Consider the following 115343-nt stretch of genomic DNA (forward strand, 5'->3'; position numbering starts at 1 on the left):
AAAATGCGGAAGGCTATTTAACCAGTAGCCAATAAGAATAATTAAAATAAGATAAAAATACATTTTGCTCTTGGTGGACATCATTACAAACAAAATTACTAATCATAAAAGGATTTAAGAATGAAAAAATTTATATACGCAGCTGCAGCTATTTTATTGCCTACCATTCTTGGGGTTTTATTTGGTGGCATTATAAGCGAGAAAAGTGGTTTTTTAGAAAGCTTTAAAGCATACGGTTTTATTTGCTTACCTATAGCTGCGATAACCTATTTTGCAGGTTTACGTGCAAATCAAGGTAAAGCTAAGTATGAAGTTAGCAATAAATTAACCAAGAACAAAAAGCAGTTCGCTTTGCTGCCACAATACTTATTTTTACAAATATATTTTGCCTATTTAAGGCAGCACTAGATATAAAAATACAAGGATGCATAATTGAATTATTTAAATTGGTTACAAAATACATACCCAGAGCTAAATGAGATATCAAATGAAACTATTAACTCTCATATCGACAAAGCAAAGTCTGATACAGAGCTTTTTAGGGAATTCATTAAAGTATTAGGTAGCTTATTTTTTATTATCCCGTTCAACTTATACCTTTATATTTCGGGTATTCAGGCATCTAACAGCCCTTTATATTGGTTTTTGGTTGTGGCTTCAATTGCTGTTGGTGGTTTTATCGGGCTTTATTGCGAGCAAAAGGTCATTAAAAAACGTCTTAAAAAATAATACAGTTAAAGGCGTTTTAAATGACTAATGATGAAGGGCAGTTAGGGTGACCTTATTCTAACCGTTACGGAAATTATCAATTATAGAATGGTAAACAACTTGGCTTTATTAAGCCTGATTCTCTTTAAAATAAAAAGCGGAATATTACGGTCAATAAATGCATGGGTAAATTGATTTTAAGTTGATAGGAACTCAGCTATGGTTTGTTTATCAATAAAAAATAAAAAACGAGTTAATCTACAGGCTAATTATACGTATCTCAGATTATGGAGAATCTTTTGAATCTTAAAATTAAAACATCTAAAGCCGACTATGACGCTTTTTACGCTCACACAGCATCTAAGGTGTTGAAATCCTATACATGGATACCCATGCTTAAAAATGTGTGTCTTTGGTTGGTGCTAACTTTTAGTTTTATGTCCTTCTTTCAGTTTCAGTCTGGCGGAATAGAAAATAAGTTGTTCTTTTCTGTTTTCACATTATCCATTTTATTTTTTATTTACGTCGCTCTCAGTAAATTTATGGAAGTGAAAATTGCACAATGTTTTACACCAAATGAAATTGGAATAATGATTGGTCCTAAAGAGTTTGAAATAAGCGCTGATGGTATAAAAGAAATCCACCAATATGGTTATAACTTTTATGACTGGGATGTTGTAGAGCATATCGAAGAAGTTAATGGTTCAATCTATGTATATGTTGATAAAGTACTTGCCATAATTTTCAACCCTGAGTCGTTGAAACCTGATAAATGTAAAGAAGATCTTTTAGCTACGATGAACAAACACGTAACAACACGCCCTGAGGTGGACGACTAGTCAAATTTAGCTATTAATTGCAAATTTTAAAAGTGGTGAGCCTCTTTGTTTTTCAACACCTAAATGTAATCCTTATCGATTTAAATACCAGAGTTCTATATAGGCTTACCCTTCACTTTTTACTGCTTATAATACGCTTTAGCCCAAATCAACTATGTAACTACAACGAATAGAAAAACCAGCCACTCTACAAATATTTGCCTTGGAATAGTGGGCAACTAAAACCTAAATATATCCATACCTCTTGACGGCTTCGTCCAATAAACAGCGCAATCTCCGTTTATTTTCACTTCAGCGATATCATTAAACGCGCGCAATTTCCCTTAAAACCAATTCCCGTAAAAACAAATTAATTATGGGAGGTCCTGTAGTCAAATAACAATACTTTAGTAAACGCTAGTTCATATTACGTAACGTAATATCCATACAGAACTTTAAGTTAAACATACGTTCGTGCAGCGTTCCCATTTTTATTTGACTCAATTTATTGGATATTCTTTTTATGAAATTAAAGTTATTTATCGCAATTATTTTTAGCACTTCGATGTCGTCTTACGCGACAGAAGCAGTAGATCAAACGCAGTTTTCATTCGAAGACTTAAAAGCCCTAGCAAAAGCCTCAGCCGAAAAGCCCTATACGCCAACTAAGGTGCCAGCGCCGGAGTTAATCGATAAAATTACGTATGACGAACATTGGAAAATACGCTTTAAAGAAGATGAAACCTTATACCCAAGTGGAAAAAAGGCGCCCGTACAATTATTTTACCCTGGCCGATATTTTCCAGAGCCTGTAAGTATTTACATCCGAGATGATAAAAATCAGGTTCAAAATGTACCTTTTAGTAATGACGTTTTTGATATGCCTGATGACAGCCCAGCTCACGATCTCCCAGAGGGGTTTGGATTTGCAGGCTTTAGAATAATGCGCCCAGATATGAAACCAGATTGGATATCTTTTTTAGGTGCGTCTTATTTTCGTACCGACGGGCCAGAGGGGCAATATGGACTGTCAGCCCGAGGTATTGCAATTAATACGGGTATGAATCAGCCAGAAGAATTTCCGCGCTTTTCTGCATTTTGGATTGGCCCCGCAGAGAAAAAAGGTGAAAGTGTGTCTGTTTGGGCATTGCTTGAAGGGCCTTCTATCACTGGTGCTTATCGATTTGGTTTAAGCAAAGATAACAAAGAAGCTAAAGGCCATATTACCTCTGTAACGGCAAATTTGTATATGCGCGCCGATGTTGAACGCTTAGGTGTAGCACCGCTAACTAGTATGTATTGGTACTCACAAAAAGATAAAACAGAAGCTAAAGACTGGCGCCCTGAAATTCACGATAGCGATGGCTTAGCTATTCACACAGGATCGGGTCAATACGTTTGGCGCCCATTAAATAATCCTCAGTCGGTGTCGACCAATAGCTTTATTGATGAGAACCCAAAAGGGTTTGGTTTAATCCAAAGAGATCGTGACTTTAATAACTACCAAGACGACGGCGTATTTTACAATAAGCGTTCATCAGCGTGGATTAAACCTACTGACGATTGGGGCAAAGGCGCAGTACAGTTAATCGAAATTCCTACAAAAGATGAAACGTTTGACAACATTGTTGCCTACTGGGTGCCCGAAAAAGAGGCGCGCAAAGGCGACGAGTTTACCTTTTCTTATGATATTGAATGGCGTCCACTCGATCCAAAATCAAAAAACCTTGCAAGCGTTGTAAATACTCGCCAAGGCTTAGGCGGGATCCCCGGCCAGCCTATTCCTGAAGGCGTTAACAAAATGGTGATTGATTTTGAAGGTCCAGTATTTAAAGGCTTAGATAACAAAAGTGGTATAAAGCCGATTGTTGAAGCCAGCAACGGTGAAATACTAGAACCTATTGGAGTTTATCCGGTAGTTGGTACAAACCAATGGCGATTAGCGTTTGACTACAAACAAGCTAACAACAATCCGGTGAACATACGCGCGTATTTAGTTGATAAAAATGATGAAGCTATAACTGAAACATGGGTAAGTGATGCAAAGGTAACTATTAAATAAGCATTAAAGTAAAACGGGTGGCTATATTTTGATTTGCTTCGTAATTATAGCCATCATAATATTTACTTAATCGAGCGTTACGAGTAAATATTAGTTAAAGTCACTGTTTAGCATATTGTTCTTAAATGAACTCAGGCGCTTTTTATCCTTATTGACCTAAAGCATTAAATAATTGTTTAGTTACTTTTTTAATGCTTGGCTTTATGTATGCTTTAATTAAATTTATAATTAAAGCATACAAATTACGTGCATAAAAAGTAATGGATACAAATTTTAGTGGAACTTAATATGACATTTTTAAAAAATGTAAAGCAACAAGCTGCGACTAGAACGCCCTCTGAATTAGAGCGTTTATGGCAGCGAATTGAAAAACATACTAAGCGTAACGCAAACTTTGATATTAAAAAGCAGACCCTGTTTTCTCAATTTCAAGAACAAGTAGAGCACCATGAGCAACTCCAAGCTCAAATGATTGCAGAACAAATTATTCATTTTAGTAAGTTTATCCAACGTAAAAGTTTAACTATTGAACAGCGTAATGAACTTGTGGATTGGATAAATGAAGATTTAGATTATTTGTCAGAACATCCATTCATTGGCGAATTGAATGTTGAGGAAGTGTCTCAAATTTTTCAATCTTACCTAAATAAATATAACCAAGATACGGTTAGTACAATCCCTTCTTCAGAGTTAAATATATTACGTAAGATGTTACAACAAGATTTCCCCGGTTTAGAATTAACAGATGACGAACTGAGAGAAATAACAGCTGAGCCTTCATTGCTTTATAAGCACCTTGACGAGCAAGGTTTTGGTGAGGAGAAAGATGATGAAGCGTTTAGTGCAGATAATATGCACTATGAACAAGATGAAGATTGGGATGACTTTTTTGACCAACACGAACGATTTGATCGCGATGAAATTAAACAACAAAAAAACAACTCAAAATTAGAAAAGTTATTTAAAGGCTCGCAACTAAACAAAATGTATAAACGTTTAGCATCTAAGTTGCATCCAGATAAAGAATCTGATCTTGCAAAAAAAGCAGAAAAACACGAACTAATGCAACAGTTAGTACAAGCTCGAAAAGAGAAAGACGGTTTTACTTTATTACAGCTTTACATAAGCCATTTTGACGACGATGTCGATTTTGATGAAGAAACCAAAGCAAACTTAATACCGTTACTGCAAAATAAAATAATCGAGCTAAATGAACAGCATCGCCAACAAAAAGAAAGTAATGACCAATATACAATTGTGTGGCGTAAGTTTAATGGTCGTAGTAAAGCGCAAATTAAAGATAATTTTGTAAACCATTTAGCGGCGCTAAATAATGAATGTGATGAAATTGCTAAACGTTTAGAGTATTGCACTACGGTTAAATCACTTAAAGAAGAGCTTAACAACCGAATTATGAATAAACGTCATATGCCCATGTCTTTAGAAGCGGCTCTCGAAAACATGTTCAATTTTTGATAAATTAACAGTGACGCCAGCCTAAGTTTTTTCATTAAGTTAGAATGGCTGTCCTGTTTAGCTGTTTCTTTACGCTGCGGCAACTGTATTGCCTTGTTCATAATGTAGAAAAGCTGCAAAACGCGATGTATTAAGAAAGATAAGCCCTTAGTTCCTCAATAAAGTCACTCAAACACCAGTGTTCCCTTCTAAAATACTAATTAAAACAACACCGAACACTTTTTTGTATTTTACGTAAAAATACAGTAAACGATTGAATCAAAATATGAACTCGGCTATGGTTTGTTTATCAATAAAAATAAATAAAAACGAGTTAACTTACTGTTTGTTAGCTGTTTCGAGGGATTGTATGTTTTTTTTGAGTAAATTATTTTGTTGGGAGCGAGGCCGACAAAAATCAGGCTACGATAAAATGTTGATTTGTGGTGCTACGTGGCCAATTAAATTTGATACATATTTGCTTAAATTCCCACAAGGAAGTGAAATAGCACCACACACAGACAAAGTTGAATCTGGTAAACACTATCGATTGAATATAGTGCTTAAAAAAGCAGATTTGGGTGGTGAGTTTATTTGCAGTGATCCGATATTTGAAACAAAGCGGGTTAAGCTATTCCGGCCTGATGTAAGTGAGCATCAGGTATCAAAAGTTATAAAAGGTAATAGATATTTACTCAGCATTGGGTGGATAAAAGGGAGCTCTAAATGCTAGATTTAAGACCTAATTGTGAATGTTGTGATAAGAATCTACCTGCACAGTCCACAGAGGCTTTTATTTGTTCATTTGAATGCACATTTTGTTCTGGCTGTGCCCAAACGCTGTTAAATAACGTGTGCCCAAACTGCTCAGGTAATTTGGTTCAGCGGCCAATTCGCCCTTTGGCTGCACTAAAAAATTACCCAGCATCGACTAAGCGGGTATTAAAAGAAAGTGTTTGTGCGCCAAACACATAAAAACATAAAGTATAATAATTACATTTTCTGAATATGGAGAACTGATGAGAAAATCCTTTGAATTTACCGTTAAGTCAATCAAAGTTAAAATAATTAACGCTTGGTTTAGTGGTGCTAAATTATACGTGAATGGTGACTTACGAGATACTGACAAAACTTTGTTCGCCTTTAGGAATAATACTTTACTATCTGCAAATCTAGGTGAGTTGGGTATTCTTGAAATCAAGCCATTATCGGGGCTAATTACTGTTGAAATGGATGCATATTTGGTCAATGATAAAAATATTCAACATGTATATAGCTCACATAAACGCCTTAGCCTAAAAGAGCAAAGGGCAGCTCGATAAAGCTACTTTAAATAACGTATATTCCTGTGTTTTCCTGCATTTACCTGCCTTCAGTAACAACCTCCCAATGACTTTGAGGAGGTTTAAATTCCTAAGCATACCAAGTTAATCTATTTGGTTTTACTCGATTACTTTAAAATCACTCAAACTCTTTCACATAAAGTAAAAGCGCGCTGTACATTACACTGAGTGCCTTTGTTACATCGCTGTCTATAACCGCTTCTGCTGGGTGATGGCTTATACCGCCTGGGCTGCGTATAAATAACATGCCAACGGGGCAAATTGGAGCGACTGCCATTGCATCGTGCCCTGCGCCAGAGGCAAGTGAAGGCGATGCTTGGTTGTTGAGTTTACATGCGCTTGAAAACAAATGCTGAATAGTGGGGTCGCACGCAACGGCACCTGCGGCGTGAGTCCATTGCCAATCGAGTGTTAAATTGCGTTTGCTTGCTATAGATTGAGCACTGCTTTGTATGGCGCTTAGTAAATTAGCGAGATCGGTGTCGCTCTGTGCGCGTGCATCTAGGCTTATGGTTGTTTTACCTGCAATCACGTTTGTAGCCCCTGGGCGAGATTGTATTTGCCCCACGGTGGCAACTTCGCCATTACTCGCGTTTTTTGCTAGCTGCTCTATGGCAAGAGTAAGTTCGGCGCAGCCTGCTAACGAATCCTGCCTTAAGTTCATTGGCGTTGTACCCGCATGACCACTTTGCCCTGTTAGGGTAAGCATAGCGCGCTTTGCTCCTGCGATTGCAGTTACAACGCCTAACGCTTGATTAACCGATTCGAGTACAGGACCTTGTTCTATATGAGTTTCCCAGTAACCTAGTAACTCGCTTTTATTTAGTGCGGCTTTTGCGTAGTTGTTGGGATTTAAGCCAAAGTCGAGCATGGCTTGGCGCATAGTTATGCCGTTTGTGTCTTCAATGTTTAGCCACTGTGGGTCAAATTCGTTAGCGAGTGCTTTTGAGCCAATTAAAGTGGTGGCAAAACGGGTGCCTTCTTCATCGCAAAAACCCACTACATCTAAATGAAAAGGCAGGTCGAGCTTTAACTTATGTGCAAGAGCGGCTATTTCAATGCCTAATAACACGCCTAAAATACCATCAAATGCACCTGCGTTTGGTACGGTGTCGAGGTGCGACCCTATAATTAAACGTTTAGCATGGGGGTTTGATGATTTTAGTCGCCCCCAAAGGTTACCCACTTCGTCTTGCCACGACTGCATGCCTGCCTCTTCCATCCATGATGCAGTAACAGCGTTACACTCTTTGTGCTCTTTTGATAAGTACACGCGGTGAATACCATCTTGCATTTGCGACAGTGCGCTGAGGGTTTTACAGCGAGATAAAGCGCGTGTTGCGTGTTCATCAGCAAGTTCTTTGTTTAACAAAGGCTTTAAAAGGGGGCTTACAATCGTCATGCTAAATCCTTTTTTTATTTATAATGAGCAAGGGCGGCAATGGCGGCTTCGCCTTTAGGGCCTATGTAACCGTTGGCATGCAAGCAAGCGTCTAAGCTGGCAAGTGTTTGTAGTACGGTATCTTTTCGGGCGTTGTAGCCCATAGTGCCAATACGCCAAATTTTTCCATGCAATGGTCCAAACGAGGTGCCAATTTCTATTCCAAAATCGGTTAACATTTGTCCGCGTACGTGATCGGCGTTAATGCCCTCGGGTATATAAACACCCAGTACGTTGTTCATTTTATGTGTTAAATCGCCAAATACATTTAAGCCGAGCGCTTGAATGCCTGTTAGCATGGCATCGCCATGTAGTTTGTGACGCGCTACGCAGTTATCTACACCTTCTTCAATGACTATGCGGGCGCATTCTGAGGCGCAATACAGCATGCTGGTGGCTTCGGTATGATGATTTAGGCGCTCCTCTCCCCAGTAATTCATTATCATGCCTAAATCAAAGTAGTTTGAGCGTACAAATGGCTCTGTGCCGTCGGTATGATCGGCTGTGCGAATGCCTGCTTCTACCTTTTTACGTTTTTGGATCCACTCGGCGCATTTATCACTAAGCGTTAATGGCGCTGAACCAGAAGGACCGCCTAAACATTTTTGCAGGCCAACCGAAAGTGCATCAAGTTTCCATTCATCGGCGGGTAAATCGTTACCTACAATCGATGCGGTGGCATCGCAATAAAATAGTACATCGTGCTTTTGGCAAATATCGCCAATATGCTCAAGAGGTTGGTTCATGGTGGTGGATGTATCACCTTGTACCATGGCAAGTACATGGGGTTTTACATCAACAATGGCTTTTTCGATTTGTTCTGGCGTAAATACTTCGCCCCACGGTACGTCTATTGTGTGCACCTTTGCACCAACGCGTTCTGCTATTTCAGCAAGTAGGTGACCAAAGCGCCCCATAATTGGCACCAGTACTTTATCGCCTGGGCGTAAAATAGAGCATAACACGGCTTCAATCCCTGCACGCGATGTGCCATCTATTAACATGGTCCATTCGTTTTTAGTTTTAAAAATTTCGCGATAGCGGGCCATGGTTTCGTTCATAAAACCGGTCATTACTGGGTCGTACTGACCTATTAGCTGCGCCGACATAGCACGTAAAACACGAGGATCTGCATTAATAGGGCCTGGTCCCATTAATAAACGCTGTGGTGGGTTTAAGGTTTGAATTTGCGTGTTGCTAAACATTTTTTAGGCTCCCAGAGTCTGAATGAGCATGCGAATACCCGTTATCATTAAGACAACGGCAAAAGCGCGTTTTAGTTGTTTTTGATCCAGCTTACTACCAATTTTTACGCCAATAGGCGCAAATAAAATAGTTAGCGGAATAATAAGAAAAAAGGCAGGGAGGTTAACTAACCCCCACGTACCTAGGGGAGCATCGGTTGGCGTTGTGCCAATACTTAATAAGGTAATTACGCCAGGTAGCGCAATCAATAAGCCAAAAACGGCCGCAGTACCTACTGCAACGTGGGCACGTACATTAAATGCGTTAAGCATAGGTACGCCAATAGTACCGCCGCCTATGCCAATCATTACTGATAAACCACCTACAATGCTTGCCATAACGCCTTGCCCAAATTTACCTGGCAGTTGGTTTACAAGCGCGGGTGCGCCGGCTCTAAATAACATGTTTAAACTGACTAAAATAGCAATGCAGGCAAACATGAGCACTAATGCGTTACCGCGAACGGTATGAGCAATAATACTACCGACTACCGCCATAACTAATATAAACGGTGCCCAGTATTTTATTAGCACAAGGTCAATATTTCCTTTGCTATGATGCGAGCGAATAGATGAAAGCGAAGTAGGTACTATGGTTGCAAGTGATGTAGCTGTGGCTATCATCATTGCCGACTCAGGGCTTACGCCAAAACCTTGCAGTAAAAAATACAGCACAGGTACGATAACAATACCGCCGCCTACACCAAAAAGTCCTGCTAAAATTCCGGCAAAAATACCGGTTGCTATTAAGGCCACTACTATTGGCCATTGGTTTATTATTTCTGACATTGTGTTCCTGCTGTAGTTACGGTTGCACGTCCATCTGAACGAGGATCTGTTGCAGCTTCAAGGCTTGTAGGTGTATCTAAAATAGCCCCAGCGTGCCCCATCATTTCGCTATTATTATCAACGCTTACCCAATCGTGGTCACGTTGATTTAATTCATGTTCTATATGAAAAACTAAATCTTTTTCAATTTTTAAATTTGTACTTGTATCGCCCCATGTGCGTCCAAGCAACCAACGAGGGTCGCTAATTGCTTGCTCTATTGATTTATTTCGCCACGCGTAGCCTGCAAAAACAGCGGCTTGGGTTTGTGGTTGCCCTTCACCGCCCATAGTGCCGTAGGCAAGTCGGCGGCCATCGCTAAACTTTGCCATTGCTGGGTTAAGTGTATGTGCTGGCTTTTTATTTGGCGCAAGGACATTAATATTGTTACTCGCATCAATATCTTGATTGTTTAAACTAAAGCTTAAACCACGGTTATTCCACACAAAACCGCCTTCGCTCATTAATATTCCGCTGCCAAATTCCCAATAAATACTTTGAATAAAGCTGACTAATTGGCCGTTTTTATCTCTAGCTGCCATCCACACGGTATCGCCAGGCTCTGCGTTAAATGGCCATTTTTTGGCTTTGGTCATATCAATATTATTAGCAAGTTGGCTTAAGCGATCATCGGTTAGTGCGTTTTTATAATCGTCCCCTAATACTTCAGGGTCAGCCCAAAGAGTAGGGCGATGGGTAAAGCTTTGTTTGGTTGCCTCAACAATTAAATGCATCCAGTCGGCATCGGTTTTAGCTTTGTGTTTTAGTTTATTTACGGCACCAATTATTTGCAGTGAATGCACGCCTTGTGTTGGTGCGGGTAAGTTATAGCAATCAATACCTGATAAGTTTGCATTTAGCGCAGTAACGACCTCGGCTTTAGTATTTGCAATATCACTTACGGTAATTGAGCTACCTGCTTTTGCTAAGTCGGCGGCAAATGAGTTAGCAAGTGCACCTTCATAAAATGCGTTTAAACCCTGTTTTGCTAAGTGTTCAAATGTTGCTGCAAGTTTAGGGTTTTTAAAATGCTGACCTGCTTGCAAGGGCTTACCATTGGGTATGTAGAGGCTTTTAAACGCGTCATTGGTATTATTTGCAGCAGCTAGCTTTTCGCAGCCTGCTTGCAAGCTTTTTGTAACGGTAAAGCCCTCGCGAGCAAGTGCAATGGCGGGCGCTAAAATTTTTGACAGTGGCAGTGCTGCGTGCTCATCTAGCTCAAGGGCTTTTTGCCAACCGCGTATTGTACCTGCTTGAGTCAATGCACTTAGTCCGCCGCGCTCTGGTATTTGTGTGAGCGTGTTATAAGCACTTGTATTACTTGCAGCTCGGCCGCAGGCGTCAATAGCAGTGGGCGTTTTTTGGTTTGGGTTATCGATAAGCCAAAAGCTATCGCCACCAATTGAGTTCATATGTGGATATACAACGCTGATAGCAGCGGCCGCGGCTACCATAGCCTCGGTGGCTGTACCACCTTGTTTTAATATACTTATACCTGCCTCAGTGGCCGAAAAATGAGACGCGGTAAATGCAATGTTGTGTGTGGTCATGCCGGTGTGTCCTGTTTTAAGTGTGCAGCTAATTGTTGTACGCACGCAAGTAGGCTTTTATCGTTACCGTGGCTCATCATTAATGAAAAGCCATACGGATGTGCATTTGCTAAATTAGCCAGCGGTAAGTGTACTTGCGCCGAACCACTCAGCCCTGCAATTGCCGAAAGCGTAATAATTTGCATGCGTAAGGCGCTTGTGTCGGCGCCTAATTTAGGTGCGGTTGTAGGGGTGGTAGGTAAAAATAAGCAGCTGTGCTTATTTAGGTTTTTAGCGACGATTGCTTGCCACTCATACTGTATTTTTAATGCCTCTTGTTCTTCTTGCTCGGTTAAAGCCAGTGCCATTTTAAAACGAGCTGCAATTGCTGGCGCAAAATGAGAAAGCTGATCTGGGAGTTCAATCCAATCTCGGTGCGTTTTAGCAATCGCACGACCTTGCAATATTCTAAAGGTATCGGCAAGCTCACTTAGTAAACCAACGTTGGGGAGCTTAAAATCGATATGATGATTAAAATAAGGTTTGGTTTTTTCTAAAAGGTTACCCAGTGGTGCTTGTAAAGAGGGGTCAACAAGTTCAAAGAGTGCTTCGCAAATAACCAGCGTATTTACTTTATTAATAGGTTGTTGTGGTAATAATACATTGCCAACGCTGCTTAATAGCTCGGCGCTTTGGGTAAGCCAACCTATAGTATCAAAAGGCGGTGCCAACGGTATTAGGCCGTCTTTTTCAATCACGTTATGGCTTGGCCTTATACCAAATAAACCACAATAGCTGGCGGGTATTCTAATTGAGCCGCCAGTGTCGGTGCCTAAGCCAATATCGGCTAAGTTAGCAGCAACGGATGCAGCAGAACCCATACTCGAACCGCCACTTGCATGACCGCTAAGTTTTGGGTTTTGTGCTGCACCATAGTGAATGTTATTTCCCTCTAAGCTGTAAGCAAGCTCATCGGTATGGGTAAAGCCTATAAAGTTACAACCAGCGGTCATGAGCTTATTAACCGAGCTTGCCGTATTCTGAGCCGGTTTAGCTGTTTTAAACCAATGTGGATTGCCTGCGCTGTTACGCTCGCCTTTAATTGCAAATACATCTTTAATCGCAAGACGCTTATTAATAAGCGTGCCTTGGTAATGTGTTTGCCATGCCTTAGGACCATGGTCACAAAAAATACCGGTCGTATTATTATTTTTGGTACTCATATCACCACTCGTTGTAAAAAATCTGACCAAGCAGTTCAGATTTAGAGTGATTAAAAAGACGGATTAATTTTTATTATTTTTCAGCTCACTGCGTAACATCTTGTTTTTATTTTACAGAGCCTGATCCGCTTTTTAATCGGTTAGCTTATTATATTGTTTAAAACCTAAGCAAGAGGAATGCCATAAATTAAAACCCTGTCCAATTGGTCAGGATTTGGCGGGTTGTATGAGGTTAGTAAATATGGGCTGTAAAAATAGTGGTATTAAAATGAGCTAAAACAAACCAATTTGGTGCGCAGGTGCACCAAATTGGTCTTTATTTATATGGTTGTGAGCGCTAAATAAGGGACATTTTACTGATGATTAAACCGTTAATATCGGCGTAAACCCAATCGTTAGGTTCTAGGGTGGTGCCAAGCATGGTAACAGCTTGGTTTTTGTCGCCAAAGCCGCGCTTTAAGGTACTACGCGGTGTAGAGCCTAGCGCCATAACCGGTAAGTCCATAGTGGCGAGTATTTCGATATCTCGGCAACAGCCATTTATTATTACGCCTTCCCAGCCATTATTTAGGGCACGCTCAGCCATAATATCGCCAATAAACGCAAAGCGTTTGCTCGCAAACCCGTTTATAACTAATACTTTACCTTCACCATTTTCATGCAATATATCGGCAGCAAATGAGTTGTCTTCTGGGCAGGTAACGGTAACGACTTGACCGTAAAACGTGGTTTTTTTACCAAAGTGATAAAGGCCACTGTCGGCTACTTGTACGCTATCGCGATGATCGTCAAATAAATCGGGTGTAGTAAAGGGTTTCATGGGTTAAGTCTCACTTTGCTCAGGTATTTTAAGACCAATACCTTTTAAAATTATGTGGGCAATTGATTGCGTAATTTGTGCCACATCGGTTTTGTCGTACTCTAATTTGTTCATTACGAGTAAAACCTCAGCCTGAAAGTCGGCGTAATACTGCGTGGTAGACCAAATAGTAAAGAGCAAATGGTAGGGGTCAACCTTATCCATTTTATCTGCGTCCATCCACGCTTGAAGTACATCAACTTTTTGCTTAACCCAAGGGCGGGTATTGGTTCTAAAGTAGTTTTGTAAATAAGGGGCACCGCGCAGTATTTCGCTGGCAAATAAGCGAGATTGCATTGGCTGATTTACGGCGAGTATTACTTTGCTTTTAATATAGTTATAAAGCACGGTAGCTGGATCGTCGTTAATTGTGACGTTATCTAGCCCTAAGTTCCAATTAGCTATTATGCGGTCGATCACAGACTCGTACAGACCATCCTTACTTTTAAAGTAATACAAAATATTAGCTTTTGGCACCTGCGCTTCTTTAGCAACCATGCTCATACTTGCTCCGTCGTAACCTAATTGCGAAAACAATTGCTCGGCGGCATCTAAAATTAGTTTTTGGTTTTTTTCGCGTGTTACTTCTTTTTTATTTGGTTTTATTTGTGTGGTCATTATTGTGTTTGGGTGTTTAACATATTGATCGATTGTAGCTTTACTGACCAAAAGGTCAATTACTAAAAAGGTGAATATTAAAAGTAGGCGAGAGGTTTAAGTTATTAACTTTAGGGTCTGTTGATCTTTGCGGATTAAAATTTGTTCAAACTAGGGGCTATTTAATCGCGGCGCGAGATTTGTAACCTAGTGGGCTAAGTAAAAACCGAGCAACAAAGAGTAAGTAGTCCCTAGGAAGAACCCTTTGGGCAGCGCCTGTTTGGCATTAATGCTACGTTATCGCCCATTTATGGGGAATAACCACACTATTTAGGCTCTGCCTTGCCTAAATACCAAACAGACTGCTGCAAATTTAACCTTGAAAGATCAACAGACCCTAATTGTTTAATTAAATAATTACTGTTAGTTTAGTTTCAAATTTACGAGTAGTACTTTTGGATTGGCAAATGGAGTTTTTAAGCAAAAATAAATACACGCTTTATGGAGTTGCTGCAATATTACTGTGGAGTTGCTTAGTGGCATTACTACGGGATATTTCTGAGTTGTTTAGCCCCATTGGTGGTGCTGCGGCTATGTACTCTGTCAGTGCGATATTTTTAATTTTGGTTATGGGAGTGCCTAAGTTTAGTGGGTTTTCAAGACGCTACCTGGTAGTAGGTACTTTATTATTTGTATCGTACGAAATTTGCTTGGCGCTTTCTATTGGTATGGCAAATAGCCGTCATCAGGCAATGGAAATGGCGGTTATTAATTATTTATGGCCCACGCTTACTATATTGCTCTCTATTATTATTGGTCGCAAAAAAGTAAGTTATTGGGTGTACCCAAGCATGATTATTGCTTTTTTAGGGGTTGCTTGGTGTATTACGGGCGATCAAGAAATGTCACTCGATACGCTTGTAGCTAACTTTGCTGATAATCCTGCTACTTATTTAATGGCATTAACTGCAGCGTTTATATGGGCTATTTATTGCGTGGTTACGCAGAAGCTGAGTAATGGCAAAAATGCCATTACGTTATTCTTTACTGTTACGGCAATGAGTTTATGGGCGCAATATGCTTTTAGTAATGAAGCACCATTAACGTTTTCACTCAGCTCAAGCATAACATTGCTATTAGCAGGAGTAGTGGTAGGGAGCGGGTATGCACTGTGGAACCAAGCTATTATTGGCGGTAACTTAATGCTGCTTGGCACACTTTCGTACTTTACACCGGTGTTTTCTACTATTATTTCAGCGCTGTATTTATCTATTACGCTGAGCGCTTCGTTTTGGCAAGGAGTTGTACTGGTAACCGTGGGCTCGCTAATTTGCTACTTTGTAACGCGAGAAAAGTCTGTTACAGAGCCAGCAAAAACACTAAGCTAAATTATATTTATATATAACTAGATTAATGAGGCGTCCAATACGCCTCATTAAGTTTGTGGCAACTATGCAGGCATAACGGCATAGCTTGCTGATTTGTATCTAACTTTTTTTGCACAATAATAAAATATTAACGCAAATACTGCAGCGCTAATATCAACAATACCGCTTTGATAATATTTAAAAAAATCATCAGCTAATAAAGCCTGTACAAGTGTTGAAACTCCCATACTAGCAGATAAAAATGCAATGCCGATTAAGCCCCAATAGCTAGCGTGGTGAGTTCCTTTAAAAAAGGTATAAGCAACAAAAACAAAAAATACCAAATAGTAACTATAAAGGTAACTGTAATTTGCGTTCTCTATATATAGGTTTGTCCATTTAGCTTGCAATAACGTGGCAACCACGGCAATTATTGAACCTACACACACACCAATTGTTAAATTTGCCATAAATCGTGTGCTTCGTTTGTTTGGATCTTTTTTAAAGCGTTTGTCTAACCACAATAAGTTACCAGAATAAAATAAGAATGCGCCAAGCAGTCCCATAATAAAATACCCCCAACGCCCCCATTCACCTCCATAAGTACCAAAGTGAAGTGAAAAGAAACTTCCTACTATATTACCCCAAATACCCTCATCTCCTTGCGGATAGCTTGAGTTAAGTACTTCTAATGTATAAGGATGTAAAAATAAGTAGTCAGTATCAGGTCCGCGAACGACAGCGCTGCTATTACTCATTTTTAATGTTGCTGTTGGACTGTTTGTGTTTAAACGATTAAACGCAATATGAATTGGCTCATAACCTGTAGCGTAGTTTTTTGCCGCTAGGATCTGTTTATCTATACTTGGTAAATTTGCAATATGATAATTATGTGCTGCTGGGGCAGGGCGTTGAAAAAAGGATTTATCGTCATAAAATGCTGATAGACCATCATAAATTAGGTCATGAAATGCAAACACAACAACAGTAAACGCTATAATTAAATGAAAAGGCAGGCTGGCGATCCCAACTAAATTATGGCTGTCGAGCCAAAAACGACTAGCACCTTTTTCTTTTCGTATTGCAAAAAACGTTTTTACAAGCGTAGGTAGTAAAATAATTACGCCAGACACCAATGCTAAAAAGTACAGCGCAGATGCTATACCGAGTATATATACTCCTGATTGGTCGTGACCAATCTCGCCTGCAAACCCTGCGGTCCGATGCAAATAATCTATTAAATCTGCAAGTTTATTCTCACTTTGTTGCTGTATAACCAGATTATTTTGCTGGTTTATATGTAGCGCCTGTAATTGGTTATTAAGTGCCATACCGCGCTCTTTTCCTTGGCTGTACCAAGAGAGCGGTGCTTGATTTGTTAGTAAGTCGAGGGAAAAGCCATTGCCCATTTGCTCAGGGTACTTAACTATTGCTTGGTCAACTAATGTTTGGTAATTGTTAGTGTATGGTTTAGTCACTGGTGCACTGACGGGTTTTGCCCACTGTGCTAATTCGTGTTTATACATGGTTAAACTACCAGCATAAAACCCTATAAAGAGGACTAAGCCTGTGATTATTCCTGTCCATGTATGCAGACCTTGATAGGTGCGCAAAATATCGGCTCTAACTCTCATAGCCAAGTCCTTAAAATTATAAATAAACTATATAGCGTTACATTTAAGCCCCCAAGCGTCAGCCAAGCTTTTTTTGCCGAGCTAAACAGGTATGTGAAGCTAAAAATGGTTAACCATAAAAGAGGGATTATCCACATATTAAATTGCACTTTATCAGGCGCATCTATGCCTCCCGCTCCATACCATGCAAAAAAAGCAACGAGAATAAACGCTAGTGCGAGCCCTAAAAAACAACCCGCCAAACTTTTTCCAAGCCAAGTTGGTTTTATTTTTTGCCTTTGTGCAGATGACATTATTTAACTTCCTTGCGTTTAATTAGGCTGACGAGCGGAATTATTATTAAAGCGAGCATTATCATTAAAATGATAAAAAATACGGCTGCCGCATTAGAAAAAGCATATAAGGCTAATGGTATTGCAATAACAAAAAGGATAAATGCGAGCTTGCGCCAGCTTTTATTAATGGGTTTGCTTAGTAGTCGTTGGTGGCGGTTACTAAGATAAAACAGGGATGTAGCAGTAAATAAAATAAGAGAAAGGGTAAGTTGCAACATAAATAAAAACACTTGTTAATAATATTGCCATTCTAAATGATAATTAAACTCAATTGCAACAAGTGCATGTTTGTGCTATTTTTCCGAAAATAAAATAACCATCCATAAAAGGGAATAATAGCGGTGCGGTCATTCAAACTAAATAAGCTTTCACTAATCATTACAGGCTCTTTTCTGCTATCTCAAAGCAATGCATTTGCTGATGAAACAAGTCGTGAATCAATAGATACAATTACTGTAACAGGCGAAAAAATCGAAAGGTCACTCAAGGATACGATTACATCGGTTGCAGTTGTAGATAGTTCGTTATTAGAAAATGGGCAACTAGGCTCTGTTTCTGAAGCCTTGGCAGAAATGGCAAATGTGGTGGTACTTACTGGCGCTGTGCCAGATATGCGCGGTGTGTCGGGTAATGGTGGTGCAACTGGGTTTAACTCATTTAGTGGTGGCTCAAAAGCGCGAGTATCAACACTTGTTGATGGGGTTAGTCAGCCATTTGTTGCTGATTTAACTGGTGATACCGGTTTATGGGATATAGAGCAAATAGCGGTATACCGTGGACCGCAGTCAACAAGTAATGGGCGTAATAGTATTGGTGGTGCTGTTTATATGACAACTAAAGCGCCAACACAAGATTTTGAAGGTGCTGTACGCGTTGGTTATAAAAATCAAGACAGCTACCTTGATACAGCGGCCGTTGTTTCGGGGGCATTAGTTGAAGACGTATTAGCATTTCGCTTGTCTACTCAATATGTAAACGGTGAAACCTTTAGTAATCCAACGATATATGAAACCAATCCAACAGATAAGAACTTAAATAACCTTAATACCAGCAGTACGCGAGCAAAATTACTGTATACCCCAACAACAGATTTAGCTGTACAGCTGACTTACTCAACGTATAGCGAAGAAGGTAATACGGGTCGTAAGTATTATGAAGGTGATAAACCGTTTGATTATGTGCCTTTATTTCAGCGTGACATGGATACCCAGTCAGACACGACTCAGGTAAATATTGATTATAAAATTAATGATAACTTTTCGTTCGATATATTACTCGCTTATATGGATTATGAATGGGGATACGAGGCTTATGAAGCACTGGCAAGCGCTGAGTCTGATATTTCTATGGATGAAAAAAATATCACCATTGATAGCAAGTTAAACTTTGGCTTAAATAGTGAATTTTATTCAGGCTTTGTTGGTATTGCTTACTTTGACCGTGACCAAGACTTTAAAAGCGTTGGTGCAACCAATTATTTTGGTGACGATAGTAGTGACTCTAAAGCAATTTATGGCGAAACCAGCTTTAAGTTAACTAATGAGCTTACTTTAACCGCTGGGCTTAGAGTTGAGCGTGAAGAACAACTTCGTAATTTTGACATGGCTTTTGGTGGCAGTAGATTAGTTGAGCAGCTAGACAATTCTAACACTATAAAGCTACCGACCTTAGCTATTCAATATAAAATTAACAATGATACGACCCTATCTGCAAGTGCTCGTCGTGGTTATAACGCTGGTGGTGGTGCTTTGAATTTTACCGCGCAGGAATATTATTACTACGATCAAGAATCAGTAAATACGTACGAGTTGGGCTCGCGTAGCGTACTAAATAATGGTGATTTAAATATTAGTGCTAATATTTTTTACAATAATTTTGATGGTTATCAAGCATTAAGTTCTGATAGGAAAATTACTAATATTGACGACGCACATAGCTATGGTTTAGAGCTTGAAGCATATAGCATGTTAGGTGAGCAATGGCAGTTACACGCAGGGCTGGGTTTATTAAAAACTAAAATAGATGAATCAACTACTTATTCTGATGCAGTGGGCAATGAATTAAATTCAGCACCAGAACTGACTGCAAGTTTAGGGGTATCGCATTGGTTTACAGATACCTTAAAGCTAAATGTGAGCGCTAATTATGTAGACGAGTACTACGGTGATTTAACTAACACCGAGGAGCGTGTTGCTGGCGGTTACACAATTACGCGTGCAACAATAAGCTATAACAGCGATCATTGGTTGGTGAGTGCTTTTATTAATAATGCATTAGATGAAGAAGCATTTACGTCAGTTGAGCCTGCAAGTGGTCCCTACCCAACGGGTTATGTTGCGGTAGTGAATCCTCAAACGTTAGGTGCTTCAGTAACGTATCGTTTTTAACGTGCTTCTAAAATAATGAATTGGAAATTGTAACGCTACTTTTTAAAGGTAAAATAATTTAAAGCCCTAAAGCCCTAAAGCATTAGGGCTTTTAAATAAAGGGGGAACTTTAACCGAGCTTAAATTAAATAATGTCGCGCACTTGTTGTTTAAATGACTTGCCAATTTTAACTGACACGCCTGATGCTAGTTGAACGCTTTCATTACTTAACGCAACAACTTTATTTTTGTTAATCACGTAAGATTTGTGGACTTGAATAAATGAAGTATCAAGTTCCTGCAATATGTATTTGAGAGTACTGCTTGCAAGTAATGATTTTTCACCTTGCCATACTCTTACGTAATTACCATACGCTTCAAACATGTCTATATCGCTTAATTGAATTTTATGTTTTTCACGATCGATTTTAAGCGTAATAGTCAGAGGTGCCTTGGGATTTAGCGTTATGTGTTTTCTTTTTTTCCGTACTTTATTGAGTGCTTGTTCAAGGCGTTGCGCAGAGACTGGTTTTAGTAGGTAGTCAGTTATGTCTAGTTCAAAACCGGCTAAAGCATATTCTTGATACGCACTAATAATAATCACTTGTGGTCGATTCGCGAGCACTTTTAGTAATGCAATCCCTGATAGTTCGGGCATGTTTATGTCTAAAAATAACAAATCAATAGATGATGTGGCTAAAGCACATAATGCATCTTTAGCGTTAAGGTATTGTCCGCTTATATTAATGTCTTTATGTGCACTTAAATGATGAAGTATAACGTCATGCGCGAGCGGCTCGTCATCAACAATTATTGTGTTTAACATGCAGGCAGCTCCAATTTAAGTGTGGTTTGCCAAAGATTTTTATTTTCATTAATAATTAATGTGTGCTTATTTGGATATAAAAGAGTCAGCCTACGGCGTAAATTGTTAAGTCCCACCCCATGCTCTGAATTGTTATTAGGTAGAATAGGGTTAGAGGAAAATAGCGTTAGTATGTTATCGGCCATGGTGATTTTAAACACAACCGTTACTTTTTGTGACGTGGGCTCTACACCATGCTTTATCGCGTTTTCTAAAATCATTATTAACAGTAGCGGCGAAATTAAATAGTGTTGTTGATATTCAGGCCATTGCACATCAAAGTTGCAGCGCTCAGCACTTCGTAGATGCTGCAATGCAATAAAACCTTTTAAGTAATTGATTTCTTTTTCTAAACTCACCTGTGCTTTTTGGCCTTCATAAACACTGTAACGCAGTAAATTAGCTAATTGCATAACAAGATCTGGTGCATTATCTGCTTTTTTTAATGTCAGCGCGTAAAGGTTGTTTAATGTATTAAATAAAAAATGAGGGTTAATTTGCTGCTGAAGTAGCATTAGCTCTGTTTTTGTTTGTTGCTGGGCAATGTTGCTAATTTGAACGTGTTGTTGCTGTCGTTCAAACGCTAAAATAATCGGTGTGCTTATAGCTAAAAACAAAAATACGAACTGATAATTTTCAGGGCTGAAAATATTATCATTACCGCCTGGTGTTAAGTTAGCAATGCCTGAGGGTAAATCGTTAATAGGTAACAGTAGCAAGCACGATGTTAATATAGGTGTAAGTACAACGAGGCTTATTAAACTTGCAAACAAAAATATTAATACGCCATGATAGGTTAATACGTAGCGTATTAATAAATATCTATTTAATAAATACACTCCATATACTAATCCGGCACAAACAGTAATTTGCCAAAGGTAACCCAAAAAAGTATCAAACTGTGTGAATACTTTATAAACATCAATAACAGGCTCAATAGGCTGGTTTAACATAGGATCAGTGTGCGTATTGAGTATGCTTGATGTAACTATTGCCCAACCTAAAAGTACTATAAACACGACTGTATCAAGTGAAAACAAGGATTTAAGCCATTTATTACTCAACACATTGTTATTTTTATTAGTGCGTTTAGTAATAAGCCATATACCACTTGCAGATGCGCACAGTGTCCAACATTGTGCATCAAGGTATTGCCATTGCGAAAAGTTAAGAAGCTGGTTATTAAATACTAGCAAGAGAGATGGATAGGCTAAAAAGCCTAACAGCCAAACTATGATTGCGGGTGTAAGTAATAAACGATATGCGAACGCATGGGCAATAAAAAAGGGAATACACTGTAAAAAAAGTTGAATATTAATAGCCAGATATTGGCTCGTTGAATCCATATGTGATGACAAAAAGCGTATATGAGAGTCGAGCATAATAGCAGCTATTAGCGGTAAAAAAATTATTAGCTGGGTAATGCTAAAGCGTTGCCATATTGGTGTATTGGCTTGCTGCATATGTGACTCCGTTTTTATTATAGTTTCTGAGCAGATACGCTCAGATAAAATTGTCTTTTTATTTTAAACATTACCTTTGCACAATTCACTACGCTGAGCGCGCTATATTATCCATAAAATTTTTTCAATCATAATTTATTTTTAAACTAATTATTTTATTTCATAGGGTTAGTAACCGTTTTAAGCATACTAGGCGGTTTATTTAAATGATGAAAGGTCATATTTAAATGACCAACGTTACTTTTTTATGTTCATCATTTATTTCAATACGTTAACCATTGTTTTCTCGCTTGTATTGACTTGCTTTCTTAAGCTGGTGCTATACCAATTAAGGATGAAACTAATGCTTACACTGAAAAATATCAACAAAAAATACGCAGATGGTACGCAGGCTTTGAATGATGTGACGATCACTCTACCCGCCGGTATGGTCGGTCTACTTGGCCCAAATGGGGCGGGTAAATCAACACTTATGTGCACACTCGCGTGTTTACAAAATGCCGACTCCGGGCATATTAATTTTAATGGCCTTGATGTGATTAGCCAACCAGATGCGCTTAGATCGCAGCTAGGTTATTTACCACAATATTTTGGCGTGTATCCCAATATGAGTTGTCGGGCGTTACTTGAGCATATTGCCGTATTAAAAGGCATAGATGGTAATGCACGCAAAAACCAAATTAATAGCTTACTTGAACTAACCAATTTGACTCAGTTTGCTAATAAAAAGGTCGTTAATTTTTCGGGAGGAATGAAGCAGCGTTTTGGCGTGGCTCAGGCTTTGTTAGGTAACCCAAAACTAATTATTATGGATGAACCCACTGCTGGGCTTGATCCTGTGGAACGAGAAAGTTTAAATAATTTACTCGTTAGTATTAGTCAAAATAGGTTGGTATTGTTATCGACTCATATTGTTGAAGATGTAGAAAATTTATGTCACTACGTGGCCATTATAGATCAAGGAGCACTCATACAAAGCGGTGACGTAAAAGAGTTACTAGTTCCTTTAGAAGGTAAGATTTGGCAGCTCGAAAGTTTACCTACGGGCATACCGAATCAGCATGTATTAAGTAAGAGCCATCGCTATGGTAGAGCGTCATTTCGTGTCTATGCAGACACAGCGCCTGCACAAAATGCAATAAACTCGCCCGCTACGCTTCAAGACAAGTACTTTTTTGCACTCAATAAAGGAAGTCAAACATGTTAATTTTTAATGAGTGGCGATATGCAGTGCGCCAACCACTTGTTTGGCTGTGCATTATTATTCCTTTAATATTTTCGGTTATGTTGTCCTCTGGGCTTGCAGCAGTTGAAGTTAATTCGTTAAAACAATTTAAGTTAAATATTACAATGCTACAAATGATGCAGTTACCTGTGCTTGTAGGAGTATTGGCGCCCGTTATATTTTTACGAGATCAGCACGCGTCAATGCAGGAGCTTATTTATGCAACGCAAACTAGCTTATTTAAGCGCAGTTTAGCAAGAGTATGCTTACTGATTTGCTTGGTTTTTATTATTAGTTTAATCAGTGATTTAGTAATGATATACATGCAAGTAAGGCAATTGGGCTATATACCAAATATGGTTTCTTTTACTGTATTTAATAGCTTTTTAGTGTTGTTACCAAATAGCTGCTTTTTAGTTGTTGTTGCCTTTTTTGTTTGCCATAAATCAACTACTTCATTACCCAATTATGTTGTTTTTGCGGTGTTGTGGATAGGCTACATAATGCTTGCAAGTATTACCGGAAATCCATTACTTGCTGGAAGTAGTATTATAAGCAATCGATTTTATACATTATTTGTTTGGCTTGACCCTTTTGCATACACAGCCGTAATAAACAGTTTAACCAATTCATTAGGAGCTTCATTTGCTATTAATCGCGTTGTTGTGAGTATGCTTGCTGTTGGTATTTTTTATATTACTTTTAGTAAAAATAAAAAACACACATTATTAAAGAGTGAAAATGGTAAAAATACTAACGAATACATTCGTTACAACACGTTAGAACCCGCTGAATATAAAACAGCGAAAGTCACAAAAAAACCATTTTTGATGATGGCCAGTTTATACAAAATTACGCTGGTTAATTTGGTTTCACACCCTGTTACTTTACTGATTATTTTTGTTTGGCCGGTGATAGTTTTTAATAGTGTTGCCTCGTCGTCTGGTTATGTTGAACCAATGAGTGTTATGAGCACCACAAGCCTTGATGCGATCAGTTATTATGCATTTGATATGCAATTGTTGTTTGGCACTTTATTAATGGCTTTGTGGAGCTGGCAAGTAAGCTGTTTCGCTAAATACTATAATATAGCTGAGCTGATAGCTGCCACACCGCTCAAAACATATTACTTTTTAAACAGTCAGTTATTGGTCATAGGTACTATGATATTGTTTTTTTTAACAATGAGCTTATTAGGGGCAAGTGCAGCTCAGTGGTTTTTACACAGTGCATATCAATTTGAAGTACATTTAACCATTTTATTTTTGATGGCAATTGTGCTTGCCATTATTGCGTGTGTATTTTTGTGTGTATTTAATTTGTGTCGTTCGCAGCTTATTGCGGGTTTGCTAATTGCTGTTATTTTACTGATTAAATTTACACCGATAATGACTTATCTTGGTCTTACGCATACATTGTGGAGTGTTGGTTGGACACCTTTGCAGGCACCTGATAACTTTTGGGATTATCGTGCAAGTATAAGTAGTTATTGGTCTTATATATCAGTTTGGTTAGTGGCGTGTATTAGTTTAGTTATAATTACGGGGATTTTTAATCACCGAGGTGCCGGGTTGAGCCAAAGAGTAATGGGGGTTAAACATTTTTGGTTACTTATTCCTTTACTTATCACTGTGGCACTATTTACTCAATTACATTTAAGACTGGTTGAGGAGAAGCCTTTAACCAACTCGCATAAACGCGAGGCATTTAAAGCACAATACGAAAAAGCATTCTCACAATGGCGCAATGTAGCACAGCCAAACATTGTGCACATTGATGCTAATGTAGGCTTTTATCCGCATCAGCAGCAAGCTCATTTTTCCTTAATATATACCTTAAAAAACACCCATCAAGCCCCTATTAAAGAGATATTGGTTGGGCGCTCTGGTTTTTATAAATGGGCCGATATTGAAATCGATGGCGCGCAAAGGGCTAAAAGCTTTCCCTTGCTTAATCAAGCTGTGTTTAAGTTTGAGAATGAAATGCAGCCAGGAGAAATACGTAAACTAGTTACACGGTTTGATGTTCATCAAGCTAAGCTTTGGCCAGTAAGAGGCCATCAGATAATAACCCCTGAATTTAGCTATATACGATCAGTGCCTTTATTGCCGACTGTTGGCTATCAAGATAATTATGAATTAACCGATCCTATACTTCGTCAGCAACACGCACTTAAAGTGAAGTCGGTGATTAGACCCACGAAGCTATTTGCTAAAACGACGAAAGCAAGTACTCATTACCAGTGGCTTACTATGTCGAGTAAAGTGAGTACAACAAGGGGTTATCAGGTTATAACCCAAGGAGAGGAAATATCACGTACCAGCAAAGATGACCGCGAAATATTTCATTTTGAGACTCGTACACCCATAAATGCAATCCCAGCTTGGGTCACGGTGCCTTATTCCCCTGTTACCAAACAGCAAAATGGCGTGATATTAAACGTGTTTGCTAAAGATAAAAACGAGCCAGCACGAGCGGAGTCTATAGCTGTAAACCTTAGCGCAATGGGCGATACAATAAAATGGCTTAATAATATAAGCCCTTATAGAGCAAAACAATTGAGTTTAATAGGCTCGCCTAGTGTTGGTGCTACAGGTTATGCATTGCCGCAACTTATACTTATTGAAGACAGTGTTGGTTTTAGATCAAAGCCAAGCGCTAATGCAGGCTTTGATCAACGCTATCGCCGTGCAGTTCATGAAACCGCGCATCAATGGTTTGGCCATGATATTGGTAATGGGGTATTTTCAGATAGCGCTTTTTTAGTGGAGTCTATGGCAAAGTATATTGAGCTTGTTGTTATAGAGCAGCGTTATGGGAAAGCGACAATGCAAGCGCTGGTTGAGTATGAAACAACACGCTATGAGCAAAGTATGCTGATGAACATAAAGGAGCGAACAGCCTTGGTTGATGCTACACAAAGCTTTGACCAATATTCGCGAGCAACCATTGTCTTTGCTAAGCTACGCGCTGCTATTGGGGATGAACCCATTATTAATGCGCTCAAGTTGGTTTGGAAAAATCATGGTTATCCAAACAGTCCCGCCAATTCTATGGATTTTATACGAGCATTAAAACATGAAGCTGGAAAAGAACAAGAAAGCTTAATAAACACACTGTTTTTAGAGTAAGTACGTTTAATTTGAACATATATTTAGTAAATCAAAAGCCCTATTATTTTAGGGCTTTTTGTTGCGTGCAGATTATTTTGCATTATTTACCTGCGCTAGTAACTCTATAACTTTTTGTTGACCAAATGTTTGTGCAAATTGCTCGGCTGTTTGACCGGCTTTGTTTTGATGCGCGTTGTCGCAATCAAGTGATACGAGTGTTTTAGCTATACTAAATTCACCTCTAAAAATAGCGGCCATTAGCGCTGTGTTGCCACGGTTATCTTCTAGACAGGCATTAGCGCCTAAGTGTAAAAGTGTGTTAACCGTGTTTTTATTACCATGGTAAGTAGCAATCATTAACGCGGTGTAGCCTTTATTGTTGTAGCTGTCGATAGGAATACCAGCATCTACAAATTGCTCTATTACAGCGGTGTCGTTTGTACGTGCTGCGGCAAAGTAATAAGCAAATAAGCTTTGGTATTGTGTTTTTGCAGAATGTTGGCTTTCAACTTGCGTACTGGGTGTTTGTGTACTTGGGGTATTTTGAGCGTAAACGCTACTGGTAAAGCTCAGTAGTAGAGCGACTATAATTAATAAATTACGCATAACAATTGTCTCTTATAAAAAGAGGAAGGGGGTTATCCCTTCCTCATAATTGTGGTTGCTTATATAGCTGCTTGCTTAGTTGGGACTAATTTTTACAACTGATTACTTACAGCTAGTTAATTACAACTAGCTACTTACAAGTTAGCGGCTAGTTGTTTAACCATTTTAAGGTCGCCGTTTACAGCTTTAGTTAAGCGTGTACCGTACTCACTATCTGCTTTGTAAAAGTGGCTAAGCATTTTGTGTTTAACACTGCTGTTTTGCACTTTGCCTAAATCGCCTGCTAGGTTATTAATTAGGTTTGTACGTTCTTGTTTGCTAAAACCACGGTATATAACACCTGCTTGCGCGAAGTTTTGCTGCTTTTTAATCGCGGCTTGTTGTACAAAGCCTTTAAGCTCTGTGTTACTTCTACGTGCAATTGGGTTTTCAGCTACGTTTTCTTGGCTTGGCTGGTAGTTCACATTGCTTGTCGTGTTACCAATATTCATTGCGCCGTCTTGGTTGTAGTTAACCACTTCAACTTTTGCACGGTTAATTGGCAGTTGCTGGTGGTTAGCACCTAGGCGGTACATTTGTGTATCAGCGTAAGAAAACATACGACCTTGTAATAGTCTGTCTTCTGATGGCTCAATACCTGGAATAATGTTTGCCGGTGCCATTGCTACTTGTTCCGTAGATTGGAAGAAGTTAGTTGGCATACGGTTTAAGGTCATTGTTCCTACTTTAGTTTCTTTAATGTCTAACCACATTTTTGTTGCATCTAACGGGTTGTAATCAAAGTCATCAAGTTGCGACGGATCAAGCGTTTTAATGTACAGATCCCATTTTGGGAAATTGCCTCTGTTTATTTCAGTGTATAAATCTTGTGTTAAATGCTGAAAGTTTTGACTTTGTACTTTTGCCACTTCTTTTGCGTCAAGGTTATCAATACCTTGCTGGCTTACCCAATGAAACTTAACGTATTTAACATCACCCGATTTATTAATCATTTTGTATGCATGTACACCCCAACCGTCCATTTTACGAAGACTTGCTGGTGTACCGTAGTCACTGTAAACCCACGTTAGCATTTGTGTAGAACCTGGTTCATGCGAGAAAAAATCAAATACACGGTTAGGATCTTGAATGTTATCAACCGGAGATGGCTTTAAAGAGTGCACCATGTCTGGAAATTTGATTGCATCACGAATAAAGAACACAGGTAAGTTATTACCTACTAAATCCCAGTTACCTTGGTCTGTGTAAAACTTAGTTGCAAAGCCACGTGGGTCACGCAGTGTTTCTGGGCTACCTTTAGAGTGAATTACAGATGAAAAGCGAACAAATACGTCTGTTTCTTTACCTGCTTGTGCAAACGGTGCTGCAATTGTTAAATCGTCTAGCTCTTTTGATGCTACAAACACACCGTGTGCGCCAGTACCACGAGCATGCACAACACGCTCAGGAATACGCTCACGTGCAAAGCGTTGTAGCTTTTGAATTAGTTGCACGTCTTCTAGTAATACACTGCCACGTTCGCCTGCAGTAATTGAATTTTGGTTGTCGCCAACAGCTGCGCCGTTATCTTTAGTAAGTGTTGTTGCTGCGCTTGCCGGTAATGCCATTGCAAGTGCTAGTGCAGTTAGTGTTAATTTTGTTTTGTTTATTTGAGTATTCATTGTCGACCTCATCTATTTAAAAGTGCCGGCAGTGGTGCAGGCTGTTAATCTGTTAACGATAGTATTGATTTTATTAACTTCGGTAAAACTGATTAATTAGATTGATGTGATTTGTAAAACAGATGAAATAAATTAACAGGAGCACTTTTTACGTTAACGGAATTTTTTTACTACGACCTTGGTCGCAATATGCTTTTATAAAGTTGATTAAATACAAAGGTTTTTAGTTTTATCTGAGTGTATTTTCACCAAGCTGGTGCGTTTTATACTTACAGTGTGTTGACATATTCGTGCAATAAAGGGAATATGCTCAATCGGTGGGCTTATGCTCATTGTTGAGTTGCACTAAAAAGCTGCACAATATTAATCGCGCTTAACTCGTTATACTTAAATTAGCTAAACCAAACAGTTTTAATAAGGTGACAAGATGAATACTAATATTGAGCTAGTGATATTTGATTGTGATGGCGTTGTTATTGATAGCGAAATTTTAAGCGCACAAGTACTCATTAATATGCTTGTTGAAAAAGGCGTTGAGATTGACCGCGCTTATGTACAGCAACACTTTTTAGGCTGCAACTTTAAAACAGTAAGCCAAAAAATAGCGGATGCATTTAATGTCACTCTTCCTGAAAGCTTTGAAGGTGACTACCGCGAGGCACTATTAAACGAATTTGAAACCGGACTAACCACGACTGACGGTATAAAAGACGTACTTAACAATTTAGCTGTGCCTATTTGTATAGCTACTAGCAGCAGCCCAGCACGCACCGCAAAAGCGTTGAGCGTAGTGAGTTTAAGTAAGTACTTTAGCGATACGGTTTTTACCAGCAGCGAAGTTAAGCGTGGCAAACCAGCACCCGATTTATTTTTACATGCAGCTAAACAAATGGGTGTAAAGCCAGAGCATTGTTTAGTGATTGAAGACAGTAAAGCCGGCGTAAATGCAGGAATCGACGCCAACATGCAAGTACTGCATTACAGCGGTGGGCAACATATGCAAGGCTCTGTTAATCATGTGCACAGTGCTTACCCAAATGTTGATCATTTAACGCATTGGCAAGATTTTTTTAGTGCATACCCTGCACTTAAAAAGCAGTAAACACGCGGCTTTTTAAATACACAAAGTTTTAAACGCGATTTGCTCGCCTTACACACTGACAGGCAAGCAAACGCAAAATATAAATATAGATGGTTTTGCTTTACTAAAAATAAAACAAAACATGGCAAAACATCATGCGTTTATAAGCCAAATTATAAAAGGCAAAGTATTTAGGTACTATACCAATCTGCTTGAATATGGGGTTTATTTAACGATAAGAAAATTGCACTGTAACTAGCCAAAAATTTTTATATCTAGTTGTTCTAAATATAAAATTTTTAACGACGTTATGGGGTAATTTAACTCGTTAAATTATTCAAATAGTTATGCAGATTGGTATCAAATGCTTTGCTGTTAACAATAGGAAATACCATGGCAACGAGTCCACACACACAAACATTTAAAGATGTAAACGAAGAGCAACTTCCTGTTGCTAATAATAAGCTTCATGGCTGGAAACATTTTGCAGGGCTATATGCTGGCGAACATGTTGCGGCTACTGAATTTGTTATTGGTGCAACGTTTGTTGCATTAGGCGCTTCAACCATCGACATTCTACTGGGTTTATTAATAGGTAACCTGTTAGCAATGTGTTCTTGGTGGCTGATTACTGCACCCATTGCAGTAGAAACCCGCTTAAGTTTATATAACTACTTAAACAAAATCGCTGGTAACTCAATGACCAAGCTCTATAACTGGGCTAACGTGGTTATTTTTAGTGTTATATCGGCCGCCATGATCACGGTATCCTCCACCGCCGTGCGGTTTTTGTTTGATATACCTGCGCAACTTGATTGGTATCCAAATAGCTTTTGGTTTGTAGCCATTGTTTTAGCTGTTGGCTCTATTGTTGTGTTTGTTGCGATGTATGGCTTTTCTACGGTTGCTGACTTTTCGAAACTGTGCGCGCCGTGGCTATTTGTTATATTTATTGCAGGTTCGTTCGCGTTATTCCCTGAGCTTTCAAATCACGTATTAGGGTCTACCTCTTTAACTAGCTTTAGCGACTTTATGACCATAGGCGACTCCTCCATATGGACGGGAACCAATGCCGATGGTGAAAAAGGCATTGGCCTATTAGAAGTGATTGGCTTTGCATGGGCTGCTAACTCAATTACTCACTTTGGTTTAATCGACATGGCTATTTTTAGATTTGCTAAACGCAAAAGCTATGGCTTGTTTTCTGGCGTGGGCATGTTTTTTGGTCATTACTTAGCGTGGATCTCTGCCGGTATTATGGGCGCAGGTGTTGCGGTATTACTTAAAACAACTATTTCATCACTTGATCCGGGCGATGTTGCATACCATGCATTAGGTTGGACTGGCTTTGTTATTGTAATTATTGCCGGTTGGACTACAGCTAACGCAAACCTTTACCGTGCAGGTCTTGCAGCACAATCTATATTTGTTAATCAATCACGTGAACGCACAACCGCTATTGTAGGTGTTGTAACCGTGATTATTGCGTGTTTCCCGTTTGTATTTTCACAAATGCTTCCGCTACTTACCTACGCAGGCTTATTAGTTGTGCCAGTAGGCGGCATTGTGTTTGCTGAACATGTGTTATTTCCTAAAATTGGCCTAACACGTTACTGGGCTAAATATAAAAACATTACCCGCAGCGTACCGGCTATAGCATCTTGGGCGTTAGCGCTTGTGTTTGGCTTTGGTTTAAATGCTATTGATGTAATGTCGTTTTACTACTTGTTTATCCCTACGTGGATTTTCACAATCGTTATTTATACGCTTTTAGCTAAAAAATACGGCGCCGGTGAAGATTACACACAAGAGATTGCAGCAGAAGAGCAAGAGCAACGTGATATTAAAGAATATCAAGCTGCACAAGCTAAAGACATTCCAAAGCCAGTAATTGACAGCTCTGTATTTACCAAAGTACTTAATGCGGTTTCTACGGTTTCACTGGTTATTATTTTTATATTTGCCAGCCAGGTGATGTTTTTCAGTGAAACTATGAGTATGTACAGCGCTAATAAATCGCAATTCGAAATAGCCTGTTTTATTTGTACTGTTATTTATTTTGTTACTGCGTACTGGTCGTTAAAACGCCATAAAGTACTCAATACAGCATCGTAATTACTTATCGTAATACAGTATCGTAATTTATATTTTATTTTTGTTTAGTAAGGTCGCACCATGACGCAACATCAACACACTGACGCTCTAGTTACAGGGCTAAACCAACAAAGCTTGGCTCAATTACCAAGCCATGTTGATACACCAACCTACGACCGTAGCGCAGTTAAAGCCGGTATTGTTCATATTGGCGTGGGCGGTTTTCATCGTGCTCATCAAGCGGTATATGTTAACGAGCTTTTAAAAACCCCAGGCTCTGAGCAATGGGGCATATGTGGTGTTGGCCTTTTAGAGGGTAACCGTGGTCTGCGTGATATTTTAAAGCAGCAAGATTACCTTTATACGCTTACTGTTAGACACCCAGACGGTAAAATAGATAACAAAGTAATTGGCTCAATGATCGACTTTTTGTTTGCTCCAGAGGACAAACAAGCGGTAATTAATAAGTTAGCGCACAGCGATACTAAAATTGTGTCGCTTACTATTACCGAAGGCGGCTACAACTTTAACCCTGCAACGGGCGAGTTTGATTACAGCAATCCAGATATTATTAACGACATTAATAACCCGAACGACCCAATTACAGCGTTTGGTTACATTACGGCTGCGTTAAAACTGCGTAAAGAGCAAGGCCAAGGCGCGTTTACAGTACAGTCGTGCGATAACATTCAGCACAACGGTAACGTAACACGCAAAATGCTTTTAGCCTTTGCTACAGAGCAAGACAAAGACCTAAGTGAGTGGATTGAGCAAAACGTATCGTTTCCAAATGCGATGGTTGACCGTATTACACCGGTATCTAAAAAGAGTGATATTGATTACGTGGTTGATGCATATGGTGTTAGCGACGAGTGGCCAATTACCTGTGAGTCGTTTACACAATGGGTAATAGAGGACACATTTAGTGACTCTCGCCCAAATTGGGACGTTGTTGGTGCACAGTTTGTTACTGATGTAACGCCTTATGAAACCATGAAAATACGCTTACTTAATGCAGGGCATTCTGTGCTTGGTTTATTAGGTTCAATCCATGGCTATGGCACTATTGATGAAACGGTATCGGATGAATTATTTGCCACATACCTGCGTGCTTTTATGGATAAAGAAGTAACGCCAAATCTTGAACCACTTGAAGGCATTGACCTTGAAAGCTACAAAGATACGTTAATAGAGCGTTTTGCTAATCCTAATATTAAAGACAGCCTAGCGCGTATCTGTAGTGAAAGCTCAGCTAAACTGCCTAAGTTTTTAATTGCCACAATTAACGAAAACCTAGTACAAGGTCGAGATGTATCACTGGCAACGCTTGTTATTGCAACTTGGTGTTTATACAGCGATAAGGGTTTAAGTGAAAACGGCGAAAAGCTTGAAATTCAAGATGCGATGCACAAAGAGCTTAATTCTTACGCGCAAGAGACTCAAACTAGCCCGATTGCATTTTTAAAGTTAACGAGCTTGTTTGGTAAGCTTGAGCATAACGAAACGTTTAATGCTGAATATAAAAAGTCGATTGCTGCGTTGTATGCACCTAATAGTAAAATTAAAGCCATTATGCAGGCTGTACTTGATCAAAAGAGTAACTAATTATGAGCATTTTAATTAATCATAAATCAGGCGAAAACGTAAGTGTTAGCTGCTTTGGCGAAGTGCTGTGGGATTGTTTTGGTTCAGGTAAACGCCTAGGTGGCGCGCCACTTAATATGTGTGTGCGTATTAACTCACTAGGCATTAAAGCCGATATGATCAGCGCTGTTGGCAACGACGAGTTAGGCGCTGAGCTACTAGGCGAAATTACTAGCAAAGGCGTAAGCTGCGAATACATTGCTATTAATAGTGACAAAAAAACCAGCACGGTTGAGGTAACACTCGACAGTGGCGGCTCAGCAAGTTATGAAATAGTGGCAGACACTGCGTGGGATAATATAGCGCTTACTGATGAGTTACTTAGTAAAGTTAAAAGTAGCGATGTATTTGTATTTGGCAGCCTAATTGGGCGAAGCGAAGCGTCTTTAGCAACATTAAATCAACTAGTTGATGTAGCAAACTTTAAAGTATTTGACGTAAACCTACGTGCACCGCATTACAAGCTAGAAACACTTGTAGATTTAATGAATAAAGCAGACTTTATTAAATTAAACGATGAAGAGCTATACGAAATAGCAAAAGCGATGGGTTGTAAGTTTCATTCGCTTGAACAAAATTTAGCGTTTATAGCACAGCAAACAAATACCGATTACTTATGTGTAACCAAAGGTAGCCACGGTGCTTTATTAACAATCAAAGGCGAGAATTTTTATAATTCAGGTTATTTAATTAGCGTAATTGACACTGTTGGCGCAGGGGATTCGTTTTTAGGTTCGTTAATTTATCAGCTTTGTAGCAACGACGACGCGCAATATGCCGTTGACTTTGCATGTGCCGTTGGAGCAATGGTCGCCGAAAGTTCTGGCGCAACACCTACTTTAACGCATCAACAAATCAGTGAGTTTATGAACCCACTTTAAAAAACATTGTGTGTGAAAGCGGTTATAACGTAAAAGTTTAACCGCTTTTTTTGTGCCCAAAATAAGACATGTGTAATAAATATTCAATGTGGAGCGTTAAGTGTGCAGGTTGCGTAAATAGTGGCTTATATCGATTATTGTATTAGCTAAACGTCTTATTGTTTGAGGGTTGAAGCTTTGTTATTGTTCGTCGATTATTCACGGATTGAAAAGGCGGGGCGACACACAATGCGCTCTATAACTAAAATACAAAAAGAGAAACGTGCTTTATGATCATCTTTTTTATCTGCCTCACTATTTTAATACTGGGCTATAAGTTTTACAGCCCATTTGTTGAAAAACAAGCCGGTTTGGATTCAACTGCTGACACACCACAAAAACGCTTTAGCGAAGGTGTTGATTACGTAGCTATTCACCCTGTACGAGCATTTTTAATTCAGTTTTTAAACATTGCTGGCGTAGGTCCAATATTTGGCCCAATTTTAGGTGCTTTATACGGACCAGTTGCACTAGTATGGATTGTACTTGGTAATGTTTTAGGTGGCGCTGTACACGACTTCTTCTCAGGTGTAATGAGTATAAAAGAAGACGGTAAAAGCCTACCAGAAATCGCAGGCCATTATTACAACGTCGTATTTAAAGGCTTTATGCTTGTATTTACTGCCATGCTACTGTTTTTTGTAGGTGTGGTATTTATTATGAGCCCTGCAGGTTTGCTAAGTAACCTTGATTTTTTTGAAGGTACAATACTGGCAAATAATACCTTTTGGGTACTCGCTATTTTAGCGTATTACTTTTTAGCTACCTTGCTACCAATTGATAAAATTATCACTAAGTTTTACCCAATTTTTGGTGCGCTAATGATTGTAATGACAGTGGCAATTGCTATTTCATTACTTATTAATGCGCCGCACTTACCGGTACCAAGTGACTTTTTAGCTTACTTTGAAGCTGATCACGCACATGACTTTTTAGAGCCAAACCCAGATGGATTACCAACATGGCCATTGTTATTTATAACAATTACCTGTGGTGCTATTAGTGGTTTTCACTCTACTCAAGCGCCAATTATTGCGCGTTGTTTAACTAACGAAAAATACGTACGTCCAGTTTATTACGGCGCTATGATGTGTGAAGGTATTGTAGGTTGTGTATGGGCACTTGCTGGTATTGCAGCGTTCCCAGATGGTTACGCGGGCTTAAAAGCATTGCTTGACCAAGGTGGTCCAGGTTTAGTTGTTAATCATGTAGCTAACAGTTACTTAGGTGTATTTGGCGGTATAATGGCAATTATTGCAGTAGCCGTTTTCCCAATTACTTCTGGTGATACAGCGTTCCGCTCATTACGTTTAACAGTTGTTGATGCGTTTAATATTCCGCAAAGTTTACGTAATCGCTTATTAGTGGCTGTACCTATACTTACTATTGCTTACTTTATGACGAAACTCGATTTTTCATTAATTTGGCGCTACTTTGCATTTTCAAACATGCTGCTTTCTACTAGCGTATTATGGCTTGCCACTAAGTACCTGTTTGACCGTGGTACATTCCATTGGATTGCCAGTGTTCCTGCTGTTATAGCAACTGCGGTAACGGTTTCTTATATTGGTACTGCCGCAATTGGTCTTAACTTATCAAGTGATTTAGGTAAACCTATTGGCGCTGTAGTAACAGTGATTGGCTTAATTGTTTTAGCTATTGTGCACTCTAAGCATAAAGTTAAACCAACAGCGATTTAATAATCACATAAGTTATTTCAAGCATTAAAAAAGCGAGCTATTCATAACGAATAGCTCGCTTTTTTGTGTACTAAATTTAGGTATTACTGAGTTACAAGTTCAAAGTAACTATTATCGTCGAGCGTTTTGCTTATCATCATAGCGCCCTCAAGCAGGCTCACTGTTTGAATAGCCGCTTTAGTAGGGTTGAGTTCACCATTAGCTAAGTGCGCAGCGCTAAGCCATGTTAGATTTTGATTAAAAAAGCGTTTTACTTCAAGGCGTACTTTATCTGGAAGGCTATCGCTTTCGGCTCCTAGCAAACCACATAAACACATTTTACGATCGGTTACTAATGCACTTCTAAAAAGCTGAGTGTACACATCAATAGGATTTTTACCGCTTGCTTTAAGCTCGTTTGGCTCGCCTAACGCAGCTAAAAAAGAATTAGTATATTGATGAGCAAGCTCTGCACCTAAATCGGCCTTAGTCGGAAAGTGATAGTGCACACTGGCGCTTTTAATTCCAACTTCGCTGGCAAGCTCTCTAAAGCTAAAATTGCTGTACCCGCCAAGGCGTACCTTGTTTTCAGCTGCTTTTAATAAAGCTTCTTTTTTACTCATTTTTAATATTTCCTATCCGTAGCAATACCAATTTTATTAAAACATGATCATTCTATCGCATTAAATAACTTACTAACTGCGTTAAAAATGATTCATATAGAATAACTAGATGTCATAATTCTCGCCTTGTTATTGCGCTATTTTCTTAGTGCAATAATAGATCACTTATTTAATGCAATTGGAATAGCAAAATTATCGACCAGTAGATAGTTATTTACAAGCGTTTTTATTTTTAAGCAACCCCCTAATTTTATTATGAATTAAGTTAAATCCTATAAATCAGAAAAATTTAAACGTTGACTTAAATTTAGTTTAATATTATAAATTACCTATCGGTAGGTAGGTTGCTGCCATTAACTCACTTTTAAACAATAAAGATAGAGATTGCTATGAAAATTTATGATGTAGAAAACTTTCCAAATCCACTTCGGGTTCGTATCGCTTTAGCTGAAAAAAATGCCACTTCTAATGTTGAGTTTATACCTGTTGATTTATTAAATGGTGAACACAGAACAAAAGCCTTTTTAGCTAAAAATCCATTAGCAGGTGTACCCGTATTAGAGCTAGATGACGGCACGTTTATATCAGAAAGTACCGCTATTACTGAGTATATTGATACCGCATGTGAAGGCCCATCTTTAATGGGTGAAACCGCAAAAGAGCGTGCAGTAATTAACATGATGCAAAAGCGTGCAGAATCTATGGTGCTTGACGCTGTGGCAACTTACTTTCATCATGCAACTGATGGCTTAGGTCCAGAGCTTGAAACATATCAAAATGTGGCTTGGGGTGAAAAACAAGGCGAAAAAGCGCGCCAAGGGTTTAGCTATTTTAATGATGTACTAGCGCAATCGGCATTTGTTGGCGGCGAGCAGTTTAGTATTGCTGATATTACATTGTATGCTGGGCTGGTATTTGCTGGATTTGCACAAATAGTAATCCCAAATGAGCTTACCCATTTAGTTGAATGGCAAGAAAAAGTAGCAAAACGCCCAAGTATTGCAGCTTAATTAGGTTATTAGTTTAAAATTTAAGTGAAGTTACACTTAGGAGCGAAATATGAAAATAGCTGCCGATTTTAGTAAACGAGTTGTGGTACATAGCGAATCGCTCCCGTGGGTTGCATCGCCAATGGCGGGCGTTGATAGACGAGCACTGGACCGTGTGGGCGACGAAGTTGCTCGCGCAACGACTATTGTTCGTTATGCACCTGGCAGTGAATTTTCGCCGCATGTTCATACAGGCGGTGAAGAGTTTGTTGTGCTTGAAGGGGTATTTCAAGATGAACATGGTGACTTTGTGGCAGGTTCTTATATCCGTAACCCACCGCAATCAAAGCACAAACCGGGGTCTGAAAATGGCTGCGTTATATTTGTAAAGTTATGGCAGTTTCAGCCAGATGACCGAACGCACGTGCGTTTGCAAACAAACTTGATGCAAAGTACGGTGCATCCTAGTTTTAAAAATGTTGCCGTAACCCCTTTATACAAAGACGACTTTGAAGAGGTAAGCTTATTGCACTTTAAGCCTAACGCCTGCATGGTTATAAGCGCAAAAGGCGGAGCAGAGTTGCTAGTACTTGAAGGCTCATTTGATGAGCAAGCCGATACCCTTGTAAAAAACAGTTGGTTAAGAGTGCCTGTTAATAGCTCCGTTAACGTTAAAGCGGGAAGTAATGGTGCAAATGTATGGCTTAAAACGGGTCATTTAACTGATGTAGAAATCCAGATATCTCGCGTACAAAATGCGTAATAGAGCCGTTTATTTGAGACTATTTATTGATTTAGTTCAGGACTAATTAATTTTAGAAGGTGTACTTTTACCACTCAGCCTATTTAAGGAGAGCAGTAATGGTACACACAACACATGGTTTATCTATTGGTCTTGAACGTGCAGGAAGAGAGTTTTTTTTAAAACTTAAAGCCGTTGGTACGCTTACTCACGACGACTACAAAATAATTACCCCAATGATAAACTCAGCTCTTGGCGAAGTTAAGCACCCAGTTGTGAATGCATTAATAGATGGTAGTGAACTTGAAGGTTGGGAACTACGCGCAGCGTGGGATGACTTAAAATTAGGTGTTAAACACTCTAAAGAATTTAAAAAAGTAGCTATTTACGGTAATAAAGAGTGGCAAGCTCGCATGGCCAAAATAGGTAACTGGTTTATATCTGGTGAGGTTCAATACTTTGAAAATGCTACCGCAGCCATAGATTGGTTAGACGAATAGCTTGATCGAGAAATTAAATTAAAGCACTCTTATAGAGTGCTTTTTTGCTCTATGGGTAACGTTATTAAGTAGTTACATTCGGTTTATTTCAATTGTTAATACTGCTCTATTAAAATACACTAATTATTATTGAGCAAACTACACATTATAAAAACAATGAAACAAGTACTTACCTTTATTACATTCCTGATATTTTCTACATCAATACATGCAAAAGATAACAACATATTCACGCCGGTGAGCGATCTTTTTTTGGCTGTTTCTAACGTTGATCACACGCAAATGCGTGCAGCCGTTGATGATTCATTTTTACTTTTAGAGCACGGTGAAGTGTGGACTATTAATGACTTTATAAATGTTGTTAAGCCCTCTGATTTTGTAAGAACTAATTATTTTAGTGTTATAAATTCGCTTGTAGTGGGTGATGTTGCATTTATTAATTACTGGAATAAAGCCAATATTAAAAACACCGAAAGAAGTATTGATATTTATTGGTTAGAAAGTGCCGTTGTATCAAAAGTGGGCGATAAATGGTTGTTATCGCAAATGCACTCTACTCGGTTACCCCAAGATGAAATACCTAAAGGTGTCACCTTTATAAAGCAATAGATACAACTCTAATTTAAAGCCCCGTAATATGGGGCTTTAATCATTTAAAGTACATCAGCCAGCACAGGTAATGCCGGAAATGCCCCTTTAGCTAAACACGCTTTAGAGCCACATTTAAGAGCAAAGTGCAGGGCGCCTTTTACGCTCGCTTTATCATTTAGTTTATCGGCTAGTGGTAAATCACTTCCTAAGTTATTTAAGTAGTATAAAACCCCCGCTATAAATGCATCACCTGCGCTTGTTGTATCTACGGCGTTTATTTTTTGTGCCGATTCGTTAAGTGTAAATGCGCTGTGGTAAACCGTGGCAGGCTCTGGTCCATCGGTTAAAAACACCAGTTTTACTCCGGTATTTAATAGCATTTGAATGTAATCATCGCTCGTTGTATCGCTATGCTGGGCTAAAAAAATAAGCTCATCACGCGAGAGTTTTACTATGTCACAATAGGTGTAACAGGCTTTTACATTGCTTGCTATATCGCTTGTGTTTTCCCACAAGCTGTAGCGTAAATTTACATCAAAACTGACGAGCTTATTATTCGCTTTTGCAAGTTCTAGCGCTTTAACTGTTGTGTTGGCAATTGCTGATTCGGTTAATGTGTTTGAACAAAAGTGTAGTGTGCTTATTTCTTGCCAATTTATATGCGCTAAATGCGCCTGGGTTAATAGTGCATCGGCTGTGTTATGGCGATAAAAGCCAAAACTACGCTCGCCGGTTTCATCAATACTTACTATAACCATGGCGGTTTGTGAGCCTGCAATGGTAAATAAATAGTCTGTATTTACATTGTATTGCGCTAATGCATTACTTAATTGATTGGCAAAATGATCGTCCCCTTTACCACCACAAAATGCAGCCTCTGCGCCGAGTTTTGCGTAGCCAACAGCTACATTGGCAGGCGCGCCACCTGGTATAGGTAAATAGGTCGAGTTATTAGCATCTTGTGGCAGCATATCAATTAATAGCTCGCCTAAGCACAGGAGTTTAGTCATTTGGAATATCCTAAAAAGCCTAGCAAGGCTAGCAAGGCTAGGCTAAAAAACGTGAAGGGTGTTATTTATTCATACTTTAAAAGGCGCTACAGTGATTACTCACCGCAGCGCAATACACACATTTAGTTAAAAGCGTATTTTAAAGTTACCGACGTTGTGCGGCCGTTAATAGTACGGGCACGAATAATGTTATTTTCAGGTACTGAACCTTCTTCTGCTTCTGTTATACCTACTGTATCAAATAGGTTATTCACATTAAGCGCAATATTAAGGTTTTCAGATAAGTCATAGCTTACAAAGCCATTTACCTGTGTGTAGCCGTCAAATTGTAAGTCGTTATTATCTTGAGCGTATGCATCGGTAGTACCAATGAAACTTACCCCTGCAGCGCCTTTTTCATAGTTGTAACGTGCCATTAATGAGTAAATTAAATCGGCTTGACGACGTGGCGTATTACCTACAACATCTGGGTTAAGCGCATCTTTTGCTATTTCTGCATCGGTCCAGGTTAAATTACCGCGAAAATCCCATGCATCAATAAAGTAAGTAGATTCTATTTCAATCCCTTTTGCTTCGTATTCACGGTCAAAAAACGTTTGTGATGTTGCTTCAAAATTTTGCTCTTCAGTTTCGGCAAAAAACGCAGTAGCAAACACTGATAATGAATCAAAGCGCTTTTTAACACCAAACTCAAATTGGTTCACTTCATCAACAGCGTCTTCTTTTGCAACAGAGCCGTCGGCGCGTACTTTACCAAATAAAAGGCGGTCAGCATTTGCGCGCCCACCTTTACTTATGCGTGCAAACGTAGCAAGGCTTGGATCAATTTGATAATTAGCACCAATTGAATAAGAAGAATAGTTCCAGTCGTAATTTACTGGACTGGCGTTGGCAATATCAATACCTGCAACGTTTTGCTCAGGGATTGATATTTCACCGTCGCGGTTCATATCTACAGTTGATGTTACAGCACCTGCATAGTTACCGCGAGCTTCGCCACTGTCGTAACGGGCACTTGCATCAATGCTTACGTCGCCTAATTTAGTAGAGAATGCAACGTATGGTGCACGGGTGTCGTACTCTGTGTCGTAATCGCGTTGGCAACAGTTTCCCCAGTAAGGTGTGCCATATGCATATAAACCATTTTCTGAAAATTCAGTACCGTCAGCTGCAGTAACATTTAATAATGCTGCATTGTCGCCTTTAAGCTCCATAAGGTATGAATTCCATAACCACGACATAGCAATGTTTTGTGTTGACGCGTAATAACCAAAGGTAATGCTGGTGTCATCATCAAACGATTTAGTTAGTTTAAAGTCGTTAACTAATGAATCGAAGTCGTTCATTGTTACGTCAAAGGTATGAATTCGCATAGCGAGGTCGTCGTTAAATGCAGCGCCCGTGTTTGCGTTACTGAGTGTTGCGCCTACACCACCAATGCTCTGTGCAATAGATGATGCGCTGCCAACCTCAGCAGGAATAAGCGAGTTAAAGTTGCCGCTTATTGATGATTTACGAAAACGGTTTTCGATACGCCAATCGTTATCTAAATCAAATACAGCTTCAAAACCAACAGAGTCAACCTTTGGATTCATACCATCGCGGATATCGCCGCTGCTGATTTGGTTTTCACCATTTAAACGCACTGTTTTAGTAAATAACGCTGAGTGAGGTGTGTCTGATTGCGCATCAAAGCCAGCAATAGAGTCACCATTTGAGTACATTGGCATAGGAAGGTAGCCAACACTCTTATCGTCTAAGTGTTTGTAATAAAAGCGAACGTAACCGTTGTCGAAATCTTTAGTAAGATTAGCTTTTATTTGGCCACCTTTATTAGACGTGTAACCTGTTTCACGCGGGCCTTCGCCTTGTCGAACAAAGCCACCAACATGAAAACGTACGCTATCGGTTAAGTAAGTGCCGTATTCAAAGTCTGTACGAACGCTGTCGTAATCTAAGCCTAGTGTTGTAGACACACTGCCAGATTCGTTTTCGCCATTTTTAGAGATAAAGTTAATAATGCCACCAGGTGCATTACTTGCTGCAGTAGATGCTGAGCCACCACGAATCGACTCGATAGTTTGCACAGTGTTATCTAATCGCATAAAAATATCTGAATTACCAAAAGCGATATCACCGTATTGCAGTACAGGTAAACCATCTTCTTGTAATTGTAAAAATTTTGCACCGCCTGAAGCAACTGGCAGGCCACGAACAGCAATATTTGCATTGCCTTCGCCACCTGTAGATTCTGCACGAATACCAGGGATGATTCTAAAAGCCTCGGCTGTTGAGCGAGGCGTAGACACTTGAACTTGTTCAAGTGACACGCTACTAACTGATACGCTTGAAGCCATGATTGTTGTTCGACGTGGTACGCCGGTTACAACTATTGTTTCAAGACCTTTGTTTTGTGATGCTTCAGGTGTTGCTTGGTCTGTTTCTTGTGCGTTAACGCCTTGACTTACGGCAAGTGCTAAAGCGCTGATTAAATATAAAGGTGTATTGTGTGTTGTCATGTGAACGCCTCGTTGTGTTGATCCCAGTAGGATTTGTTATTTTTACTTAATCGATTAAGTAAAAATAACAAATATTTTACAATAAGCAAATCATTTTGTGTTTAATTTGCTCTTTTATTATTCATATGTTGATTTTAAAAGTGTTTTTTATTGTATTGAGATACAAGTTTATTAAGCTGTTGGGTTACTTTCTTGTAAAGCACTCATTGATGGGTCGCGTAAATAATTGAACAACATAGCTACAAATAAAATCACGGCAAACCCTGTTGCTAAGTAAAAGCCATAGCGCACATGGCCAAAGTAATCGCTGATCATACCCATAAATAAAGGAGCTAAAGCAGCTGATAATGCGGTAAAAAATAATATAACGCCGGCTACGGCTCCATGGCGCTCTGCAGGGAAACACGATATACCTTTAGAGTTTAAAGTTGGATAAACCATAGACATAAATAAACCTGAAAGAGGTAGTAACCCTACAGCCCAGTCAACACCCCCAATAAGTGTACCCACATAACAAAGCGCAATACCTAAGCTTAAATAAGCCATAACACCTTGCCAGCTATAACGATTTAGTAACCATACGGCAATAAAACGACCTGCAGCACGTAGTATAAAAAATATAGTAAGTGCATAAGTGGCAAGGAGCGGCCAAGAGCCTGTGTAGTCCTTTAATAGCGTCGGCATCCATACATAAATAGCCACTTCAGTCGCTACATAAAGTGCAATAGCTAAAGAAAAGCCAAGTGCATAAGGGTTTTTTACCATTTTCATGGTGGTGGCCAAAGAGGCTGGCTTTTCAGTTGTTTTAACTACGTCAGGGTAGTCTGCGCGCCATGCTAATAAAGCAAGAATTAAACACATTACGCCCGCAGTAATATACAGGTATGTCCAACTAACGTTTTGCACTAATAAAACACCGACTAGGGCGGGGCCTACAATAGCGCCAATGCCAAAAAAGCCCTCAACCTTGTTCATGGTTTTAGTATGGTCGTCGTTACTATGCGAAATATCGCCAAGCAATGCCAGTGCGCCGGTTTTAAATAAACCAATGGCCAGGCCTATGCAGCAAAGCAATACTAAAAAGAAGGTAAAACTGGTGCTAAATGCAAATAAAAAACAACTCGCAGAAAATATTAATAGACCTAGCATAATGGTTTTTTTACGGCCAAGGCTGTCAGCTAAAAAGCCTAAAAATAATCCACTAAAGGCTATTAGTGCCATGGGAGCGTAATGAAATGCACTAGCTTGAGTCATGCTCAAACCGAAATCTTTTATAAGTTCGGGGATTATCATGCCGACTGCGTCAGAGGTCATGGCAAACATAAAAAACATCATGTATGTAAGCCAGCGTATTTGTTGCAGTGGGTCGCTGCTTACGTGTGTGTGTGATTTTGTCATGTGTTTATTCCTCGTTAAATTCTCTATTAACACTTCGTAAGTCAGTCAGTTGCTTACTGTAGTATTACGTGAGACAAAAAATTTGTATGTAAAATTATTAAAAATTACTTGTAAATTATTACTCGCTAGTTAAAGATATATCTTAATCGATTAAGTTTCAACATGGTAATCACACAATGATGAAGAATAAAGTTCAATTGATCACATATGCAGATCGAATCACTGGCCAAAATATAGGCGCGCTAACCACACTTTTAAACGGCCCTTTAAAAGGCGTATTTGGTGGTGTGCACTTATTGCCATTTTACAATCCTATTGATGGCAGCGATGCTGGCTTTGACCCTATTGATCATAGTGAAGTTGATTCTAGAATAGGCACTTGGGAAGACATACAAGTATTAGGTAAAGATCTCGACTTAATGGCAGACCTAATTGTTAACCATGTATCGGCGCAGTCTTTTCAGTTTCAAGATGTATTAGCTAAAGGTAAGCAATCAGAATTTTGGGATTTGTTTTTAACCAAAGAAGATGTGTTTCCAAATGGTATGAGCGAAGCTGAGCAAAAAGCAATTTACCGCCCACGTCCTGGTAGTTGCTTTACCCCAATGAAATGTGGTGATGGTAAAGCGTATGACTTCTGGACCACTTTTACCGATAACCAAATTGACATAAACGTAAAAGTAGAAGCCGGTGTTGCGTATTTAAATAACGTACTTACTAAATTTTCGGCTAACAATGTAAATATTATTCGTTTAGATGCGGCGGGTTACGCCATTAAGCAAGCTGGCACTAACTGCTTTATGCTTGATGAAACGTTTGGCTACCTAGATAACTTATCTAAGCAAGCAAACGATTTAGGCATGGAAACCATTGCAGAAATTCATAGCCATTATCAAACTCAGGTAGAAGTGGCAACACGCGTAAATATGGTTTACGACTTTGCGTTACCACCGCTTATTTTACACAGCTTATTTAATAACGATGTAGATGCACTGCTCAAATGGTTACAAATTTCGCCACGCAATTGCTTAACTGTACTTGATACACACGACGGTATTGGCATTATTGATGCAGGTCCAATGGGCGACAAACCAGGGTTATTAAATGCACAGCAGATTGATAACCTAGTAGAAACAATGCACGCCAACAGCAACAACCAAAGCCGCCAAGCTACAGGCGCTGCGGCGAGTAATGTCGACTTATATCAAGTTAACTGTACGTACTACAACGCATTAGGCGCTAAAGACTTTGATTACTTACTGTCGCGTGCAATTCAATTTTTTGCTCCAGGTGTACCACAAGTTTATTACGGCGGCCTATTTGCTTGCGAAAACGACATGGAATTACTGACAAATACAAATGTTGGCCGTGATATTAACCGCCCATATTTAGATGCAAATATAATCGACAAAGCCTTAAATAAGCCTGTAGTAAAAGGTTTAATTGAATTAATTAAAATTCGCAATTCACACCCCGCGTTTGCAGGTGAATTTAGTGCCCAAGGTGAAGGCAGTATATGTTGTTTATCGTGGCAACTAGATGAGCAAACTATTTCACTTACTGTTGATTTTAAATTACGCCATGCGCTTATTACGCAAGTAAACGGTGATGAAGAAACAACGATTAACTTAAATTCATTTTTAGCTTAATACTATAAAAGTAATTTACAAACGCCATGTAAAGCAAAAGCCAAGCTTAAGTAGCTTGGCTTTTTAACACATAAAACTATTGCAAGGTTTGTAAGCTAACTACTCGCACCAATCTCTAATTCGTAACTGACTTCCTGAGTTTTTTCTTCTTTAGAAATAAATAATTCGGCGGCTATAACGCCTTTTTCTTGGCTGTTTTGATGAATAGTGGTGAGGCGAGGTACAAACCGGGCTGCTTCATCAATACCATCAAAGCCCACAATACGCAGTTCTTCACCTATTTTTATGCCTTGTTTTATTGCTTCTCGCATTGTGGCAAGCGCAATTAAATCACTCATACAAATAATAACGTTAGGACGCGGTGATGCACTAAGTACTTCTTTTGCAGCAATATTGGCAAAACGTTCGCTACTTTCAGGAATGTTCCAAATGCGATCGTCAGCTACCGTAATATTTGCCTCGCTTAAAGCGCGTTGATAACCACGTAAACGTTGATGCGAAATAGATTGTCCGGTTTCAAATTCGTGATGCTCATACACGCGGCATAATACGTTTTCATCAAGTAATCTAAGCCCTAATATAGCCACTTTATCGTTTTGATTATGCAGTACGTGTTTAGCTATTTCGTAACTTGCTTGCTCGTTATTAATATTTACAGAGGCATTGCGAGCAATATCAAAATCAATTGTCACTACATGTTTAGACACTGTTTTTAACTGTTCTACTAACGCGTTATTACGAGGGCGGCCATAACAAATAAAGCCATCTACAAAGTCGACCACGTTGTTAAGGTTATCGCTATTACCTGAAAACAATAAAACATTAATGCCGTTTTTTTCGAGCACTGAGGTAACACCGCGCATAAAGCTACTAGCTACAGGGTCCGACACCATATACTCCACACTATCGGGCAGCACTAAAGCGACAATATTGAATGTGCCATTACGCAATGATTGCGCGGCCTTATTAGGCCCGTAATAGCCCAAAGTTTTACACGCTGCGAGAATATCGTCTCGGCGTTTAGCCGATAGCTGATCAGGGCGATTAAACGCATTAGATACTGTCGCGTTAGACACACCTAACTCTTTAGCAATACTTTTAAGGGTCCAGCGGGTTTGCTTACTCATACCAATTCTTTACTCAATACTCATGTTAATAAACTAACATATTCAGGGCGTTAGCAAAGTAAAAAAATAAGATTTTAGAGCTAATGTCGGCACTCTTTAGGCGCAATGCCAAAGGTTTGTTTAAATAGGCGACTAAAGTGGCTCGCGCTATTAAATCCAACATCAAAGCAAACTTTGCTAATTGCATGGCCTTGTAGTAACTGAGTACGCGCTTTTTTAAGTCTTAATTGTTGCTGCCAAAGGGCTGGGCTAGTGCCAAATGCGAGTTTAAATTGCTGATAAAACTTACTTCGGCTCATACATGCTATTTTGCATAAGGTATTTATGTCGAGCGTTTCACTTAAGTGTTCTTCAATATAAAGCAGGGCATCGCTGACTTTTGTTTTAAGGCGTGGCTTATCGCAGCTAGCTAGCAATAGCTCGCGGCTTTGTTGTTGTAATAAACGGGTGATCAATTCGTTCAACGACAAATCAATCAAGTAATGTCGCTGTGCGCCTTGCTCACTAAATAAATGCACCATGCGCTCTAATAATTGCTGCGTTTGAATATTATGTTGGGTATGTACTAACTGAGGTACATATTCAAATAAGCCATCGTGTGCAAAGTTTTGCTGCATGTTAAGTGCATTCGCCACGCTCGTTATTTTATCTGTGCTAATTTCAATGGCTAAACAGGTGGTTGGGGCGTGCATTGATGCTTGTGGAAAATCAATTAAAACACCTTGCTCTGGCGCTAATACAAACGACTCGTGTGGTAAAAATGCTTTATGGTATTGGCTGCTTTCTACGTGCATTACCTTTTTGCCGCTAAGCATGGCACAAAACAGCAGCTCGTTTGAGTGCAGTGCTACCTTTTGCGCGCTTTGATACGTGTCGTAAATACTCAACTCACTGCTATCTGCAGCGAATGTGACTTTATTTTCTATTAATACATCAAGTTGTTGGCGTTTTTTGTTTAACTGAGATGTGTGCATATCAATCCTTTAGGTTTTTATTAGTTTGGACTCACAGACAACTTTTGTGGACAGCTAATCAAGTTTTTAGGTACTTGTTAGTTTAATGTCAATCAACATTGATTAAATATAAAGCATTTTGTTTTATATAAATGTTCGACCTTTAGCTAACAACAATAAAGAGAGCACACACATGATATATGCAAATCCAGGTAGCGATGGCGCACTCATAAACTTTAAACAACAATACGGGAACTACATTGGCGGAGAGTGGGTGAAGCCAGTAAATGGCCAATACTTTGATAATATAAGCCCAGTAAACGGTAAGGTATTTTGCCAAATACCGCGTTCAGACAAAGACGACATAGAGCTGGCACTCGACAAAGCGCATGCAGTGCGAGAGCAATGGGGCACAACGTCGGTGACCGACCGAAGTAACATACTGCTAAAAATAGCCGACCGAATTGAGCAAAACCTAGAGTTACTAGCTGTTGCCGAAACATGGGATAACGGTAAAGCAATTCGTGAAACACTCGCTGCTGATATTCCGCTAGCGGCAGATCACTTTCGCTACTTTGCAGGGTGCCTACGATCGCAAGACGGCACTATAGGTGAAATAGACGCAACCACCGTTGCGTATCATTTTCACGAGCCACTAGGTGTGGTTGGGCAAATTATTCCGTGGAATTTCCCTATTTTAATGGCCGCCTGGAAACTAGCGCCAGCACTTGCTGCAGGTAACTGTGTAATTTTAAAACCGGCTGAGCAAACACCAGCTTCTATTTTAGTTTTAATGGAGATAGTTGGCGATTTACTCCCTGCAGGCGTATTAAATATAGTAAACGGCTTTGGTAAAGAAGCTGGTGAAGCACTGGCAACAAGCAAGCGTATCGCTAAAATTGCATTTACGGGTTCAACGCCTGTGGGCTCACATATTTTGAAATGCGCTGCTGAAAATATTATTCCTTCAACGGTCGAGCTCGGTGGTAAATCACCTAATATATTTTTTAATGATGTAATGGAAAAAGACGATGCGTTTTTATCCAAAGCGATTGAAGGCGCCGTGCTTGCTTACTTCAACCAAGGCGAGGTGTGTACGTGCCCATCAAGGCTGTTTATTCAAGAAGACATTTACGAGCAGTTTATTGAGCGAATACTCGAACGTACCTTAAAAATTAAACGCGGAAACCCGCTAGACAGCGAAACTATGGTTGGCGCACAAGCTTCAAAAGCGCAATTTGATAAAATACTGAACTACATTGAAATAGGCAAAAAAGAAGGCGCTGAAGTACTCACTGGCGGTAATGTAGAGCAGCTAAGTGATGACTTAAACGGTGGTTACTACATACAACCTACGTTATTAAAGGGCACAAACGATATGCGTGTGTTCCAAGAAGAAATTTTTGGCCCTGTTATTTCAATGTCGACCTTTAAAGATGAAGCCGAAGCACTCGAGCTTGCCAACAGCTCTGAGTTTGGTTTAGGTGCAGGTGTGTGGAGCAGAAACATGAATCGTGCTTATCGTATGGGTCGCAAAATAGAAGCAGGGCGAGTGTGGACTAACTGCTATCACATGTACCCAGCACACGCTGCTTTTGGTGGTTATAAAAAATCAGGAATAGGGCGGGAAACGCACAAACTGGCACTAGAGCACTACCAACAAACTAAAAACCTATTAGTGAGCTACAGCGAAGATCCGCTCGGCTTCTTTTAATAAAACAGTTCAAACTTAAACACAGCAACCATTAAGTAATGATGGCGCTGCATATTTGTAGCGCTTTTTTTATAGGCAATCAACCGTTGATAATGGCCATGTAGTCCAACATTTTAGCGTTGCAGAAAATAACATTATAATGACGGTGTTTACGAGTCCTACTTAAAAAGCGCTAATTTAGCGAGTATAGAGTGGTGTAAATATAAGGAGCCTTTAAATAATATTTTTATCCTTCCTCAGTTAAGTAAATTTCTATTTGTAGATCATTACCAAAACAAAGTGCCTCAATGCATCTAATCCACTAAATATGAACTTTTCCAAGCTTATTCATTATCAAAACAATTAGGTTAGCTTTTCTAATGTTTGTATTAACTGCTTAGTCCACTATATTTACTTCTTGTTTACAGTTGTATTTTCGTTGTAAGCAAATAATCTGAAAGTTTTTATAACAACGATAGGTCTATTAAATTGATAAAACGGCGATATTGCTTATCTCCATTGTGCTTGTTTATCAAAATATGAGTGTTTTTATACCAATTCGCTTAATTAAGTGATTTATTTTGAGGATGGAAAAACGTGTTGATAGCTAGGCAAAAAATTCGCTATTTAGTTGTTCTAAATGAGAATTTTTTAACGCAGGTAGCGACACGTTTAGCCCCGCAAAATGATTAAGTATTATTGCGGATTGGTATTATTAACAATCATTGATAAAACAAGAAAAAATATTTTAATCCGGAGCATAAAAATGAAAAAAGTAAATTTAACTAAGGCTTTACTAATCGGCGCATCAGCAGCAGTTTTAAGCGCGGGTGCTGTAGCTGGTCCAAACAGTCAATTAACCGTTGCAGAAGGTGCTTCAGCAAAAGTACAAGAGCAATTTAAAGGCTGGGTAGCAGGCGATAAAGTTCGTGGTCGTAAAGATAAATGTTTTGGTATTGCTTTAGCGGGTGAAAATGATTGTAAAGCAGGTGCAGGGACTAGTTGTGAAGGCACTTCAACTACAGACTTCCAAGCTAATGCATGGACATACGCACCTAAAGGTGTATGTGAATCAGTTGTAACTCCTAATGGTAAAGGCTCGCTTGAAGGTTAATAAAGCAGGTTTTCCCCAGTGCATTGTTGCTGGGGAGCAATTAGGCGCAGGTCTTAGTTTAAAACCAGAACATCTTGACGACATTTTAGCTTTACAGGTAGAGCTGCCATCTACAAATAATAATCTTTGGTTTGAAGTGCATACAGAAAATTATTTTGTGGCAGGTGGTCCTCGGTTAAATTATTTGAGAGCTGTACGTGAAAACTTTGATATTAGTTTTCATGGTGTTGGCGGCTCTTTAGGCTCTGATCATAAAGCTATGCTTGCTCATACTAAACGGGTAAAAGCGCTAATTGATGAATTTCAGCCAGTGCTGGTATCTGAACACGCTGTATGGTCTAAGTCGAATGGCAAATATTTTGCAGACTTAATGCCGTTACCTCGCACCCAAGATGCACTTGCGTCTTTAATTAATGGTATTGACTGTTACCAGGCGGGCATAGGTCGGTCAATATTAGTTGAAAATCCAAGTAACTATTTAGATTTTATAAGTGATATGGATGAACCTCAGTTTTTAGTTGAGGCAGCGAAGCGTAGTGGATGCGGCTTACTTATCGATATTAATAACTTATATATCAGTAGTAAAAACACGGGTATTGATGCGCTTGATTATTTAAAGCAGATCCCTGCTGAGCTTGTTGGAGAAATTCATATTGCAGGGCACGATCCTGATCCAGCTCTTGGTCAGTCATTACTGATAGACAGCCATGCAGCACCGGTAGCGACTCCTGTATGGGATTTGCTAGAACAAGCAATTGAGATATTTGGTCAGCGACCAGTACTTGTTGAGCGAGATGCGAATATTCCATCGTTTGAAGAGCTTATGATCGAGCGGGAAACTGCGCAAAGCTATTTGAATCAAAGTGAGCTACAAAGTCGCTTAAATATATCTCATAAAGAAGTGGTTCGCTGATGAGTACCAACCAATATATTGATGCTTTTACTCGCTATTTGCGAACGGGCGATCCAAGTGAAATGGAGCATTTTTGCGAAAATCCATCGCATATTAAAAGGTTAGCTGTGTATCGTAACGGGTTTTATAAAGGCTGTGTTGATGCATTAATAGCTAACTTTCCTATGTGTGAAAAAAAAGTAGGTAGTGAGAACTTTCGTAAAATGGCACGACTTTATGTTGACCGTTTTCCGCCAGAGCAGGGCACTTTGGTGGGATACGGACTAAGCTTTCCTGGCTTTGTAACTGATTTGATTAAAGATGGTGAAATTGAAAATAAACATATTTTAGAAGTTACTGAAAATCAGCAAAGTGCATCAAATTTATATATGAACTTAGTTGATATTGCGCATTTAGATTACGCGTGGCTAATGAGTTTGATGAGCGCTGATTCAACTGAAACTTTAACTATAGAATATGTTACTCAACTAATGGAACAAGGTACTGAGCTTACTGAACTCAATGTAAAGCTCAATCCCAGCGTACTATTGCTTAATGTGAGTGAAGGCGCTTTTTTTGAATGGATTTCGCTAAAAACAAATAATAATGATGTCGTTGTAACTAAATCCTCTACTGAGGATTTTATAATGTTATGGCGTTTGCAAGGTGCGGTGCAAGCCCGCTCTCTTTCTATCGCAGAAGTTGCACTTATGCAGGCTCTACAGGGTACAAGTAGGTCTTTAGGTGAAGCTTTTGATGCAGCAATAACGGTAGATGAAAACTTTGAAGTGAGTGATGCTTTTACAGCATGCTTACAAAATGAATTATTAGAAATCCAAATCAATTAGTACATTACAAGAGTAGGAACAAATATGGGCATGATAAAAAAAATACAACAACTGTACGTACAGATGGGAGAGCAGTTATCGCGGTTCTTAGAACCTATAGCACTGTTTTTTCTTCGCTTTATGGTCGCTAAAGTATTCCTAGACTCTGGGTTGAGTAAGTGGGATGGTTTTTTACAATTTAATGTTGATAAATACGACTTATTTAAATACGAATTTTTCTGTCCTGATCCAGTTAGAGAAGGCGCTTTGCAGCTTTGTGATCCAAAAACATTAGATTATGTTGATGGCTCATTTCTTGTAAAAGCAATTGAAACACTTGCTGTGGTTGCTGGTGTTGTAGAAGTGTTACTCCCAATATTACTGATTATCGGTTTGTTTTCTCGCTTTGCGGCGTTAGGCCTTATTGGTATGACAATGTTTATTCAGCTTGCAGTTTTTCCTACACTCGATCATTGGATTAATCCTGCATCGTGGTGGGCTGTTTCATTATTAGTGATTTTTGCTCGCGGACCTGGCTTTTTGTCTATTGATAAGTTACTTGGTTTAGACGCAAAACGTGCAAGTGCTAAATAAGCTTTTGCATATTAAACGTTAAACGTAACCGGCAGACTAATATCACTTAGGTGCCGGTTATTATTTTAGATTAAAGTTAAAAATACACTTATACAAATTAACTCAATAAATTGTGCTGATTTAATATAGCTAACCCCAACCCTGATATTTTCTAATAAAAATACCAAGCCATGCCTAATAGGATTTCCCAATGGAAATAGGATTACTCATTCTTCTTTTCTCAGTTAGTGCTTACGCTATGCTAGCTAAAAAGCTGTCCACAACCATTATTACCGCACCAATGGTATTTTTGGGTATTGGTTTTGCGGTTTCTCAACTTGGGTTTATTAGTATTGGAGACGCACATGAAACCGTATATTTAATAGCAGAAATATCGCTAGTTGTATTATTGTTTTTAGATGCTTCACAAATAAACCTACGAAGATTAAAAAGGCAAAATACGTGGCCTCTAAGAATGCTATTGATAGGTTTGCCGTTGAGTATTTTGATTGGTACAGGCTTTGCTTATTTATTCTTCCCACAGTGGCCTTGGGCAATGCTAGCCCTAGTTGCGGCAATTTTAGCACCTACTGATGCAGCTTTAGGTCAAGCGGTTGTTAGTAATGAGAGCGTACCTTTAAACGAGCGACAAAGTCTATCTGTTGAAAGTGGTTTAAATGACGGGCTAGCATTACCCGTTATTTTATTTTTTGCCAGTATAGTTGCTATGGAAACCGGTTCTCAAGAAAATGAAATGTCATGGTTAGTGTTTGGATTTAGCCAAATATTTATAGGTATTTTGGTTGGCGCATTAATGGGGTACTTGAGCGGACGTTTATTTTTATACTCTGAGTCAAAAAAAATATCATCGACTATATATGAAGGGATTGGCGTTTTAGCTCTTACCGGCACATCATATTTAATGGCTACTTTAATGGGTGGAAATGGATTTATATCAGCGTTTGTTGCAGGTTTAGCTTTTGGTAATAGTGTAAAAGGGCATTGCCGATTTATATACCAATTTACTGAAAGCGAAGGGCAAATGTTAATATGGTCTTCGTTTGTTATTATTGGGCTTGGTTTACTGCCTTCAGCTATAGAGCACTTAACCTTCCCCATAGTTGGTTATATTTTAGTGAGTATATTTATTGTACGCCCTCTTGCTATTTACCTATCGCTAATTGGTACAAAAGCAAAAACATTAACAAAAGTGTTTATGGGCTTCTTTGGTCCTAGAGGTCTTGCAACAGCGCTTTTTGCACTTATTATTTCTAAAGATATTTTAGGCGAATACGGCCACTCAATTTTAATTGTTGCGATTAACGCTGTATGGATGAGTACGTTAATACACGGTATTGCAGCAGCACCTATGGCTAATTGGTATGGCGCTAAAATTAAAGTGCTAAAAATTAAATCAAGAGAGCTCGCAAAACTAAAAAAACAAAAGTAGCAATTGAACCTAAATAGGAACTTGGCCACATCAAACAATGCCAAAATGACTCGCATTTGAATTTAAATAGTGCCTTGAACTAACAACACGCCCTGAGGTGGACAGCTAGTAAAATTAATAATTTATTGCAAACTTTAAAAGTGGCGAATCTCTTCGTTTTAATGCAGCTAAATATGTCGATTCATCATACGGTGTATTTGTCTTCCAGCACCTAAATACAATCCTTATCCATTTGAATGCCAATGATCTAATAATGCTATTATGCGGCTTGCCTTTGGCTTTTTGTTGTTCGTAATACGCTTTTGCCCAAAATGAATAACGAATAGAAAAGCCTGCCCATTCTACAAATGTTTGCCTTAAAAAAGTCGGGCAACTATATCGCCAATGTGTCCACATCTTCTTACCACTGCGCTCAATGACCGGCGCAATACCAGCGTATTTTTGTAGTTCTGACGCATCCTTATAGCGAGCTCTATTACTACCAAAAGCAACTAATAAACGTGGAGCTAATTGTGGGCCTGCACCTGGTAAACTATCAAATATCTTCTTATCCTGTTGCGCTTTGTAAGCCAACTTTACAGCAATACCTAACTGCTCAATACCTTGTAATAACACTTTGAATTGATGCGACAACTAACTTGAAAAACTCAATTAGCAAAAGGGACTAAATAATAAGTGATTGCTAAATTAGGCTATGTATATCTACACACAGCCTAATATCACTTACAAGTCTCTTAAAGCTTGCTGAATAGGGGTTTTAAGTAATTTAACTAAAGGCGACAATGTTGCAGTTACACACAATATTAGCGTGGTTAAAAGTGCGATGAATAATGCAAGTAAGTCAAAGCCAAGTAAAGTCGACTCAATCAATTTATAAAAAATAAAACACGCAATGAGCGCCAATATAAAAGCAAAGAGTATTTGTCTACAGCGATTAAAAACGATAAAACCGTCAGTAGCCCCTATAGCCAACAATACGCAAATAGACTGTTTATCTAGCCTAAGTTGTGCAAGTACTTGATACCATAAGCCACTAAAGATCCCTGCAAGAATGATCAGTGTAATTACAAATCCAAACCAAAGTAAATCAGTTGATTGTTGATCAAATTTGGCCAAAATATCTGCTAATGCCGCTGCTTTATGGATATTAATATTTGAGGCTTGTTCGCTTAACCAACGATTAAAGTCACTGTTGTTACTAAGTGCGTCAATGTTGTTTGATAGAATTGAAAAATTTTTTAACACTTCCTCATCATATGTATTCAAGGGTAAGTATAAAGTGGGCATAATGCTTTGCCTGCGCCCCCAATGAGGGATATCCTCACTGATCCCAATAATTGTGAGTTGCTGGTTTTCTAAACCGTAACTAATCGTCGTGCCAATGAGTGAACTCAGCTTTTGCGTACTACTTAAATGCTTAGCAAGAGCGTGGTTGATGATCACACCATTTTGCCAATTAGCTAATTGTTTTCCTTGAACATCCACATCAAGTAAATCAAAAAAGTGGCTACTCACATAGCTTGTTTTGATATCCATAGCTTCCTTTGCACCTTGCCCAGCAAGCGTATACTGTTGTAATTTTTCAAAAGGGGACGACAAAATGACGGCTTGCGGGTCTACTTGTTGTATCTTATTTAAGGCTTGGCGCCAAGAAATCGCAAAGTGTCCAGAGTCTACACTTACCTGAGCAACAGATAAGTTAATATTACTGTGTTTATATTTTTGCCACTGAGAGAGAGCAACATTACTCAGCGCATAGGTGGCTGTTAGTGCAACGCTTAATTGAATGACTAAAATTCCTCCAGCCAGAGCTTTTTGAAATAATGACACTCGCGTATTTGCCATTCGAGTAAACAATGATCCTTTGAGCAAATTTACAAGGGGTATGAGTGAACATAAAATTACGCTCACAGTTATCATTGCGATTGCACTGATAAAACTTACACTATCTACAGACAGGCCTTTATCAGTAAATAATAATTGGTAGCTGGTACTGCTAGTTATTAACTGACTAAGCAAGTATAGACTTAGTACGCTAAGCAAACTTATTACCACGATTTTCAGACATGAAAAAATGAGCGCAGGTCGAATAAAGTCGTACGATTGTGCGCCTAACAACTGTAAGGTTTTATACTCATCGGCAAACACAATTGCTTTACTGCTGGAAATTGAAAATAAACTAAATGTTAAAATAAAAAATAACGTAACAATTAAACCTAATAATAATTGCCATAGTAGTACCATATGCTGATACGACTTAGGGTCAAAATTTATGCCCGAAAAAATAACTAGCGGCAATGGTGATTTACCAAAAGACATACCTTTAACACTTAAATCTATACTCTCCAATTGTTTTTTTGTTTGCTCAGGATCAAAAGACATTTTTGCAGAGAACACGCCATAATATAAAGGTGCAGCTTGTAAAAATCGGTCTACCATTGAGTCATTGGTAAAAGGAGTGGAATAGCGCAAAATATCTTCTGGTAGCCATACATCGACATGATTAACTCCCACTTGGTTATATTTTTTATTTAAAACCCCAAGAATTTGTATACCTCGCTCAAGGCGTTTATAGGAAAGTATTTTTCCTTTGATATTAGCATCACTTTTGAGTGTTTCTCGCCAAAACTTTTCAGTGATCCACGCACCAGACACTTTGTTATTTTTTAGCACGTCAATCGCTAAATTGTCAGCCATATTGGGTGAAAAAATAGCACTTCTGACATTGCTTAACTTTGCGTTATCAACCGAAAAGTTGAACTCTTTAAACACGAGCCATGACACATCTTCAACCATTGGTAGTGTTTTTAGCTGATCAAGCGCTTGTTTACTAACTGCACTTAAACGGTTATCTTCACTTAATCTACCTAATGTATACAAAGGCTTATTTGTATTGGTCCAGCTTGGGTTTTCATAAAAAAGCATGCTGCCTAAGCGCAACGCGATACTTAAAAGGGCGGCGGTTAAAGCAAATCCAAGTAATAATATAGCCAGTTTTAAATATTGCCCACGCCAACGTCGCCATTGTGTCAACAGCTCAAAGCCTAGATTACTTACCATCATAATCTATCCGTCCATCTAAAATTCTGATTCGGCGCTTGCAGCGTTGTGCAACGCTTTCATCGTGTGTAACGACTATGAGTGTGCTGCCTTTATCACATAGCGTATGTAATAACGCCATTACTTCATCACCCGTAGCTTGATCAAGGTTTCCCGTCGGTTCATCCGCTAATATCAGCGCAGGTTTATTTACCAGAGCCCTTGCAATGGCAACACGTTGCTGTTGGCCACCCGAAAGCTTATCTGGCGTGGTGGCGTGTTTGTCTAGTAACCCCACATCATTAAGCGCCTCTTTTGCACGGTCAATGTACTCACTAGATTTTATGGCTTTATTAAAGCGCATAGGCTGCACTACATTCTCCAGCACTGTCATACTGGCTATTAAATTAAAGTTTTGAAATATCCAGCCTATGTGGGCATTGCGCACCAAACTCTTTTGTTTACGGGTCAACGCTGTAATGTTTTCACTGCGCAGTAAATAGTCACCAGCCGTTGGTTCATCGAGTAAACCAATAATAGATAATAGAGTTGACTTACCACTACCAGAAGGGCCCAAAATAGCGATTGATTCACCATCATTGATTGTTAAATTAATGTCTTCCAATACAGGCTTGGCATTGGCTGAAAATGACTTTGATACTTGCTCTAACGTAATTAACTGCTCCACTGTGCGCTCCTTAGCTGGGGTTGTTGTTTTTATTGTTATACCTATTTTTATTTTTACATCGCTTTTATAATTCAGTTAAATCATTTGGAAGTGTGCTTAATACTAAATCCCCTTCATTTAACCCAGCTAAAATTTCAATATATTGCTCACCCTGTAAGCCTATTGTTACTTCTTTAGCAAAAATTTCTCCCTCTTCGTATATATATACATTTTGTGTTAGTTGACGAGGATTTAAATAAATGGGTTTGGCGATACGTAATGCGTTTGCTTTGTCTGCTACTAATACGTTGGCAGCAATAGATAAGTTACTGATTGCAGATGTAGGTACTTGCTGTATAAATGCAGCTTCTAGTTTTATTTGATTCGCCTCAATACTTGGAAACACCCGCACAACTTTTGCGTTATATAAAGTGCCTTTAATTTCAACCTTCACAGGCATGCCTATTTTTATAGTATCAGCTGCGCTTGCGGGGGCGAGTAATTCGGCATAAAGGCTATTTTTATCTGATAGCTTAGCCAGTACCGTTCCTTTACTCACGGCTTGCCCAACATCAATTTCATCAAGCAACTCTGTTAAAATACCACCTTGTGAGGTTTTTATTTCAAGATTTTGTACATCGCTGTATGTGAGGGCGAGCTGTTGTTTTTCAGATTCAAGGGTTAGGTCTAATGCTTTTTCCTCATACTCACGCGCCGTTAAAAAAGCTTTTTCACTGCGTTTTGTTAAATCTAATTTTAAGCGAATTTGTTCAAGCCGCGTTTTAGCTTTTAAAAAATCAAGCTCACTTAGTAGCTGCTGTTTATGTAATACATCTAAAGTGGCAATTTCTTGCTCTGCAAATTTTAGTTCGCTTTGCGCCATAGCAACGTCGTTAGCCAGTTGCGTTGCTTCACGCTGTAATTTAGCTAGTGCTGATACATGCATTGCTTGTGCTTTTTGCCAGTTTAATTTTGCTATATCGTATTGGCGTAATAACTGCGGGTTAGATAACGTAAGTACAACGGTATTGCTGGCTAAATGACTACCCGGCAGCACATTTAATTGGCTTATATGGCCATCAATTTGTGCCACTAAACTACTTGACACGCGGGGTTTTAACCGACCAAACACGGCAACTTGCTGCTGTACTGCACCTTTTTCTACCGCTGAATATTTGATTTCGTAAGCTTTATCACTAAATAATACCGTCAGCACAAGCCAAATTGTTGCCACTAATAACAATACACCCAAAGCAAACAGTAAAACAGTTCGCGATTTTATTAAGTTAGAATCTTGCTTTGGAATAGTTAACATTTATTGCCCTTTTAGCTACTAAGCACGCATGGCGCTAAAAAATTAAACACTATTGCGGGTTGAATCCTATTAATGGGATCTCAATTAAATACCACGGGATAGTTGCATGCTTTTGCAGAGTAAGTGCAGCACTTTTTCGTCTTTTATTGGCTTCGATTAATAATTTGGTAAAAGCTCCACCTTCTGAATACAGATAAGTGCCGTCTTTTGGGTCAGTTGGTGTATCAAAGTATAAATACACATAGTGGGCGTTTGCAGGTACTTGTATATTTGTAAAAGCGAGAAACTCTTCACGGGTGATATTAACGTTGAGTTGCTCATTGTTTAAGACACTTTTTAAATCAGGGGCGACTTTAATTGCTTCTTCATAACTGAGCCAATGCGTGTTGCGAATATCAAAAAGGTAGCCGGTTTGGTAAGTTGCGTAACCGCCAGCATTTAAAAAAAACTGTTCGAAGGTGTCAAAGCGCTTGGTAGTACCGCGTTGCCATTGTTCTAATTTATTATCTTGCGCAGTGAAGCTTTTCATTTCTTTCGTAAGCGGTGCATCTGCGTAGCTAGTTGTATGGGCAAAAAGTAAAGAGGCTAATAAAATTTTTAATGAGTATTTCATAATTTTTATGTCCTTATAAAAAGGGCCAATAGCGACAGCAAACTGCTACTGACTGAACTGCTGTTTTAGTTGCAATTTATATCGCAAGGGTTTTCTGATGTGCATGTTCTAGTACCACCACCAGGGGTTTGTACTACGCAGGCGAAATCTTTACCTTTCCAGCCACACGTACTATCACCACAAGCTGCATATACACTAATACTCACACTGCTTACGAATACACCAATAATTACTTTTTTGATAGTGTTAGTCATAATTTAATCTCCATATAAAATGTAAACCCTGAATTGGGTACTTTTTATGTTATCGAGATGTGTGCATTTTGTAAACATTATATTTACTTTTCTTTGTGAAAAATTATTTTGGTTTTTTAAATAAATTCGTTCTATTCGATGAGGTTTAAATTTTTGCGGCTTAAGCCCGATTAATGGGATCTCAATTAAATACCACGGGATAGTTGCATGCTTTTGCATGGTCAGTGCAAAGCGTTTACGTCGCTCATAGTTTTTTATTAATAGTTTTTCAACTGCAGGGTCGACAGAATATTGTTCAGCAAACATATACGTCTTTTTTTTGCGTCAACAGGTCTATCAAAATATAAATATACATAGAGGGTGTTTGTAGGTACTTGTATATTTGTAAAAGCGAGTAATTCTTCGGTGGTGATATTATTTGTATACTCTTGGTTAACTATTAGGTCTTTTAAATCAGGGGCAACTTTAATGGCCTCTTCGTAGCTGAGCCAGTTGTTGTTTTTGATATCAAATAAGTATCCAGCTCCTGTGTAAGCACGGCCTCCGGCATTTAAAAAAACTGTTCAAAGGTATCAAAGCGCTTGGTAGTGCCGAGTTGCCACTGTTCTACTTTATTGGCTTTATCAGTAAAGCGGATCATTTCTTCAGCGTCGTTAACCTCGGCAACACTGGTTGTATGGGAGAAAAACAGTGCAGTAAAGGCTAGTTTTAGAAGGTGTTTTATCATTTTAATCTCCATTTAAAATGTAAACCCCGAATTGGGTACTTTTTAAATTATCAAGCTGCTTTCATTTTGTAAACATAATATTTACTTTCTTTGTGAAAAATTATTTTGAGTTTTTTAAATAAATTCGTTCTATTCGATGAGGTTAAATTTTTGCGGCTTAAGCCCGATTAATGTGATCTCAATTAACTATCACGGGATAGTAACGCGTTTTTGCATGGTCAGAAGAAGAATTAACCAGACACCCATCTTAAACTTTGCACTTTTTGATGCCTAGATTCAATAGGTTAAATAAAGTGGGTGTCATCATAATTTGGTGTCCTGACATAAATTAAAAACTATTCGTAAAGAGACCCATTAATAAAAGATAAATCCTGAATCTGTATGGCAGATTTAGTTGCACAGTGTTGTTTGTTTTATTAAGGTGGCTGTCTAGTTTGTGTGATTTAGGTGGCTGTTTATTTTTTATGATTCTTAGTTTATTCAGCGCCTTAAGTAGAGGGAAATATGTTTTTTGAATCGTGGAGTGAAATAACGCGCATTGTCACCACAACCTTGATTATTTATCCCTTTTTAATCCTAGCGACGCATTTATTGGGTAAACGCTCATTTGCTAAAATGAACAACTTTGACTGGATAATCACTGTAGCGGTAGGCTCCATCTTAGGTTCTGCTATCTTATTGAAAGACGTAGTTATAGTTGAGGTTTTAGTCGCGGTTAGCCTGCTCCTCTTTTTACAATATCTACTCACTTGGATCAGCGCCCATTTTTCGACGTTCGACAAAGTAGTCAAAACCTCTCCGCAATTAGTTTTTTTCGACGGTGAATATATAGAGGCTGCTATGAAAGACACTCGACTCACCAGCACCGAAGTGGAAGGGAGTGTTCGAAAAGCCGGTTTTGGTGATTTAAGCACAGTCATGGCGGTGGTTTTCGAGGCCGACGGGGAATTAAGTATTGTGCCGAAAAGTGAAAAATATGATCAACTGATTATGAAGTTACGAAATCCCCGGGATTAATTGGACAATTTTTAGCGGCCGATGATTACCTTCAAGCCCTTAACTTAATTGGCATGACTTTTTTACTGTATCAGACACATTGCTCACCTACTAAATAAGCTTTGACGATTCATAAGTTATTAACTTATTTACCAAGCATGTTTTTACATATGTACCTTAAATCGATTTTTTAGTATTGTTAATGAACAATAACGTACCAGTAATTTATTTTTAGCTTAAACGGATTTTTATGACTATAAAAACAAAAATTACCAATCATGTATTGCTCTGCGCTTTACTACTATCACCAGTTATAAATGCTGTACAAGAGCCCATTCTACCTACTACACCTGAGCAGTGGCGCAGCATAACAGAGCGCGACATTAACGCGGCTTATAGTATTACCGCACAAAATCACCCTGGTATGTTTGATAGTAATAACCCAACTTTCCCTGATTTATTAAATCAAGCAAAAGCGGAGGCACTTACATTGTCGGCTCAAGCGAGTGGGCCGCAGGCGCATGTAGCGGCAATTGCGCGCTTTAGCACTATTTTACAAGATGGTCACGCTGGTGCGTTTTCAAGTGTAGATAGACCCGCGCGCCGCTGGCCGGGCTTTAGAGCTGTATGGCGAGGTGACGCGCTAAAAGTGTATTACAGCGAAACCAAAAATATTAGCAAAGGCGACGTTGTAAGCCAATGTGATGGGCAAAGCACTGATACCTTAATGCGTGAGAGAATATTTAAGTTTCATGGTGAAGTTGCACAACCTGGGCATTGGTGGCAGCAAGGTTGGCGGTTACTAATTGACGAGGGCAATCCATTTTTAACCCCTCTAAAAGAATGCGAATTTGTTAAAGCCAATGGCAATACCTATACACAAGTACTCAATTGGTCAGTAAGGCCTAAGTCAGCAAGCAGGCATTTAGAAAATGCTTATAACGGTGATGAACTCCCCATTGATTTAACGTGGCCTGATAAAAACATTGCTTGGATTGCTATGCCTAGCTTTTCATCAACAGATAAACAAACTGCTGCATACAATAAAGTGTTTGAAAAAATACAACAGCAGCGTAGCAAGTTACTTACTGCAAAAGCCGTGGTATTAGATTTGCGTCATAACCAAGGTGGCTCATCTTATTGGAGCTCACAAATAGCCAAAGAATTATGGGGTGAAAAGGTAGTAGAACAAAAAGCAAATGATAAATCTCAAAACACGCAAGTGTGGTGGAGAGCATCAAAAGATAATACTGACTATGTAGAGTCTTTATTTGGTGTTGTAAAAGATCAACCCGAAGTACTGAAAACGCTTAAAACCGTAGCTGCTGGTATGGCTTTATCACTTAAAAATGATGCTCCATTTTATGTAGAACAAGAAACTAATACGCTAATTAACATGCCGCAAAAGCCTTTAGCGAGTGACTTTAAAACCAAAGTGTTTGTTATAGTGCCGCCGCAGTGCGCCAGTGCTTGTTTAGATGCGCTTGATAAGTTTAAGCTTTTTGACAATACAACGTTATTTGGTGCACCAAGTAGCGCAGACTCGATGTATATGGAGGTACGTTTAGCTGATTTACCTTCAGGCTTCGGTAAAGTTGTAGTGCCAAATAAAGTATATGTAAATAGAGCTCGTGGAGCAGGAGATTTTTACAAGCCGGATGTTGCGTATAACGGCATTGATTGGACAACTAATGTGTTGCTTGAGCAGATTAAAAAATACTAGTTGATAATTATCTACTTTAAAATTAAGTAGTTTAGAAGTTGGAATAACATGAAATCAGATAAATTTTTTAAATGGGTATGGCATCTTAATGGGCTGGTTTTATTTAGTGGGCTTATAATTGCGATGTTGTTTGTTTTATTTCAACTTGCTTCTGTTATTTTTAAAGATCAAAACCTCATAAAACAAACAACATTAAATTTAGCTCAAGACGACAACAAAGAAGAAAACTGGCGCTTAGGTTATCCACATAAAATAAGTGGCACCGATTTTTATTTTATTGCACTTGAGTCCGAAAAACTGTTTGTAGAAAAAAGTGAAGTACTGGGGATGTATAGTGAGTTTGGCGGAAGTAGCTATAAACCAACTAGATCAAAAAACGTTCTCTTCATTAATAGCATTACTAATAACTCTGTTTGGTTATTTAAATCTATAGATCAGTTGATTATAGATATAATGCCACTTGTAGATGATGAGTTTAATGAAAGATCAGCCACCCGTATTATCTCTTATGAGGTAATAAATAGTGATACTAATTTAGATAATAAACTGGATAATACCGACAATCGGACCTTTGCTTTAAGTAAAGTTGATGGCTCTAATTACACTGAAATTATTACAGATTATAATCGTATAATTGAATCAGGTTTAAATTCTGACGGTGAGCTTTTTGTTATTTTTATTAATAATAATGTGGTTTATTCAATGCTTGTGGATTTAATTACATTTGAGATATTAAGTAAGAAACCTTTACCAAAGGTCGGAGGTTAACTGCTCATTACTGGTAAATAGCTAAGAGTTAAGACAATAAAAAACCGCTCAGTGAGCGGTTTTTTGCATTTTTTACTAAAGGAAATTTAGTTAGAACGTGTAACGAGCACCAATTGAGTAACGAGGACCGTATTGATTAGCAAATAAGAACTGCTCTTCGTAACGTCCGTAACCTTCTTCGGTTGCATTGTTTAAGTTTATGCCATCAAAAAATACCGTTACGTTTTCGTTTACATCGTAGTTAACGCTCATATCCCATTGGCCATACGCTTTAGCATATTGCGGAGGCGCATCAGCTGAACCTTGCGCTTGGCCAACACCAATTAGGTATGAGTCGCGCCACGCGTAAGTAATTTTAACGGATAGGCCGTCTTTTTCGTAAAAGCCTTGGAAGTTAGCAGAGTCACTTAAGCCCGTAAGCGGTGCTTGTTGATCTAGGCTTTCGCTATCAAATTCTACGTCGCCATCTACAAATGTTGCGTTAACACCAATACCAAAACCGGTTTCACCAATTAAGTGCTGAACAGCTACTTCAAAACCATCTACCGATTTACTGTCGGTGTTTTGTGGCTGGCTAATATTCCATGTAATTAGCGGATCGTCGCTGCTTGGTTCAATCACGCCATTTGCATTACCATAACCGCTGGCAATCATTTGTGCAAAAATAGCGTCGGTTGTTGCTTGCTCACCACGTGATTCAATATCGCTTACGGCTTGTAAGTAACGAGGGCCGTTTAAAATATCATACAAGCCATCAATAGTGGTTTGCGTAATGGTGGTTTGAATAAAGTTATCAACATCTTTTTTAAAGTAACCAACAGACGCGTAGCTGCCTTCTGCGTAGTAATACTCAAGTGATAAATCAAGGTTTGTTGATTCAAACGGCAATAAGTTTGTATTACCTTGGCTACCTGTACGAGAACCTGGTTTTGGGCTGCCTGTTAAACTACGACCACCGGCTAAATTACCTAGTGGTGCACGCGACATTGTTTTACCCCAAGATACGCGGGCTACTACGTCTTCAGTTAAATCAACACTTACGTCGATTGAAGGCAGTAAAACATCGTAATCACCTTGTTGCTCTAAGAAGTTATCATCGCCGCCAGCAGCGTATTGCATGATCCACTCTGAAGCGCTGATCCAATTAACTTGATCTTCAACGCGTTGGCGCACAGTACTTGTTACGTCTGTTTGCTCATAGCGTAGGCCTGCATTTACTTTTACGTAGTAGTTACTTACGTCAAATTCCCAGCTTGATTGAACATAAAAGCTATTAGTGATTTCTTCTACGTAGCTCTCGCTATCTATTCCGTCTGCGTATGCATTAGCTGTATATGCATCGCCACCCGTTACATCAGCCGTTAAATACGCAATTTGGCGCGCAACAGCTTCGTCAAAGTCATAGGTATAGTAGTAACCAGGTTGTAAGTCGCTGCCGCCGCCATCAAACTGATCTAAAAGGCCTGATGTGTCGTTGCGGGTAAACATACTATCTGGGAATATTTCTGTATATGATGGGTTAAAGCCTGGACCACCTACTAAACCACTCCACGCGGTGTAACCACCGGTGTTTTGTTCTGTACGTGATGCGCCAAATTTAACTTTAACTAAACCAATGTCATAGCTTTCGTTATACCATGTTGTATGTAGCTGTAATTGTTCAATGTTTGATTCACCTGGTGAATGAATAAACTGACTAAAGTTTGAATCAATTTCGCCAGGCGTTAATTCACTTGTGCCATTTAACCAATTAACTTGTGCACTGGGTACTTCGCCCGTACGGTAATCATAAATCTTATTAGCTAGCTGATCAGAACCTAAAATTACTTGGCCGGCACTTCCCAGCCCGTCATCGGCGCCGTTATCAGTTTCGTTTTTAGAGTCGTGGTAATCAAGCTCTACGTGCCACGTGTCGCTAATTTCCCAATCTAGGTTTAAACCAAGAGAGCGGGCTTTTACTTCTGTAGTGCCTTTATTAGCTGTGAATGACGCGTCATTACCGCTAATGTCTGCATATACTGCAGTGCCATTTTCATCTAGTTCGTAGCCATTAATATTGCTACCAAAGTCGTTCCAAATACCCCAACCAATACTCTGAGAACCTGTAACTGCTTTACTTGCAGTGTAATCGAGTGTGGCTACAAAGCCATCTACCGGTGCAAACTGAAAAGTAACTTGTCCGTTTGTACGTTCACGTTCTACATCTTCAATAGAGTAGTTCATGTCTTTAGGGAAGTAGTAGTTACCTGCAGAATCTGTGCGGTTATCAACGACGTTGCTGCTATCTAATTCAGGTAAGTCTACGTTTGCCTGCCAGCCTTGAATATTGGCACTTTGTTTTTGAAAGTCACGCTCTTGGTGCGAAAATGAAAAACCGAAACCAAAAGTGTCATCTACAAAGGTATTGCTGTAAACAGTAGAAAACTCTGGTGTTACGTCATCGCCAGCTTCGTTTGACGAGTCGTGGTTTGCTTTAACGGTTGCCGAAAAATTTTGACCCGGCTTTTGAAAAGGGCGCGCAGTAGAAATATTAACCGTTGCACCTAAGCCACCGCTTGGCACGTCTGCTCGAGCTGTTTTAAATACTTCAAGCGCACTTACGCCTTCAGAGGCAACGTTTTCAAGGTTATACGAGCGTGTATAACCTGTGCCCGGCATTTGGCGGCCATTTAAGGTAATCAAGTTAAACTCAGGACCAAAACCACGTACTGTAATTTGGCTACCTTCACCGTTAGCGCGGCTTACCGATACACCGGTAATACGCTGTAATGATTCTGCTAAGTTTGTATCTGGGAATTTACCCATTTCTTCAGACGAGATAGCATCTACAATACCCGAAGAGTCGCGTTTCATATCCATAGAACGAATAAGTGAACCACGAATACCTTTTACTTCAATAACTTCTACATCAGATGAAACGCTTGTTTCTGTTTCTGCTTCTGCCGCAATAGCTGTGTTTAATGTGCTCGCAGCAATGATGAGAGACACAGAAGCCGCAAGTTGGCTCTTTTTAAAATTGAATGTGTTCATAATAGCTCTGCTTTATAAAATGTTGTTGTGTAGCAATAGGCGCTAAGCGCCTATTGGTGTGTGTTTTATGGATTCGCAATAATCACGTTGTCTATACGGTAAAGCGCGCCATCGCCCATGTCCCAGCTAGGAAAAACCATAATTACGTTTAATGCGCTAATGTCTAAGCCGGCATCAAATAATTGCTGAAGAGGGAAGGTGTATGTTTGCCATTCGCCCGTTACAGGTACTTGGCCTTCAACACTGCTAGATAAAGCAAGCTCTACGGCACTCGATGTACCAATTGATTCAATTTTAAATAGCCATTGTGCGTCAATATCTGAAGGGGCTGATACAACTTTCATATCAAATTGAACTACACCATTTTCAAGTATTGCAGAGGCATCGAACGATACGTCTTCATCAGCAATAAAGCCCATTACTGTAGCAGTAGAACCAATGCTAAATTGCGCTACTGCGCCATGCGCGTCATCATCGGTTTCTGTTGTTGGTGTAGAGCCACCACAACAATCCCAAATACTCCACTGATCGGCAGCTGCATCTTTAAATACAGTAAGCTCACCCGTTGCAGCTGGCGCTGCATTTGGATTATAAATTTTAACGTTATCTACACGGTAAACAGAGCCTTCACCTGCACCCCATGCTGGGAAAATCATTAGTACATCTATAGTACTTACATCTAAGCCAGCAGCTGCAAGATCAGACAGCTTAAACGTATATGTTTGCCACTCGCCAGTAACTGGCGCTACGCCTTCAACACTTGCCGTTAATTCAAGCTCTACTGCAGAGTCACCTTCGTTTGACTCAACTTTAAACAACCACGGTGTAGTTGGGTCACTCGGTGCAGACGTTACTTTTAAATCAAATTGAATAACGCCTTCATCTAAAATGCTACTAGCATCAAACGATTCACCTGCGCCACCTGACGATGTGCGGCTATTAAAGCCCATTACAGTAGGCTCTGCACCAATGCTAAATTCTGCGGTTAAACCATGCTCTTCATCATCCATAGTTTCAACAGGGGTTGAGCCACCACAACAATCCCACATTGGCCATGCTAGATTTTGCTCATCAGTAAAAATAGTAAGCTCAGGTGATACGCCTAAGTTATCTTGAGTAATCTCAACATCGTCAATTAAATAAACAGCGCCTTCACCTGCGCCCCATGCTGGAAACACCATGATCACATCAATTGCACTAATATCTAAATTTGCAGCATCTAGATCTTTTAATAAAAATGTATAAGTTTGCCATTGGCCAACAACAGGACTTACGTCTTCAATGCTATCTGTAATCGGCATTTCTAATGCGCTAGAACCTTCATTACTTTCAAGTTTTACAAGCCAAGCTGCATCAGCAGTGCTTGGTGCATTTGTTACTTTCATTTTAAAACGAACGTAACCTTCATCCAGCATTGGAGAAGCATCAAACGGGCTAGCTTTTCCTGCTTCGTCAGTAATAAAAATCTCACGGCTAATAAAGCCCATTACAGTGGGTTCTGCACCTACTACAAATTCAACTACATCACCTTGGGTTTCATCTGCAACAATAGCGGGAGTAGATCCTCCACAACAATCCCATGCAGGCCAATTTGGATTAAATGACTCACCAAAAATAGTCAGTGGTGTTGCAATGCCTGTCGAAGGTGGGCTAGGAATTGGTGCATCGCCTTCAAGCAAAGCATCGTCTAGGCTATTGTAACCCGGGCGAATAGTTTCACAGCCTTTACCTGTTTCAGGGTTTGATGCACATTGATAAACGCGTACGTAATCAATAGCAAAGGTTTGGCCGTTTTCAAATGCGCTAGCATCTACACCTAAATCATTTACGTTTTCAGGCCAGTCACCGCCTACTGCTAGGTTTAGCAATAAGTGAAAATCTTTATCAAATGGTGCGCTATCCCAGTGAGTTTCAAGCTCGCCAGAACCTTGCTCAAAATATTCTGCAAACCAGCCACGGTGTTTTAGACCTACAGCCTCGTCACTTGCATTAGTACGAACTTCTGATTGACGCTGAGTTGCATAAAGGTAACCGTCTACGTACCAGCGAATTTCACCTTCTTGCCATTCAACAGCATACGTGTGGAAATCATCTGCCGGGTTAGTATTTTCAGGGAATTTAAATTCTTTGCCCGTAGAGCTGTTATCTGGCCACGCGCGTCCGTAATGAAGTGTGCCGTGGATGCTTGACTCTATTCCACCGTCTTCATCCGGTGTTTTAAGATTTACTGATTCTAAAACATCTATTTCGCCAGAACGAGGCCAAGTGCCGTAAACTTCATCTGTTGGCAGCATCCAAAATGCTGGCCAGCTACCTTGTCCTGATGGAAGTTTGGCGCGCACTTCAAAGCGACCATACGTAAAGTCAGCGTTGTAACGCGTATTTAAGCGCGCTGAAGTGTAAGGTTTTTCTGCACCTTCTTCAGCGGGTAGGGCAACAATGTTTAACACACCGTCTGCAATAAATGCATTTTGCTCGCTGTCGGTGTAACACTGTTTCTCGTTGTTACCACCGCCATTGCAGTTTAATTCATAGTTCCATTTGTTTGTATCAATGGCTGAGCCTTCAAACTCGTCGCTCCAAACCATTTGCCAATCTGATACTGGTTCAGAGGCATCTACATTTTCAAAATTTGATTTAGTGGCAGAGTCGCCACCACAGCCAGCTAACGTAACTAAAGAGATAGCGGCAAGTAAACGTGTAATGTGCGTTGTTTCAATGTTCATAACTGAACCCCGGTTTCAACAGATTATTGTCAGATTAATTGTTTTTTGAGCTTTGTTTTTTCGTGCTGTAAGCGCTTACATTTTGATATGTGTTTTGTAAGCGCTTACAAATGATATTGTGGAGTACGCAAATGGTCAACATATTTGTTTATTTTATTTACAATTAGTTTACGGTAAGACCAGTTTACCAATTTGAGACTGTACATAAATTGCATTTTATACAAATGGTTACGTTGTTTGTGTTTTTTGATGGGAGCAAGAACGGAATATTTTTTACGTCAAAAAGTAGGAAAGGACTTAACAATTAAAAGGTTAGTGACAGGTATATTTATAGTATTTAAAGAGTATTTTGTTTATACCAATCTACATAACAGCAATTTTAAGTCGATTGGTATTGTATGGGACGAAATATATTTGTTTTTACTTGTTTTTAAAAGGCATTGAAAGTAATCCCCAAAGTGATGCATTTTGCTTTTGGTTGGGGTACTCTTTTAAGCCAATATTTATATCTGCGTCGGTTTTTTTTGCTTTATCTTTGTAGCTACCAAATAGTTTATCCCACCAAATTACACTAAAACCATAGTTTGAGTTAGTTTCGCTAACAACTTGGCTATGGTGAATTCGATGCAATATTTGCGTCATTAATATTAAACGCAGTGGCTTTTCAATGGCTTTAGGTAAGCGTATATTTGCATGATTAAATAGTGCTAAACCATTAAGTGCTATTTCAAAAATAAGTACCGCAATAGCAGGTACGCCAAGAGCAGTTACTGCAATGAGTTTTATAAGTATACTCAGCACAATTTCGATAGGGTGAAACCGAAGACCTGTGCTGGTGTCTACATGGGCATCGGCATGATGTACGCGGTGCAAGCGCCATAAAATAGGCACTTGATGAAATAATCTATGTTGCCAATAAATTAATATATCGAGTAAAAGTATGCTCAATATAATAATTAAACTGCTTGGTAGGGCTATTTGATTAAATAAGCCAATGCCGTGCTCTTGATTGTAAAGTGCTACAGCGGTTAACCCAATGGGGACCACTAAGCGCGCAATAACTGATGATGCAAACACTAACCCAAAGTTAGCAAACCAGCGTGTGCTGCTTTTAATGGGTGATTGTCGTGCTGGTTTTTGCCATTCAAGCAGCATCATTATAATTAAAATGCTAAAAAAGCAGCCGAGTCGCCACCATATTTCATTATTCATTTATTACCTCAGAATTTGCACTGCTAAGCGAATCTTCAGCTGCTTTATCAGCATCGGCTTCTTGTTGCTTAAGGGTGTGATAACCGCCATGTGTACGGGTAAAAATGGTTATGCCACACGCAATAGCAAAAATGCTTGCCATAACCGCAAAGTGCTGCGGCCAAATACAAAATGCAATAAATAGCGCTATTGTTTCAGTGCCTTCGGTTAAGCCATTTAAGTAGTAAAAGCTTTTGTATTTAAACTGCGGTTTTTCGAGTTTAAATTTTTCGGCGGCAATCGCAAAAGCTAAAAAGCTGGAGCCTGTGCCAATAAAAGTAGCAAGTAATATCGAGCCCGCTATCGCGTTTTGCTCAGGGTTTGCCAAAATAAAGCCAAGCGGAATAGCCGCGTAAAATAAAAAGTCGAGTGTGATATCTAAAAAGCCACCCGCGCTTGAACTTTGGTTTGCATAGCGTGCTAATGCGCCATCAAGTCCATCTAAAATTCTATTTAAAGCAATGGCAACTAATGCGCCGTACCACATTTCAAACGCCAGTAATGGCACGGCTAATAAGCCAACTAAAAAGCCTACCACGGTGAGCTGATCGGCAGTTATGCCGCGTTTATGCATAATCATAACCACAGGTGTTAAAAGTGGCTTAATTACAGGGGTGATAAATTTGTCTAGCATGTTTTTTGCCTTATGCGTATTAAAGCTATGTATTAAAGTGCGCTACTTAAAGTAATGAGTTTGCCATTTGCAGCGTCGGCATCGCTATGGTCGTGAGTTACCATAATTGCAGGTAGCTTATGATCGCGTATTTGGCTAAACACGAGTTCGCGTGTATCAACACGCAGTTGGGTGTCGAGTTTGCTAAAGGGTTCGTCGAGTAAAATGGCTTTAGGTTCACTCAGCAGCATACGTAATAATGCAACACGGGCCTGTTGCCCGCCCGATAAGTTATCGGGATGACGATTACCCATGTCTTTAAGACCTACTTGCTCAAGTGCGTGTTCTATTTTTTCAAGGCGTTGTTTTTTATTACCTTTGGGCATTGCAAAGGCAATGTTACCAGCAACAGTTAAATGCGAAAACAATAAAGCGTCTTGATAAAGCACTCCAATATGGCGCAAGTGTGGAGGGGTGTTATCGATATTTTGACCATTAAGCCACACTTCACCATTGGCCTTAAAGCTACTTGGTAAAGTACCCGTAAGCCAATTTAATAAGCTTGATTTACCACTGCCTGATGGGCCCATAATAGTCAGAATTTCACCGCCATTAACTTGCTCGTTTAAGCTAAGTAACAGCTCATTTTGGCGATAAAGCTGACAATTTTTAATCTGTAACGATGACTGCATTAAAAAACCTTAACCCTGATAGTGTTAAACATGGGTGCTTTAAATATGTGCATGTTTAAACACGTGCACTTTTGAAAAAATATTTAGGTAAACCCCATGCCAGTATAAATCCAATAAGCGGCAACGCCATTTGCATAATAGCGTACACGGCACTGGTGCGTCTGCTTGCGCCATTGGCAAGCGTAACGGCTTCGGTTGTTATTGTGGCTATGCGCCCGCCGCCAGCTAAAAGCGTGGGGAGGTATTGTCCAAAACTAATTGCTAAGCCCAGTGCGGCTGCAATTAAAATAGGGGCAAACAACTGAGGTAGTTTTACTTTAAAAAACACCTTGCATGGTGCTGCGCCTAGGCTTGCTGCAACATGAGCAAAACGAGGATCTAAGCGCCTATAACTGCTCGCAAGTGACAAAAACACATAAGGCAACACAAACAGTAAATGCGTAAGTACCACATTAAAAAATGCGGCTTGGTTATTTACCAACTGTTGTATCCATACTAGCCCAAACAAAAAGGCAATACTGGGTACTAATAACGGTAAGTAAATAATTAAACTGGTAAAACGAGAAATAGGTTTGTCACTCAACTGCTCTGATTCTAAACACAATAAAGTAAGAATAATGGCAAATAGTGTGGTTACTAAACCGATTGCTAGCGTATTAAAAAGCGGGCTGCCCATTTGCATTAGCGCACTTTTAAAATGCAGTAGCGTAAATTGCTCAGGCATTGCATCTGGAAAACGCCAAAAACCTGCAACCGACCACATAACTAGACCAATAAGTGACAACAGTATAAAGCTAATTACTAATGTGGTGAGTACTACCGTTATTTTTTGCCAATAAAATCCACCGTATTCGCGCACCCCATTAGTGAGCGAGTCGCTAAATAATACTTTTACGGCTTTTTCTCCGCCAAGCCAAAGCGCTAATAACCCGCCTGTAACAGCCAGTTGTAATAAAGCACCTGCTGAGGCTTTAATACGCAGGTTTAAATCAACATCGTTAAACCAATGCATTATTGCAACGGCCAACGTGGGTGGTGTATTTGGGCCTAATATAAGAGGCATTTCTACACTTGCGCTTGCATAGGCAAGCACTGCTAAAAGCGGCAAGCGCAGTAGCGGATAAAGACTTGGCAGTATTACTTTAAAAAAGGCGGTCATTGGACAATAACCTAAGTTAAGCGCGACTTTGTGTTGTTGGCGTAATTTTTTGCCAAGCTCAGGTTGAGCAAGTACGCCCAGTGCCATTAATAATAAAAAGGGAAGCTCTTTTAGTGTTAAGCCTAAAATAATACTAATACCGAACGAATCATGCGGAAACATGCCGTTTGGCGCAAGTTCCCAGCCGCTTAACCAAGGCGATATTAAGCGTGAAATCATACCTGAAGGGGCAATTAAAAACCCTACTGCAATAGCCGCGGCGGCATGAGGTATCACTAATATAGGGCTCAATAAACGCTGAATTCGGTTAAGCCACGGGCTATTAAAAAACGCAGCTAAAATCATTAAGGTAATGATAAATGCAAGCAGAGTACTTATTAAGCCCGTTGCAACGCTTAAGGTAACCATTTGAGTAAGGCCAGGTGTTTGCCAAAGGGCATTAAAACCTTGCAAGCTAAACGTTGTTTGCTCAAGTACGGGCGCATAACCAAAGGCAGGCAGCAATACGCTAATTAAGCCACCAAGTACGGGTAGTATAAGTAAAGCGAGTAAAAATCGCGGGCTAAATTTTACAATGCGCGTAAACATATCGGTGCTGCACTGCGTTGTTGCTTTGGTATTTACTGGTACACTTTTTGAAATAACGCTCATTGGCTTACTCCATAACGGGTTTGCCAACCTTGCATAATGGCGTTTACCCAGCTTGGATGAGGTTCGCTCAATGTGCGTTTAATACTGTTTAAAGGCAGTGCACTTGGATGCGGTTTAGCTGTTTTAAATAAGGCTTGCTGTTCAGGCGTTAACGTTGATTGAATAAGTACGCTTTTATCGCCCCATATATGCGCTTTTTGCTTTTGAGCTTGCGCTTCAGGGCTGAGTAAAAAATTAGCCACTAATTGCGCACTTTGCTGGTGGCTTGCATTGTAAGGGATTGCCACAAAATGGGTATTACTTAAACTGCCATCACTCATTGCGTAACTGCGAATGCTGTTTGGTAAATCATAGCGTTTTACAGCTGCCGGTACTTCAGGTGCTGAAAAAGTAAAGGCTAAACTCAACTCTGTATCGTCTACTAAGCGGCGCATTTGAGCACCACTTTGCATAAAATGAGTGCCACCACGCCAAAGAGTTGGGTGTAGTTTATCTAAAAAGTCCCATAACGGATTTAGCACTTGTGCAGTATTTAAAGCGGTAGCTGGTTGGTTTAACTGCGCTTTAATGTTTTCGCTGCTTTGCTGATGCAGTACAACTAAGGCGTATTTTAAAAAGCTCATACCTAAAAAGTCAGGCGGCTTTGGGTAACTAAAGCGACCAGGGTTTTGTGCGCTCCAGTTTAATAATTCGTTTAATGTCGTCGGCAATTTATTGTTTGCATTACCATTTATTGCAATGCTGTCGTAATAAAACGTAAGTGACGCTTGCCCCCATGGAGCCTCCATCCCATTGGTAGGTAAACCAAAATCAAAGGTTACAGCAGGGTTATTAGCCGGATCGGTTAATGCAAAGTAGGGAAGTTTACTCGCCCATTGCTTTAAAAGCAGAGAGTGCTCACTCATGGTGGCAAAGTTAGCCCCGTTGATCCACATTAAATCTACGCTGCCTTGGTTGCTATTGTTTGCTGATTTTTCGGCAAGTACACGGCTTACTGCTTCGCTGGTGTCGCTTAATTTTACATGTACCAGGTTAATGTTGTACTTAGTTTTAACTTGCTGCGCTGCCCATTGAATATAAGCATTTATTTGCGCGTCGCCACCCCATGCATAAAAGTATACATCTTGATTGCTACCAAGTGCTTGAACTTGTTGCCAGCGAGATCCCTGTTGTGTGTTTATTACTAAATTACTTTTACTATTTGAGTTAATAACGGTATTAGCAAACACAGAGCTTGAAAAAGCAGCTAAATTTGCGATTGCACAAACGCAAAACGCGACACAGCAAAAGCTGTATCGCGCCAGTGTTTGCCAAAACTTAATGGCGAACATTTAAATCCCAGTTGTAGTCTAAAAATTTAACTTTCATGTCATCATTTTTAAGTACTTTTTGCTGAGCGGGTATCAGTTTAAGTGCATCGCTGTATTGCAAGAAAAACTGCTGTAGCGTGTTTGTACCTCTAAAGCCTTTTTCAAAGTCATCGCCGTACCACTTAAATATTGAAGACACGCTTAGCGTATTTTCTTGAGCCATATTACGTGTCATATCTGATAAAAAGCGCACTGTTTGCTCTTGCAATTGGCTCTCTAAATTAGTGGCTGTATACGCTTCTTCTCGAAGCGCTGGGCAACCAATACTCGCGCAATTTACTGCAAAGTGAATGCGTGGGTCGTTGTATTTACCGCTGCCACGTATTAAACCATGTTCTATATCATCAAGGCTGCGAGTTTTGCCAAGTAATGGCACAAACTCTTTACTCCATGGTGAGCTAAAAAAGCTCCCTAAGTCTTTAATTGACTTGAGATCAGGGTACTTAGTTAAAATGAGCTCAACAGTCCACGCATTATAAGCATTGATTAAAAAAGCGAGTTGCTTAGGCTTTTCCCATGCGTCAAATTCGCTTTGTGTTACAGCCGTTAACGAATCTAAATACGTTTTTAGCTGTGCATGCTCACGTTTTATGGCAGCGTAATCAACCTCAGTACTGTGATTATGGTTAATAGCGACAACATGCTTATTTAACAATGCATTCCAGCTATCGTGCATGTTTTGGGCTTGGGCCGAAAATGATGTTGCAAACGATGTTACAACTAAAGCCGAACCAAGTAGCAATGCTTTTAGAGGTGTTTTAAACATAATTAACCTCGACGCCAAGTGTGGTATTTTTCAAGCAAGTTAAGCACTTTTTCAGGTGCATGAGCGCGTTTCCACTCACCTGCTGCGTATTTGTTACCTTCAGCCCAAGTAGGGTAGCTGTGTATAGTACCGAGTATTTTGTTAAGACCTAAGCCGTGTTTCATTGCCAGTACAAACTCAGCAATTAAATCGCCAGCGTGTTCAGATACCACGGTAACGCCCAATATTTTATCTTTGCCTTTGGGTGTAATCACTTTAATAAAGCCTTTTGTAGCGCTGTCGGTAATTGCACGGTCTAGCTCTTCAAATTCAAAGCGAGTAATTTCGTAATCTATGCCTTTGTCTTTTGCGTCTTGCTCGTTTAAGCCAACACGTGCTACTTCTGGGTCAATAAATGTAGTCCACGGAATAACACGGTAATCTACTTTAAACTTTTTAAGGTGACCAAATAAGCCATTTACAGCTGCGTACCAACCCTGATGGGCTGCCACGTGTGTAAATTGGTATGGACCTACAATATCGCCTGCTGCAAAAATATTAGGGTACAGTGTTTCAAGGTACTCGTTAGTTACTACTGTGCGGTTTGTTTCTATGCCTAGCTCTTCAAGACCGTAACCTTTAAGGCGCGCACTTCTACCAACGGCACATAATAGCTCGTCATATTCAATATCTATTTCTTTGTCGTTATGTTTAACAACAATATATTTTTTACCATCGCGTGTTTCACAACGAAGTGCTTGGTGCGATGTTAAAATATTAACGCCACTTTCGGTTAACGCTTCGTGAGCAAAAGTAGACACTTCAAGGTCTTCTTTGATCATGATGCGTTCGCTCATTTCAATTTGCGTAACACTTGAACCTAAACGTGCAAAGCTTTGTGCTAATTCGCTACCAATTGGACCGCCACCTAGTACTACAAGTTTTTTAGGTGCCTCATCTAGCTCTGCAAATTTATTCCACAATGTATCGCTTGTTACATAACCTGTTTCTTCAATACCAGGTAGTGGCGGTACAAATGGGCGTGCGCCAGTGGCAATCACAATAGTACGGGCAGTGAGTGTTTGCGTGCCACCGTCGTTAAGTTTAATTTCTACAGTCCACGGGTCTATTAATTTACCGTAACCTTTTACTACATCTACGCCTAAGTCGGTGTAGCGCTCAACACTGTCGTGTGGTGCTACATCGGCAATTACTTTATGTACACGTGCCATTACTTTTTTGAACGAAAACTGCGGTGTGGCGTTTTCTAGACCGTAGTTTTCACCGTGGCGAATTTGCTCTGCAATTTTAGCGCTTTTAATTACTGCTTTACTTGGAACACAACCATAGTTTAAACAGTCGCCGCCCATTTCGCCCGCTTCAATAAGGGTTACTTTTGCTTTAACAGCAGCGGCTATATAACTTGTTACCAAACCACCTGCGCCTGCGCCAATAACAATCATGTTACGGTCGAATTTTTTAGGCTTAGTGTAGTTTTTGTATACGCGACGTTTTTTAAACACGTTTAAGATTCCTTTAGCAATGAATGGGAAAATGCCCAATAAAGCGAATGATAAGATTAAGTTGAATGATAAAATTCCAGATAAGCTATCTATTTGAGCCAGTTGCGTACCTGCGTTAACAAATACAAATGTACCGGCTAGCATACCTGCTTGGCTTACCCAGTAATAAGTCCATGACTTTATTGAGGTAACACCCATTAGTAAATTGATTAAAAAGAACGGAAACACCGGCACTAAACGAAGGGTAAATAAGTAAAATCCACCTTCTTTTTCAACGCCTGCATCAATTGCGGCTAAGCGCTCAGGAAAACGTTGTTTAATAGTGTCGCGTAGTAAGTAACGCGATACTAAAAAGGCAAGTGTTGCGCCAATAGTTGAGGCAAAAGATGCAACCAATAAGCCTTCAACTAAGCCAAATAATGCACCTGCTGCAAGTGTCAAAATAGCCGCGCCCGGTAAAGAGAGAGCAGTTACAACTACGTATAGTAAAAAGAACCCACCAATAACCAACAACGGTGACTGCTCTTTGTAATCGCTAAACTGATCCATTGACCCTTTTAAACCATCAAGCGTAAGTAGTTGGTGTAAGTCAAAATGAAAGAACAGGCCGACGGCGGCCGCTGCAATCAATAATAAAAATATTTTTTTAATCATGTTCTCTCTCTTAAAAACTATGCGTAAGGGTTAACTTGGCGTTAATTGGCAACTCAGGAAAAGCTAAAGTTGCACCAAAGTAACCGCCTTCAAATACTGGGCGCCAGTTTTTTTGATTCGTTACGTTGTTCACATCTAATCGTAACTTGGTACTAGGCGTAAAAGCATAGCTAGTATTTACGTTTAGTGTGTACTGATCACGAATTTTTACTGTCGCCAAAAAGTCTAGTGGGTAACTCTTTGTATATAGACCTGAAAAACCCGTTTGCCATTTCGAATTAATTGAATAATTTCCGTTAAAGCTGAACGATTGCTCAGGGATACCCTGTACACGGGTGTTTGAAGGTGCAAAAGCGGTAAAGCTAGGTGCGCCAACACTGGTACCTTCAATAATATCTGGACGTGAGTTGTCAAATGCATCAGCGACTTGAGCTGAATCTTGGCTACTTGCAGAATTATCGTAGCGAGCATCAATATAGCTGTAGCCAGCACTTAGCCAATAAGGGTAAGCATCATAAAATACTTGGCTTTCAAAGCCGGTAGTACGAATGCCGGTATTACTACCATCACGGTTACGTAAACTACGACGTTGGCTAAACACTGCACCATCGGCGTACCAATCACTATCGGTTGGTGCGTATTTTAAACCAAATTCAACTAAGGTATTTTCGGTTGAAAAGTTTTGTGCGCTAATCGTGTTGTCGCCACCAAGAGACGTGCCGCCAGCCATGCTATTTGATGTGGCTTCGTTGTAACTTGCTGCACCATAAGTGGTGTAATCACCGTTTAATCGGTAGTTAAAGCTTATTTGCCCAGAATGTAGCTTATCGTTAATGCTATCGCGAGCTGCAATTTCACCCTCTGGTGCTATTGGGTCGTGCGCGTCTACATCATAAAAATCAATGCGGTAGCCAACACTTGTATGAAACTTATCTGTCCAATCAGAATCTTGCTGAATAGCAAAGCCTGTTTGCCATGAGCGCGAATCGGTAGTGTCTGATAAGTTAAAGTCGCCACTGCCGTCATTATTAATATCATATTGACCACCAGGGGATACAAATATACCTGGGCTAATTTCAATTAAACGCGCTTGTTGTACATCAGTTAAAGGAATGCGGCGATTTGAAATTGGGCCTGTTAAATCAATAGGTAAATCGGCTTCTGTTGTAAATTGGCTGTAGCCTAATACGCGGTTATAACGCACATCAAATGCAAAAATTGTTTGCTGATCGCTATTCCAAAGATAGGTAAGCTCGGTACGGTTTTGCGCGGTATCGGCACCATCTATAATTTCAACAAAGCTATTTTGTGCAATTTCTTCGCGTTGTAAGTGCTGAAAATACGTGATGTTTTTAATGGATGCGTTGTTGGAAAGTTCACGCTTATAAATGCTGTGTAGTAAATAAGTAGTGGCTTCGTTCTGATTATCAGGATCGGTAAGTACTGTACTACGGTCTATTTTTACTTGCCCAGTTGGTGAGATTATTGAACCTGCTGCTGGTACGGTACTGCCGTTTGCTTGCACGCCTTGGCCGGTAATATAAAGGCCATTATCTATTAGCGCTTGAGTAGGGCGGTTAATGCCTGCGTTATCGGTAAATTCAACTTGGTATAACTCAAAGTTAATATCCCAGCTGCTCTTGTCATCGGGTAATACGCGTAATGATGCAAATAAGCTGTCGCTTTTCGTGCCTGAAAAGTCGTAGTAACTGCCGTTATCTATGTGCTCAGCGCTTACTCTAAATCCTACTTTATCTTTTATAATGGGTGCACTGTAATCCACTAAAACACTGTACTGATCCCATCGGCCTGCAGATACAGTTGCTTTACCTTTACTTTCGTCAGTTGATGCTTTTTTAGAATGTAAGTTTACAAAACCACCGTTGCGTTGGCTTGAGCCAAATAATACCGGTGGCGCGCCTTTTACCACGTCTATCTGTTCTATAGAGTTGAACGATAAGGGCACACCAAAGCCATTATTACCAGCTTGGCGGCGTGTACCATCTTGGAAAAGCTCACCTAATTGCCCACGAATAGTAGGTAAACTTGGTGCGCCAAAACCACTGGCTGAATAGGTATTAGGGCTTACTGCGAGCACGTCTTGTAAAGTCGTAATATTGAGTTGCTCTATTAACTCGCTTGAAATTGGTGTGACTGAGCGGGCTATATCTTGTAGGGCTAAGTTGTCGCCAAAAGGGCCGTCTACAGTGGCGTTTTTAACCGAAAGACCTTGAGATTTAATAGCTTGGCCTGCCACCTCAATGCGCTCTATTGCGCCATCTTTTGTTGTTTTTGATTCTTCGGCTGCAAAAGCATTAAGTGGTGTATTTAATATGGTGGCTAGGGAAAGTGCTAAATATGCGTGTTTCAAACGTTTTCTCTCTACGGTTAAAATGTTGTTGGCGATAAAGACCGAAAGGATTAAAAATAAATTTCAGTAAAATTTCGATTCTTTTTGTTTTTTAGAACATAACAAAACAGATGTATTATAAAGGTGGTAATTAAGTACTATAGTTTTATCAGTCGATAAAATATCAATAGAGCGATTGTATTAGAGTGAATGTAAATATTTGCTTTTAATGGGCTTTTTAAATTATAGACTACTTTTCACCTGCTAACATTTTAAAGTTGTTAACTTTTACGCAGCATTTTTTAATTCCTAAAATAAGCTTCACTTTTATTACTACAAAGCTTAATTACTTTTTTAGTTAAAATAATTAAATTTTTTTGAAATAAAAAATAACTTATACGGTCTAGGTTACTTCAACGTTTATTAATATTCATTTAAGGAAATTTTATGACAGGTTCAATGAGTTCTGATGTGCAAAACCGTTTGCAATGGTCACTTTTATCTTTGCGTTTAGGCGTATTTATTGTAATGGTTATGTGGACGTTCGATAAATTCGTAAACCCTGGTCATAGCGCACGTATTTTCGAACATTTTTACGGTATTAGTGGCTCATCTGACATAGTTGCTTATGTTATCGGTGCTCTACAACTTGTATTAGTATTGGCATTTTTAGCGGGTATTAAAAAGCGTATAACTTACGGTATCATTTTTGTAATGCATGGCTTATCAACGCTTTCTTCGTACAACCAGTATATAGATGGCTTTAATAACTTATTATTCTTCACTGCATGGCCAATGTGGGCTGCGTGTTTCGCACTTTACTTGTTACGCGACCAAGACGTAAAATTTACTGTAAAGTAATAAAATATATGCAAAAAATTGGTTATAAGCTATTTGGCTTATAACCAATAAGTACACAGGGAGTGCGGAAGTCGGTTTATACGTTAATGCATAGCGTCGTTGTATTGCTTTGCCAAGCTTTGTTTTTGCCCTTCGGTTAGTGCTTTACCCGCTAATTGAAATACTTCGTGTTCTTCTTCACTTAAATGATGATGTACTAAATGGTGCAACTTTTTAGCTGCAACTAACCATGCAGACGAGCTCATTTCGGTATCTTCAAGTTGTTCAATTAATTCATCAATTTCGTGATGTTCAGCTACGCTGTGGCGCGCTTTTTCATGAGTTAAGTCATCAAACATAAGTGGATTGTAAAAGTAACGTTCTTCAAATTTTGCGTGTTGTTCTAATTCTGTTTTTAGCTCGTCCATTAGCGTGTGGCGCTGCTCTGTGTCGCCGTGCGTTTGAATGAGCGCATCTACTAATTTTCTTTGTTTGTCATGGTCATGACGTAGTGCTTCAAAAATATTCATAACTAATCCTTTTACAATTTATTTGCTTATATCACTAATGTGCAAACTAAATGCCAAATATTAAGTTGATGTATTTTATTGCTTTTATTTTGATTTTTTATTTTTAGGCTGCTATCACTGTAAATTTTACAGTGATATGAATGCAATAATTTCAGGCTTTCACGTAGTTCAATTATAAAAGGGAGTATAAATCCCTACAGAACCTTACAAATATTTACTGGTTGTTTATTTTATTGCAGTGATAAAGTAGCAACATTATTTAGGTACAATCTATATGTATTACTCCCACATATAATATCAATCGGTATAAATGCAGGTAGTACGTTAACTTAATAAGATAGTTTAAGGATGAACATAAAAAGCCCCATCGCCGCATTATTGCTGTGCGCTTTACTAAGTGCCTGTAGTACAGCCCCACGTTCTGACCCTAACTTATGCATTGAAGAGGCCGAAACGGTTGATCGAAATGGCGCTCAAACAAGCTCAGAAGTTTATAATCAATGCATTAGCGCACAAATTAAAAAGGATGAAAAAAATGATACTTTTTTTGATGCTATCGGTACGTTCTTTTTTGAATTTTTTGTAATGGTGGTAGAAAAGTAAATAGGCTAACTTGCAGCTGTAATTTAAAGTAAATAAGTTGCGTAAAAATAGGATTAGTTATGAAACAATTATTGATAGCAATTCCACTTTTTTTATTACTAAGCGCTTGTGCGGCACAGCCTTACGCAGGCTCGGCAAAATGTATGGAACAAGCAGATATTGCATACGAAACCGATACACGTAAAAATGAGACATTAGATAATGAATGCAAAGCTGCAAAAGTAAATACGCCTAATAAAGAGCTTGAGAATCATGGCTTGGTTGATAGAAGCCTTTTACAGCTAATCGTTAGCGTTTTAAATGGCGTATTTTAATAGTAAAAATATAATTAAATAAGGTATGTATGAGGGAAGAACTAAGAGCAAAAATAATTACCGTGTGCGATAAAAAAATAGCAGCTAAAGGCGAAAATGTAGGGCTTTCTTTTTATGCATTTTTTGCTAATAAAAACGACGACCCAGAGCTACTTATGGAAGCTGCTACTTGGTGGATACACACCCATAAATTAGATCATTTTGTAAAAGCACATAAAATTAAACAAATGGTTTTAGACGAACTTTAGTCAAGTAAGTGAGCCAATACTTTTAGCTGTGTTTATTTAATCAACAACGACTTGGTTTCTTCCGTTTTCTTTTGCTTTATAAAGTAATTTATCTGCATGCTTAATAAGAACATCTAGTGTGCTTTTTAAAGGGCCACTTACAGAGGCCCCTGCACTAAAGGTGATTTTTGTATCACTAGGAAAGTCTTCTATATTACTGCAATGCTCGGCGAAGCTAATAGCGAGTCGGTTAAATATATCGCGAATTATTCGTTCATCAGCCGTATTTAGTGCAAATAACCATTCTTCGCCGCCGTAACGGCCAAACTGATGATCATTACATAGTGTTTCTCTTGCAGCTTTTGCAAAGGCAATAAGAACTAAATCGCCAACATCGTGACCAAAATGGTCGTTAACTTTTTTAAAGTAGTCTAAGTCAACAATTGCTATAGTCATTTTACCTTCACCAAGTTTTGCTTCTGCTGCGCGCATTATTCCTCTGCGATTAGGGCAATTTGTTAGGTAATCTGTTAATGAAATATTGTGATATTTTTGACGTTGTCGAGCCTGCCGATAAAATAAAAATAATGAAGCAATAACTAAAATAAAAGCAATAGCAGCGCTAAGTCGCCAAATTATTTTTTGATGATATTCTTCTTTAGCTTGTAGCTCACTAATATCTTTTGCGTACTCTAGTTGCTGTATTTTTTCTTCTTTTTCTTTTACTTCAAACTGTATCTGTAGTGTTTTTATATTATTTTCACTGGTAGCTTCGTAGTGTTTTTTTGTATAAAGGAGCTTCTGTTCAATTGCTTCAAAAGCCTCGTCAGTGTAGTTAAGGCGTCGTTTTAGCTCATAGCGTTTACTTAAAAAATCGGCTTTATAAATACTGCGGCTGAATTTATCTAATTTAAAAAACACCTCATCGTTTGCTTCATTTGCTTGATCAAGTAAATCTAGTTTTATATATATGTCAGCTAACAAAATGAGCGATGCGAGTTGCATGTCGTGAACACCTGCAGAACGAGCAAGCTCAATGTTTTCTTTAGTTAGAGTTAAAGCTTTATCGTAATTTGCTTGTAAGTACTCAATACTGGCAATTGAGTACTGAGCAAAGGTTAAGCCTTTTTGCATATTAACTTTTTTGAAATAGAGCAATGCTTTGTCTAGGTATATTAAGGCATCTTTAGGTTTCTTAATCTCCAGCAATACATTGCCTAAGCTCCAATATGCTTTTGAGGTAAAAAGCCCATCTTGTGTTTGCTCATATGCCGCAACCGCTTTTTTTGCATAATATACGGCTTTGTCTTTTTCGTTTAGATAATTATATGCATCGGCTATTTTTCTAAAAAAGTATCCTTGAGATGCTGAATCATCATCTTTTAATGCTAATTCTAACCCCTCTAGTGCAACATTTAGGGTCTTTTTCAATGCATCTGTATCGGTGTAATAGTAAGCAAGTGCTCGTAAAATAATGATTTTTTCTTTAGTTGAATGCTGTTGCAAGCTCTCTTCTAACTTTGTGGCTAGCGTTTGTGCTGGAGCTGGGTTTGGCTCTCTCGCTAGAGACTTAAGTTGTGATTCGAGAAATAATAAATATACACTTTTTTGATTTGGTAACTCTTTGTTCTTTAAGTAATAGGATAAGTGTGTGTTTAACGCTTCGTATTTTTCTTGTCTAAAAAGTAACTCCGCATACAAAGCGGCCGCTTCTAGATGAAGGTTTTCCCAATTTTGCTCTTTGCTTATTTTAAACGCTTGAGTGAGTTTGTCTTCATTTTGAAGATAGTCTAGTTCATTCTGTTTTATGTTATTGATGAGAGTTTGAGTCGTGTCAAAGTCTAGCGCATGTAAAGTTGCACTTAATGAGTCGCCGTTAGCTGAGGCAAGCTTACTTAAAAGTAAAAATAAAAGGAGAACAATATACTTTGCCCATAAAGTATTACCCAAAACCTTTATTTGTGTATTGTTAGTCATGTTAATCCTTTGCTGACTTATTTTTATTAGGAAATACTTTTCTACATTGCTTAATAAACTTGGGCTTGAACAGTTTTTTATACTCATTATTGAAAAAATAAGACCATAAACGATATCAATTTAATTAATAAAAACCAACACATTGTATAATATAGTCGTTGTGGCTATGTGTTTTTATTAAAAATCAGCAGCTACTTCAAACTCTAATCGTTTTTGCGTTATTGGGTGAGTAAACGCTAAATACTCAGCGTGTAAATGTAATCTATCAGCTTTTTGTCCATAATGTGTGTCGCCTATAATTGGCATGTTTAAACCTAAACTGTGCGCGCAATGTACTCTTAATTGATGAGTTCGCCCTGTTTTAGGGTATAACTGTAATCGGGTAATATCGTTGTTACGCTCTAAAACCTGCCAGGTAGTAAGTGATGGCTTACCATGTTTGTAACACACCATTTGGCGCGGTTTATCATCAAAGTCGAGCACTAAGGGTAAATCAATTACTCCGCTATCCTCAGCTACGTTACCATTAACTAATGCGACATAACGTTTATCTATGGTGCGTTCAATAAACTGCTTTTGCAGTGCTTTGTGCACGCGTTTATTAAGTGCGATCATCAATAATCCAGAAGTCGACATATCTAATCTGTGTACAATTAGTGGGCCTGATGCCTCTGGAAACTGCGTTTTGATTCGCATATAAACTGAGTCTTCAATATTTACGCCAGGCACCGATAAAAACTCAGCGGGCTTATTTACCACAAGTAAGTCGTCATCTTTATAAACAATACTTAAATCTTTACCCTGAGCTGGGTTGGTAAGTAGCGGATTATCTTCAACATCTAAACCCTTTAGCATGTGCCCAAGTATTGGTTGGCATTTACTGTAACAAGAAGGGTAGTAGTTTTTATGTTGCCTAATTGCTGATTTAGGCGCAGCTCCCCACCAAAATTCAGCCATTGCAAGTGGCTTTAAGCCATGTTTATAGGCGTATTGTAATAATTTAGGCGCTGCACAATCGCCAGCACCCGAAGGAGGAGTATGCTCAGGCAGTGCTGCAAATATGGCGTTTAAGTCTGTAGTTTCACCATTTGCATTTAAAAATTGGTACTGTGCAAATAGCTTTTTTTGTAAGCTTTTAGAAAGCGTTTTACGGCGCTTTTTTAAATGAGCAATTTCATCAGAAATATTGATGTGTGTTTGCTGCAGTGACTCGATTATATTTTGCCAATAGGCTTTAAGTGCCAGCAGTTGCTTTTTTTCTACGATACTTTGCCCTGCAAGCTTATTTTTTAACTGCTCAAAATCACTTTCGCTAAGCTCTAATTCTCCTTCGGTACGTTGTATTTTACGTTGCTGGCGACCGGCTTGCATTACTGCCTGTTGGGCTAATAGTGCTTGCTGGTAGCTTTGTGTTGCATCATCAAGTTTGCTATTAACTTCATGCAGTTGTTCGCTATTTTCTAATTGCTCAATTTGAGCATTAATATCGTTAATTATTTTACTTTGAGTCAAATAGCTATCGTCTTGCAGCTGCATGCTAGAAACTGGCGGTACAAAGCTAATATTGGCTTTATCACCTTCAATTTGCCCCGAATAAGCACTTAAAAAGCCTAATTGTTGCTTAGTATTTTGCACCACTAAAACCCCAAACATTTTACCGGCATTTTCTGCTTTTAAATGCATTAACGTTTCAAGTTGTTGCTGTAATTGTTTTGTGGCTGCTACAGCTAATGGTTGCGGCTCGTAATAAAAAGGGAAAGTAAACTTTTCCGGAAGCGCGAGAGAATCAATATTTTGAGAAAATAATGTAAAGCACGAAGCAGAATTTGACATAGAAGTAAGAGAAAAGCATTCAGTAAAATAATTGAGCGCATAATAACATATTCATAGTTAAGCCACTAAAAATCTCGCACCCGCATATTCATAAACACTTTAAAGCGGACATTCATGTTTTATGTATCAGTATGGGGGCGCAGCAAACCCAGGCGTTTGTTAGTAAAGTCTCAGTAGTAATATATCTATCGTTATCAAAATATTTAAGCCTATCGATTCTCAACAATTGAGCGCATTTCGAAACGATGACTTACTTGATAGAGCAGAGGCAAAAAATCAATTTGCAGAATAACTGAATATTTAGGAGTTCTATATTATGAGTCAAAATATCGCAAGTTTTATCACTAAAACCCTCGAACAAGCGGGCGTAAAGCGCATTTGGGGAGTAACTGGCGATTCACTTAACGGCATTAGTGAAAGCCTGCGAAAAATGGGAACAATTGAATGGCTAGGAACGCGACATGAAGAAGTTGCCGCATTTGCAGCCGGTGGCGAAGCGCATTTATCAGGCGAGCTTGCGGTGTGTGCGGGTTCTTGCGGGCCAGGTAATCTTCATTTAATTAACGGCTTATTTGATTGTCAGCGCAATAATGTACCGGTATTAGCTATTGCCGCACATATTCCTTCATCTGAAATTGGCAGCAGCTATTTTCAAGAAACCCATCCGCAAGAATTATTTAAAGAATGCAGTGTGTATTGTGAAATGGTTTCGAGCCCCGAGCAAATGCCGTACCTGCTAGAAACTGCAATGCGACAAGCAATATTAAACAAAGGCGTGAGTGTACTTGTGCTACCTGGCGACATTGCATTAAAAGATATGCCTAAAGCTATCAAGCCAAAATGGAACGTGCCAAAACTAGCAACTTATACCCCCGCTTTATCTGATATTGAAGCAATGGCGACTCATCTTAATAAAAGTAAAAAAGTAACCTTATTGTGTGGTGCTGGTTGTAAGGATGCCCACGACGAAATAGTTGCGCTAGCCGAAAAATTACAAGCACCGATAGTACATGCTATGCGCGGTAAAGAATTTATTGAGTACGATAACCCTTACGATGTTGGTATGACTGGATTTATTGGCTTTGCGTCGGGCTATCATGCAATGCAAGAAGCCGATACGTTATTAATGATTGGTACTAGTTTTCCTTATCGTGCTTTTTATCCTGAAAATACCACCATATTGCAAATTGATAATCAGGCTGCGTCACTCGGGCGACACGTGCAAATTGATTGTGGCGTGTTAGGCGATACAAAAAATTCAGTGACCACACTACTTGATTATATTAAAGGTGAACGGACAAGTTCGCACCTACAAAAAAGTGTTAAAAACTACAAAGAGTCTCGACAAGATCTCGATGAATTAGCCAGTGGAAAAACCTCGCAAAATTTAATTCACCCGCAATACCTAACACGTTTACTCAACGAGCAAGCAGCTGACGATGCTGTTTTTACTTGCGATGTAGGTACGCCAACAGTGTGGGCTGCGCGTTATTTATCAATGAATGGAAAGCGCCGGTTAATTGGATCGTTTAATCATGGTTCTATGGCAAATGCCATGTCGCAGGCAATGGGGGTTCAATCTGTTGATAGAGATCGCCAAGTTATTGCAATGTGTGGCGATGGTGGCTTTTCGATGTTAATGGGCGATTTAATCTCACTTAAGCAGCTTAATTTACCAATAAAGATTGTTGTTTATAATAATCGCTCACTTAGTTTTGTGGCTATGGAAATGAAAGCCAGTGGGTTTTTATCAAGCGATACCGATTTAGAAAACCCAAGTTTTGCTAAAATTGCAGAAGCCTGTGGCTTAAAAGGGATTCATGTAAGCGATCCTGAAAAATTACCATCGGCAATGAACGAAATGATGAACCACTCAGGACCTGTTGTTTTAGAAGTCGATACAGCAAAACAAGAGCTTTCAATGCCGCCGCAAATCAAATTAGAGCAAGCAAAAGGCTTTAGTGTTTACATGATGAAGGCGTTAATTAACGGCAAAGGTAACGAGATTGTAGAGCTTGCCAAAACTAACTGGTCACGCTAGTTAAGTTACTTCCCTATTGAGTGTTTTGGCTCAATAGGGAAGTGTAAATTAGAAGTAGGATATGATTAAAATGGAAGGTTTTTAGTATAGTGTTGGAATCACTACGATGCTTTTGAGCTCACTCAAGTGCAATGTAATGAGCTAAAACACTTAGCATTGGCATCAATTGCTACTTGGTAGTTGTTTTAGTTTAACGTTTCACTCGCTTTACTCAATCAAAGTAAAGCGAGCGCTCAGTATCACTTACAAACTCTTTTTAGGCGGTAGGGCGACGTTTGCAAATATTAGTCCTGCAACAAGCGACATAAATATTAAAAACGTTTGTTGGCCTATGTGTTCTGCGTATATAAAGTCTTGGCCTTCAATTAGTGAGTTTAAGCCAATATAGGTTTTGCTACCTGGTACTAATACAATTAAGCCTTGCATGGCCACAATAGAGGCTGGCGCATTAGCAACGCGGTTAAACAAGTTACTAAATATACCCACCGATAAAGCACCCACAAACGTACCTAATGTGTAATCAAGATACATAGCCGAGCCAATACTGGTGCCATACGCTATAAAGCCTGATGCAATAGACCAAACCGCGTGCTTAAGTTTGGTTCTAAAAATAACGATTAAGCTGCTACAAAGTAAAAATATAGCCAGCCATGCGGTCCACTTTGGTAATGGCTCAGGTTGTACAAAGTCAGCTTGCCCAAAGAGTGCAAAGCCAATACCTATGCCAATAAAACCGCCAAAATAGAGTTTAAATAACAGCATAAACGAGTCCATGACTCGCGCAGTACCAGAGACTAAATGCCGTGCTGCCAGCTCAGCTAAACCAAGCGCAAGTGCTAAACCGGGTATAAACACAATAATGGCCGAAAGTACCACCAAGCGTATATTTATCTCAGGTGTTATATACACACTTACTGCACAGGCAAGTATGGCTGATATTATGGCCACTAATGGCTCAAGCATATGTGCTACGCGTTTTGAGCGCCCAGACCAAAGCACAAACACATAAACAACTAAAGTAAGTAGCGATGACCAAATAACATCAGTCCAGCTAGTACCCATTAACATTGCAAACGCACCACCAGAAGTTGCAAACGCAACGCCCGTAACAAGTTTATTGTATGGGTTTGGCATTACAAAAATAGCGTCTAGTTGCGCATCAACTTCTTGTAAACTTAGCTTGTCGTCAAGCATTTGGTTTACAAGGTCGTCGGTGTCGGCAAGTGAGCCTAAATCGTGATCGCCAGGGTCTACACGTGCAACATGGGTATATTCGTCTTCGTGGCCATCGGTCCAAATAACAAACGTTACAGAGGTTGGCGACATAACAAATGACGATTTAAGTCCTAAGTATGTAGCCACTTCCATTAGGTGGGCTTCTAGGCGGTAGGCTGGGGTGCCATACTTGTGAAGCATTTTACCCAATTTAACGATAAATTTGCGTTTTTCTGTAAAGGTTGCAGTTTTCAAATCTTTTTGGACCAAATATTGCGATAACTAAGCTAAAAATATAGACAATACAGCTAAAAATGCCCACGTTTGATGGGCGCGATTTTAAACACTAATTGGTGCGTGTCTAGTCATTTTTAATCTAATTTTTTATTTTTTTCAGCTATCCATTGCGACATGTATTGAGTGCTGCGCATTGTATGATGTTTGAGCATTTGGCCTGTGAAGTTTTTTTCGCGATGAGCGCTTAAATCGCAACTTATTGAATCAATTTTTTGGATTAACGCAGCGCTTAATTGTGCTTTATCGTAAAGCGTATTAAGGAGCGTGTTGCCATCTTGCTGTGCTTGTTCAAAGTCACTTTGATTGGTGTACATCTCAATGGCAGCACTGGCAAAGTCGTCGGCGGTGTTGGCTATTTTACCCGGCCATGGTAAATCGTTATGCATGCCTTCTGCGCCAATGTTAGTGGTAACGCTGGGTGTTTGCATAATCATGGCTTCAAGCAATTTACCTTTAATCCCTGCACCAAAACGCAGTGGAGCTAAACATACGCGTGCGCTTTGCATTACATCAAACGCATTATCGGCCCAGCCTTTTATTAAAAACCCTGTTTTAGGGTTATTTAGTGCCGTGGCTTTTGGTGGTGGGTAAGAGCCATAAATATGTAGTTCTGCTTTTGGTAGCTGCTTGCGAATAAGTGGCCATATTTTTTGTAGGTAAAGTACAGCATCCCAGTTTGGCGCGTGTCTAAAGTTACCTATGGTCATAAAGTGCTGGCGCTGCTCAAACGTTTTTGTATTTGTAGGCAGTGAGCTTAAATCAACCATAAACGGTAAATGGTGTAATAGGCTTGGCTCTATTTTAAATACGCTGTTTAGCAGGCTCATTTCATAACTTGAAATAATTAAGCTTAGGTCGCAGCGTAAAATAGCGGCAATTTCGCGTTTTGCTATGTCTGAGTGTAAATCGCTGGTTGTAAACTCACGCTCACCTTTAAACGCTTCGTGGCGAGCGTTACGCAGACATTGTAAATCTTCGGTATCTAAAATTTTAATTGCGTGTGGGCAATGTTTATCGACGCGCCAGCCAAATTGTTCTTCCATCATAAAACGGTCAAACATGACTATATCTGGATTATAGGCTTTAACGTATTCGTCAAAGCTGTCGCAGTTTAGTGCAATGCTTTGACTGGTTATGCCGAAGTCGTCAAGATTTACCATGTGATCGGTGCGCTGCGCGGGCGTTGCAAATTCAACGTCCCAGTTTTGCGCTCTAAATGCATTTAATAACGACATCATGTGCGTTCCCGCAGCAGACGAATTTGGCTCTGGCCATACGTAGCCAATTACCAGCACTTTTTTCATTGGCTAGAATCTCTAATTTGTAAGTTTACATTTACCAGTGTTTTTACTGGCGGGGCTGTATTTTGTAGTAGCTCTTGCAGTATTAAAAGGCACCGCTTGGCTATATCAGTTGTACTTATAGCCACAGTGGTTAAGTGATCATTTATAACCGCGCTATTAGGAATATGGTGGCAGCTCACCACTTTAATACATTGATGTGTTAATGAGTTAATAGCGGCAATAACACCTTGAGCAATAATATCGTTTGCACACACCACTGCGTTTAATGTTGGGTTGTGTTTATATGCTTCTATAAATGCATTTTTAGCGCTAAGGGCTGTGTTTACTGCGCAGTGAATGGGTGCTAATGGTGTAATGCTGTGCTGCGCGCAAGCGGTATTAAAGCCACTTTGTAGTGCTTGTGAATCACTTAAAGTAAGTTCACTGCCTATAAATGCAATGTCTGTCACGCCTTGTGAGAGCAAATGCATACTGGCTACGTGGCTGGCTTTTTTATAGTCGGGTAATACACAAGGAGCTGCGCTAAAAGGCACTTCACTCATTACGGTAATTACTTTGTGTTGCGCGCTGAGCGTATCAAGCCATTTGGGGCAAGTATTTGCAACGGGGCAAATAATAAATGCAGCAGCGTTGTATTCTTTTAAGTTTTTAACTGCGTTTGCTTGTAGCTCAAGGCTATTATTACTGCTTACAATCATGGCTTGTAGGCCGTTGTCGTTTAACAAAAGTTGTAGGCTGGTAGCAAGGTGTGCCATAGCTGGGTTAGTTAAATCGTTTATTACTATGGCCACTAAATTTGAGCGCTTTGAGCGCATAGCAGCGGCATCACGATTATAAACGTAACCTAGCTCATCAATCGCTTTGAGTATTTTTTGTTTACTTTTATTGCCCACTTTATCGCTTTGGGTAAGTACCAGCGATACGGTTGATTTTGATACACCAGCACGCTCTGCAACATCAAAAATAGTGACTGATTTGGCTTTGTTATGCATTGTATTTTAAGTACCGCAGTGGTGAATAAATAGCGCTGTAGTTTAGCTTAATCAGCACTATTAAGTCATCTTTTAGAGGTGTTTAACTTACCTTAATACTTTATGAACAAAGCAAAACGTGTTTATATACGCTTATAAGAGTAAAAAAATAACAAAAGGATAAAAACATGAGCGCTTTTAGGCTGTTAGTTGCCTTTATTTGTTGTGCGGCATTAGTACCAACAAGTTACGCCGAGCAGGGCTATCAAACCCCATCACCTGAACTTGCAGCATTGGTTGACGCTAAGTTAGCACCCACTAGTTACTTATCGAGCGATGGCCAGTGGCTAGCGCTTTTTGAACGCAAACGTGTAGTAACCCTTGATGAACTTGCAAAAGAAGAGCTTAAGCTTGCTGGCATTAAGCTAAACCCCGCTAATTTTTCGCGCTCTCGTGTGAGTGCCAAATTTAGTGCCGTGGAGCTAAAGCATGTTCAAAGCGGGTCGGTTATCAGTATTAACAACTTACCTAATGGCATTATTCGCTCACCTAAATGGTCATCTAATAGTAAATATTTAGCCTTTGTTGTTGAGCAACCAACCCAAGCCAACTTATGGCTTTACAGCGTTGAAACCAAACAAGCAAAAGAGTTAACTAGTGCTGCGTTAAATTCGGTACTAACTGCCTCACCATATAAATGGCTGCCAGATAGCAGCGCCATTGTTGCAAATCTCGCTGTTAATTTTGGTAAACCAAGGCTTGAAAATAACAGCCAAAATGTAGTGCCTGTTATTCAACAAAGTACTGGTGAAAAAGCACCAGCACGTACTTACCAAAATTTATTAACCAGCCCGTTTGATGAATCACAATTTAAGTTTTACGGCCAAGGGCAATTGGCTTACATAACGCTTGATGGCAATACTCAAGCAATAGGTAGCCCTTCTTTATTTAAATCGTTTTCGGTGTCACCTGATTCTACCAATATTTTAGTAGCCGGTATTAATGAGCCGTTTTCGTATCAAGTGCCTTACAGCCGATTTGCAAGCACATGGCAAATATGGGGCATGCGCGGCTATGCATTAGCAGAGCTGGCAAAACAGCCACTTGCCGATAATATTCCACAAGGTTACGACAGTGTACGCACTGGCCGCCGCGATTTTGAATGGCGAGCCGATCAAGGTGCAGAAGTTATTTGGGCGCAGGCGCAAGATGGCGGCGACATGAAAACCGACGTTGAGCATCATGATTATGTTTACAGCTTACGTGCACCCTTTAAACGCGAGCCTAAATTATTTGCCAAAGTAGAACGCCGTTATGCGGGAATGGAGTGGGGTAACGAAAACGTAGCAATGCTGACAGACTGGCGCTTTAGCGATCGCCAAGTACGCACCTTTGTTGTACAACCTCGAAATACCGACAGAAACCGCGTGCTATTTTCAGAGCGTAGTTACAACGACGCGTATAAAGACCCTGGTAATGCAATTTACGAGCGCAACGATTTAGGCGCAAACGTAATTAAAATTGTAGGCGGGCGTTATATTTACCTGCGCGGTAATGGAGCTTCAGAGCAAGGTAATATCCCGTTTTTAGACCAATACGATGTTAAAACAAATAGCAGCAAGCGTTTATGGCAATCAGAAGCGCCATACTACGAGCGTGTACGCGCTCTGCTTGACGACGAAGGTGAGCGATTTATTACTATTCGCGAATCTAAAACTGAGCAACCTAACTTTTTTATACGTGATTTAGGTAACGACACGCTAACGCAATTAACGACATTTGAGCATCCGTACCCTGCATTTAAAGGCGTAACTAAAGAGCAATTACGTTATAAACGCGACGACGGTGTTGAGCTTTCGGGCACGCTTTATTTACCACCAGGGTACGATAAAACACAAGGCCCGTTACCGGTGCTTATGTGGGCTTATCCACTTGAATACAAAGATAAAGCAGTAGCATCGCAAGTGCGCGAATCGCCTTATGCATTTACCTACATTGGTTATTGGGGGCCAATGCCTTACCTTGCTAAAGGGATTGCTGTGTTTGACGACCCTAAAATGCCAATAGTGGGTATTGATGGCAGCGAGCCAAACGATAACTTTAGAAAGCAGTTAGTATCAAGTGCGCAAGCAGCTGTTGATGTATTAGTTAAAAAAGGTATTGCCGATAAAAACAAAATTGCCATAGCAGGGCACTCGTATGGTGCATTTATGGTTGCTAACTTATTGGCTCATAGCGATTTATTTAAAACAGGTATTGCCCGCAGTGGCGCGTATAACCGCACATTAACGCCGTTTGGTTTTCAAGGAGAAGAGCGTGATTTTTGGCAAGCACAAAGTGTGTACGCTAATATGTCGCCGTTTTTTCACGCTGAAAAAATTAACGAGCCAATGCTAATGATCCACGGTCAAGAAGATCCTAATTCAGGAACCTTCCCAATGCAAAGTGAGCGCATGTACGCAGCGCTTAAAGGTTTAGGTAAAGATGCTCGCTTAGTAATGCTCCCTTACGAAGCACATGGTTACCGTGCGCGTAAAAGCTTATTGCATGTATTGTGGGAACAAGAACAGTGGTTAGATAAGTATTTACTAAATGATACAGCAGAGCCAGTAGAGGTTATTACTGAACCCGTGGTAAGTACTGGGCAATAGTAATAAACATGAGTAAGCAACAGCGCGGCTACTTATAGCCGCGTTTTTGCTTTTAATATGAGAGTAAATTAATGATTGATGTAGCAGCACTTGCGGTTTTTATTCCTACGTTCTTTTTTGTGTCTATCACCCCAGGTATGTGTATGACCCTTGCCATGACACTCGGTATGAGCATTGGCGTGCGCCGCACATTATGGATGATGATAGGTGAGCTGTTAGGCGTAGCAACCGTTGCCATAGCTGCGGTATTAGGCGTTGCAAGCGTAATGCTAAATTACCCAGATGCATTTGCCATTTTAAAGTGGGTAGGCGGTGCGTACTTAATTTACATTGGCGTTAACATGTGGCGAGCCAAAGGCAAAATGTCGGTCGATACCTCAAAACCAAGTGACGTAAGTAGGAAGTCGTTATTTACTCAGGGTTTTGTAACCGCAATTGCTAACCCTAAAGGGTGGGCGTTTATGATCTCGTTATTACCGCCGTTTATAAGTGTTGACCATGCTGTAGCTCCTCAGCTTTTAGTATTGCTTGGCGTTATAATGACCACCGAATTTTTAAGTATGTTAGCGTATGCAACAGGCGGTAAAAGCTTACGTTTATTTTTAGCCCGTGGCGATAATATTAAATGGATGAACCGTATAGCAGGCAGTTTAATGATACTTGTGGGCGTTTGGTTGGCCCTTGATTAATAAAAAAGAGCCTCTGGCTCTTTTTTATTACACGCAAACTGACGATAAACCGCTTAACCAGAGTGTGTGTGGCTTAATTGCGCTTTTAAAAATGGCGCAGTTTTACTTTGTTTTGACTCAGACACCTTTTGCGGTGTACCTTGTGCGACTATCACGCCTCCCTGTTGCCCCGCGCCTGGGCCTACATCAATTACCCAGTCACTATTACGGGCTACTTGCATATCGTGTTCAACCATAATAACGGTGTTGCCAGCATCAACTAATTTATTTAACTGCGACATCAGCATTGATACATCCGATGGATGCAGGCCTGTGGTTGGCTCATCAAGAATATAAAGTGTGTTACCGCGCTGCGCACGTTGCAGCTCCGTTGCTAATTTAATACGCTGCGCTTCACCGCCAGAAAGCTCAGTGGCAGGTTGCCCTAAACGCAAATACCCAAGACCAACTTGCATAAGTGCATCGAGTGCTCGCAGTATTGCAGGTTCATTTTCAAAAAAGGTATACGCCGATTCAACCGTTAAATTGAGGATATCGCTTATGTTTTTATCACGATATGTAACCTCAAGTGTTTGCTCGTTATAACGTTTGCCATGACACACTTGGCAAGGTGAATAAACACTAGGTAAAAACAGTAGCTCTATACTCACAAAGCCAACGCCTTCACAGTTTTTACATCGACCTTTAGCAACATTAAACGAAAAGCGACCCGCATCGTAACGGCGCTCTTTTGCTTTTTGTGTTGAAGCAAATAGTTTACGCACGTGATCAAACAAACCCGTATAGGTAGCTAAGTTTGAACGAGGGGTACGGCCAATCGCTTTTTGATTTACGGTAATCAGGCGGCTTATATTATTTATACCTTCAATGATTTTTCCGCTGGTGTGTGTTTGCAGCTCCTGTTCGAGTAAGTCGGCTTCGTCGGTTGGCGCTTCCGTTATTATTTTTTGCCCAAGTGCTTCGTAAACAAGTTCTACTAACGCTTGGCTTACTAGACTTGATTTACCAGAGCCCGAAACACCAGTAACGGTTGTCATAACACCCAGTGGAAATTCTGCATTGAGTTTTTTAAGGTTGTTACGCTCAATATCAGCCAATTTTAACCACGCACTAGGCTGCCTTTGCTCCTTTTTTTGCGCGCTGTTTTGAGTAGACTCTTGACTGGCGTTTTTAGCAAAAAGGTGACGACCGGTGTGCGAATTTTTTATTTTGCTTAACCCTTCAACAGGGCCGCTGTAAATAATGTCGCCTCCGTGTACACCGGCATTAGGACCCACATCAACAATCCAATCGGCATGTTTAACAACGCTAACATCGTGTTCAACAACAAATACAGAATTGCCAGCCGCTATTAACTCGTCGAGCGCTTTTAAAAGTGCTTGTGTGTCTGCAGGGTGTAAACCCGCTGAAGGTTCATCTAGCACGTAAACCACCCCAAATAATTTAGAACGAATTTGTGTGGCAAGTCGCAATCGTTGTAGCTCTCCGGGTGAGAGCGTTGGCGTTGTACGCTCAAGCGACAAGTACCCTAAACCAAGCATGGTTAGTGCTTCAATACGAGTGAGAATATCACTGGCAATGCGCTGCGTAACAATGGCTTGCTCTGGATTTTTTGTATTTTTATTTACTTTGGTGTTGGCGGCATTACTTAACTTTTTAGCAAGTTCGTTTAATGTAAGTTGAGATAGCTCGCCAATATCGAGCCCTGCAAATTTAACACTTAACGATGCTTGTTTTAATTTTTTACCTTGGCAAGTAGGGCACTGCGATATTTGCATAAACTGCGATACGCGCTTTTTAGTACGCGGGCTTTGGGTAGTAGCAAAAGACTGTAAAACAAAGCGTTTAGCGCTTGAAAAAGTTCCCATGTAGCTTGGATCTTCGCTATTTTTTATCGCATTTTGTGTTTGCTCATAGGTGTAATCTGGGTATACCGGCACAGTAGGTGTTTCGTCGGTAAATAAAATCCAATCGCGTGCTTTTTTAGTAAGTTTGTTCCAAGGCGTGTCTATGTTATATCCAAGGGAAGTAAGAATACGGCTTAGGTTTTTACCTTGCCATGCTGGTGGCCACGCTTCAATGGCGCGCTGGCGAATAGTTTTTGTATCATCTGGCACAAGTAGCTTTTCGGTTACTTCAAACACTCGGCCTATTCCTGAGCATTCTGGGCACGCACCTTGTGGCGTATTCGGCGAAAACGCATCGGCGTAAAGTATGCCTTGCCCTTTGGGGTATTCGCCTGCACGTGAGTAAAGCATGCGTAGCGCGTTAGAAATAGTTGTTATGCTGCCAACGGATGAGCGAACCGACGGTGCGCCGCGTTGCTGCTGCAAAGCAACGGCAGGCGGTAGCCCTTCAATAGAATCAACATCGGGCTCATCAACTTGATCTATTAACCTACGGGCGTAAGGCGATACTGAATCAAGATAGCGGTGCTGCGACTCAGCAAACAGCGTTCCAAACGCAAGCGACGATTTTCCAGAGCCCGATATTCCTGTAAAAACAACCAATGCGTTACGAGGTAAATCAACGTCTACATTTTTCAAGTTGTGAACGCGCGCCCCTCTTACTTGAATTCTGTTACTGGGATCAGATAAATCCATTGTTGAGTTTTTATGTGTGCTTGCCATACGTTTATACTCCTGTTTAATCGCGCTTTTTACTTTAAGTTAGCTTTGAATTATTTACTCTTATCACTCGTTATTACCCTAAAATAGCGCAAGCACACTGAATGAGCGCTTAGTCTGTAGTGGCGAAGCCAAAGCGCTGGATAAAATTGCGATGATTGTTTGTTTACATAATAGGTATGGAATGCGAATATAATTTAAACAGTTATTGTTATGTAATTTGTTACGTAATTTACTAGGTATTTTACTAGGTAATAAAAAGGAACTAACAGTGAATAAAGCCTTAGTGATCATTTTATTAGTGCTTTCGTGGGCAACCCAAGCCGACTCTATTAAAGCGCTAAATGTTGACCGTGCAGTACCAAATAGCATGCACTTATCGTTTGCAAACGATAGCAACATAACCCCTAAAAAAGGGGATTTTAAAATCGTTAATTATGTATTAATGAGCAATGAAGAGGGCGAACGCTGGGCTGTTATAACGCTAACTAACTTATCGTCGGGCAATCGAGAATTAGGCGAGGAGCACTTACTTGCACTTTTTGCTGACGGCAGCCGATTCATGCCAATGGAATTTAAACTCGGTTTTAAAGGCAACGAAACACAATCGGTAACTGTATCGTTTGCCGATTATAAATTCCCTATTTTAAGTGTGTATTCGAGTAACGATTTGTAACTAATAACGATGCGATAATATTAAATTAGGGATATTTCTAAAATTAAGGGTTTTTATGAAGTTTGAAGATGCGCAACAAAATATGAACCTCGCATACTTCGGTGGTGGAACCGGTGTATTAGTGTCTGGCTTGGTTTGGTGTATAGCTGGCTTTGTCGCATTACTGCATTCAAATCAATCGAGTATGCTTACTTTGTTTTTTGGTGGTATGTTTATACATCCTTTAGCCATGCTACTTTCAAAAGCGCTTAAACGCTCTGGCAATCATGACCCTAAAAACCCATTAGGTAAATTGGCCTTAGAAAGCACTATTATTTTATTTGTTGGTTTGTTTTTAGCGTTTTATGTAGCAAAACTTCAAGCTGAATGGTTTTATTCAATAATGCTGATGATAATTGGTGTTCGCTATTTAGTTTTCAACACTTTATATGGCATGAAAGTGTACTGGATTTTAGGTGTTTCGCTTATGTTTTCTGGCATGTTGTGTATTGTATTGAATGCCAATTTTGTAATCGGCGCCTTTATTGGCGGGATAACCGAAATAGTATTTGCGCTAGTGATATTTGCCCAATCGAAAGGTATGGTTTTAAAAACAGAATAACAAGCTCTTATAATAGCAAAAATAGCATGCTGTTGGAGTTACCCTTCAGCTTGGTATATAGCAAAGGCTTTTAAAGTATTGAGTATCTGCAAATTGCATGTATCCATTAGTCGGCTTAGAGCGATAACCGGACATTGAAAAAGTTAAACTTACTTCTATTTTGATGATTAGAACCCTAATTTAATCTGATAATATAATTAACCGCCGTTTTGGTGCAAAATAAGAACCCTTGAATTTAGCTATTTTAATTGTTTGTTTACAAAGATTATTATTAGTGGAATTATTGGAGTGTTTAATATACGTAGTTTTGGGGTTTTATAAGCTACTAAGATGTTACAGAATAAGACGTTAGTCCTCAATTGGAGTAAGGATGCAGTACCAAGAAAAATATTGGAGAGAGCTCGACCAATTAAAGATTCACGTGATCTATCTTGAGCTATACCAAGAAAGGAACATTAATATAGATAGAAACGTCAATATGTTTCTAGCAATAGCCAGCAGTTCAAGTATTGCTAGTTGGGCTATATGGTCTCAATTTTCTTTTGTATGGGCTACACTGATCGCTTTCTCTCAGGTCATTTCAGCTACAAAAAGTCACCTACCATACTCAAAAAGATTGAAAGCGTTACATGGGATAACAAACGATTTGGAAGCACTCTTTTTAGCAATGGAAAGTGATTGGTTTGCTATAGCTGAAGGTCAGTTACCAGATGACGATACTCATAAACTGCATATGAATTACAAAGAAAAAAGGCGGATAATTATCAATAAATACTTGGGCTCTGACCCTCTTCCAGTAATCGATTCACTTTTAGCTGAAGCAAATGAACAAGCTGGGCAATATTTTAAAAACTTTTATGGGTAAGGAATTCTAATGTCAAACAACAAGAGTCAAAGCACAGGGCATGATACAAAAACAAATAAGGGGTTGCCTCCATCGTCGACTGGTACTCCTATGCCAAAAGTGAAGCCGCCTCAGCCCTCAGAAAAAAAAAGTTAGAAAAGAACTAACACACATATCATGTTCATCCGCTTCACGAATTGGGATGCATGCGCACTGGCTCTTTATAGCCAGCAAATATATGGCCCATATTTGAAGCACTAGGTGTCAAAGAAGTTTAGGTTAACAATTATCGGTGGAGGTTCGAATCCTCCCGTATTTGTTTTGTTCTCGGCTGTCTTAATTATGTTGGTGGTTTTGGCATACATCAAAAATCGCATGTTAACAACATTGGACTCAGACCAAAGTTCTGAGAAGGAGGGTAGCCTTATGAGGAGAGTCGTATCATTTGTAAAATGCTCTATTGCTTCGGTAGGTGACGTAGTTCAGTCACTGGGAACAAGTCTTGTGGCCTTTTGTGGGCCGTTAACCTAAGCTTCTTTCTATATAAAGAAAGCATACAAACGTTTAATGTTACGACTGACCGTCGAAATTGGCACAAAGGCGTACTTCGGTATCAAGCGAATAGTGGTCATTGGGCTAGTGGTGCAACGAGAAAGCTTTCCCTTTTCTACAAGACGAAATAAACCATCCTAAGCATAATATATATAGCTAGCAATAATTTATGCTTTTTGCTATTAATAGAAGCTCATTAAATAAGTACAGTTTTGCGTAGTAATATGGAAAGTGTCCTCTTATAAAGCTGTTAGGCTTCCATCATACATGGAGTTCAATTGGAGTCTTTTAAAGAATTATACGAAGAGTTAATAACGCAATCGAAAGGTAATTGTGTTGACATAGTTGAATACGATTCTTGTCCAGTAGATAAGGCTCTACTTTTTGAAGAGTTCAAAATTCAATGTGATAATGTTTATAAGTTTACCAATACCCGCGAAAACAAATCAGAGCATCAGAGTGAAAGTGAACAAAGTAACTTTGCTGGTTATACGCTTTTCTATTCTGTGTCACAAAAATCTAAAGCTTTAATTGTTATTAAAGACATTATAACGGATGAACACGAGCAGCTAAACTTTGCTTGGAAATATTTGTCTCTAATTCATGAAATTGGACATTTTAAAGATTTTAAACTTAAAAAACATATTAACACCGACAAGTTGATTACAGATCATCTGCAATCAGAAATTTTTGCCGAAACTTATGTGTTAACCTTTTTAAAAAAGTATAACGACCAACTAAACAAGTACGCCATATCATTGTATTGTAATAGGTTACTTGACTGGAACTCTGGTGAAAGTAGTTTTAAATTTAAAGTCTCTCAGGCTTTAATTAATAAATTCACTAGGAAGCGGATAGTTAAGTGGGCGAAAACCTAACAAGGCGTTATACGTTTCGAACAGTTTGGAGATAAATATTGGTTGTTGTAACTATTAACACACTTGAACAATACTTGGCAGAATTTAATACATTAGCAGAAACTGAAATTTATAGGGGCGTAGGAAATGTTACTGAGTTTAAATTAGTGCCAACAGCTGGGCGCTTTGGGATTAAGGATTTAAAAACTCAAACAGAATTTGAAAAACAACTTCTACGTGACTTTAAAAGAAGCGCTCCCCTTTACAATAGCTTTATACCAAAAACAGAACTAGAGTGGTTATTTCTAGCACAGCACCACGGTTTGCCGACTAGGCTTTTAGATTGGACATTTAACCCTCTGGTTGCTTTATTTTTTGCAATAGAAAATGAAATTGACAGTGATGCTGCAGTGTATTGCTCTTACTTAAATAAGTTAATCAATCACGAAACGGTTACAGGATGGAGAGATCCATTTGCGATAACTGAATTAATGGAAATTGTACCCAGCCAAGACCATACAAGGTATCGAAATCAAAATGGTTTATTTACTATCCATAGTAATCCGAACACTGAGGACTTAAGTCGCGTTACGAAGAAGATAGTTATTCCAGCTGCTTACAAAAAGTCAATTCGTTGGAAACTTCTTAAAATTGGCATTGGTAAAGCTTTTATATTTAGTGATTTAGATAGTTTGTCTTACGATATTTTGAGCATGAACAAGAGTAAGTATCAATCTTATTTTAATAAGTAAAAACAAATAACTGGTATTTAGAAGGACAAAAAACAACTGAGTTTGCGCTAGCTCCGATAATTTTACCCAACTATTTCTTTTTATTAACGTTGCAGCTAGATGCTATGGAGCAAATAATTTGATAGCCAAGTTAGTCGAAAGTTTTAAACACGCGTTAATTTGTGAGATAAATGAAGCTAAATTTGTTGATGCAGAATTAAGTGGTTTCCCGTTCGGATCGTGCGAAGTGACTAGCCAGATGCTTGCACTTTTTCTAGAGTCGCAAGGTGTGAGAGGTGTTACTTATACTCTTAATCAATTGGGTGACTATTTCCATTACTGGGTCGTTGTAGACGATAAACTAATTATTGACTTAACAGCTCACCAGTTTTCAAGTTGTATTAGTGACTGTATAATTACTAGTGACTCACTATTCCATAAACCCTATAAGTTTAAAAAAGCACACAAACCAAGTTATGATTTACTTGAACGCCAAGGGAGCCTATACGGATACACACGTTTCTATAAAAGCATTTTAGATCGTGTTAAAAATACATAAAAGGGGGAAGTTCAATTAAATCTGCACCTAAACTTATTTTAACTACAGGTTTAGTCAACTGTTTTATCAGGTTAATACATTTCACCACCGTCCGCAATTGGCACTAAGCAGCGGGTTGATCTGACCCGAAAAAGTAGACATTGAGTGGCTAGTTGATTTAACTCGTACCATCTAAGTAATATGATAAAAGAAGTTTTTTAGTTTTTATATAAAAACAATCTCCGTTTCTAATAATACTCTTAATTAGCAATGACTTACCCTTTTACTATTAATAGAAAATACTAAAATAAGAACGCTACCACGTTAAGGTAAAGAATGACCTCTGATAAAGCTGTTACATTCACTTGGCCTTTATAAGCAAATATACCTTCATTGAGAGAATTAAATAAGCTATTGAATAATATTGGTTTTCTTTATTAAATTGCAAGCAGCTGTTATATGTAATACCATTGATTACACGTGTAATCTGTGTGTGTTTTTTATTTACAGATTTATTTAATGATTAAGAGAACATAGTTTATGGGAAAAAATATATTTTTTTGTCTTTTTGTAGGGTTGTATGGAATAAAAGCAGTTGCACAACAACACAACTTTGCTGAATTAATGCAGTGCCATAACTCTTCAGAAGCTCCTGGCATGGTTGTTAGATTAGAACATTCAGGTAAACATATTTATAGTGGTGCGGTTGGTTTGGCAAATATTGATACTGAGAGACCCCTCAATGTAGATGATATATTTCAAATAGGTTCTGTCACGAAAACATTTACGGCTGCAGCGATCTTGAAGCTATCGGAAGAAAAAAAGCTATCATTACAAGATACATTAGCGCGATTTATTCCTGATATTAACCCTGAGTTTAGGTATTTAACGATTGATAGAATTTTAAACCATACTTCTGGTCTGCCAGATTACTTAGGGGATCCTTCAGTCAGTAAAATTTATGATAAATATGCTTCTATTGATCAAGTTATACAAAGTATAAGTAAACAACCCCTTAACTCTGAGCCTGGTAAAAAATATAGTTATTCAAATTTGGGTTACGTCTTTCTGGGAAAAGTAATTGAAGTTGCTTCTAATACTCCGTATGACCAGTTCATGTTAAACACATTTTTTAAACCTCTGAAAATGAATAATACTTTTGTTATTACTAAAGGAACATCTGCTGGGAAAGTAAACGGCTACACTACTAATCGTAATGAGCCTAAAAAGTATATTAATCCTGAAGATTCAACTGAAAGGCAATGGAATGTTGATCGTAGTTGGATCTATTCTGCGGGCGCTATTGCTTCTACACTTGCTGATATGCACCTTTGGCAAAATGCATTAAAGTCAGGGCATGTAATTTCAAAAGAAAACTATAAACTAATGACCACCAAGGCATTATTAAATAATAATTCGCATGTGGGTTATGGATATGGCTTAGATATATACAAAATAAGTGGATTAGATAGCTTTAGCCACCAAGGTCAGGTTCCCGGATTTTTTGCTTGGCATGTCTATTTCCCGAATGAAGATTTAACCGCTACAGCTTTAACCAACATCGACACAAAACACCCAGGCCCTGCTCTATTAGACATGATAGCGCTACAACTAAATTTATCTCCTAAGCAAGTAAATAGTCAAAAAGCAAAGGCCCTAGCAGCATCTTTAGTTGGAAGTTATCGTTCTTCCGATTCGAAAATTTTAAATATTTCGTTCGAAAAAGGTACACTTTATTCTCAATATGAAGGTGAGAGTAAACTAAAAATCATACCCAGGGAAAACAACTCGTACTCTTATGAGTGTACTGAAAATTACTTTCAGCTTAGAGAAAATAATGGGAAGCATGAAATCGTCCCAGTGCATTTATATCAAGGTGAGCAAGATGCACTTGTTAAATTAGAATTATGAAAAATAGGCTAAGGTTATCAACGGCTGCTCTTGGCACAAAGCGGACTATCCCTAAGTCCATCCATTTAACTCCCAGCTATAAAATGCTTACTCAAAACTGATATTTTGCTTTAAAAAGTAATCTTCAATTTCATCAGTATGGGGCCTAAACGCTTTCCAACGGCCAATTGCTTTATTGTTAAGTGGTTGGCGTACTTGCATTTTACTTGCAGTAGAAACTGGTGCGGTGTTTAAGTGAAAATCTATACATTGTGCTTGCCATTCTAAATTACAAAAGCTGACTAACTCTTTAATTTGTTGCTCGGGCTGTGCGACTAACTCTTCGTATTTTACTAATTTTATATTGCTGTGTTGCATGCTGAAGTGCTGCATTAGTTTGTAAAAACGGCTGTAAAATTTTGCTGTGTCGAGTAGGTCGAGCGAGTAGGCGTAGTAGGGGTTATTAATGGTAAATAATTGGCGGTAGTTACCAATGCAGGTGTCCATTGGGTCGCGCAGCATACAAATAATTTTAGCGTTTGGCAGTGCTTTGGTTATTAAATCGATATAAAAAAAGTTAAACGGGAGCTTATCAATAAAGTGTTTATGGCTGCCTGTTATTACGCGTGTTGCGTTTAAATAGGTTGACCCAAGCTGATTAAAATCAAGCTCGTAGGCTTTACTGAGCGTTTGAGTGTCGAGCACGTGAGGTGTTTGCGTTTGGCTGAGCTTTTTAACGCTTAGGCCAAAGTCTTGTAATTCACCGGCTGACTGCACGTCGCTGTGGCTCGATAAAATACGCTCAACCAATGTGGTGCCAGAGCGGGGCATACCTAATACAAAAATAGGTTCGGCCGTTGGGTTACCTTGTGTTAGCGCTTGTTTGTGCTGTTCACTTAAGAGTTTAATATGTTCAAATAACCCAGTTGAGCTTTTATGATCAAACGGCTGCACAGTGCGTTTTGCTACTTTACCTTGCTCTAACGCGTTAAAAGCGTCTGAAAATTCACCAATATCTTGATACTCTTTTGCTAAAGCATGGCCAATATGCAGTTTTGCATCGGGGTGTGTTACTTGCTCAAATACGTTTTTTAAGCGCTCAATATGGTTGTTTTGCTTACTTACTTTAGTTAAATCACTTAATGCAAAATGACTTTGATGATGCAGCGGGTTAAGCGCTATGGCATTTTCAAAAGCGTGTTGGGCTTTATCAAATAGTCCTAAAAACTTAGCGCTTACGCCGTAGTTATAATAAAACGGTGGTTGAGCTTTGTTAGTCGCTGTAGCCAGTGTAATAGCGCGCTCAAAGTAGTTAAGTGCTTGCTCGTGAATGCCTGCTTGAGTAAGTGCAACGCCGAGTGTGTCGGCATCAAGTGCTTTAGTTATTTGCTTTAATGGCACCGATAGTGCGGTGTTTTTTGCTTTTTGTAATTCGCCAGTAAGTGCGTAACATTTAGCAAGTTGCGCGGTGTATTCAATACTTTGGCCAAGGGTAAGGGCTTTTTCGATGAGCTTTATTGCTTTGTGTATTTGCCCAACAGTTAAATTAACCATAGCTAACAAAAAATACCCATCAGCAAAGTCTGGTTTGAGTGTAACTAACTCCACTAGGGCTTTGTGTGCTTGCTCTATTTTACCTTGGTTTAGGGAGTGTATTGCGCTTTGATGAAGTTGCTTTAAATTTGGCTGCATGGTTTTGGTAATTATTATTTTGTAAAAGAAAATAAAAAGGCTCAAATAAATTTGAGCCTTAAAACAGTGTTTAAAAAGTGAGACTGTTTAAAAATTACTATAAATTATATTTCAAATTTGTAGTTAAATTTAACACCTACCGTAAGCGGGCGATTAATGTAATGGCCGTAGTTACGTTGTATGTCGGCGCCATTAGCGGATGTTATATCGGCATCTGAACGACGAACGGATGTAACCGCGTATTTGTTGAATAGGTTATCAACATATAGCGTAGTTGACCATGCATCAGCCGTTAATTTAGCTGATATATTACTTAAGCTGTAACCTGGTAGTGTTTCGCCGTTATCACGAAGTCCTACTCTTGAAAGAACGTCGCTTTGCGCGGTTAAACCGTAGTTAATATCAAGCGTTTTGTCGTTAAACACGTCTGTTTGATAGTTTACACCCATCGAAAATTGGTTTTCAGGTGAGCCTGGTAAACGGTCGCCATCTTCTGCGCCACCGGTACCATCGGCATTAAACAAAAATGGTGCGTCTGATGTTAGTTCTGCTTTTGTGTAAGCGTACGTAGCGTAAACTGAAAACGAGTCAGATAAAATGGCACGAGTCGAAATTTCTACCCCTTTTGCATTAGCGCTGCCTGCGTTTGAAAGGTACGTTAATTGACCTATATCTGTAGCGCCAGTGATTTGCGCATCATCCCAATCTACGTTAAATAACGCGGCGTTAAAGTGTAGCTGGCTTCTAAACCATGTACTTTTAAAGCCTAGCTCGTAGTTTGTTGTGGTGTCGGCTTCATATAATAATTCGTCAGGTTTACCACAGCCTGTTTGTTGATCCTCAACAATTGGATCAGGACAAGACACTAAACCGTTTGAGCCGCCAATTCTAAAGCCTTCACTTACTGTTACATAACCCATTACTGAGTCAGTGAACTGGTATTTAGCATTAAATTTAAATAAGTTACCGTTATCGCCTGCTTCGTCTTTTTCGTATGCAACGGTGGTTACATCAGGATCTACTCCACCATACAATGTATTTGCTAGCGGGAAGTCAAAAGCCGCTTGCGACTCTATGTCGTACTTGTAAAAACGGGCACCAATGGTCACATCTAATTTGTCGGTAACTTGGTAGCCAACTTCACCAAATAGTGCAGACTCAGTGACGGTACTTTTTGTAAGCTCTAAGTATTCTAATGAGTCAGGTCTTAGCTGCTCGCCACCAAAGTTATCGATAGCGAATTGGTCAAACCCAGGCGTAAACTCTCGGCTTGATGCTTCGGTTTCTGTTTTGTTGTAAAAGCCACCCACAATCCAGTTAAAGTCGCTGTCGCCTTGCGACACTAAGCGAATTTCTTGAGTGAAGGTATCTTCTTCGTCAATTTCACGGGTAAACGTTGAAAACGAAGGAAATTCTTCATAGCCGTAATCAAGACGAATAAGTAAATCGGTTTGATCGCGTTGACCGTCGGCATCAAAGCTTGAAATACCGGTTGCCGATACGAGCTCTGCAAAACCTAGGTCGGCTTTTAGTTCAAGGCTTAGTAATTGATCTTTTTTCTCGCGAGGCTCTTCAAAGCGATAAGCTGATTCGTATTTACCTATTGCATCGCTTAAACCGTTGTTTGCATTAAGGCTGTTGTAATGAACAATCGAGCGGCCTTCGCTGTCTTGGTTTTGGTAAAAGTAGTTTAGCGTACCTTCAAACGATTCATTTGGTTTAAAGCGAACAGAAATACGACCTGTTGTGGTGGTTTCGCCGTTGGCGTCTTTTACATTTTTAAGGTTGTTATTAACTGCTGAGCTATCGCTCCAATCTGGATCTGGCAGTGATACACCAGGCTCGCGTACTACGTAACCGTAATCGATAAAACCTGGGTCTTCATATACGTTTAAGCTGGCGCGAACTGCAAGCTTGTCTTCAATTAGTGGAAGGTTAAATATAAAGCCGCCTTCGCCACCTAAAGAGTCACTTTCTTTTGTTTGAAACAGGTCGCCGTAAACTTCAAGCGATGTAAAATCAAGCTCAGGCTGTTTAAGCATGTAGCGAATTGCGCCGCCTAATGTGCCTGCACCATAAAGGGTGCCTTGTGGCCCAATTAATACTTCAACACGCTCAATATCTACTAGGCGCATATCTACCGAAACTGGAATTTCGTTAATGTAAGTAGATACTGTGCCGCCATCTGATGATGGACCAGATGAATTAGTATTTAAACCACGAACAATAATAGGCGAGCCAGAGCGGCCACCTTGATCGGTAATTGTTAAACCAGGTACCCAGCGTGCTACATCCGCAAGCTCATTGATATTTTGATCTTTCATAATATCTGCATCAAGGGCTGTAATATTTAGCGGTGCATTTTGCACAGAGCCGCTGCGCCTTGTTGCTGTAACTTCAATTACTTCGAGTGATTTGTTTTTAGCTGCAACTTCTTCTTGAGCAAGTGCGGCATTAGGCAATAAAAATACGCTAGAAACAGCGCTCGAAATAGCCAAGGTTAACAAGCTTGGTTTAAACATAAAAAGTGATCCCCAGTTCAAATGTTTTACATTAGTAAATTAAGTTAAGCAGTTTATCAGGGAGTGAAGTATCTTGGAATATCTAAATTGAATTTTAATTCACTTTTATAGAATAAATATGGTTGGTGTGTGGGGTTTTTATTTAGTTAATAGGCAATATAAGCAATAGCTTAGTGCTATTAGGTACAGTTAGGTTAAAAATCACACCCTTGTTTAAAGGTAAATAGTCATTCATTTTTTAAAGATGGTGTTATGACGTGCTCGTTAAACAAATTATTACATTAAAATTGATAGTTTATAATGTCATTAGTTATGCTTTTATCAGCACTATTAAAGTATGTTTTTATCCCCATTAAGAGTGGTAGTCGTATTTATAAGTAACTGTGTAAGTTATTGAGTGAGCGTGTTTGATTGCCGCTTCGTATACACTTTTTTGTTTTGTCCGCACTTTTTTGTGCGTGTTTTTAAGGATTAACTATGAGCCAACTATTTTCGCCTTTATCACTTGGGCAAGTAACGTTAGATAACCGTATTATTATTGCACCCATGTGCCAGTACTCAGCAAACAATGGCGCTGCTAGCGATTGGCACACTATTCATTTGGGCCAATTGAGTTTGAGTGGTGCAGGATTGCTAATTTTAGAAGCAACAGCAGTAAACCCAGAAGGGCGTATTAGCTACGGCGATTTAGGGCTTTGGAATAACGAAACCCAGCAAGCCCTGGGCAAAAGCCTAAAAGCAGTAAGACAATATAGCCCTATGCCTATTGGTATTCAGTTGGCGCATGCTGGGCGCAAAGCATCAACTGAAAAACCATGGGACGGTGGCGATGCTATTGCACCTGATGACGTTAATGGCTGGCAAACCGTGGCACCTTCGGCAGTTGCGTACGACGATAGCAGCCCAGTGCCAAAAGCAATGAGCCAAGACGACATAGACTCATTAATTAAAGACTTTGTCAGTGCAGCTAAACGCGCTGATGAACTCGGCCTTGATTTAATCGAGCTACATGGTGCGCACGGTTACCTGTTACACCAGTTTTTGTCGCCACTTTCAAACAAGCGCGATGACAACTACGGTGGTAGCCTAGAAAACAGAAAGCGTTTATTGCTTGATGTGTTTAAAGCGGTAAGAGCGGTATTTCCTAGTGAAAAAGCGGTAGGTGTACGTATTTCGGCAACTGATTGGGTTGAAGGCGGCTGGGATTTAGATCAATCGATAGTGCTTAGTAAAGCGCTTGATGAACTCGGCTGTGACTTTATTCATGTAAGTACTGCGGGTTTAAGTCCTGAGCAACAAATACCAGTAAAACCTAATTTTCAGGTACCGTTTGCAACAGCCATAAAAGAAGCGGTTGAAATGCCTGTTATAGCGGTGGGTTTAATTACACAGGCGCAACAAGCCGAAGATATTATTAGTGAGCAGCAAGCCGATGGCGTAGCACTAGCGCGTGGTATTTTATATAACCCGCACTGGCCGTGGCATGCAGCTGCAGAGCTTGGCGCTACAGTAATTGCACCTAAACAGTATTTACGCTCAAGCCCACATGGGCAGCCATCACCAATTAAGTAAAACGAAGCTTTTTGTAAAAACCCAACCCGCGTTTGCTGGTTGGGTTTTATTATTTTTATAAAGTAGAGACACACATGACCCAACCAGGCGTTTCAGCGCAACCACTTAGCAATACACTCGTTACTATTATTGCTTTGTGTTGCGGTCTTATTGTTGCCAATATTTACTACGCTCAACCTATTATTGAGTTGCTTGCCCCAGAAGTTGGATTAAGTGCGCACAGTGCTAGCCTTATCGTATCGCTTACACAAATAGGCTACGCTTTGGGGTTGTTTTTTTTAGTGCCATTAGCTGACTTAATTGAAAATAAGCGTTTAATGCTTATTACTTTAGCTGTGTCGTTTTTGAGTTTAGTGGGTACGGCACTTGCTGATTCACCTAATGTAATGCTTATTTTATGTTTAATGATAGGTATGAGCTCGGTTTCTGTTCAGGTGCTTATTCCGCTTGCTGCGCATTTATCGTCTGACGAGAAGCGCGGACAGGTTCTTGGCAATATTATGGCGGGTCTCTTGCTAGGTATTTTGCTGGCAAGACCTATATCGAGTTTAATAGCCGATCACTTTGGTTGGCGTGCTGTATTTTACTTTGCAGCAGGGTGTATGGTGTTTATTGCAGGCGTAATTTATTTTGCTATTCCAAGCAGGCAACCTACCCATAAAACAACGTATTTTAAGTTATTAAAATCGCTTAAACAGTTAATGATTAGCCAACCAGTGCTGCGCCAACGTTCACTTTTTCAAGCATTAATGTTTGCATCGTTCAGTTTATTTTGGACAAGCGTACCGGTTGTGCTTGCCCGTGAGTATGGTTTATCGCAATCAGAAATAGCATTGTTTGCATTAGTGGGTGCGGCAGGTGCTGTAGCAGCCCCTATTGTTGGTCGCTTGGCAGATAAGGGCTATACACATCAGGTATCGTTACTGGCCAAAGTAATTGCAGCAGTGTGCTTTTTACCAAGCTTATTTGAGCTACCTTACGGCATTATAGTATTGGCATTAACCGGTGTGTTTATTGATTTTGCTGTGCAGGCCAATATGGTATTGGGTCAACGTGCAGTGTATGCACTAGAGCCACAAAGCCGTGCGCGTTTAAACGCTATTTACATGACGAGTATATTTGTAGGTGGCGCAGTAGGCTCGCTTATTGCCAGCCCATTATATGAAGCGGGCGGTTGGACTGGTATTGCACTGGTGGCTACTGGCATGCCGCTTATTTCGTTGATTGGTTATTTGCTTACAACTCAAAAGCAAAATAAGGCTGTGAGTTAAAAAATTACCGGATACAACACAATAAAGTCACCATGTTGCGTGGTGACTTTATTTAGGTTGTTAAGGTTAGTTTGGTAGTTAATTAAGTAGCCTGTTTTTTTGCGTTTGAAAAAGAGCTACCAACAGATGCAATAATAACAAGTAAAATAGCGAGCCACTGCCATAAAGTAAGTAACTCACCCAGTATAATAAACCCTGCGAGCGAAGCTATTGCAGGCTCTAAACTCATCATTACGCTAAACCCTTGTGAAGGCATGTTACGCAGTGCAACCATTTCAAGTGTGTAAGGCAGTGCGCTTGATAAAATAGCAATACCAATACCCAGTGGGATAATTTCCCACGTAAACGCGGCGCTTTGCAGAATGCCGCCGTAAGGTACTAGCACTATAGCGGCAACGGTCATACCCAACGCAACAGTTGCTCCACCAGAGCTTTGTGTGCCCGTTTTTTTACCAAATAATATATAACCTGCCCAACATGCACCGGCACCAAGCGCAAGCGCTACACCCAATGGATCAAGGCTGTCTTGGCCGCTCATATCTGGAAGCAGAAGCAAAATACCGGCAATAGCACACGCAACCCAAAATAAGTCACGTTTACGGCGTGATGAAAATAAGGCAACAGCAAGCGGGCCTGTAAATTCAAGTGCTACACCAATGCCTAGTGGAATGCGTTCAATGGCGTAATAAAACAAAATGTTCATGCCGCCTAAACTTAAACCATACACAATTATAGGAATACGATTACCCGAAGTAGGTAAGTGTTTCCAAGGTTTAAACACTAAGCAAAGTATAAAGGCAGAAAAACCAAGCCTAAGGGCTGTCGTGCCTTCAGGACCAACAATAGGAAAAAGCTGTTTTGCAAATGACGCGCCCGTTTGAATGGTCATCATTGCAAGCAGTACACACACGATAGCCAGTAAATAACTTTTTGAAGATGCTTGCATTTTTATCCTTGAGTTGAGTAACTCTATCAATTAGTTATGTAATGCAGGGAGTATAAAAGCTAAACCCGCCCGATATTAATGGCGGCATAGTATCTTTTTTTAAATTTATAGGTAAGTGTTTGCGACCAAAAATAGCGCAATTAAAAGTATATTAAACAGGGCAGGTAAATAAAGTAAGAGGTAAAGTTAGCAAACAGGCGTTTGCTAACTTTAATCAGTTGGTTAAAAGGCCTTAGTGGGCACTTTTATTAACTAAGCCATCAAGCGAGTAGAGGCCTCGTTTTTCATCATTTTTGCGTTTAATTTCTTCAAGTGCACGCGATTCTACAGCGTCAAATAAAGCATTAATTAAGCGGTTAAAATGTTTGTGCATTGCGGTGCGCGCTGCATTTGCATCATGCGACTTTAGGGCTGTATAAATAGCGGTGTGTTCGTCCATAACGCACTCGTTATTGTTTTTACACACACTGCCATAGTCAGCAACAATTTGTGGGTTTGTTAAACGTAAATCCCACAAGTTAGACACTGCAAATTCAAGTGCTTTATTGCGCGTTGCTCTAGCTATGATTTCGTGGAACTCACGGTCGGCTTGCTCAACATAAAGGCCTTTTTCCATGGCAATTAATGTTTTATTTAGTTGCTCTAGTTCTTCTTCTGTAATGCTTTGAGCAGCTAAAGCGGCAATTTCGCCTTCAATTAATGCGCGAGCTTGAGTAAGTTCAAATGCACTGATCTCTTTTGATTTTATAGATGCATTTTTTTGTTCTACTACGTAAACACCAGAGCCGGTTTTAACTTCAACTCGGCCACGTACTTCTAATGCGATAATAGCTTCTCTAATGGTAGGGCGACTTAC

At 39.5% G+C, this 115343-nt stretch carries 95 protein-coding genes and 1 pseudogene (2 of these 96 cut by a window edge); 48 read left to right on the top strand and 48 right to left on the bottom strand.

Annotation, left to right across the window (positions count from 1 at the left end; translation table 11 throughout):
- The 9 genes from CXF64_RS03990 to CXF64_RS04030 form a co-directional block, all read left to right on the top strand.
- On the top strand, window positions 1–21 hold the end of the coding sequence (locus CXF64_RS03990; RefSeq protein ID WP_024591960.1) for a hypothetical protein. 492 nt of this gene lie to the left of the window's left edge; 21 of the gene's 513 nt are visible here — the last part of the coding sequence; its start codon lies beyond the left edge, outside the window; the stop codon is at window positions 19–21.
- Window positions 22–120: 99 nt separating this feature from the next.
- On the top strand, window positions 121–408 hold the full coding sequence (locus CXF64_RS03995; RefSeq protein ID WP_024591959.1) for a hypothetical protein: 288 nt from the start codon (window positions 121–123) through the stop codon (window positions 406–408).
- Between the two features lie 24 nt (window positions 409–432).
- Entirely contained in the window at window positions 433–729 is a 297-nt protein-coding gene (locus tag CXF64_RS04000; protein WP_101216348.1) for a hypothetical protein, read from the top strand.
- Window positions 730–1250: 521 nt separating this feature from the next.
- Entirely contained in the window at window positions 1251–1547 is a 297-nt protein-coding gene (locus tag CXF64_RS20740) for a YcxB family protein (RefSeq protein WP_133120261.1), read from the top strand.
- Window positions 1548–2049: 502 nt separating this feature from the next.
- Complete coding sequence (locus CXF64_RS04010) at window positions 2050–3588, top strand: glucan biosynthesis protein (protein ID WP_101216350.1); 1539 nt, start codon at window positions 2050–2052, stop codon at window positions 3586–3588.
- A 288-nt stretch (window positions 3589–3876) separates the two neighbouring features.
- The gene (locus tag CXF64_RS04015; RefSeq protein ID WP_024591955.1) at window positions 3877–5064 is read left to right on the top strand and encodes a hypothetical protein; all 1188 of its coding nucleotides are present in this window, start codon (window positions 3877–3879) and stop codon (window positions 5062–5064) included.
- Window positions 5065–5413: 349 nt separating this feature from the next.
- Window positions 5414–5776 (top strand): 2OG-Fe(II) oxygenase, encoded by a 363-nt coding sequence (locus CXF64_RS04020; RefSeq protein ID WP_101216351.1) that lies wholly within the window; start codon window positions 5414–5416, stop codon window positions 5774–5776.
- The gene (locus CXF64_RS04025; RefSeq protein WP_101216352.1) at window positions 5770–6018 is read left to right on the top strand and encodes a DUF1272 domain-containing protein; all 249 of its coding nucleotides are present in this window, start codon (window positions 5770–5772) and stop codon (window positions 6016–6018) included. Before CXF64_RS04020 ends, CXF64_RS04025 begins: the two co-directional genes overlap by 7 nt.
- 44 nt (window positions 6019–6062) lie before the next feature.
- On the top strand, window positions 6063–6365 hold the full coding sequence (locus tag CXF64_RS04030; protein WP_024599980.1) for a hypothetical protein: 303 nt from the start codon (window positions 6063–6065) through the stop codon (window positions 6363–6365).
- Between the two features lie 139 nt (window positions 6366–6504).
- On the opposite strand, the gene CXF64_RS04035 is transcribed toward CXF64_RS04030, so the two are convergent.
- The 7 genes from CXF64_RS04035 to CXF64_RS04065 form a co-directional block, all read right to left on the bottom strand.
- Window positions 6505–7788: an allantoate amidohydrolase gene (locus CXF64_RS04035; RefSeq protein ID WP_101216353.1), complete on the bottom strand. Its 1284-nt coding sequence runs from the start codon at window positions 7786–7788 to the stop codon at window positions 6505–6507.
- A gap of 14 nt (window positions 7789–7802) precedes the next feature.
- Window positions 7803–9032, bottom strand: coding sequence for a pyridoxal-phosphate-dependent aminotransferase family protein (locus CXF64_RS04040; protein WP_101216354.1), 1230 nt, complete (start codon window positions 9030–9032; stop codon window positions 7803–7805).
- A gap of 3 nt (window positions 9033–9035) precedes the next feature.
- Window positions 9036–9860 (bottom strand): sulfite exporter TauE/SafE family protein, encoded by an 825-nt coding sequence (locus CXF64_RS04045; protein ID WP_101216355.1) that lies wholly within the window; start codon window positions 9858–9860, stop codon window positions 9036–9038.
- The gene (locus CXF64_RS04050) at window positions 9848–11449 is read right to left on the bottom strand and encodes a gamma-glutamyltransferase family protein (RefSeq protein WP_101216356.1); all 1602 of its coding nucleotides are present in this window, start codon (window positions 11447–11449) and stop codon (window positions 9848–9850) included. Before CXF64_RS04050 ends, CXF64_RS04045 begins: the two co-directional genes overlap by 13 nt.
- Window positions 11446–12651: an amidase family protein gene (locus CXF64_RS04055; protein WP_101216357.1), complete on the bottom strand. Its 1206-nt coding sequence runs from the start codon at window positions 12649–12651 to the stop codon at window positions 11446–11448. The genes CXF64_RS04050 and CXF64_RS04055 overlap by 4 nt, the downstream gene beginning before the upstream one ends.
- Before the next feature lie 337 nt (window positions 12652–12988).
- A complete protein-coding gene (locus tag CXF64_RS04060; RefSeq protein ID WP_101216358.1) occupies window positions 12989–13471 on the bottom strand; it encodes a putative 4-hydroxy-4-methyl-2-oxoglutarate aldolase in 483 nt (160 codons plus the stop codon).
- Window positions 13472–13474: 3 nt separating this feature from the next.
- On the bottom strand, window positions 13475–14128 hold the full coding sequence (locus tag CXF64_RS04065) for a TetR/AcrR family transcriptional regulator (RefSeq protein WP_024597735.1): 654 nt from the start codon (window positions 14126–14128) through the stop codon (window positions 13475–13477).
- A 446-nt stretch (window positions 14129–14574) separates the two neighbouring features.
- Between CXF64_RS04065 and yddG the strand changes: the two genes are divergently transcribed.
- Complete coding sequence (yddG, locus tag CXF64_RS04070) at window positions 14575–15495, top strand: aromatic amino acid DMT transporter YddG (protein ID WP_076924279.1); 921 nt, start codon at window positions 14575–14577, stop codon at window positions 15493–15495.
- Between the two features lie 62 nt (window positions 15496–15557).
- On the opposite strand, the gene CXF64_RS04075 is transcribed toward yddG, so the two are convergent.
- Together CXF64_RS04075 and CXF64_RS04080 are read right to left on the bottom strand one after the other, a co-directional pair.
- Entirely contained in the window at window positions 15558–17108 is a 1551-nt protein-coding gene (locus CXF64_RS04075; protein ID WP_101216359.1) for a PepSY-associated TM helix domain-containing protein, read from the bottom strand.
- Window positions 17105–17401 carry a hypothetical protein gene (locus CXF64_RS04080; protein WP_101216360.1) on the bottom strand — a complete coding sequence of 99 codons (297 nt, stop codon included), beginning with the start codon at window positions 17399–17401 and terminating at the stop codon, window positions 17105–17107. The genes CXF64_RS04075 and CXF64_RS04080 overlap by 4 nt, the downstream gene beginning before the upstream one ends.
- A gap of 377 nt (window positions 17402–17778) precedes the next feature.
- Between CXF64_RS04080 and CXF64_RS04090 the strand changes: the two genes are divergently transcribed.
- Window positions 17779–19830, top strand: a complete 2052-nt coding sequence (locus CXF64_RS04090; RefSeq protein ID WP_101216362.1) for a TonB-dependent receptor — start codon at window positions 17779–17781, stop codon at window positions 19828–19830.
- Between the two features lie 124 nt (window positions 19831–19954).
- Here the strand turns inward: CXF64_RS04090 and CXF64_RS04095 are convergent, their stop codons facing one another.
- Together CXF64_RS04095 and CXF64_RS04100 are read right to left on the bottom strand one after the other, a co-directional pair.
- Window positions 19955–20635, bottom strand: coding sequence for a LytR/AlgR family response regulator transcription factor (locus CXF64_RS04095; RefSeq protein WP_101216363.1), 681 nt, complete (start codon window positions 20633–20635; stop codon window positions 19955–19957).
- Entirely contained in the window at window positions 20629–22137 is a 1509-nt protein-coding gene (locus CXF64_RS04100) for a sensor histidine kinase (protein WP_101216364.1), read from the bottom strand. Before CXF64_RS04100 ends, CXF64_RS04095 begins: the two co-directional genes overlap by 7 nt.
- 343 nt (window positions 22138–22480) lie before the next feature.
- Between CXF64_RS04100 and CXF64_RS04105 the strand changes: the two genes are divergently transcribed.
- Both CXF64_RS04105 and CXF64_RS04110 read left to right on the top strand, forming a co-directional pair.
- Window positions 22481–23344, top strand: coding sequence for an ABC transporter ATP-binding protein (locus CXF64_RS04105; protein WP_101216365.1), 864 nt, complete (start codon window positions 22481–22483; stop codon window positions 23342–23344).
- Complete coding sequence (locus tag CXF64_RS04110) at window positions 23338–26493, top strand: M1 family aminopeptidase (RefSeq protein WP_101216366.1); 3156 nt, start codon at window positions 23338–23340, stop codon at window positions 26491–26493. The genes CXF64_RS04105 and CXF64_RS04110 overlap by 7 nt, the downstream gene beginning before the upstream one ends.
- 72 nt (window positions 26494–26565) lie before the next feature.
- Here CXF64_RS04110 and CXF64_RS04115 read toward each other — a convergent pair whose 3' ends face one another.
- Both CXF64_RS04115 and CXF64_RS04120 read right to left on the bottom strand, forming a co-directional pair.
- Window positions 26566–27081, bottom strand: coding sequence for an ankyrin repeat domain-containing protein (locus CXF64_RS04115; RefSeq protein WP_024591942.1), 516 nt, complete (start codon window positions 27079–27081; stop codon window positions 26566–26568).
- Between the two features lie 134 nt (window positions 27082–27215).
- Complete coding sequence (locus CXF64_RS04120) at window positions 27216–28742, bottom strand: catalase (RefSeq protein ID WP_024593258.1); 1527 nt, start codon at window positions 28740–28742, stop codon at window positions 27216–27218.
- 427 nt (window positions 28743–29169) lie between these two features.
- Here CXF64_RS04120 and CXF64_RS04125 point away from each other — a divergent pair, with 427 nt between their 5' ends.
- From CXF64_RS04125 to CXF64_RS04150, 5 genes are all read left to right on the top strand, one after another.
- A complete protein-coding gene (locus tag CXF64_RS04125) occupies window positions 29170–29844 on the top strand; it encodes an HAD family hydrolase (protein WP_101216367.1) in 675 nt (224 codons plus the stop codon).
- 372 nt (window positions 29845–30216) lie between these two features.
- Entirely contained in the window at window positions 30217–31938 is a 1722-nt protein-coding gene (locus CXF64_RS04135; RefSeq protein ID WP_101216369.1) for a purine-cytosine permease family protein, read from the top strand.
- A gap of 60 nt (window positions 31939–31998) precedes the next feature.
- Window positions 31999–33522 carry a mannitol dehydrogenase family protein gene (locus CXF64_RS04140; protein ID WP_101216370.1) on the top strand — a complete coding sequence of 508 codons (1524 nt, stop codon included), beginning with the start codon at window positions 31999–32001 and terminating at the stop codon, window positions 33520–33522.
- A 2-nt stretch (window positions 33523–33524) separates the two neighbouring features.
- Window positions 33525–34442: a carbohydrate kinase family protein gene (locus CXF64_RS04145; protein WP_101216371.1), complete on the top strand. Its 918-nt coding sequence runs from the start codon at window positions 33525–33527 to the stop codon at window positions 34440–34442.
- 269 nt (window positions 34443–34711) lie between these two features.
- Window positions 34712–36181, top strand: coding sequence for a carbon starvation CstA family protein (locus CXF64_RS04150; RefSeq protein ID WP_101216372.1), 1470 nt, complete (start codon window positions 34712–34714; stop codon window positions 36179–36181).
- Window positions 36182–36264: 83 nt separating this feature from the next.
- Here the strand turns inward: CXF64_RS04150 and CXF64_RS04155 are convergent, their stop codons facing one another.
- Window positions 36265–36783 (bottom strand): TetR/AcrR family transcriptional regulator, encoded by a 519-nt coding sequence (locus CXF64_RS04155; protein ID WP_101216373.1) that lies wholly within the window; start codon window positions 36781–36783, stop codon window positions 36265–36267.
- 389 nt (window positions 36784–37172) lie between these two features.
- Between CXF64_RS04155 and CXF64_RS04160 the strand changes: the two genes are divergently transcribed.
- The 4 genes from CXF64_RS04160 to CXF64_RS04175 all read left to right on the top strand — a co-directional run bounded on the left by CXF64_RS04160 (window position 37173) and on the right by CXF64_RS04175 (window position 39623).
- A complete protein-coding gene (locus CXF64_RS04160; RefSeq protein WP_101216374.1) occupies window positions 37173–37793 on the top strand; it encodes a glutathione S-transferase family protein in 621 nt (206 codons plus the stop codon).
- Window positions 37794–37842: 49 nt separating this feature from the next.
- The gene (locus tag CXF64_RS04165) at window positions 37843–38535 is read left to right on the top strand and encodes a cupin domain-containing protein (RefSeq protein WP_101216375.1); all 693 of its coding nucleotides are present in this window, start codon (window positions 37843–37845) and stop codon (window positions 38533–38535) included.
- A 98-nt stretch (window positions 38536–38633) separates the two neighbouring features.
- The gene (locus CXF64_RS04170) at window positions 38634–39014 is read left to right on the top strand and encodes an STAS/SEC14 domain-containing protein (protein WP_002960091.1); all 381 of its coding nucleotides are present in this window, start codon (window positions 38634–38636) and stop codon (window positions 39012–39014) included.
- Between the two features lie 156 nt (window positions 39015–39170).
- Window positions 39171–39623, top strand: coding sequence for a nuclear transport factor 2 family protein (locus CXF64_RS04175; RefSeq protein ID WP_101216376.1), 453 nt, complete (start codon window positions 39171–39173; stop codon window positions 39621–39623).
- A 44-nt stretch (window positions 39624–39667) separates the two neighbouring features.
- Here the strand turns inward: CXF64_RS04175 and CXF64_RS04180 are convergent, their stop codons facing one another.
- The 3 genes from CXF64_RS04180 to CXF64_RS04190 form a co-directional block, all read right to left on the bottom strand.
- On the bottom strand, window positions 39668–40615 hold the full coding sequence (locus CXF64_RS04180) for a carbohydrate kinase family protein (RefSeq protein ID WP_101216377.1): 948 nt from the start codon (window positions 40613–40615) through the stop codon (window positions 39668–39670).
- Window positions 40616–40737: 122 nt separating this feature from the next.
- Window positions 40738–43134: a TonB-dependent siderophore receptor gene (locus CXF64_RS04185; protein WP_101216378.1), complete on the bottom strand. Its 2397-nt coding sequence runs from the start codon at window positions 43132–43134 to the stop codon at window positions 40738–40740.
- Between the two features lie 171 nt (window positions 43135–43305).
- Window positions 43306–44532, bottom strand: a complete 1227-nt coding sequence (locus CXF64_RS04190) for an MFS transporter (RefSeq protein WP_101216379.1) — start codon at window positions 44530–44532, stop codon at window positions 43306–43308.
- Window positions 44533–44708: 176 nt separating this feature from the next.
- On the opposite strand from CXF64_RS04190, the gene gtfA reads away from it, so the two are divergent.
- Complete coding sequence (gene gtfA / locus CXF64_RS04195) at window positions 44709–46181, top strand: sucrose phosphorylase (protein WP_101216380.1); 1473 nt, start codon at window positions 44709–44711, stop codon at window positions 46179–46181.
- Between the two features lie 95 nt (window positions 46182–46276).
- On the opposite strand, the gene CXF64_RS04200 is transcribed toward gtfA, so the two are convergent.
- Window positions 46277–47308 (bottom strand): LacI family DNA-binding transcriptional regulator, encoded by a 1032-nt coding sequence (locus CXF64_RS04200; RefSeq protein WP_024591929.1) that lies wholly within the window; start codon window positions 47306–47308, stop codon window positions 46277–46279.
- An 80-nt stretch (window positions 47309–47388) separates the two neighbouring features.
- Window positions 47389–48282 (bottom strand): AraC family transcriptional regulator, encoded by an 894-nt coding sequence (locus CXF64_RS04205; protein WP_024607712.1) that lies wholly within the window; start codon window positions 48280–48282, stop codon window positions 47389–47391.
- A gap of 172 nt (window positions 48283–48454) precedes the next feature.
- On the opposite strand from CXF64_RS04205, the gene exaC reads away from it, so the two are divergent.
- From exaC to CXF64_RS04235, 6 genes are all read left to right on the top strand, one after another.
- Entirely contained in the window at window positions 48455–49975 is a 1521-nt protein-coding gene (exaC, locus tag CXF64_RS04210; protein ID WP_101216381.1) for an acetaldehyde dehydrogenase ExaC, read from the top strand.
- Window positions 49976–50720: 745 nt separating this feature from the next.
- On the top strand, window positions 50721–51068 hold the full coding sequence (locus tag CXF64_RS04215; RefSeq protein WP_024591926.1) for a BufA1 family periplasmic bufferin-type metallophore: 348 nt from the start codon (window positions 50721–50723) through the stop codon (window positions 51066–51068).
- Window positions 51058–51981 carry an MNIO family bufferin maturase gene (bufB, locus tag CXF64_RS04220; protein ID WP_101216430.1) on the top strand — a complete coding sequence of 308 codons (924 nt, stop codon included), beginning with the start codon at window positions 51058–51060 and terminating at the stop codon, window positions 51979–51981. Before CXF64_RS04215 ends, bufB begins: the two co-directional genes overlap by 11 nt.
- A complete protein-coding gene (locus tag CXF64_RS04225) occupies window positions 51981–52808 on the top strand; it encodes an HvfC/BufC N-terminal domain-containing protein (RefSeq protein WP_101216382.1) in 828 nt (275 codons plus the stop codon). The genes bufB and CXF64_RS04225 overlap by 1 nt, the downstream gene beginning before the upstream one ends.
- Before the next feature lie 30 nt (window positions 52809–52838).
- Window positions 52839–53381, top strand: coding sequence for a DoxX family protein (locus tag CXF64_RS04230; RefSeq protein WP_232783784.1), 543 nt, complete (start codon window positions 52839–52841; stop codon window positions 53379–53381).
- 190 nt (window positions 53382–53571) lie between these two features.
- Complete coding sequence (locus tag CXF64_RS04235; RefSeq protein ID WP_101216384.1) at window positions 53572–54810, top strand: cation:proton antiporter; 1239 nt, start codon at window positions 53572–53574, stop codon at window positions 54808–54810.
- A 114-nt stretch (window positions 54811–54924) separates the two neighbouring features.
- Here CXF64_RS04235 and CXF64_RS04240 read toward each other — a convergent pair.
- The 8 genes and pseudogenes from CXF64_RS04240 to CXF64_RS20745 form a co-directional block, all read right to left on the bottom strand.
- Window positions 54925–55347 (bottom strand): annotated as a pseudogene (locus CXF64_RS04240) (transposase); the annotation flags it as partial.
- Between the two features lie 186 nt (window positions 55348–55533).
- Complete coding sequence (locus CXF64_RS04245; RefSeq protein WP_101216385.1) at window positions 55534–57873, bottom strand: ABC transporter permease; 2340 nt, start codon at window positions 57871–57873, stop codon at window positions 55534–55536.
- Window positions 57860–58537, bottom strand: coding sequence for an ABC transporter ATP-binding protein (locus CXF64_RS04250; protein WP_101216386.1), 678 nt, complete (start codon window positions 58535–58537; stop codon window positions 57860–57862). The genes CXF64_RS04245 and CXF64_RS04250 overlap by 14 nt, the downstream gene beginning before the upstream one ends.
- A 64-nt stretch (window positions 58538–58601) precedes the next feature.
- Window positions 58602–59831 (bottom strand): efflux RND transporter periplasmic adaptor subunit, encoded by a 1230-nt coding sequence (locus CXF64_RS04255; RefSeq protein WP_101216387.1) that lies wholly within the window; start codon window positions 59829–59831, stop codon window positions 58602–58604.
- A gap of 49 nt (window positions 59832–59880) precedes the next feature.
- Window positions 59881–60444 carry a hypothetical protein gene (locus tag CXF64_RS04260; RefSeq protein ID WP_101216388.1) on the bottom strand — a complete coding sequence of 188 codons (564 nt, stop codon included), beginning with the start codon at window positions 60442–60444 and terminating at the stop codon, window positions 59881–59883.
- Between the two features lie 65 nt (window positions 60445–60509).
- Window positions 60510–60698 (bottom strand): hypothetical protein, encoded by a 189-nt coding sequence (locus CXF64_RS04265; RefSeq protein ID WP_101216389.1) that lies wholly within the window; start codon window positions 60696–60698, stop codon window positions 60510–60512.
- Between the two features lie 3 nt (window positions 60699–60701).
- Window positions 60702–61004, bottom strand: coding sequence for a hypothetical protein (locus CXF64_RS04270; protein WP_101216390.1), 303 nt, complete (start codon window positions 61002–61004; stop codon window positions 60702–60704).
- A gap of 244 nt (window positions 61005–61248) precedes the next feature.
- Window positions 61249–61425, bottom strand: coding sequence for a hypothetical protein (locus CXF64_RS20745; RefSeq protein WP_157823659.1), 177 nt, complete (start codon window positions 61423–61425; stop codon window positions 61249–61251).
- A gap of 504 nt (window positions 61426–61929) precedes the next feature.
- Between CXF64_RS20745 and CXF64_RS04275 the strand changes: the two genes are divergently transcribed.
- The 3 genes from CXF64_RS04275 (at window position 61930) to CXF64_RS04285 (ending at window position 64912) form a co-directional block, all read left to right on the top strand.
- Window positions 61930–62442, top strand: coding sequence for a DUF421 domain-containing protein (locus CXF64_RS04275; RefSeq protein ID WP_101216391.1), 513 nt, complete (start codon window positions 61930–61932; stop codon window positions 62440–62442).
- Window positions 62443–62671: 229 nt separating this feature from the next.
- Window positions 62672–64144, top strand: coding sequence for a S41 family peptidase (locus CXF64_RS04280; RefSeq protein ID WP_101216392.1), 1473 nt, complete (start codon window positions 62672–62674; stop codon window positions 64142–64144).
- Between the two features lie 48 nt (window positions 64145–64192).
- A complete protein-coding gene (locus CXF64_RS04285; RefSeq protein WP_101216393.1) occupies window positions 64193–64912 on the top strand; it encodes a hypothetical protein in 720 nt (239 codons plus the stop codon).
- Between the two features lie 90 nt (window positions 64913–65002).
- Here CXF64_RS04285 and CXF64_RS04290 read toward each other — a convergent pair whose 3' ends face one another.
- From CXF64_RS04290 to CXF64_RS04340, 10 genes are all read right to left on the bottom strand, one after another.
- Window positions 65003–67942, bottom strand: coding sequence for a TonB-dependent receptor (locus tag CXF64_RS04290; RefSeq protein WP_101216394.1), 2940 nt, complete (start codon window positions 67940–67942; stop codon window positions 65003–65005).
- A gap of 65 nt (window positions 67943–68007) precedes the next feature.
- Window positions 68008–70668 (bottom strand): glycoside hydrolase family 16 protein, encoded by a 2661-nt coding sequence (locus CXF64_RS04295; RefSeq protein ID WP_101216395.1) that lies wholly within the window; start codon window positions 70666–70668, stop codon window positions 68008–68010.
- Window positions 70669–71088: 420 nt separating this feature from the next.
- The gene (locus CXF64_RS04305) at window positions 71089–71880 is read right to left on the bottom strand and encodes a sterol desaturase family protein (RefSeq protein ID WP_101216397.1); all 792 of its coding nucleotides are present in this window, start codon (window positions 71878–71880) and stop codon (window positions 71089–71091) included.
- The gene (locus CXF64_RS04310) at window positions 71873–72553 is read right to left on the bottom strand and encodes a CDP-alcohol phosphatidyltransferase family protein (protein ID WP_101216398.1); all 681 of its coding nucleotides are present in this window, start codon (window positions 72551–72553) and stop codon (window positions 71873–71875) included. The genes CXF64_RS04305 and CXF64_RS04310 overlap by 8 nt, the downstream gene beginning before the upstream one ends.
- A gap of 32 nt (window positions 72554–72585) precedes the next feature.
- The gene (locus CXF64_RS04315; protein ID WP_008165767.1) at window positions 72586–73224 is read right to left on the bottom strand and encodes an ATP-binding cassette domain-containing protein; all 639 of its coding nucleotides are present in this window, start codon (window positions 73222–73224) and stop codon (window positions 72586–72588) included.
- Window positions 73225–73279: 55 nt separating this feature from the next.
- Window positions 73280–75034 (bottom strand): ABC transporter permease, encoded by a 1755-nt coding sequence (locus CXF64_RS04320; protein WP_101216399.1) that lies wholly within the window; start codon window positions 75032–75034, stop codon window positions 73280–73282.
- Window positions 75031–76365, bottom strand: a complete 1335-nt coding sequence (locus CXF64_RS04325; protein ID WP_101216400.1) for an ABC transporter substrate-binding protein — start codon at window positions 76363–76365, stop codon at window positions 75031–75033. Before CXF64_RS04325 ends, CXF64_RS04320 begins: the two co-directional genes overlap by 4 nt.
- Window positions 76352–77170, bottom strand: coding sequence for a DUF547 domain-containing protein (locus CXF64_RS04330; RefSeq protein ID WP_101216401.1), 819 nt, complete (start codon window positions 77168–77170; stop codon window positions 76352–76354). The genes CXF64_RS04325 and CXF64_RS04330 overlap by 14 nt, the downstream gene beginning before the upstream one ends.
- A 2-nt stretch (window positions 77171–77172) precedes the next feature.
- On the bottom strand, window positions 77173–79326 hold the full coding sequence (locus CXF64_RS04335; protein WP_101216402.1) for an FAD-dependent oxidoreductase: 2154 nt from the start codon (window positions 79324–79326) through the stop codon (window positions 77173–77175).
- A gap of 10 nt (window positions 79327–79336) precedes the next feature.
- Window positions 79337–81697, bottom strand: coding sequence for a TonB-dependent receptor (locus CXF64_RS04340; RefSeq protein ID WP_101216403.1), 2361 nt, complete (start codon window positions 81695–81697; stop codon window positions 79337–79339).
- Between the two features lie 426 nt (window positions 81698–82123).
- Between CXF64_RS04340 and CXF64_RS04345 the strand changes: the two genes are divergently transcribed.
- On the top strand, window positions 82124–82537 hold the full coding sequence (locus tag CXF64_RS04345; RefSeq protein WP_007581772.1) for a hypothetical protein: 414 nt from the start codon (window positions 82124–82126) through the stop codon (window positions 82535–82537).
- 83 nt (window positions 82538–82620) lie between these two features.
- Here CXF64_RS04345 and CXF64_RS04350 read toward each other — a convergent pair whose 3' ends face one another.
- The gene (locus tag CXF64_RS04350) at window positions 82621–83046 is read right to left on the bottom strand and encodes a hemerythrin domain-containing protein (protein WP_024591907.1); all 426 of its coding nucleotides are present in this window, start codon (window positions 83044–83046) and stop codon (window positions 82621–82623) included.
- A gap of 348 nt (window positions 83047–83394) precedes the next feature.
- Between CXF64_RS04350 and CXF64_RS04355 the strand changes: the two genes are divergently transcribed.
- The 3 genes from CXF64_RS04355 to CXF64_RS04365 are packed head-to-tail and all read left to right on the top strand — an operon-like array spanning window position 83395 to window position 84211.
- Window positions 83395–83649, top strand: coding sequence for a hypothetical protein (locus CXF64_RS04355; protein ID WP_101216404.1), 255 nt, complete (start codon window positions 83395–83397; stop codon window positions 83647–83649).
- A gap of 59 nt (window positions 83650–83708) precedes the next feature.
- A complete protein-coding gene (locus CXF64_RS04360) occupies window positions 83709–83963 on the top strand; it encodes a hypothetical protein (RefSeq protein WP_101216405.1) in 255 nt (84 codons plus the stop codon).
- A gap of 29 nt (window positions 83964–83992) precedes the next feature.
- A complete protein-coding gene (locus CXF64_RS04365; RefSeq protein ID WP_010553641.1) occupies window positions 83993–84211 on the top strand; it encodes a DUF6500 family protein in 219 nt (72 codons plus the stop codon).
- Window positions 84212–84247: 36 nt separating this feature from the next.
- Here the strand turns inward: CXF64_RS04365 and CXF64_RS04370 are convergent, their stop codons facing one another.
- Both CXF64_RS04370 and CXF64_RS04375 read right to left on the bottom strand, forming a co-directional pair.
- The gene (locus CXF64_RS04370; protein WP_101216406.1) at window positions 84248–86167 is read right to left on the bottom strand and encodes a tetratricopeptide repeat-containing diguanylate cyclase; all 1920 of its coding nucleotides are present in this window, start codon (window positions 86165–86167) and stop codon (window positions 84248–84250) included.
- Between the two features lie 177 nt (window positions 86168–86344).
- Window positions 86345–88000 (bottom strand): RluA family pseudouridine synthase, encoded by a 1656-nt coding sequence (locus CXF64_RS04375; protein WP_101216407.1) that lies wholly within the window; start codon window positions 87998–88000, stop codon window positions 86345–86347.
- Window positions 88001–88316: 316 nt separating this feature from the next.
- On the opposite strand from CXF64_RS04375, the gene poxB reads away from it, so the two are divergent.
- Window positions 88317–90041, top strand: coding sequence for a ubiquinone-dependent pyruvate dehydrogenase (poxB, locus tag CXF64_RS04380; protein ID WP_101216408.1), 1725 nt, complete (start codon window positions 88317–88319; stop codon window positions 90039–90041).
- Window positions 90042–90284: 243 nt separating this feature from the next.
- On the opposite strand, the gene CXF64_RS04385 is transcribed toward poxB, so the two are convergent.
- The 3 genes from CXF64_RS04385 to CXF64_RS04395 all read right to left on the bottom strand — a co-directional run bounded on the left by CXF64_RS04385 (window position 90285) and on the right by CXF64_RS04395 (window position 93849).
- A complete protein-coding gene (locus CXF64_RS04385; protein ID WP_024597230.1) occupies window positions 90285–91511 on the bottom strand; it encodes a threonine/serine ThrE exporter family protein in 1227 nt (408 codons plus the stop codon).
- Window positions 91512–91627: 116 nt separating this feature from the next.
- The gene (locus CXF64_RS04390; RefSeq protein WP_101216409.1) at window positions 91628–92857 is read right to left on the bottom strand and encodes a glycosyltransferase family 4 protein; all 1230 of its coding nucleotides are present in this window, start codon (window positions 92855–92857) and stop codon (window positions 91628–91630) included.
- Window positions 92854–93849 carry a LacI family DNA-binding transcriptional regulator gene (locus CXF64_RS04395; RefSeq protein WP_101216410.1) on the bottom strand — a complete coding sequence of 332 codons (996 nt, stop codon included), beginning with the start codon at window positions 93847–93849 and terminating at the stop codon, window positions 92854–92856. The genes CXF64_RS04390 and CXF64_RS04395 overlap by 4 nt, the downstream gene beginning before the upstream one ends.
- Window positions 93850–94016: 167 nt before the next feature.
- Between CXF64_RS04395 and CXF64_RS04400 the strand changes: the two genes are divergently transcribed.
- A complete protein-coding gene (locus CXF64_RS04400) occupies window positions 94017–96479 on the top strand; it encodes a S9 family peptidase (protein WP_101216411.1) in 2463 nt (820 codons plus the stop codon).
- Window positions 96480–96550: 71 nt separating this feature from the next.
- A complete protein-coding gene (locus CXF64_RS04405; protein WP_101216412.1) occupies window positions 96551–97168 on the top strand; it encodes a LysE family translocator in 618 nt (205 codons plus the stop codon).
- 53 nt (window positions 97169–97221) lie between these two features.
- On the opposite strand, the gene uvrA is transcribed toward CXF64_RS04405, so the two are convergent.
- Window positions 97222–99798 carry an excinuclease ABC subunit UvrA gene (gene uvrA, locus CXF64_RS04410; RefSeq protein WP_101216413.1) on the bottom strand — a complete coding sequence of 859 codons (2577 nt, stop codon included), beginning with the start codon at window positions 99796–99798 and terminating at the stop codon, window positions 97222–97224.
- A gap of 268 nt (window positions 99799–100066) precedes the next feature.
- Here uvrA and CXF64_RS04415 point away from each other — a divergent pair, with 268 nt between their 5' ends.
- The 7 genes from CXF64_RS04415 to CXF64_RS04445 all read left to right on the top strand — a co-directional run bounded on the left by CXF64_RS04415 (window position 100067) and on the right by CXF64_RS04445 (window position 106505).
- Window positions 100067–100471: a hypothetical protein gene (locus tag CXF64_RS04415; protein ID WP_007375644.1), complete on the top strand. Its 405-nt coding sequence runs from the start codon at window positions 100067–100069 to the stop codon at window positions 100469–100471.
- 55 nt (window positions 100472–100526) lie between these two features.
- Window positions 100527–101072, top strand: a complete 546-nt coding sequence (locus CXF64_RS04420) for a DUF7010 family protein (protein ID WP_039488420.1) — start codon at window positions 100527–100529, stop codon at window positions 101070–101072.
- A gap of 370 nt (window positions 101073–101442) precedes the next feature.
- On the top strand, window positions 101443–101937 hold the full coding sequence (locus CXF64_RS04425) for a hypothetical protein (RefSeq protein WP_101216414.1): 495 nt from the start codon (window positions 101443–101445) through the stop codon (window positions 101935–101937).
- 809 nt (window positions 101938–102746) lie between these two features.
- Complete coding sequence (locus CXF64_RS04430) at window positions 102747–103346, top strand: hypothetical protein (RefSeq protein WP_101216415.1); 600 nt, start codon at window positions 102747–102749, stop codon at window positions 103344–103346.
- 38 nt (window positions 103347–103384) lie between these two features.
- A complete protein-coding gene (locus tag CXF64_RS04435; RefSeq protein WP_157823660.1) occupies window positions 103385–104077 on the top strand; it encodes an FRG domain-containing protein in 693 nt (230 codons plus the stop codon).
- A gap of 118 nt (window positions 104078–104195) precedes the next feature.
- A complete protein-coding gene (locus CXF64_RS04440; RefSeq protein ID WP_101216417.1) occupies window positions 104196–104615 on the top strand; it encodes a hypothetical protein in 420 nt (139 codons plus the stop codon).
- A 519-nt stretch (window positions 104616–105134) separates the two neighbouring features.
- A complete protein-coding gene (locus CXF64_RS04445) occupies window positions 105135–106505 on the top strand; it encodes a serine hydrolase domain-containing protein (protein ID WP_101216418.1) in 1371 nt (456 codons plus the stop codon).
- An 87-nt stretch (window positions 106506–106592) separates the two neighbouring features.
- On the opposite strand, the gene CXF64_RS04450 is transcribed toward CXF64_RS04445, so the two are convergent.
- Window positions 106593–108176, bottom strand: a complete 1584-nt coding sequence (locus CXF64_RS04450) for a tetratricopeptide repeat-containing sulfotransferase family protein (RefSeq protein WP_101216431.1) — start codon at window positions 108174–108176, stop codon at window positions 106593–106595.
- A gap of 104 nt (window positions 108177–108280) precedes the next feature.
- Entirely contained in the window at window positions 108281–110698 is a 2418-nt protein-coding gene (locus tag CXF64_RS04455) for a TonB-dependent receptor (RefSeq protein ID WP_101216419.1), read from the bottom strand.
- 477 nt (window positions 110699–111175) lie between these two features.
- Here CXF64_RS04455 and CXF64_RS04460 point away from each other — a divergent pair, with 477 nt between their 5' ends.
- Together CXF64_RS04460 and CXF64_RS04465 are read left to right on the top strand one after the other, a co-directional pair.
- Window positions 111176–112270 carry an NADH:flavin oxidoreductase/NADH oxidase gene (locus tag CXF64_RS04460; protein ID WP_101216420.1) on the top strand — a complete coding sequence of 365 codons (1095 nt, stop codon included), beginning with the start codon at window positions 111176–111178 and terminating at the stop codon, window positions 112268–112270.
- Window positions 112271–112344: 74 nt separating this feature from the next.
- Window positions 112345–113541, top strand: a complete 1197-nt coding sequence (locus CXF64_RS04465; protein ID WP_101216421.1) for an MFS transporter — start codon at window positions 112345–112347, stop codon at window positions 113539–113541.
- An 82-nt stretch (window positions 113542–113623) separates the two neighbouring features.
- Here CXF64_RS04465 and CXF64_RS04470 read toward each other — a convergent pair whose 3' ends face one another.
- Both CXF64_RS04470 and CXF64_RS04475 read right to left on the bottom strand, forming a co-directional pair.
- A complete protein-coding gene (locus CXF64_RS04470) occupies window positions 113624–114487 on the bottom strand; it encodes an EamA family transporter (protein WP_101216422.1) in 864 nt (287 codons plus the stop codon).
- 232 nt (window positions 114488–114719) lie between these two features.
- Window positions 114720–115343: the 3' portion of a FadR/GntR family transcriptional regulator gene (locus tag CXF64_RS04475; RefSeq protein ID WP_024591884.1), read on the bottom strand. The gene runs 120 nt beyond the window's last position; the window shows 624 of its 744 coding nt (coding positions 121–744); its start codon lies beyond the right edge, outside the window; the stop codon is at window positions 114720–114722.

Origin of the sequence: Pseudoalteromonas sp. GutCa3, assembly GCF_002836155.1 — a bacterium.
GTDB classification, from domain to species: domain Bacteria; phylum Pseudomonadota; class Gammaproteobacteria; order Enterobacterales; family Alteromonadaceae; genus Pseudoalteromonas; species Pseudoalteromonas arctica.

Coding starts and splice junctions, on each gene's coding strand:
- CXF64_RS04295 (WP_101216395.1), bottom strand. CDS start 70,668: ATGAACATTGAAACAACGCACATTACACGTTTACTTGCCGCTATCTCT.
- CXF64_RS04355 (WP_101216404.1), top strand. CDS start 83,395: ATGAACATAAAAAGCCCCATCGCCGCATTATTGCTGTGCGCTTTACTA.
- CXF64_RS04255 (WP_101216387.1), bottom strand. CDS start 59,831: ATGTTAACTATTCCAAAGCAAGATTCTAACTTAATAAAATCGCGAACT.
- CXF64_RS04190 (WP_101216379.1), bottom strand. CDS start 44,532: ATGACAAAATCACACACACACGTAAGCAGCGACCCACTGCAACAAATA.
- CXF64_RS04375 (WP_101216407.1), bottom strand. CDS start 88,000: ATGTCAAATTCTGCTTCGTGCTTTACATTATTTTCTCAAAATATTGAT.
- CXF64_RS04160 (WP_101216374.1), top strand. CDS start 37,173: ATGAAAATTTATGATGTAGAAAACTTTCCAAATCCACTTCGGGTTCGT.
- CXF64_RS04115 (WP_024591942.1), bottom strand. CDS start 27,081: ATGCGTAATTTATTAATTATAGTCGCTCTACTACTGAGCTTTACCAGT.
- CXF64_RS04420 (WP_039488420.1), top strand. CDS start 100,527: ATGAAGTTTGAAGATGCGCAACAAAATATGAACCTCGCATACTTCGGT.
- yddG (WP_076924279.1), top strand. CDS start 14,575: ATGGAGTTTTTAAGCAAAAATAAATACACGCTTTATGGAGTTGCTGCA.
- exaC (WP_101216381.1), top strand. CDS start 48,455: ATGATATATGCAAATCCAGGTAGCGATGGCGCACTCATAAACTTTAAA.
- CXF64_RS04445 (WP_101216418.1), top strand. CDS start 105,135: ATGGGAAAAAATATATTTTTTTGTCTTTTTGTAGGGTTGTATGGAATA.
- CXF64_RS04075 (WP_101216359.1), bottom strand. CDS start 17,108: ATGAGAGTTAGAGCCGATATTTTGCGCACCTATCAAGGTCTGCATACA.
- CXF64_RS04325 (WP_101216400.1), bottom strand. CDS start 76,365: ATGTTCGCCATTAAGTTTTGGCAAACACTGGCGCGATACAGCTTTTGC.
- CXF64_RS04360 (WP_101216405.1), top strand. CDS start 83,709: ATGAAACAATTATTGATAGCAATTCCACTTTTTTTATTACTAAGCGCT.
- CXF64_RS04030 (WP_024599980.1), top strand. CDS start 6,063: ATGAGAAAATCCTTTGAATTTACCGTTAAGTCAATCAAAGTTAAAATA.
- CXF64_RS04280 (WP_101216392.1), top strand. CDS start 62,672: ATGACTATAAAAACAAAAATTACCAATCATGTATTGCTCTGCGCTTTA.
- CXF64_RS04110 (WP_101216366.1), top strand. CDS start 23,338: ATGTTAATTTTTAATGAGTGGCGATATGCAGTGCGCCAACCACTTGTT.
- CXF64_RS04040 (WP_101216354.1), bottom strand. CDS start 9,032: ATGTTTAGCAACACGCAAATTCAAACCTTAAACCCACCACAGCGTTTA.
- CXF64_RS04370 (WP_101216406.1), bottom strand. CDS start 86,167: ATGACTAACAATACACAAATAAAGGTTTTGGGTAATACTTTATGGGCA.
- CXF64_RS04335 (WP_101216402.1), bottom strand. CDS start 79,326: ATGATTAAAAAAATATTTTTATTATTGATTGCAGCGGCCGCCGTCGGC.
- CXF64_RS04050 (WP_101216356.1), bottom strand. CDS start 11,449: ATGACCACACACAACATTGCATTTACCGCGTCTCATTTTTCGGCCACT.
- CXF64_RS04100 (WP_101216364.1), bottom strand. CDS start 22,137: ATGCAGCAAGCCAATACACCAATATGGCAACGCTTTAGCATTACCCAG.
- CXF64_RS04395 (WP_101216410.1), bottom strand. CDS start 93,849: ATGCATAACAAAGCCAAATCAGTCACTATTTTTGATGTTGCAGAGCGT.
- CXF64_RS04275 (WP_101216391.1), top strand. CDS start 61,930: ATGTTTTTTGAATCGTGGAGTGAAATAACGCGCATTGTCACCACAACC.
- CXF64_RS04125 (WP_101216367.1), top strand. CDS start 29,170: ATGAATACTAATATTGAGCTAGTGATATTTGATTGTGATGGCGTTGTT.
- CXF64_RS04170 (WP_002960091.1), top strand. CDS start 38,634: ATGGTACACACAACACATGGTTTATCTATTGGTCTTGAACGTGCAGGA.
- CXF64_RS04345 (WP_007581772.1), top strand. CDS start 82,124: ATGACAGGTTCAATGAGTTCTGATGTGCAAAACCGTTTGCAATGGTCA.
- CXF64_RS04015 (WP_024591955.1), top strand. CDS start 3,877: ATGACATTTTTAAAAAATGTAAAGCAACAAGCTGCGACTAGAACGCCC.
- CXF64_RS04080 (WP_101216360.1), bottom strand. CDS start 17,401: ATGTCATCTGCACAAAGGCAAAAAATAAAACCAACTTGGCTTGGAAAA.
- CXF64_RS04150 (WP_101216372.1), top strand. CDS start 34,712: ATGATCATCTTTTTTATCTGCCTCACTATTTTAATACTGGGCTATAAG.
- CXF64_RS04320 (WP_101216399.1), bottom strand. CDS start 75,034: ATGAGCGTTATTTCAAAAAGTGTACCAGTAAATACCAAAGCAACAACG.
- CXF64_RS04095 (WP_101216363.1), bottom strand. CDS start 20,635: ATGTTAAACACAATAATTGTTGATGACGAGCCGCTCGCGCATGACGTT.
- poxB (WP_101216408.1), top strand. CDS start 88,317: ATGAGTCAAAATATCGCAAGTTTTATCACTAAAACCCTCGAACAAGCG.
- CXF64_RS04065 (WP_024597735.1), bottom strand. CDS start 14,128: ATGACCACACAAATAAAACCAAATAAAAAAGAAGTAACACGCGAAAAA.
- uvrA (WP_101216413.1), bottom strand. CDS start 99,798: ATGGCAAGCACACATAAAAACTCAACAATGGATTTATCTGATCCCAGT.
- CXF64_RS04135 (WP_101216369.1), top strand. CDS start 30,217: ATGGCAACGAGTCCACACACACAAACATTTAAAGATGTAAACGAAGAG.
- CXF64_RS04105 (WP_101216365.1), top strand. CDS start 22,481: ATGCTTACACTGAAAAATATCAACAAAAAATACGCAGATGGTACGCAG.
- CXF64_RS04305 (WP_101216397.1), bottom strand. CDS start 71,880: ATGAATAATGAAATATGGTGGCGACTCGGCTGCTTTTTTAGCATTTTA.
- CXF64_RS04390 (WP_101216409.1), bottom strand. CDS start 92,857: ATGAAAAAAGTGCTGGTAATTGGCTACGTATGGCCAGAGCCAAATTCG.
- CXF64_RS04260 (WP_101216388.1), bottom strand. CDS start 60,444: ATGAAATACTCATTAAAAATTTTATTAGCCTCTTTACTTTTTGCCCAT.
- CXF64_RS04400 (WP_101216411.1), top strand. CDS start 94,017: ATGAGCGCTTTTAGGCTGTTAGTTGCCTTTATTTGTTGTGCGGCATTA.
- CXF64_RS04045 (WP_101216355.1), bottom strand. CDS start 9,860: ATGTCAGAAATAATAAACCAATGGCCAATAGTAGTGGCCTTAATAGCA.
- CXF64_RS04460 (WP_101216420.1), top strand. CDS start 111,176: ATGAGCCAACTATTTTCGCCTTTATCACTTGGGCAAGTAACGTTAGAT.
- CXF64_RS04120 (WP_024593258.1), bottom strand. CDS start 28,742: ATGAATACTCAAATAAACAAAACAAAATTAACACTAACTGCACTAGCA.
- CXF64_RS04270 (WP_101216390.1), bottom strand. CDS start 61,004: ATGTTTGCTGAACAATATTCTGTCGACCCTGCAGTTGAAAAACTATTA.
- CXF64_RS04405 (WP_101216412.1), top strand. CDS start 96,551: ATGATTGATGTAGCAGCACTTGCGGTTTTTATTCCTACGTTCTTTTTT.
- CXF64_RS04470 (WP_101216422.1), bottom strand. CDS start 114,487: ATGCAAGCATCTTCAAAAAGTTATTTACTGGCTATCGTGTGTGTACTG.
- CXF64_RS04020 (WP_101216351.1), top strand. CDS start 5,414: ATGTTTTTTTTGAGTAAATTATTTTGTTGGGAGCGAGGCCGACAAAAA.
- CXF64_RS04365 (WP_010553641.1), top strand. CDS start 83,993: ATGAGGGAAGAACTAAGAGCAAAAATAATTACCGTGTGCGATAAAAAA.
- CXF64_RS04025 (WP_101216352.1), top strand. CDS start 5,770: ATGCTAGATTTAAGACCTAATTGTGAATGTTGTGATAAGAATCTACCT.
- CXF64_RS04185 (WP_101216378.1), bottom strand. CDS start 43,134: ATGACAACACACAATACACCTTTATATTTAATCAGCGCTTTAGCACTT.
- CXF64_RS04145 (WP_101216371.1), top strand. CDS start 33,525: ATGAGCATTTTAATTAATCATAAATCAGGCGAAAACGTAAGTGTTAGC.
- CXF64_RS04290 (WP_101216394.1), bottom strand. CDS start 67,942: ATGAACACATTCAATTTTAAAAAGAGCCAACTTGCGGCTTCTGTGTCT.
- CXF64_RS04285 (WP_101216393.1), top strand. CDS start 64,193: ATGAAATCAGATAAATTTTTTAAATGGGTATGGCATCTTAATGGGCTG.
- CXF64_RS04035 (WP_101216353.1), bottom strand. CDS start 7,788: ATGACGATTGTAAGCCCCCTTTTAAAGCCTTTGTTAAACAAAGAACTT.
- CXF64_RS04205 (WP_024607712.1), bottom strand. CDS start 48,282: ATGCACACATCTCAGTTAAACAAAAAACGCCAACAACTTGATGTATTA.
- CXF64_RS04225 (WP_101216382.1), top strand. CDS start 51,981: ATGAGTACCAACCAATATATTGATGCTTTTACTCGCTATTTGCGAACG.
- CXF64_RS20745 (WP_157823659.1), bottom strand. CDS start 61,425: ATGATAAAACACCTTCTAAAACTAGCCTTTACTGCACTGTTTTTCTCC.
- CXF64_RS04425 (WP_101216414.1), top strand. CDS start 101,443: ATGCAGTACCAAGAAAAATATTGGAGAGAGCTCGACCAATTAAAGATT.
- CXF64_RS04265 (WP_101216389.1), bottom strand. CDS start 60,698: ATGACTAACACTATCAAAAAAGTAATTATTGGTGTATTCGTAAGCAGT.
- CXF64_RS04060 (WP_101216358.1), bottom strand. CDS start 13,471: ATGAAACCCTTTACTACACCCGATTTATTTGACGATCATCGCGATAGC.
- CXF64_RS04215 (WP_024591926.1), top strand. CDS start 50,721: ATGAAAAAAGTAAATTTAACTAAGGCTTTACTAATCGGCGCATCAGCA.
- CXF64_RS20740 (WP_133120261.1), top strand. CDS start 1,251: ATGGAAGTGAAAATTGCACAATGTTTTACACCAAATGAAATTGGAATA.
- CXF64_RS04010 (WP_101216350.1), top strand. CDS start 2,050: ATGAAATTAAAGTTATTTATCGCAATTATTTTTAGCACTTCGATGTCG.
- CXF64_RS04450 (WP_101216431.1), bottom strand. CDS start 108,176: ATGCAGCCAAATTTAAAGCAACTTCATCAAAGCGCAATACACTCCCTA.
- CXF64_RS04310 (WP_101216398.1), bottom strand. CDS start 72,553: ATGCTAGACAAATTTATCACCCCTGTAATTAAGCCACTTTTAACACCT.
- CXF64_RS04315 (WP_008165767.1), bottom strand. CDS start 73,224: ATGCAGTCATCGTTACAGATTAAAAATTGTCAGCTTTATCGCCAAAAT.
- CXF64_RS04180 (WP_101216377.1), bottom strand. CDS start 40,615: ATGACTAAACTCCTGTGCTTAGGCGAGCTATTAATTGATATGCTGCCA.
- CXF64_RS04465 (WP_101216421.1), top strand. CDS start 112,345: ATGACCCAACCAGGCGTTTCAGCGCAACCACTTAGCAATACACTCGTT.
- CXF64_RS04200 (WP_024591929.1), bottom strand. CDS start 47,308: ATGAGTAAGCAAACCCGCTGGACCCTTAAAAGTATTGCTAAAGAGTTA.
- CXF64_RS03995 (WP_024591959.1), top strand. CDS start 121: ATGAAAAAATTTATATACGCAGCTGCAGCTATTTTATTGCCTACCATT.
- CXF64_RS04245 (WP_101216385.1), bottom strand. CDS start 57,873: ATGATGGTAAGTAATCTAGGCTTTGAGCTGTTGACACAATGGCGACGT.
- CXF64_RS04230 (WP_232783784.1), top strand. CDS start 52,839: ATGATAAAAAAAATACAACAACTGTACGTACAGATGGGAGAGCAGTTA.
- CXF64_RS04235 (WP_101216384.1), top strand. CDS start 53,572: ATGGAAATAGGATTACTCATTCTTCTTTTCTCAGTTAGTGCTTACGCT.
- CXF64_RS04330 (WP_101216401.1), bottom strand. CDS start 77,170: ATGTTTAAAACACCTCTAAAAGCATTGCTACTTGGTTCGGCTTTAGTT.
- CXF64_RS04165 (WP_101216375.1), top strand. CDS start 37,843: ATGAAAATAGCTGCCGATTTTAGTAAACGAGTTGTGGTACATAGCGAA.
- CXF64_RS04140 (WP_101216370.1), top strand. CDS start 31,999: ATGACGCAACATCAACACACTGACGCTCTAGTTACAGGGCTAAACCAA.
- gtfA (WP_101216380.1), top strand. CDS start 44,709: ATGATGAAGAATAAAGTTCAATTGATCACATATGCAGATCGAATCACT.
- CXF64_RS04055 (WP_101216357.1), bottom strand. CDS start 12,651: ATGAGTACCAAAAATAATAATACGACCGGTATTTTTTGTGACCATGGT.
- CXF64_RS04155 (WP_101216373.1), bottom strand. CDS start 36,783: ATGAGTAAAAAAGAAGCTTTATTAAAAGCAGCTGAAAACAAGGTACGC.
- CXF64_RS04350 (WP_024591907.1), bottom strand. CDS start 83,046: ATGAATATTTTTGAAGCACTACGTCATGACCATGACAAACAAAGAAAA.
- CXF64_RS04455 (WP_101216419.1), bottom strand. CDS start 110,698: ATGTTTAAACCAAGCTTGTTAACCTTGGCTATTTCGAGCGCTGTTTCT.
- CXF64_RS04175 (WP_101216376.1), top strand. CDS start 39,171: ATGAAACAAGTACTTACCTTTATTACATTCCTGATATTTTCTACATCA.